This window comes from Enterobacter sp. MALB-1 (assembly GCF_041021625.1).
Lineage (GTDB): Bacteria > Pseudomonadota > Gammaproteobacteria > Enterobacterales > Enterobacteriaceae > Enterobacter > Enterobacter oligotrophicus.
Genome location: NZ_JBDPJL010000001.1, coordinates 2,407,811 through 2,521,753 on the forward strand (window position 1 = coordinate 2,407,811; position 113,943 = coordinate 2,521,753).

A 113,943-nucleotide genomic window follows, 5' to 3' on the forward strand; every position below is an offset into this window, starting at 1 on the left:
AACCTCACCCACAACTGGGATAACGGCTGGTCATTCCGTTTCAACGGGACCCACGGTGAACAGACCTTTAACGACACGCTGCTTTATATTATGGGCAACCCGGACGCCAGCACCGGCGAAGGGGCATCCGGCTGGGGGAGTAAGGATCGCGGCAAGCGCACCGTGGACTCTTTCGACACTTACGCCAGCGGTCCTTTCGCACTGCTCGGCCGTCAGCATCAGTTGATGGCGGGTGCCAGCTACAGCCGCCAGCATAACGCCACATTCAGTAAAGACGGACCGATGGATAGTGACCAGATCGGTATCTTTAACAATAACTGGAACGGTCGCGTTGCTGAACCTGAGTGGGGCGACTGGTATCTGAACTCAGATGATATCGTGCGGCAAAAATCGGCATACACGGCGGCACGCTTCTCACTGGCTGATCCCCTGTCGCTGATTGTTGGTGCACGCTATACCCAGTACAGTTCTGACGGTAGCAGCGGCGATATGCGTAAATACAACACCACACCTTATGGCGGCCTGGTGTATGACATTAACGACAGCCTTTCCGCTTACGCCAGCTATACCTCGATTTTCGCCCCGCAAACCAAACGCACTAAAGACGGTGCATGGCTGTCGCCAGTAACCGGGAAAAACTATGAAACTGGTCTGAAAGCTGACTGGATGGATGGTCGCCTGACGACTAACGTTGCTCTTTTCCGCATTGAACAGGAGAACGCGGCGGAGGCCATCAGCGGTGAATTCGTCAACGGTTCCAGCGAACAGGCGTACCGTGCCACAAAAGGTGCGGTGAGCAAAGGCGCGGAATTTGAAGTGAACGGTGCCGTCACCGATAACCTGCAGTTGACTTTCAGCGCCACCAGATACGTTGCCCGTGATTCGGATGGCCGCTTCAACAGCTTCGCCCCGCAGACACAGCTGAAGCTATTCAGCCGCTATCGTGTGCCGGTGCTTCCTGACCTCACCGTAGGCGGTGGCGTTAACTGGCAGAACCGGGTGTATACAGATGTCACCGGCCCGGATGGAGAGACCCAACGCCTGTATCAGGGAAGCTACCCGTTGGTTGATCTGTTCGCACAATATCAGCTGACTAAACAGCTGGCGGTGCAGGCTAACGTCAGAAACCTGTTCGATCGGGAATACTACTCTTATCTTGATGACTCCGCAGTTTATGGCGAACCGCGTAGCGTCTCGGTGAGCATGAGCTACGCCTTCTGACCGAATCGTCTCACGTTGACGCCCTGTGCCACAGGGCGTCGCGACATCCCTGGGCACAAAGCCAGCGACATCGTCATCCTCTACCTCACGACCAACAACTCCTCATATCTCGTCGTATACGCCGGTGACAGCATTTCGCGCTTCATCGCCCAGGGTTTCTCAATCCCCTGCCCGGCAAACCACACCTTCCCTCTCCCGGAGTGATTCAGGCTGTCGATCATCTCCATCAAAGCTGCACTGTTTGCGCGCGGACGACTGTCATCAAACAAGTTGAGCTGTGCAACGCCACTGCTGAAAAAATCCGCCAGCATCACCCCTGCCTTCATATAGCGATACCCGTCAACCCATATACGCTCCAGAGCGCTGGTCGCGGCCCGCACAATGTCGCGCGTATCATTTGACGGCGTCATCAGGATCGCCGAGGCCTGGTTGCCGTAATACACTTCATTGTCTGCGTGCGGGCTGGTGCGCAGAAACACGCTAATAAGACGACAATACTGGCGCTCACCTCGCAGCTTTTCCGCCGCGCGTTCAGCGTAAGCGCAAATGGCCTGATGCATCTCAACGTATTCCGTAATGCGGTATCCAAAAGAGCGGCTACAGACAATCTGCTGTTTGGTCGGACTAAACTCTTCCAGCTCAAGACAGCGTTCACCGCGAAGCTCGCGCGCCGTGCGCTCCAGAACGACATTAAAATGCTTTCGGATCACCCACAACGAGCTTTTTGCCAGGTCCAGCGCGGTGATTATTCCCATAGCGTTAAGTTTTTTCGTGATGCGTCGCCCGACGCCCCACACCTCTTCCACCGGAACAATCGCCAGCAATTTTCGCTGCCGCTCGCGATCCGAGAGATCAACCACCCCGCCGGTGCCTCGCCATTTTTTTGCCGCATGGTTAGCCAGTTTTGCCAGCGTCTTCGTTGGCGCAATCCCCACGCCAACGTGTAGTCCGGTGTTTTTAAACACCTGATTACGCATTTGCTGGCCAAACGCTTGCAGCGGCATACAGTTATTGATGCCGGAGACATTCACAAACGCCTCATCGATGGAGTAGATCTCTATCGCCGGGGCGAGATCGGTCAACGTCTGCATCACGCGGCTGCTGAGATCGGCATACAGCGCATAGTTTGAACTAAAGACGTACACCCGCGAAGGATAGTCCTTCTCCTTGAATTTAAAGTACGGTTCACCCATTTTTATGCCGAACTGCTTTGCCTCCTTCGAAAGTGAAATAATGCAGCCGTCGTTATTGGACACCACGACGATGGGCTTTCCTTTCAGATCGGGGCGAAACACCGTCTCACAGGAGGCGTAGAAACTATTGACATCAACCAGCGCGAACATGTTTATGCGTTTTGAGCGTATGGGTGACGACACCGAAGATCTGCAACTCTTCTTCGGACTGAAACGTAATAGGCTGATAGCGGGCATTGTGCGGAACCAGCCTCAGCACCGGACGGGTTTGTAGCTCTTTCACCGTAAATTCTCCGGCCACGGCTGCCACAACGATATCGCCATGCCCGGCGTCCAGTGACCGATCGACCACCAGCAGATCGCCGTCGCCAATCCCTGCCCCGATCATGGAATCCCCGCTGACCTTCACAAAGTACGTCGCGCTGGGATGCCTTACCGCCAGCCGGTTAAGATCGAGACGATCTTCAATATAATCCTGCGCCGGGCTTGGAAAGCCACAGGCAACGCGCTCGACAAACAGCGGTAATTCAACGTATTGCCGGGGATGATAAGAAAAGAGAGTGCTCATAAATGCCTTTCCTGCTTTGTACTGTATATAAATACAGTATTACGGATTACTGGCAGGGATCAAGGCACTTTCCGGACTTACAACGCAAACGTATTGAACTCTGAGGAGATTTAATTCAGGCATCTGACCCGGCACACCATGCCGGGTCAGGTATGGTCAGCAGGTTAACGCTTTATCCTTCGCAAGCAAGAAAGGCCGTAAATAGGCGACCGTACTGGATAGCGGAATGACGTCGTCACTCAGTTTAACGTTAAGCACGTCAACGATATACCGCTTACGGGTTTCGATGCGCGCCCAAAGTTCAGGCCAGGCACGCTGGATCTCAGCCTGAAGTTCACGATCCGCCAGGGCAATACTCTCCTCAGCGCTGGTGCCCGTATATCCCTTCACGGACGGAATAATATCGATCTGCAGGATCATGCCGCTTTTTAGCGTTTGTGTAGAGTGTTTAAAAATGGGGGATGACATCCACTCTTCGTCGGCGCTGAGATGGCCCGGATTCAGATGCCAGCCGTATTTCTCTTTAGGAAGAACATTCTCAATAAGTGAATATATTTCGCCACCTTTCATGCCGATGTGGATATTTTCAAGCCACGTCACGATGGCAGCGAAATAAGGTTTTGCTACACGATTGAGATAATCTTTCTGCGTTGTCGGCAGCTCACTTTCGTCGGCAATGATGAACCCGGTACGGCTGGATAATCCGCCTTTAAAACCGGTAGTCATGGAAAGCGGTTGACCACGTTGCAATGGCTTGTATGTCGGATAAAGATTCGCTTTTTCAAAGCGTTGCCCGGCTGCCGCGATGGTCACGACCGTATTGTACTGGCCTTCCGCCGTAAGATAATGGCCTAACTCTGCCTCGCGAATACCTGGCTCAACGGCATTCATGGCGTTCAGCATGCAGGTCGAGGCGAGGTTTGCGCCATACTCGTAGTGAGCGATTTCGTTGGCGTTATTAGTGATACGCGCGCCGTTATCTCCGCCAATAAAAAGATGCGCGGCGTTTTCAATGACCGCACCGGCAGAAACGCTGTTTCTGATGGCATCAACAATAAAACAGGGTAAATCAAAGAACTGCTTATTATCTGCGTGGGTCGCGGTAAACATTTTCCAGCCTACTAACCCAATGCGCGCCAGGTTTTGCAGACCCAGTTCATGGAATAACGCTTCCAGTGGTTTTTCGTTATCCATTGGCTGATTGGGCAATGAGAAATAAGGGCTATGCTTCAGCGCCACCGGAATGCGCGAATGCGCCGCCATTTTGAGATTTTCATTGCCGAGAATAACGGCCGCCTCCCCGCTCTTCTTCAGAACCAGCAGTCCCTCTTCAAACCGAGGAATAAAACCGGTCAGATATTCGAAATTGCTGCCGTGCTCTTTGTCGGCATAAATAATCAGGGCGTCAAACCCTTCAGCCTTCATGCCTGTAAGAAGTTTGTCTTTACGTGTCTGAATGGTGGCATCCGAGAGCGGCACGGGCGGCACATCCGGAAATCCCTGTGGCGCGGGTATGGCCTGCAACTTCACTGTCTTAAAATCCATATTCTATCCTTCACGTTTGGATGGTAGCCGTCAGAACGACCAGATGGGGTATGCAGAAACACAAAGCCCGGATGCTCCCGTCGGGCTTTGCCCATGCAGTGGTTAATCTACCAGCGAATTCAGCGTAGCAAGCGCGTCAGGTGGCAACACCAGATCTGCCGCAGCCAGGTTTTGCCGCAGATGCGCCACGGATGATGTGCCAGGGATCAGCAGAATATTCGGCGAACGCTGCAGCAGCCATGCCAGCGCGACCTGCATTGCCGTTGCGCCCAGCGAGTCTGCAACCGCCTGCAGTCCGGAAGATTGTAGCGGTGTAAACCCGCCCAGCGGGAAGAACGGCACATACGCAATCCCCTGCTGCGCAAGCGAATCAACCAGCGCGTCATCGCCGCGATTCACAATGTTGTACATGTTCTGTACGCAAACAACGGACACGATCTTCTGCGCTTCCGCGACCTGAGCAGCGGTTACGTTGCTCAGCCCGATATGGCGGACCAGCCCCTGCTGCTGCAGCTCCGCGAGCGTCGTCAGCGGCTCTGCAATCGATCCTTCTGCCGGGCCGTGCGTACTAAACATGATCCGCAAATTAACCACGTCCAGCACATCCAGCGCCAGATTACGCAGGTTGTCATGCACCGCCTGCGTCAGCTCTTGCGGCGAAAAGGCGGGTAGCCAGGAAGCATCATCGCCACGCCGGGCACCAATCTTGGTCACAATAGTCAAATCGTCCCGATACGGATGAAGTGCCTCGCGAATAAGCTGATTGGTGACATGTGGGCCGTAAAAATCACTGGTATCAATGTGATTAACGCCCGACGCCACCGCCTCGCGGAGCACCGCCAGCGCCGCCTCTTTATCCTTCGGCGGGCCGAAAACCCCAGGCCCGGCAAGCTGCATCGCACCATAGCCGAGCCGCTTAACGGTACGGGTTCCTAAGGCATATGTTCCGCTTTTATCAGTGCTACTCATGTCGACCTTCCTCATAAAAATGATCCGGATTTACAACAGGTTCCGTGACGGAACCATTAGTTAAGCAATAGTTAAATTAAAGTTTAATTTCGCTACGACGATAGTAGTTGTGTAACCCCTGCCTCTATAACGGACGACCGCTATGCTGAAAAATCTGCACGTGATTACCGGTATTATCTTTGCTCTCACCATATTCTGTCTGCTGCAAGTTGTCACGGGAGGGTTGTTCTACTCCGCCGTTAACAACGATCGCCATAATTTCCAGAACTCCGGCGTTCTGAATGCCCAGCAGGAAAGCCTGAGCGACAGCGTCAATACGCTGGTCAAAACACGCGTCACCATCACACGCGTGGCGATCCGCTACCTGAAAAACCAGCGCGATCCTGCTTCCCTGGCCGCTATCAACACGCTGCTGGGTACGGCCAGTGAGTCCCTGACTAAAGCCGAAGCCTATAACAAAGACTGGCAGAAAATGCCGCAGGTTAACGGCCAAAACGCGGCATTAACCGAGGAGATGCAGAAATCCTGGAATCAGATGCATGAAGTGATGCGTCTGTCGATTGAGTATCTGCGTGCAGACAATTATCAGGCGTATGGCGACCTGGATGCCCAGCAGGCGCAGGATGATATGGAAGCGGTCTACAACCGCTGGCGCTCCGAAAACAACACGTTACTTAAAGCTGCCGCCGAAGAAAATCAGAGCAGCTTTACCCAGATGCAGTGGACGCTGGCAGCCATTTTCCTGGCCGTTATCGCCGTACTGGTGGTGATCTGGCAGGGTTTACAATATCTGCTGTTAAAACCGCTCAAAACCATTATGAACCACATCCGCACCATCGCGGGGGGCGATCTCACGCAAAATGTCGATATCTCTGGCCGCAATGAAATGGGCCAGCTGGCAGCCGGTCTGCATGAGATGCAGCTGTCACTGGTGAGTACGGTCAGCGCTGTGCGCGGTAGCACTGACGCCATCTACACTGGCGCAGGCGAAATTGCAGCCGGAAGCAATGACCTCTCCGCCCGTACCGAGCAGCAGGCCGCCTCGCTGGAGGAGACCGCCGCCAGCATGGAAGAGCTGACCGCAACGGTTAAGCAGAACTCCGATAACGCCCGACAGGCCACGCTGCTGGCAAAAAATGCCTCTGAAACCGCCGCGCGCGGTGGTCACGTGGTCGATAATGTTGTTCGCACTATGACCGAAATTGCCGACAGTTCACAGCAAATTGCGCATATTACCGGCGTGATTGACAGCATCGCGTTCCAGACCAACATCCTGGCGCTCAACGCGGCGGTGGAAGCAGCGCGTGCCGGGGAGCAAGGGCGCGGCTTTGCGGTCGTGGCAGGTGAAGTCCGTACTCTGGCCAGCCGCAGTGCGCAGGCCGCGAAAGAGATCAAAGGGCTTATCGAGAACTCCGTCAGCCGGGTAAGTACCGGTTCTGAGCAGGTGAGCGAGGCAGGAGCAACCATGAAGGAGATTGTTGCCGCCGTCACCCGCGTGACCGATATTATGGGCGAGATTTCCTCGGCGTCCGATGAACAGAGCCGGGGTATTGAACAGGTAAGCCTGGCCGTGTCGCAGATGGACAGCGTGACGCAGCAAAACGCCGCGCTGGTGCAACAATCCGCTACGGCCGCTGCCGCACTGGAAGATCAGTCCGAACAGCTGCGTCAGGCGGTGGCGGCATTCCGCCTGAACGTGCAGGAAAACGCCGCCCCGCGCCCGAAAAATACAAAAACACCGCAGCTGTTGCGCCCGGCCACGGTCAGTGCGTCAGGCGACAATAACTGGGAAACGTTCTAAACCGTGTCGTCAACGGCTGCGCTTGGCGTGCCGTTCCCAGTTCTCCTGTTTCGCTTCGTCGGATTTTCGCAGTGAAACATAGCAAGCCCCGCTGCCGCCGTGATGCGGCAGCGCCACACAGAACGCCTGCACTTCTTCGAACTCGGTTAACCAGCGTGCCAGATAGCTGCGCACGACATTAGGATGCGAATTCTGCTCGCGCCCTTTCCCGTGAATAATGATCAGGTTTCGTAACCCGTCACGACTGGCCTGACGGATAAAGGCGTACAGCATCTGGCGACAGCGTTCGGCGGGCTGTCGCAACAGGTTTAAGCTCGCCTGACGGGAATATTTACCGGAACGTAGCTTATCAATAACGCCCTGCTGAACGCCTTCGCGCTGGAACGCCAGCGGCTCTTCAAGCGGCAATAACTCCAGGAAACCCAGGGTCAGAAAGTTGTCGAGCTGTTCGGTATCGATGTCCTGGCGGGTCCGGGTATTACGACTTTGCTGCCAGTGGATATCCGTGCAACGTTTCAGGGGCTGGACATCTTCCATGGCGTCAAGAAAAAGTGATTTGTCGTCAGGGTTCATGGAAATCCTCCGGCTACATCTGAGCCTGTACTATACCTGCGGCAGCGATGGGCCTCAATAACGGGCTGGCGTCACACACAGTGAACAAATATTACGCTGATAAAAATAAAAGCGTGTGCCCGAAATTTAAACTGCCCTTAACTAAAATTTCAGCCGGGATAACATACAAAATTTAAGTTAAAATTTCGTGAAATCAATCACTCCAGTGACTTTCATTTTGACCGAAAACTGTTATAACTACATTAACCTGCCTAATGGATATAACACGTGGGCTCCGCGAAAGGACGCACTGCTGTGTGTACTATAGAGTCTGTCTGATGTCGGACAGACTCTGTTTTTTTATTCTTTAATTTTATTGTGAAATTAATTTTCGCGCTTCTCTTCTGAATTGCGTTATTAATGATTCAGCCAGTGGCGTCTGCCGGGAATCACGACGCTGAATTAAATAATAAGCTGCTTTAGGCAGCGATTCGACGACAGGGAGCATCACCAGACGGTGGGCCAGAAGCGGATCACAGCCAAGCTCCTGCGGCAGAATACTCAAGAAATCGCTTTGCGCAACCAGGCTTATACAGGAGGAGAAAGTTTCACAGACGATCCCAATTCGCGGTACTTGTGAAAGATGGCTAAACACATCTTCTAATTGCTTATAATAACTCCCCCGCGGCGTAGGCATGGTCCAGTTATAATGTAAAAGGTCATTAATGGATGTTGTTCCAATAGCCGGATGTCCCTCCCGACAAAATACCGCAAAGGGCTTTTCAAACAGTTTTTCAAAGGTAAATTCGTGATCGTAAGGTCCCTGATAATAGGTATTAATGGTGAAATCCAGCTCACCCTGACGTAATTCATTAATCATCGATACCAGTTGCCCTTCCATAATCCGCACGTTGACCTGCGGATGCTGAGCATGAAAGCGCGTAATCACCGCGGGCATTAACGTGCGCGAAACACTGGCTCCCATCCCGATATTGATTTGCCCGGCCAGTTGCCCCTGCTGCTGGCGGATATCATCCTGCGCGGCACGCAGCTCCTCCAGAATCAGCCTGGCGCGCTGATAAAACCCTTCACCGCATTCTGTCAATGCGACGCCCTTACTCCTGCGCACGAAAAGCTGTGCCGCCATTCCCTCTTCCAGCTCTTTGATCGATTTGGTCAATGCGGGTTGCGAGAGATTAAGCGTCCTGCTGGCACCGCGAATACTGCCCTGGCGAGCCACTTCCACAAAGGCGCGAATCTGATGAAATTTAATCTGAAATGACATAGCCCGACCGATAACCGTTGTTTATCAGAGTAAAGAAACTGTCATCTACTTTAATGGAAAGGGATGTGCGAGGGTAATTCCTGAACGGTTAAAACTGTGAAAAAACGGTTAGTGATAAGTAAAAACTATCACAGCGTGAAGCAGTTCACATATTTTAATGATGACAGGAAAAGATATGGATCAACTGGCGCACAACATCCAGACGTTAATGCCGCAACTCACCGCATGGCGTCGTGATTTTCACCATTTCGCTGAATCCGGTTGGGTGGAATTTCGCACGGCGGCAAAAGTCGCGGAGATTTTAGATAACCTGGGTTATGAACTGGCGATGGGCCGCGACGTGATTGACGCGGAAAGCCGGATGGGACTACCGGATGAGGCAACGCTGGCGCAGGAATTTGCCCGTGCCCGCGAACAAGGGGCACCGGAGAAGTGGCTTGCCCCGTTTGAAGGCGGTTTCACCGGTATCGTCGCAACCCTGAACACCGGCCGCCCTGGGCCGACGCTGGCTTTTCGCGTGGATATGGACGCGCTCGATTTGAGCGAAGCCCTTGACGATAGCCACCGCCCGTTCCGGGAGGGCTTTGCTTCGTGTCATCCGGGGATGATGCATGCCTGCGGCCACGATGGTCACACCACCATTGGTCTGGGTCTGGCACAGGTTCTTAAACAGAACGAAGCGCAGCTGAACGGCACGATCAGGCTGATCTTCCAGCCCGCCGAAGAAGGCACGCGCGGCGCGCGGGCGATGGTCGCAGCCGGGGCCCTGGACGGCGTGGACTACTTTACCGCTATTCATATCGGTACTGGCGTCCCTGCCGGAACGGTGATCTGCGGCAGCGATAACTTTATGGCCACCACCAAATTCGACGTGCGGTTTACGGGCGTGGCGGCACACGCAGGCGGCAAGCCGGAAGAGGGTCGTAACGCCCTGCTTGCGGCGGCGCAGGCCGCGCTTGCCCTGCACAGCATTGCCCCGCATAGCGAAGGCGCGTCCCGCGTCAACGTCGGCGTAATGCAGGCGGGCAGCGGGCGTAATGTCGTACCCGCAAACGCACTGCTTAAAGTTGAAACCCGCGGTGAAAGCGAAGCGATCAATCAGTACGTGTTCGAACGTGCGCAATCCGTGATTAACGGCGCAGCAGCACTCTATGGCGTCACAGCAGAGATGCGTCTGATGGGGGCGGCAACCTCCAGCGCGCCAACGCCGGCTTGGGTCGACTATCTGCGCGAACAGGCCGGTCAGGTTTCCGGCGTGACGCAGGCGATTGATAAGGTCAAAGCCCCGGCAGGCTCCGAAGATGCCACGCTGATGATGGCTCGCGTGCAGCAGAGCGGCGGAATGGCCTCCTATATGGTGTTTGGCACCGATTTGAGCGCCGGACATCACAACGAAAAATTCGATTTTGACGAGAACATCATGACCGTCGCAGTCGAAACGCTGGCGCGTACTGCGCTCAATTTTCCGTGGACGCGAGGTGTGTAATGCAGGAAAACTACGCTTTTATTGAAGATGCGATCGACACACGATGTCAAACGTTTACCGAGATTGCCGACGCGATCTGGGATCATCCTGAAACCCGTTTCGAAGAGTTCTGGTCAGCCGAGCGCCTCGCCAGCGCGCTGGAAGCTGAAGGGTTCACCCTCACGCGCGAAGCGGGCGGCATTCCAAATGCGTTTATTGCCAGCTTCGGCAGCGGGAAACCCGTTATCGCCCTGCTCGGTGAGTACGACGCGCTGGCCGGATTAAGCCAGCAGGCGCACTGCGCTACCGCGCAATCTTCCACGCCGGGCGCGAACGGTCACGGTTGCGGGCACAACCTGTTGGGTACAGCAGCCTTTGCGGGTGCCGTCGCGGTGAAAAGCTGGCTCGAACAACACGGCGGCAGCGGAACGGTGCGCTTTTACGGCTGTCCTGGTGAAGAAGGCGGCTCCGGGAAAACCTTCATGGTGCGCGAGGGGTTGTTCGACGACGTTGATGCCGCTGTTACCTGGCACCCGGAAGCCTTTGCCGGGATGTTTAACGTCAGTACGCTGGCCAATATTCAGGTCGCCTGGCGCTTTCATGGCATAGCGGCTCACGCGGCAAACTCCCCTCACCTGGGACGCAGCGCGCTGGATGCGGTCACGCTGATGACCACTGGCACCAATTTCCTCAACGAACATATTATCGAGAAAGCGCGCGTCCACTACGCCATTACCGATACTGGTGGGATTTCGCCAAACGTGGTGCAGGCCCAGGCCGAGGTGCTGTACCTGATCCGTGCCCCGGAGATGGCCGACGCGCAGCAAATCTATCAACGCATCGAGAAAATCGCCCAGGGTGCGGCGATGATGACCGAAACCACCGTCGAGTGCCGTTTTGATAAAGCCTGCTCCAGTTACCTGCCGAACCGCACGCTCGAAGCGGCAATGTACCGCGCGTTACAACACTACGGTACGCCGGACTGGACAGAAGAAGAACGCGCATTTGCCCGTGAGATCCGCGCCACGCTGACGCCCAACGACCTGCAAAACAGCCTCAAAAATATTGCCGCAACGGGTGGCGAAGCCGGTAAAGCGTTTGCCCGTCGTCAGCAGGAGACGCTGCTGGTGGATGAGGTTGCGCCTTATGCCATCACCGATAACGTGCTGGCAGGCTCAACCGATGTAGGCGATGTCAGCTGGAAGATGCCTGTGGCGCAGTGCTTCAGCCCCTGCTTTACCGTCGGCACGCCGCTGCATACCTGGCAGCTTGTTGCACAGGGGCGCACCGCCATCGCCCATAAAGGCATGCTGCTGGCGGGAAAAGTGTTGGGCGCTACCGCGCTTAATCTGCTGCAGGATGCAGAATTGCTAAACAAATGCCGGGAAGAATTCGAACAACACATCACAGAAAAACCGTACGTGTGTCCGATCCCACAGGGCGTGACACCGTCACCTTTAAAATAAAAAAACACAACACAACAACACAACAACACAACAGTCCCGAGGAACGCCCATGAGTATGTCATCCATACCTTCGCATTCCCCATCCGGTAAGCTCTATGGCTGGGTTGAAAGGATCGGCAACAAAGTGCCACACCCTTTCCTGCTTTTTATCTATTTGATTGTGATTTTAATGGTCGCCACTGCCGTGCTCTCCGCTTTTGACGTCAGCGTGCGCAGCCCGGCAGACGGAAGTCTGGTCGCGGTAAAAAACCTGCTCAGTGTTGAAGGGTTGCACTGGTTTTTACCGAACGTGATTAAAAACTTCAGCGGCTTTGCGCCGCTGGGCGCGATCCTGGCGCTGGTGCTGGGAGCCGGGCTGGCTGAACGCGTGGGCCTGCTGCCGGCATTGATGGTGAAAATGGCCTCTCACGTCAGCGCCCGTTACGCCAGCTATATGGTGCTGTTTATCGCCTTCTTCAGCCACATCTCTTCTGACGCCGCGCTGGTGATCATGCCGCCGATGGGCGCGCTGATTTTCCTCGCCGTCGGTCGTCACCCCGTGGCGGGCCTGCTGTCGGCAATTGCGGGTGTGGGCTGTGGGTTTACCGCGAATCTGCTGATCGTTACCACCGATGTGTTGCTCTCCGGTATCAGCACGGAGGCGGCGAAAACCATTGATACCGCAATGCACGTCAGCGTGATCGACAACTGGTATTTTATGGCAAGCTCGGTGATTGTCCTGACGATTGTCGGCGGGCTGATTACCGATAAGATCATCGAACCGCGACTGGGTAAATGGGAAGGCCGTAGCGATGAAAAGCTGGAGACGCTGAGCAAAGAGCAGCGCTTCGGCCTGCGCGTGGCCGGGATGGTCTCGCTGGCATTTATCGCTCTGGTGGCGCTGATGGTGGTGCCGGAAAACGGGGTATTGCGCGATCCGGTTAAGCATACCGTCCTGCCCTCGCCGTTTATCCAGGGCATTGTGCCGCTGATTATTCTTTTTTTCTTTGTCGTTTCACTCGCTTATGGCATCGCCACCGGCAAAATTCGCCGTCAGGGTGACCTGCCGCAGTTGATGATTGAGCCGATGAAGGAGATGGCGGGTTTTATCGTGATGGTGTTCCCGCTGGCGCAGTTCGTGGCGATGTTTAACTGGAGCAACATGGGCAAGTTTATGGCCGTCGGCCTGACCGATGCGCTGGAAGCGGCTGGTTTAAGCGGCGTTCCGGCGTTTGTTGGCCTGGCGCTGCTGTCATCGCTACTGTGTATGTTTATTGCCAGTGGTTCGGCGATCTGGTCGATTCTGGCACCCATTTTCGTGCCGATGTTTATGATGCTGGGGTTCCACCCGGCCTTTGCGCAGATCCTGTTCCGCATCGCCGACTCGTCGGTGATCCCGCTGGCTCCGGTATCGCCGTTCGTCCCGCTGTTTTTGGGCTTCCTGCAGCGCTATAAACCTGAGGCCAAACTGGGTACCTACTATTCGCTGGTCCTGCCGTATCCGCTTATCTTTTTAGGGGTATGGCTGGTGATGCTGGTGGCGTGGTATCTTGTCGGCCTGCCGATTGGGCCGGGGATATACCCGAGGCTGAACTAAGGAATGACGATGCTGAGATTACTCGAAGATAAAATTGCGACGCCGCTTGGGCCGCTGTGGGTTATCGCGGACGAGCAGTTCAATCTGCGCGCCGTTGAGTGGGAAGAACACAGCGACCGCATGGAAGAGCTGCTCACCATTCATTATCGCGCGCAGGGTTTTGAACGTATCCGTGCCGTTAATCCCGGAGGGTTGAGCGATAAACTGACGGCGTACTTCGAGGGCGATCTCAGCATCATTAATACTCTGCCAACGGCCACCGCAGGCACGCCGTTCCAGCGTGAAGTGTGGCAGGCGCTGCGCAGCATTCCCTGTGGACATGTGATGCACTACGGCCAGCTCGCCGAGCAGCTCGGCCGTGCGGGTGCAGCCCGCGCGGTGGGTGCGGCAAACGGCTCAAATCCGGTCAGTATTGTCGTTCCCTGTCATCGCGTGATTGGGCGTAACGGCACCATGACGGGCTATGCCGGAGGCGTGCAGCGTAAAGAGTGGTTGCTGCGTCACGAAGGGTATCTTTTGCTGTAGATTCCAGGCTTTTAGTGCTTAATTTTCTTCCGGTTAGGCCAGAAATCCTTAATCAATTTGTGGAATTTCAAGAAGATGGCGACACGTTGCCGTCTCTTGTCCTTATTGGTGGTTTGCCAGGCTTACGTACTTACCAAAAAGATGTTAAAATTGACCAATATCAATTAAGGCTTGAGCAAACCTATGATCCCGGAAAAGCGAATTATACGACGCATTCAGTCTGGCGGTTGTGCTATCCATTGCCAGGATTGCAGCATCAGCCAGCTCTGTATCCCGTTTACCCTGAATGAGCATGAACTCGATCAGCTTGATAATATCATCGAGCGCAAAAAGCCAATTCAGAAAGGGCAGACGCTGTTTAAAGCGGGAGACGAACTGAAATCGCTCTATGCAATCCGTTCTGGCACCATCAAAAGCTACACCATTACCGAACAGGGTGATGAGCAGATCACTGGCTTCCATCTGGCAGGTGACCTGGTTGGCTTTGACGCCATCGGTACTGGCCATCACCCGAGCTTTGCTCAGGCGCTGGAAACCTCTATGGTTTGCGAAATTCCGTTCGAAACGCTGGACGATCTCTCCGGCAAGATGCCTAATCTGCGCCAGCAGATGATGCGTCTTATGAGTGGCGAGATCAAAGGCGATCAGGACATGATTCTCCTGCTTTCCAAAAAGAATGCAGAAGAGCGTCTGGCCGCGTTTATCTACAACCTCTCCCGTCGCTTCGCAGAGCGCGGTTTCTCCCCGCGTGAGTTCCGTCTGACGATGACGCGTGGTGATATCGGTAACTACCTGGGCCTGACCGTTGAAACCATCAGCCGTCTGCTGGGTCGTTTCCAGAAAAGCGGTATGCTGGCGGTGAAAGGGAAATACATCACCATCGAAAACGGTGAAGCGCTGGCGGTGCTGGCGGGCCATTCCCGCAACGTGGCATAACCCTCCTCCTGTGACAGATGCCGGATCGATAAATTTCCTGATTTATTGATCTGGCAAAAACTTCCCCCCTGTTTCATTCAAGATATATAGGTTACTCTTTTAATTACAGACTGCGGTGTCAGTTGTAAGGAGACCTGTATGGCAAAGTATCAAAACATGCTGGTGGCCATCGATCCTAATCAGGACGATCAACCAGCGTTACGACGTGCTGTGTATTTACATCAACGGATTGGCGGCAAAATCAAAGCGTTTTTGCCGATCTATGACTTCTCATATGAGATGACCACCCTTCTGTCGCCTGACGAGCGCACCGCGATGCGTCAGGGCGTGATCAGCCAGCGTACTGCGTGGATACGCGAACAGGCAAAATATTACCTGGAAGCGGGTGTGCCCATCGATATTAAAGTGGTCTGGCATAACCGTCCTTTCGAAGCCATTATCCAGGAAGTGGTGGCCGGTGGGCACGACCTGCTGCTGAAAATGGCGCACCAGCACGATAAGCTGGAATCGGTGATCTTCACGCCTACCGACTGGCATTTGTTGCGTAAATGTCCTTGCCCGGTATGGATGGTGAAAGACCAGCCGTGGCCGGAAGGCGGAAAAGCTGTTGTGGCCGTGAACCTGGCAAGTGAAGAGGATTATCACAATTCGCTCAATGAAAAGCTGGTCAAGGAGACACTTCAGCTTGCTGAACAGGTTAACCACACCGAAGTTCATCTGGTGGGGGCTTATCCGGTGACACCGATTAATATCGCCATCGAACTGCCTGAATTTGACCCGAGTGTCTATAACGACGCGATCCGCGGTCAGCACCTGCTGGCCATGAAAGCGCTACGCCAAAGATTCAGCATTGATGAGAAAATGACGCACGTGGAAAAAGGGTTGCCTGAAGAGGTGATTCCGGATCTGGCGGAACATTTACAGGCGGGGATTGTGGTACTGGGCACGATTGGCCGTACCGGTATCTCTGCCGCTTTCCTCGGCAATACCGCCGAGCAGGTGATCGACCATCTGCGCTGCGACCTGCTGGTCATTAAGCCGGATCAATACCAGACGCCGGTTGAGCTGGACGATCCAGAAGACGATTGAGCCATAAGATGAAAAAAACCGCCGGGAAACCAGCGGTTTTTTTTGCCGGGTGGCGGCTTCGCCTTACCCGGCCTACGTTTTCTCTGTCAGAGTGCTTTCAGAATCGCATCCACGCTGGCTTTGGCGTCGCCAAACAGCATATGGGTGTTCTCTTTGAAGAACAGCGGGTTCTGAACGCCCGCATAACCGGTGTTCATGGAGCGTTTGAAGACAATCACGTTCTGCGCCTTCCACACTTCCAGAACCGGCATACCAGCGATTGGGCTACGCGGATCGTCCTGCGCCGCCGGGTTAACGGTGTCGTTGGCACCAATCACCAGTACGGTGTCGGTATCGGCGAAATCATCGTTGATTTCATCCATCTCCAGCACGATGTCATAAGGCACTTTCGCCTCCGCCAGCAGCACGTTCATGTGACCAGGCAAACGGCCCGCAACCGGGTGGATACCAAAGCGTACTTTAATCCCGCGTGCGCGCAGTTTCTCCGTGATTTCCGCCACCGGATACTGCGCCTGCGCCACCGCCATGCCGTAGCCTGGAGTGATGATCACCGAATGCGAGTTTTTCAGCATATCGGCGGTGTCTTCCGCATTGATTTCACGGTGCTCACCCACTTCCTCGTCGGAACCGGTAGAAGAGCCGTCAGAACCAAAGCCACCGGCGATCACGCTAATGAACGAGCGGTTCATCGCTTTACACATGATGTAGGACAGGATCGCACCGGAAGAACCGACCAGCGCACCGGTGACGATCAGCAGGTCATTGCTCAGCATAAAGCCTGCCGCCGCTGCCGCCCAGCCCGAGTAGGAGTTCAGCATTGACACCACCACCGGCATATCCGCCCCGCCAATGGAGGCCACCAGATGCCAGCCGAATGCCAGCGCAATGATGGTCATCACCAGCAGCGCCAACACCTGCAGTCCCACGCTTTCGGTACGCACAAAGATCACCAGCAGTGCAAACGAGACCACCAGCGCCGCCAGGTTCATCTTATGACGGTTTGGCAGCATCAGTGGCTTAGAGGAGATCTTCCCGCGCAGCTTACCAAATGCCACAATCGACCCGGTGAAGGTGACCGCACCGATGAAGATACCGAGGAACACTTCGGTCAGGTGAATATTAACCAGAATCGGCTCCATGCCCGGTTCGTGGTAGAGATAGCTGTTGAAACCCACCAGTACCGCCGCCAGACCCACAAAGCTGTGCAGGATCGCCACCAGCTCCGGCATTTCGGTCATTTCAACGCGTTTTGCGAGACGAATACCGATGGCTCCACCGATAATCATCGCCACTAGAATCCACGCCACGTTGCCGGTGTCCGGCCCGAAGATGGTGGCAATCAGCGCAATCGCCATCCCGGCGATACCAAAGTTATTCCCCTGCTGAGACGTTTCGTGTTTGGAAAGCCCCGCCAGGCTGAAAATAAACAGGATCGCAGCAACAATGTATGCGGCTGTGACTAATCCTCCAGACATATGCTACCCCTTAGCCTTTACGAAACATTTTCAGCATGCGCTGAGTCACGGTGAAACCACCGAAAATATTGATACTGGCAATCAGCACCGCGATGAAGCTCAGGAAGCTGATCCAGCCACCGTGACCTATCTGCAGCAACGCCCCCACCACGATGATCCCGGAGATGGCGTTCGTGACCGACATCAGCGGCGTATGCAGCGCATGGGAAACGTTCCATACCACGTAGTAACCCACCACGCAGGAGAGCGCAAAGACGGTAAAGTGGCCGAGGAACTCTTTCGGCGCGACGTCAGCCAGCCAGCCAAACAGAATGATAACCAGTGCCATAATGGCGTATTTGCGCCACGGCGAAGCAGGTTTCTCTGGCTCTTTAGGTTCCGGAGCGGCTTTCGGTGCCGCCTGAGGCTGAGCAGAAACCTGAATTGGCGGCGCAGGCCAGGTGATTTCACCCTCGCGCACCACCGTTACGCCACGCACCACCACGTCTTCAAAATCTACGGTGATGTTGCCGTCTTTCTCTTTGCAGAGCAGTTTCAGCAGGTTAACAAGATTGGTGCCGTACAGCTGGGAAGACTGGGTTGGCAGACGGCCCGGCAGATCGGTATAGCCAATCACCTTCACGCCGTTAGCGGTCGTGGTGACCTGGTTCGCCACGGTGTATTCACAGTTGCCACCGTTTTGCGCAGCCAGATCGACAATCACGCTGCCCGGCTGCATGGAATCAACCATTTCGCGGGTGATCAGCTTCGGTGCCGGTTTGCCAGGGATAAGCGCGGTAGTGACGATAATATCGACCTCTTTCGCCTGTGCGGCGAAGAGTTCCATTTCTGCTTTAATAAAGGCTTCGGACATCACCTTCGCATAACCATCACCGCTGCCCGCTTCTTCCTTGAAGTCCAGCTCAAGGAATTCGGCCCCCATACTTTGTACCTGTTCCTTCACTTCAGGACGGGTATCAAAAGCACGGACAATCGCGCCCAGGCTGTTTGCTGCGCCGATCGCCGCAAGACCTGCAACGCCCGCACCAATCACCATCACTTTAGCTGGCGGAACTTTGCCCGCCGCGGTGATTTGACCGGTGAAGAAGCGACCAAATTCATGCGCCGCTTCAACGATAGCGCGATAGCCCGCGATATTCGCCATGGAGCTCAGCGCATCCAGTGACTGCGCACGCGAAATACGCGGCACGGAGTCCATCGCCATTACCGTCACGCCACGCGCGGCCAGTTTTTCCATCAGCTCTGGATTCTGGGCAGGCCAGACAAAGCTCACCAGCGTGGTGCCCGGATTAAGCAACGCAATTTCACTCTCTTCAGGTGCATTCACCTTCAGAATGATCGGTGATTGCCAGACCTCAGCACCGTCCACCACGTCCGCGCCAGCGTGAATAAACGCTTCGTCATCGAAACTCGCCAGTTTGCCCGCGCCGCTTTCAACCGCGACGGTAAAACCCAGTTTAAGCAGTTGCTCCACCGTTTTCGGTGTCGCCGCTACGCGGGTTTCATTGGCTAACCGTTCTTTTGGTACCCCAATACGCATAGTTTTCCCTTCCATCGGTTTTTGATGATGGTTTGTCGATAAATGCCCGTGATTTGTATCAACTTTCGCCATCCTGATAACGACGACGTATGATTAACCCCGGAAATTAAAACAGTAACAAACTTTCTATAACCTACTGAAAATAGCGCCCGTGATCTACCGCCAGAAAACACTATTTCTTATTTTATCTGTGAAAAATAAGTGATCCGTGTCGCTGACAGAGATATTTACCTTAAATTCAACGCCGGGACCGATAAATCGCGCAAGCGAGGCGGTAAAAACATGATATAGCGCCATAAGAGATCAAGTTATTAACATTAAATTAACTTGTAAAAGTCATATGCTTTATCAGTTTTGCTTGTCAAACGCCTGTTTTTTCAACATATCACGAAATGTTATCGAATCGGGTCATGTTGTGAGCACGTGCTGCGAAAAATGGCGCAGACAGCGATGGGTTTTAAATGCCATAATCGGGACCGTCTCAAATTTACAACAATACCAGTACATGGTTTGCGCAAGGCGAAGGATTATTTTTATGAAACTTAAGAACACACTCCTGGCGTCCGCACTTCTTTCCGCGACCGCCCTGTCTGCGAATGCCGCGACAGAGTTAACGCCGGAGCAAGCGGCAGCGTTAAAGCCTTTTGACCAGACGGTCATTGTGGGCCGTTATAACTCCATCGGCGATGCCGTTAACGCTGCATCAAAAGCCGCCGATAAAAACGGTGCTGCTTCGTTTTACGTTCTCGACCAGTCCGATCAAGGTAACAGTGGTAACCAGCGTGTGACCATTGCGCTGTACAAAGAAAATGCGCCTGCAGCCGACGCGCCGAAAAATCGCGTGATTAACGGCATCGTAGAGCTGCCGAAAGATCAGGCCGTTGCGCTGGAACCTTACGATACCGTCACCGTTCAGGGCTTTTACCGCAGCCAGCCTGAAGTGAATGATGCCATCACCAAAGCGGCTAAACAGAAAGGGGCTTACTCTTTCTATATCGTGCGCCAGGTGGATGCTAACCAGGGTGGCAACCAGCGTATTACCGCATTCATTTATAAAGAAGATGCGAAAAAACGCGTACTGCAAAGCCCGGATGCCATTCCTGCTGATTCCGATGCGGGTCGCGCGGCATTAGCAAAAGGCGGCGAAGAGGCGAAGAAAGTGGAGATCCCTGGTGTGGCCACCTCTGCAGCACCAAGTGCTGAAGTGGGTCGTTTCTTTGAAACGCAAACCACCAAAGGTGGTCGTTACACTGTAACGCTGCCAGATGGCACCAAAATTGAAGAGCTGAACAAAGCCACTGCGGCGCAGATGGTGCCGTTCGATAGCATTAAGTTTACCGGCAACTACGGCAACATGACGGAAGTCTCTTACCAGGTTGCTAAGCGTGCGGCGAAGAAAGGTGCGAAGTATTACCACATCACCCGCCAGTGGCAGGAACGGGGTAACAACGTGACAATCAGCGCCGATCTGTACAAGTAACAGGCCTGTTGAACCAGGGCGGCGCTATGCCGCCTTTTTTATTACTTTTTTTCGAATTTCTGCCGCGCATCATTGCATGCTCTCGTTACACTCCGTAAAATTCCGCGCCTTAGTGTGATCCACCATTTTTATGCGCCTTAGCGAAATAATTATTCTGGATTTGGACCTTTCATAACAGGAAGCCAATGGAAAAGAAACTTGGCCTGAGTGCTTTAACTGCACTGGTATTGAGCTCGATGCTGGGCGCGGGCGTATTCAGTTTGCCGCAAAATATGGCGGCCGTCGCCAGCCCTGCCGCGTTACTGATTGGCTGGGGTATTACCGGTGCCGGAATATTGCTGCTGGCGTTCGCCATGCTGCTGCTGACCCGCATTCGCCCGGATCTGGATGGCGGAATTTTCACCTATGCACGTGAAGGTTTCGGCGAGCTGATTGGCTTCTGTTCCGCCTGGGGTTACTGGCTGTGCGCGGTCATCGCTAACGTCTCGTATCTGGTCATTGTCTTCTCGGCACTCAGTTTCTTCACCGATACGCCCGCGCTGCGCCTGTTCGGCGATGGCAATACCTGGCAGTCCATTGTGGGGGCTTCTGTGCTGCTGTGGGTGGTTCACTGGCTGGTTCTTCGCGGTGTTCAGACCGCTGCCAGCATCAATCTGGTGGCTACGCTGGCGAAACTGGTTCCGCTCGGTTTGTTTATCGTACTGGCGTTTATCGCGTTTCGTCTTGACGTCTTCAGGCTTGATTTCACCGGCATTGCGCTGGGCGTTCCCGTCTGGGAGCAGGTCAAAAACACCATGCTGATCACCCTGTGGGTGTTCATCGGCGTTGAGGGTGCCGTGGTGGTTTCCGCACGAGCGCGTAATAAGCGCGATGTCGGTCGCGCGACGCTGCTGGCCGTGCTGGCTGCGTTAGGCGTGTATCTGCTGGTGACGCTGCTGTCGCTGGGCGTGGTGGCGCGTCCTGAACTGGCGGAAATGCGTAACCCGTCCATGGCCGGGCTGATGGTAAAAATGCTCGGTTCCTGGGGCGACGTAGTGATTGCCGCAGGTCTGATTGTTTCTGTCTGCGGGGCTTACCTGAGCTGGACGATTATGGCTGCAGAAGTTCCGTTCCTGGCCGCTACGCACAAGGCGTTTCCGCGCCTGTTTGCACAACAGAATAAGAACAATGCACCGTCCGCCTCGTTATGGCTTACCAACATCAGCGTGCAGGTCTGCCTGGTGCTGATCTGGCTCACAGGTTCAGACTATAACACCCTGCTGACCATCGCCTCTGAAATGATTCTGGTACCCTATTTCTTAGTGGGTGCGTATCTGCTAAAAATCGCGACCCGTCCGGCGCACTATGCCGTGGGCGTCGGTGCCTGTATTTACGGGCTATGGTTGTTGTATGCTTCCGGGCCTATGCACCTGCTGCTGTCGGTGGTGTTGTATGCACCAGGCCTGCTGGTGTTTATCTACGCCCGCCGCACGCATCAACTGGATAACGCGCTTAAGCGCCGCGAGATGGCCTTGATTGGGCTGCTTTTAGTGGCTGCCGTACCGGCAATGTGGACGTTAATGGGATAGCACCGTCTTTCCCATTGTTGAACTGAAAAGGAGAATACGATGGGAAAAGCGCAGCAACGCCCAATTCTGATTACTGGCGCAGGCCGTCGCATCGGCCTCGCCCTCGCCCATCATTTTCTCAACCTTCGCCACCCGGTGATTGTTAGCTACCGCCGTGAATACCCTTCGATTGAAGGGCTCCGGAAAGCCGGTGCAACCTGTATTCAGGCAGATTTTTCGACCGATGAGGGCATTCTTGCCTTTGCGGAAAAGGTCAAATCCACCACTGACGGATTGCGGGCCATAATTCACAACGCCAGCGCATGGCTTCCTGAAAAGCCGGACACTCCGCTCAGCGAGACGCTCGCCTGCATGATGCAAATCCACGTCAACGCGCCGTATTTGCTCAACCACGCTCTGCAGGATCTGCTGCGCGGCCACGGGCATGCCGCAGGGGATATTATTCACTTTACCGACTATGTGGTAGAGCGCGGGAGCGACAAACACATTGCCTATGCCGCGAGCAAGGCGGCGCTGGATAACATGACACGCTCGTTTGCCCGCAAACTGGCACCGGAAGTAAAAGTGAACGCGGTCGCCCCATCGCTGATTTTGTTTAACGAGGGGGATGACGCCGAGTACCGCCAGCAGGCGCTCAATAAGTCGTTGATGAAAATCGCGCCCGGTGAAAAAGAGGTCATTGATCTGATCGATTATCTGCTGACCAGCTGTTACGTCACCGGCAGAACCTTTGCGGTGGATGGTGGTCGCCCACTACGCTAGTGGAAACGGCTCCAGAAGAAGATCAACACCCAGGCGCTGAGGCTCCAGCACACGACCGCCCCGCCCAGCGCCAGCGGAAGGCGCAGAAAACCGGTGAAATACCATAGCGACAGCAGATAGAGAAAGTAAGGAATAATAGACCACATACCGAACACAATAGTGGCGCGCAGCGCTTCAATGCCGCGCTCAGAGGCCACAATGTAATGGGCAATCAGCGCGAAAGTCGGGAACAACGGAATCAGCCCGGCAATATAGTAATTCTTCGTTTTTGCCAGAACGCCAATCAGCAACACCACCAGCGCACCCAGCGCGGCTTTAATCACCAGCCCCATACTTTTTCCCATAACAATCAAGTAACAATGTAATTCAGAATAACGGAACTGGCGCTAATTTTGAAAGATTAATGGAAGGTTAAGGTTGCGCGGTGTATGTTGGCTTTTTTTCGCGATAACTGACGTTGTATGACAAAGATTGTTTATGTAGAGGACGAACCCGAAGTTGGGCAGTTGATTGCCGCTTACCTGGGGAAACATGATATGGACGTCATCGTTGAACCTCGTGGCGATCGCGCTGAAGAGGTTGTGGTGCGAGAAAACCCGGACCTGGTGCTGCTGGATATCATGCTGCCCGGCAAAGATGGCATGACGCTTTGCCGCGACCTGCGCACCCAATGGGACGGCCCGATCGTGCTGCTGACCTCTCTGGACAGCGACATGAACCATATTTTATCCCTCGAAATGGGGGCTAACGACTACATCCTGAAGACAACGCCACCCGCGGTATTACTGGCCCGCTTACGGCTGCATTTGCGCCAGCGTGCCAGCAGCGAGCGTGAAACCCCCGCCCCCGCTTTAACGCCGCATAAAGCCCTGCGTTTTGGTACGTTATCAATCGACCCGGTTAACCGGCAGGTGCTGCTCTCCGGTGAGGTGATTGCGCTCTCCACGGCCGATTTTGATCTTCTGTGGGAGCTGGCTACCCATGCCGGGCAGATTATGGATCGCGATGCGTTGCTGAAAAATCTGCGCGGCGTGAGTTATGACGGAATGGATCGCAGTGTTGATGTCGCCATTTCTCGCCTGCGTAAAAAGCTGCTGGATAACGCAACCGAGCCATACCGTATTAAAACCGTGCGTAATAAGGGCTACCTTTTTGCCCCACACGCCTGGGAAACCTGATAAGGAAGCCCCTCCGGGGGCGTAAAAAATAAGAAAACCACGAACCACATTTATCATTGTTCTTGAATGAGGTGTGAAGAAACAGAATATAACGTTTAATACGAAATATACTTTACCCGCCTGTCAACACCCATCTGTGTTAACTTCTGCATCCAGAAACAAACAAAAACATATCTAATGGGTTATCTGCCCAAAGGGGAATATACATACAATCCTGCAAGCGACATTACTGATCAAAAATCCGCCATTCGCTTCGGGAATACGTTCAAATTTTGTATACGTACAATCTCAATCATTACATTATCCTCATGAAAACAAAGGAGATATATTTCTAAATTAAAAAATCCCGATCATTTTCAACAACTTACGAGATTGCTGATTCCTGGATCACGTGCTAAACATTATAAGCTGAAAATTGTTTAATGATAGAGGTATAGCGATGTCATGGAGAGTCATTAGCTCGATTATTTGCCCTAATACTGGGATCGTTTATTCCAGCATTCTGGGCCTTAAGTTTCTGAAGCTGATTATATGGTATGAAAGCGATGTGTATTTATACCCTGGAGACAGAATATACCCGACTAAAAATGGAATTTTTATTAATGGCATTTACAGCCCTATATCTCTTTACAACGTGTCGCCTTATAATGAAATGCTATGGAATGAAATAAAGAATAAAATGGCCTGCCCGTTTAATAAAAATAAGGATGAAAATAGCTGTTCCTTTTCTTCTCATTGCAATGCGCGTAAATGTCCACATGGATTTGCCACCAATCCACTGATTGTGAGTGCTACCCAAAATAGGCATTAACGCTGGACAGCGTTATACATCCGATCGACGTAGATATATGCCGGGGATCAGAATATGCTTCTGAACCTGAGGTGCGGGGGTTACACTGATGCCCCATAGCGCCCCCACAAAATGAGGGCGCTAAGTCTATGTATTTGGGTGGAATTCAATGAAAAAGCTGTTCGTGCAGTTTTATCTTCTTTTGTTCGTCTGCTTCCTGGTGATGACCATGCTGGTCGGGCTGGTCTATAAGTTTACCGCCGAGCGTGCAGGCCGACAGTCTCTGGATGACCTGATGAAAAGTTCGCTCTACCTGATGCGAAGCGAACTGCATGAAATTCCCCCGCATGACTGGGCGCGCACCATGAAAGAGCTGGATCTTAATCTTTCGTTTGATTTGCGTATTGAACCGCTAAAAGACTTCGATTTAGATCCTCCAACCCTGCAACGACTGCGCGACGGAGATATCGTCGCGCTGGATGAGAAGTACACCTTTATTCAGCGCATCCCGCGCAGCCACTACGTTCTGGCCGTGGGGCCGGTGCCTTATCTCTATTATCTGCACCAGATGCGGCTGCTGGATATGGCATTGCTGGCCTTTATTGCCATTTCACTGGCTTTCCCGGTCTTTATCTGGATGCGTCCTCACTGGCAGGACATGCTCAGGCTGGAAGCCGCCGCGCAGCGTTTTGGCGAAGGTCACTTTACCGAGCGAATTCATTTCGACAGCGGTTCCAGTTTTGAACGTCTGGGCGTGGCGTTTAACCAGATGGCTGATAACATCAACGCGTTGATTGCCAGCAAGAAACAGCTGATAGACGGGATCGCGCACGAACTGCGTACACCGCTGGTTCGCCTGCGCTATCGGCTGGAGATGAGCGAAAACCTCACAGAGGTAGAGTCGCAGGCGCTTAACCGCGATATCGGCCAGCTTGAAGCGCTGATTGAAGAACTGTTGACCTATGCCCGCCTCGATCGCCCGCAAAATGAGCTGCATCTCAGCACGCCCGATCTGCCCGCCTGGCTGCAAACGCATATCGACGATGTACAGAGCGTCAACCCACAGCGAACGCTGTTGATGAGCGTCACCGCCGGTGATTATGGCGCGCTGGATATGCGCCTGATGGAACGCGTGCTGGATAACCTGATGAATAACGCCCTGCGCTATAGCGAGAGCACGTTGCGGATAGGCCTGGATTTACAGGGTAATCAGGCCAGCCTGTCGGTAGAGGATGATGGGCCCGGTATTGCCCCGGATGAGCGCGAAAAAGTGTTCGAGCCGTTTGTGCGCCTTGACCCCAGCCGTGACCGCGCCACCGGAGGCTGCGGCCTGGGGCTGGCGATAGTCAGCTCTATCGCGCAGGCGATGGGTGGCTCGGTTCGTTGTGAAGAGAGTGAGCTTGGCGGCGCGCGTTTCTGCTTTAGCTGGCCTGTGTATCACCTGCTCCCCCTTCCCGTTCCTGCCTGACCTTAACCGCAAACCGCACGCTGGCCTGACTTAGCGTGTTGTGCTATACCGTAAGTATGTTGTAACTAATTAAGGGTTAGCATGGCGACGTATGACCTTATCGACAGGCTGAACACCACCTTTCGGGAAATAGAACACGAGTTACTGACGCTGGCTGAACGTCTGCAGACTTGCCGGTTGCTGGCTGCGCGCGTTTTTTCCCTGCCTGATGTAGCCAAAGGCACAGAGCACGATCCGCTGGAAACCATTGAGGTGAAACAGCATATCGGCAACACGGCGCTGGAGTTAACGCTGCAACACTACCGCCGCCTGTTTATTCAGCAGCAATCAGAAAATCGCAGCAGTAAAGCTGCCGTACGCCTGCCTGGCGTGATCTGCCTGCAAACTGACGCCGCAACGCGTGAATCACTGGAAGCGCAAATTACGCATATTAATACGCTGAAAGCTGCGTTTGAAAAGATCGTTACCGTTGAGTCGGGCCTGGCCCCTGCCGCCCGTTTTGAGTGGGTGCATCGCCAGCTTCCGGGATTAATTACGCTCAATGCCTACCGCTCGCTGACGGTGCTGCGCCATCCCGCCACGCTTCGCTTCGGCTGGGCCAACAAGCACATCATCAAAAACTTTACCCGCGATGAGATCCTGGCGCAGCTGGAGAAAAGCCTGAAAGCGCCGCGCACGGTCGCGCCGTGGTCGCGTGAGCAGTGGATTGAACGGCTGGAGCAGGAGTACCACAGCATCGCCTCGTTACCGGCTGACGCGCGTCTCAAGATAAAGCGCCCGGTGAAGGTGCAACCTATCGCCCGCGTCTGGTATTCCGGGCAACAAAAGCAGGTGCAGTATGCCTGCCCAACGCCGTTGATTGCGCTCTATGATGCCGATCAGGGTGCGGTGGTGCCGGATATCGGAGAGCTGTTGAATTACGATGCCGAAAACGTTCAGCATCGCTATAAACCGCAGGCACAGCCGCTGCAATTGATTATTCCGCGGCTGCACCTGTATGTGGCGAAATGATTATTTCATGCTGCCAACCATCTCTTCAGGACGGACCCAGCTGTCAAATTCAGCGTCCGTCAGGTAGCCCAGCGCCAGCGCGGAGGCTTTCAGCGTTAGCCCCTCTTTGTGCGCTTTTTTGGCGATCTCAGCGGCTTTGTCGTAGCCAATGTGGGTGTTGAGCGCGGTGACCAGCATCAGAGATTCATTGAGCAACTGGCTGATACGCTCACGATTCGGCTCAATTCCGACCGCGCAGTGCTCGTTGAAGCTCTCCATACCGTCGGCCAGCAGACGTACTGACTGAAGAACATTGTGGATGACCATCGGGCGATAAACGTTCAGTTCAAAGTTCCCCGACGCGCCACCCATGTTAACAGCCACATCGTTGCCCATCACCTGACAGCAGAGCATAGTCATGGCTTCACACTGGGTCGGGTTCACTTTTCCGGGCATGATGGAGCTGCCCGGCTCATTTTCCGGAATGCTGATTTCACCGATACCACAGCGCGGCCCTGAGGCCAGCCAGCGCACGTCGTTGGCGATCTTCATCAGCGAAGCCGCCAGCCCTTTCAGCGCACCGTGGGTATGAACCAGCGCATCACAGGTGGCAAGTGCTTCAAATTTGTTCGGCGCAGTGACAAACGGCTGACCGGTGATACTCGCCAGTTCTTCTGCCACGCGCACGGCATATTCCGGATGGGTGTTAAGCCCTGTCCCGACGGCCGTCCCCCCCAGCGCCAGCTCCGCAAGATGTGGCAGACTGTGCTCAATGTGCTTCAGGTTGTGCTCCAGCATCGCCACCCAGCCGGAAATCTCCTGGCCGAGCGTCAGCGGCGTGGCGTCCTGCAGGTGCGTGCGGCCGATTTTGACAATATCGCGGAAAGCCTGCGCTTTCTCATTGAGCGTGTTCTTCAGCACGTTCAACTGCGGGATCAGCTGTTCACGGATGGCAATCACCGCCGCCACGTGCATGGCCGTCGGGAACACGTCGTTAGAGCTTTGGCTCTTGTTTACGTCATCGTTCGGGTGAACCTTACGTTCCATACCGCGCACGCCGCCCAGCAGTTCGCTTGCCCGGTTCGCCAGCACTTCGTTCATGTTCATGTTACTTTGCGTGCCGGAACCGGTCTGCCAGATGGCGAGGGGGAATTCATCGGGATGTTTGCCTGCCAGCACTTCATCGGCAGCATTGATGATGGCGGTCGCTTTGTCCGTCGCCAGCAGACCCAGATCCTGGTTCACTTTAGCTGCAGCGCGTTTGGTCAGGGCCAGCGCCTGGATCAGCGAGATGGGCATCTTCTCGGTTGAAATACGGAAATGCTCCAGCGAACGCTGGGTTTGCGCGCCCCATAGCTTGTCGGCCGGGACGTCGATCGCGCCCATCGAGTCTTTCTCACTGCGATGCGTTGTCATTACTTTCTCCTTGATGATAAAAGATGGATTGCTCACATGCTTAAGAGATAAGTATTGATGACTTCTGAAAAACATTATGGCGCTTTGTGCGCTCTTTTGGGTGTCGGGTGGCGGCTTCGCCTTACCCGACCTACGAGAATGTAGGCCGGGTAAGCGTCAGCGCCACCCGGCATTTTCTTCAGACTACTTCACACATGCCGAACACTGAGACGACTGGATCTGTTTGAAGAAGTCATTGCCTTTGTCATCCACGAGGATAAACGCCGGGAAGTCTTCCACTTCAATTTTCCAGATCGCTTCCATACCCAGTTCCGGGTATTCCACGCACTCCAGGCTCTTAATGCTGCCCTGCGCCAGCACCGCCGCCGGGCCGCCGATGCTGCCCAGGTAGAAGCCGCCGTGCTTGTGGCACGCGTCCGTCACCTGCTGGCTACGGTTGCCTTTCGCCAGCATGATCATGCTGCCGCCGTTGGCCTGCAACTGATCAACGTAAGAGTCCATACGGCCCGCCGTGGTTGGGCCTAACGAACCGGAGGCATAACCTTCTGGCGTTTTTGCCGGACCTGCGTAGTAGATCGGGTGATCTTTAATGTACTGTGGCAGCCCCTCACCGTTGTCCAGACGCTCTTTCAGCTTCGCATGCGCGATATCGCGGCCCACGATAATCGTCCCGTTCAGGGAGAGGCGCGTCGAGACAGGGTATTGGGACAACTGCGCGAGGATCTCTTTCATCGGACGGTTCAGGTCAACGCGAACCGCTTCGCCCTCACCCGCTTTACGCAGCGCTTCCGGGATATATTTGCCTGGGTTATTTTCCAGTTTTTCGATCCAGATGCCGTCGCGGTTGATCTTCGCTTTAATGTTACGATCCGCCGAGCAGGACACACCCATCCCGACCGGGCAGGAGGCACCGTGACGCGGCAGACGGATCACGCGAATATCGTGCGCGAAATATTTACCGCCAAACTGTGCACCAAGCCCCAGATTCTGCGCTTCGGTCAGCAATTCCTGTTCCAGTTGTATATCGCGGAACGCCTGGCCGTGTTCGTTCCCTTCGGTTGGCAGGCCGTCGTAGTATTTGGTCGACGCCAGCTTTACCGTCTTCAGGGTGCTTTCTGCCGATGTACCGCCAATCACAAAGGCGATATGGTACGGCGGACATGCTGCTGTACCCAGCGTGCGCATTTTCTCAACCAGATAGTTTTTCAGCTTGCCCGGCGTGAGCAGTGCTTTGGTTTCCTGGTAGAGATAGGTTTTGTTCGCTGAACCGCCGCCTTTGGCGATGCAGAGGAATTTGTACTCGTCGCCATCCACGCTGTAGAGATCAATCTGCGCGGGCAGGTTCGTGCCGGTATTCACCTCTTTGTACATATCCAGCGCCGCGTTTTGCGAGTAGCGCAGATTGTCTTCGGTGTAGGTGTTATAAACGCCGCGCGCGAGTGCGGCTTCATCACCGCCCCCAGTCCAGACGCGCTGGCCTTTTTTGCCGGTGATAATCGCGGTGCCGGTATCCTGGCAGGTCGGCAGAATGCCTTTCGCTGCGATATCGGAGTTACGCAGGAACTGCAGCGCAACGTATTTATCGTTTTCGCTGGCCTGCGGGTCGTTAAGGATATCGGCAACCTGCTGCTGATGCGCCGGACGGAGCATAAAGGAGGCATCGTGGAAGGCTTGCTGCGCCAGCAGCGTTAGCGCCTGGGGGTCAACCTTGAGGATCTCCTGCCCTTCAAATTCAGAGACAGAAACGTAATCGCGGGTTAACAGATAATACTCGGTCTGATCCTTACTGAGGGGAAAAGGATCTTGATAATGAAAGGGTTTGTTCGACATTGTTCTCTCACTTACTGCTTCGGTCTGGTTATTTGGGCAGATGTTCCGCTGCCCGCTTAAAAGCGAGTCAGCTTATCCTACACAATTTTTTAACAAAAACTGAGACTAGTACGACTTTTTACATCCGCAGGTTACTTCCACGCGGTTTATTGCTTTAATACCCGAAGTTAATTCCACATTTGAATCAGGGCTTGATAATGCAAAAACTCATCAACTCAGTGCAAAACTACGCCTGGGGAAGTAAAACTGCGTTAACGGATCTCTACGGTATCGCGAATCCAGACAACCTGCCGATGGCAGAACTGTGGATGGGCGCACACCCGAAGAGCAGCTCAAAAATCGAGGACGCAAGCGGCCAGGTTCGCAGCCTGCGTGACGTGATTGACGCTGACAAATCTGCGCTGCTGGGCGACAAGGTTGCCAGCCGCTTTGGCGAGCTACCGTTCCTGTTTAAGGTTCTGTGTGCAGACCAGCCGCTTTCCATTCAGGTGCACCCGAACAAAAAGGCTTCTGAAATTGGCTTCGCAAAAGAGAATGCGGCGGGTATTCCGTTAGACGCCGCCGAGCGCAACTACAAAGATCCTAACCACAAGCCGGAGCTGGTTTTCGCTCTGACGCCATTCCTGGCGATGAACGCCTTCCGTGAGTTCTCTGAGATTATCTCTTTGCTGCAACCGGTCGCAGGGGCGAATACCGCCATTGCCCACTTCCTGGAAAACCCGAATTCAGAGGCGCTGAGCCAGCTGTTTGCCAGCCTGCTCAATATGCAAGGTGAAGAAAAATCCCATGCGCTGGCGGTGCTAAAAGCAGCGCTTAACAACCAGCAAGGCGAACCGTGGGACACCATCCGCGTTATTGCGACGTTTTACCCTGACGACAGCGGCCTGTTCTCTCCGCTACTGTTAAACGTGGTCAAGCTAAACCCAGGCGAAGCGATGTTCCTGTTTGCCGAAACGCCGCACGCCTATCTGCAGGGCGTGGCGCTGGAGGTAATGGCAAACTCCGATAACGTGCTGCGCGCGGGCCTGACGCCGAAATACATTGATATTCCGGAGCTGGTTGCTAACGTGAAATTTGTCGCGAAGCCTGCGGATGAGCTGCTGACTCAGCCGGTGAAAAAAGGTGCAGAGCTGGACTTCCCTATTCCGGTTGACGATTTTGCGTTCTCTTTGCACGATCTGAGCGATGCTGAAACCGCCATCGCCCAGGACAGTGCAGCGATCCTGTTCTGTGTGGAAGGCGAAGCCGTTCTGAATAAAGGTGAACAACGTCTGGTACTTAAGCCAGGTGAGTCGGCGTTTGTTGCGGCTAACGAGTCGCCTGTCAGCATCAGCGGCAGCGGTCGTCTGGCACGTGTTTTCAATAAACTTTAAGGACTTACTGAATTATTTAACAACTCTTGCTAAGCTAGTTAAAGGCTTTATATCACCGGGCGGTTTTTACCGCCTGGTTTCATTTTAGGGATAGTCGCAATGAAAAAATCGGTCGTAGCGGTAGGAGTGATTGTTGCATTAGGCGTTATCTGGACGGGTGCCTCCTGGTATACCGGGAAACAGCTGGAAAGCCGTCTGGCAGAAATGATGACGCAGGCAAACAGCGAAATTAAGCGCAGCGCACCAGAAGCCGGCGTGGAGCTGAGCTATCAAAATTATCAGCGCGGCGTATTTACCAGCCATATGCAGGTTGTTGTTAAACCCGTTGCCGGTAACCAGAACGCGTGGCTGAAACCGGGCCAGAGCGTGGTACTGGATGAAGAGGTCAGCCATGGCCCGTTCCCGCTGGCGCAGTTAAAATCCTTTAACCTGATCCCTTCAATGGCATCAGCGAAAACGGTTCTGGTTAATAACGAAGTGACGAAGCCGCTGTTCGACCTGGCCAAAAATGCGTCGCCATTCGAGATTAACACCCGCATCAGCTATGCCGGTGACACACGTTCTGATATCGACCTGAAAGCACTGAACTACGAAAACGGTAACGAGAAAGTCGCCTTCAGCGGCGGTACTTTCCAGCTTGATGCCGATCGTGACGGAAAAAATGTTTCTCTGACTGGCGATGCGCAAAGCGGTCTGGTCAATGCCGTCAACGAGTACAACCAGAAAGTTCAGTTAACGTTCAACAACCTGAAAGCCAGCGGCAACAGCCGTATGACCGATTTTGATGAGCGTATTGGCGATCAGAAATTCAGTCTCGATAAATTTGCCATTGCGATTGAAGGCAAAGAGATGGCCGTGCTGGAAGGCATGGATCTGGACGGTAAGTCCGACGTGTCCAAAGATGGCAAAAGCATCAATACCCAACTGGATTACACGCTGAAAAGCCTGAAAGTGCAGAATCAGGATCTGGGCAACGGCAAACTTTCGCTGAAAATTGGCAATATCGACGGCCAGGCGTGGCATGCGTTTAGCCAGAAATACAGCAAAGAGAGCCAGGTCTTGCTGACCGATGCCGCGCTTCAGCAAAATCCTGAAGTTTATCAGCAACAAGCCATGGCAGTGCTGTTCAACAACCTGCCCATTCTGCTGAAAGGCGAACCGGTCATCACCATCGCGCCGCTGAGCTGGAAAAACAGCAAGGGCGAAACCAACTTTAACCTGTCACTGTTCCTGAAAGATCCGGCAACTGCCACCGGCGAGCCACAGACGCTGGCGCAGGAGGTGGATCGCAGCGTGAAGTCTCTCGACAGCAAGCTGACCATTCCAATGGACATGGCGACCGAGTTTATGACCCAGATTGCTAAACTGGAAGGCTATGGCGAAGAAGACGCCGGCAAGCTGGCGAACCAGCAGGTGAAAGGCCTGGCGGCGATGGGCCAGATGTTCCGTATCACAAAGGTGGAAGACAACACCATTTCCACCAGCCTGCAGTATGCCAACGGCCAGGTCACACTCAACGGCGACAAAATGCCGCTGGAGGACTTTGTCGGGATGTTTGGGATGCCGACGCTGGGGATGCCGGAACCGGCTGCACCGCAGCAGTAAACAACAAAACCCCTCATATGAGGGGTTTTTTATTGCCGGGTGGCGCTGACGCTTACCCGGCCTACGATTCCGGGCCGTTGTAGGCCCGTGCAAGCGCAGCGCCGCCGGGCGATGTGCAGTGGAGGTTACTTCACCGTCACTAACCGCGCGGCCACAATCTGGTGCCCGGCCTGGACATCGGTATTCTCAATGCGCTGCATGATCCTGTCCGCCAGGGTGTAGCCCATCTCCCGTGCAGGGGTCGTGGCCCAGACGATCGGAAGATCGTCGAGCGCGTTTTCGCCAACATCCGCAAACGCGCCCAGCGCCACCTGATGCCCGAAGAAGGTTTCGACGCCGCCCTCACCGCTCTGGCGGCCAGCACGAATTAAGCCAAACCATGCGCCCATCGCAATGACGTCGTTATAGCAAATCACCGCACTTATCGTCGGGCTGCTGCGTAACAGTGAGCCGATCGCTTCAGCGGCTTTCTTCTGGCTGGATTCACACTCCACAACCCATTCACTGTGGAACGGTAAGCCATATTTAATCAGCGTGGCGCAGTAGCCCCCCACCCGTTCGGCGCGCGTCAGGGACGAGCTCTGGCCGCCCAGCCAGGCAATCCGTTGATGTCCACGATGAATAAGATGCTCGGTTAGCATTTGCGCGGCCTGCATGTTGTCAGGGCGCAGCGTATCGGCTTCGTCGAGATAGCTGGCACGCGAAGCAAACACCAGCGGGACGCCTTTCTCAGCGGCGCGTTCACACAGCTCACTTCCCACGCCGGACGCCCCGGCGATGATAATCCCATCGACACCCTGCGTCAGGAGCATATCCAGACGCTGGAGTAATTGATCAGACTCACGCCCGCCATGCAGCAGAAACACCATCCGTCCCTGCGCCTCAAGTGCTTCCGTCAGCCCGGCGGTAAGCTCCGCGTAAAACGGAGAGGTCAGGTCGCGGACGATCAAACCAATCACCCCACTTTGCCCCCCACGCAGAGCCGAGGCCTGACGGTTGCGCACGAAGCCCAGTTGCTCAACAGCCTCGTTGACCCGCTGGCCGGTCGCAGGAGAAATGCGCCCTTTCCCGCTCAACACCAGAGAAACGGTGCTGACAGATACACCAGCCGCAAGTGCGACATCATTGATGGTAATTTTTTTCGCTACAGCCATGTCCTGGCGTGACTCCCTGATAATGAGATCGGTAAAACGTTTTATCAATACGTTATCTTTATACTACCAGTAAAAGCCTGAGAATGTGATTTAGCGCGCACTAAAGTTTGATAAAACGTTTTATCTTCTCGCTGCATTGAAGCAGGTAAATCTTTTTTAACTATCAAGGAGTCGTTTTATGACGGCGAAAGCAGCACAAAAAATATCGCTGTGGGAATTTTTCCAGCAACTGGGTAAAACCTTTATGCTGCCCGTGGCGCTTCTCTCGTTCTGCGGGATCATGCTGGGGATCGGCAGTTCGCTGAGCAGTAACGATGTCATCACCCTGATCCCGTTCCTCGGCAACCCTGTGCTGCAGGCCATCTTTATCTGGATGAGTAAAGTCGGCTCCTTTGCGTTCAGCTTCCTGCCCGTTATGTTCTGTATCGCGATCCCGCTCGGCCTGGCGCGTGAGAACAAAGGCGTAGCAGCTTTTGCGGGCTTCGTGGGTTATGCGGTCATGAACCTTGCGGTCAACTTCTGGCTAACCGCGAAAGGCATTCTCCCGACTACGGATGCGGCGGTGCTGAAAGCGAACAACATCCAGAGTGTCATTGGCATTCAGTCCATTGATACCGGGATACTTGGCGCAGTGATCGCAGGCGTTATCATCTGGATGCTGCACGAACGCTTCCACAACATCCGCCTGCCCGATGCGCTGGCGTTCTTTGGCGGCACCCGCTTTGTGCCAATTGTCACCCTGGTCGTAATGGGCCTGTTCGGTCTGATCATTCCGCTGATTTGGCCCGTCTTCGCGATGGGTATCACCGGTATTGGCCGCATTATTAACGGTGCCGGTGATTTCGGTCCGATGATCTTCGGTACTGGCGAACGTCTGCTGCTACCGTTTGGTCTGCAGCATATCCTCGTGGCACTGATCCGCTTTACCGAAGCAGGCGGCACCATGGATGTGTGTGGTCACGATGTCAGTGGTGCACTGACCATCTTCCAGGCACAACTGAGCTGCCCAACCTCACATGGCTTCTCTGAAAGCGCAACCCGATTCCTGTCACAGGGTAAAATGCCAGCCTTCCTCGGCGGTCTGCCAGGTGCGGCGCTGGCAATGTACCACTGCGCACGCCCGGAAAACCGTCATAAAATTAAAGGCCTGCTGATCTCCGGCGTGATCGCCTGTGTCGTCGGCGGCACCACCGAGCCAATCGAGTTCTTGTTCCTGTTCGTAGCGCCGGTGCTGTACCTCATTCACGCCGTGCTGACCGGTCTGGGCTTTACCGTTATGGCCGTGCTGGGTGTGACTATCGGTAACACTGACGGCAACGTGATTGACTTCGTGGTGTTCGGTATCCTTCACGGCCTGTCCACTAAGTGGTATCTGGTCCCGGTGGTGGCAGCTATCTGGTTTGCGGTGTACTACGGTATCTTCCGCTTCGCGATCACCCGCTTTAACCTGAAAACACCAGGCCGTGATACCGATACCGCCACCAGCGTTGAGCAGGCGGTGGCAGGGACGATAGGAAAATCCGGCTATAACACCCCTGCCATTCTGGCGGCGCTGGGTGGTGCGGATAACATTACCTCACTGGATAACTGCATCACCCGTCTGCGTTTATCGGTAGCGGATATGTCAAAAGTCGATACCAACGCACTGAAAGCCAACCGGGCCATCGGCGTGGTACAGTTAAATCAGCATAATTTGCAGGTTGTCATCGGCCCGCAGGTGCAGTCAGTAAAAGATGAACTGGCAACCCTGATGCGAACAGTAGAAGCCTGATGCCGCAACCCCCTCACCATGAGGGGGTTTTACTTTAAGGACTAACGTCATGTTTGATTTTTCTACCGTCGTGGATCGCCACGGCACCTGGTGTACTCAGTGGGATTACGTGGCCGATCGCTTCGGCGCTGCCGACCTTCTGCCTTTCACTATTTCTGATATGGATTTCGCGACAGCCCCGTGCATTACAGATGCACTGCAACAGCGGATTAATCACGGCGTGTTCGGCTACAGCCGCTGGAAGAATGACGAGTTCCTTGCGGCCATTGACCACTGGTTCCGGCAGCGTTTTAACAGCCGTATTGATACCCAAACCCTCGTTTATGGTCCTTCCGTTATCTACATGGTCTCCGAACTGATTCGCATCTGGTCAAAACCGGGAGACGGCGTCGTGGTGCATACTCCGGCTTACGATGCCTTTTATAAAGCCATCGAAGGCAACGCACGTAATGTTGTTGCCGTTGCGATGGAAAAACACGCGACCGGCTGGCAGGGAAATATGGCAGCGCTTGAAGAGGCGCTGGCGAAACCTGAAAACAGTATTCTGCTGCTATGCAGCCCGCAAAACCCAACGGGTAAAGTCTGGACACGCGAAGAGTTGACCGTTATAGCAGAGCTTTGCGCAAACTATGACGTGGCGGTGATCAGCGATGAGATCCACATGGACATGGTATGGGGCGAACACCGTCACACCCCGTGGAACGACGTGGCGCGGGGCAAATGGGCATTGCTGACCTCCGGCTCCAAGAGCTTTAACATACCGGCACTGACCGGAGCATACGGTTTGATCGGCGATGATGAGACCCGCAATGCTTACCTGAGTGCGCTTAAAGGCCGCGATGGACTCTCTTCCCCTTCCGTACTGGCACTTACCGCACACATAGCCGCTTACCAGCAGGGTGAAACCTGGCTGGATGCGTTAAGGGCTTATCTGGAAGAAAACCTGCAGTATATTGCGCACGAATTAAACAGTGCTTTTCCGAAACTCAACTGGCAGCCGCCCGAGGCGACCTATCTCGCGTGGATCGATCTGCGCCCGTTAAATCTTGATGATCGCGCCCTGCAAAACGTGCTGATTGAGCAGCAAAAAGTCGCCATCATGCCGGGATATACCTACGGTGAAGAAGGTAATGGTTTTGTCCGTCTCAACGCAGGCTGCCCTCGCAGCAAGCTGGAGCAAGGGGTCCAGCGGCTGATCGCCGGGATTAACACCCTCCTGTAATGCCTTTGCGCAACGGAATATTCCCTTGCGCAAATAGCTTTTTACCTCGTTTTGTTTTTATAATATGGCGCACTTTAACCAGAAAAGAGTGCGACCATGATTGATACACGCCTGCCTTTAACTGATATTCATCGTCACCTTGACGGTAACATTCGTGCCCAAACCATCCTCGATCTTGGCCGCCAGTATAATTTAACGCTTCCCGCTCAAACGATTGAAGCCCTGATCCCCCATGTGCAGGTTACGTCTAATGAACCGGACCTGGTCAGCTTCCTGAGCAAACTTGACTGGGGCGTGAAGATGCTGGCCTCGCTGGACGCCTGCCGCCGCGTAGCATTCGAGAACATTGAAGACGCGGCTCGCAACGGCCTGCATTACGTCGAACTGCGCTTTTCACCTGGCTACATGGCGATGACCCACAACCTGCCCGTCGCGGGCGTGGTGGAAGCGGTGATTGAAGGCGTTCGTGAAGGGTGTAAGGCCTTTGATGTCGAAGCGCGTTTGATTGGCATTATGAGCCGTACCTTCGGAGAAGCCGCCTGCCTGCAGGAGCTGGAAGCACTGCTTGCGCATCGCGACCAGATCACCGCCGTTGACCTAGCCGGTGATGAACTCGGTTTCCCTGGCAGCCTGTTCCTCTCCCATTTCAACCGTGCGCGAGACGCTGGCTGGCACATCACCGTTCATGCGGGTGAAGCCGCAGGCCCCGAAAGCATCTGGCAGGCGATTCGCGAGCTGGGTGCAGAGCGTATCGGCCACGGCGTGAAAGCCGTTGAAGATCGCGCGTTGATGGATTTTCTGGCAGAACAGCGCATCGGGATTGAATCCTGCCTGACCTCCAATATTCAGACCAGCACAGTCGCGACGCTGGCGCAGCATCCACTGAAAACCTTCCTCGAACACGGTGTGCTGGCCTCACTGAACACTGACGATCCGGCGGTTCAGGGCGTGGATATTATTCACGAATACAACATTGCCGCACCGCAGGCCGGGCTGAGCCGCGAGCAGATCCGCCAGGCGCAGGTTAACGGGCTGGAAATCGCCTTCTTAACGGCAGAAGAAAAACAGGCTCTGCGCGACAAGGTTGCACAAGGATAGTCCTTTGCCGGGTGGCGGCTTCGCCTTACCCGGCCTACACATTATTATGCCAGACAGAGCGTTGCGCGATGTTTGGCAGATTCGATCCCCAGTTCGATCAGCTCCATAATCTGAATCGCCTGACTGGCGGGCACCGGATTCTCCCCCGTGCCGTTCAGTGCGTCACGAATAGCCGCATAATACGCCGGATAGTTGCCCGGTATGGTCAGCAGCGTTTCCTGGACCTGTTCTTCCCCCTCTGCTCGCGTCACTACGCCGTCCCGCATGTCATAACCCCAGTCCTCCTGCGGCAGACGCTCACCATTTTTCAGACGATCCTCCTGAGGGTCCAGGCCATACTTCACGTAGCTACCGCGCGTGCCGTGCAGAATGTAGCGTGCTGATTCTGCGGCAGCGAGCATCGTCCCGTGCAGCACAATACGGCGCTGCGGATAACTCAAAATCGCGTGAAAGTAATCCGTCGTCTGCGCGCCCGATCTGAGCTGAGCCAGATCGACGGTCATGCTCACCGGCAGCCCGAACAGATTGACGGCCTGATCGAGAAGATGCGGCGCTAAGTCGTACCAGATACCGCTACCGGGGCCTGCCTGTTCGCGCCACCGGGAGCGCACTTGCGGGCGAAAACGGTCAAAATGCGATTCAAAATAGACAATCTCTCCGAGCGTTCCCTCGCTGAGTAACGCTTTCACCGTCAGGAAATCGCTGTCCCAGCGGCGGTTATGAAAGACCGACAGCAGCCTGCCCAGGCTTCGCGCCAGGGAATCCAGTTCACGAGCCTGTGACAACGTCACGGTAAAGGGTTTATCGACTACCACATGCTTGCCCGCCTCCAGCGCGGCTTTTGCCAGCGGAAAGTGGGTATCGTTGGGAGTAGGAATAACAATGAGGTCAATGTTGGGATCGTTAAACAGATGCTTAGGCTCAGATACAACCTGAACGGTGGGCCAGTCAGCATGAACTTTGGTGGCATCACTGCTGGAAATCGCCACAAGCGTCATGCCGGGCGTCCCCGCAATCAGAGGGGCGTGAAAGGTTTTACTTGCGTACCCATAACCAATGAGTCCGACACGGATATTTTCACTCATAGCGTTGCCCTCTCAGGTAATCATCTTATTTCATCCTGGTTGCCCTGCCAGCACCCCACATTAATAATGTGCCATATGACTTAAAATAGCATCCTCTGCCGGTTGTTTTTGTAACATTTACATAACCTGCTAATGTTGTTTAAGGGAATCGTTCCCAAAGCACTTGCCGGGAAAGATGTTGCGCTGTAGCATTTGCAATCTGTATTTATGGATAAATTACAAACACGAATCATGACGTCAATAATTAATCGAATCATTGAATTAGCGGGATGGATTGTCCTTGGGGTGTCGGTCATTTTGCTGGGCGTTGCCAGCCATATCGATAACTACCAGCCGCCGGAGCCTGCCGCTGTCGTACAACCGAAGTAATCTCACCGCCGTAATAAAGAGTGACATATCGTGTCAGTTACATATTGCCAGCCGTGTTGAACAGGGTTAACCTTCTCTTCCAGGCATCCTTGATGCCTGTTTCTTCACAAAGAAAACTCCTAATTTAGTCGCGTTACCTGAGTGGGCAGTTTACGTCTTTATTAATCCGTTTATTATTCGAACGAATTACCTTCACTGGTATTACACACTTTTATATGGAAACTTATTAATATGACAGTTCAGGACTATTTATTAAAATTTCGCAAGATCAATTCCCTTGAGAGCCTGGAAAAACTGTTTGACCATCTGAACTACACGCTGGCGGATAATCAGGACATCATCAATATGTACCGCGCCGCAGACCATCGCCGTGCAGAGCTTGTCTCCGGTGGCCGCCTGTACAATGTGGGCGAAGTCCCTAAATCTGTATGGCGTTATGTACTATAAGAAAGTAGCCATCCGCGTGAAATGTTATATACTCTCCGCCCTGCAAATTTCTGTATACCATTTCACGCAGACTGATGGGAGAGATCATGACCGCATCGCCTGGAGAAAGAATTGGAGGCTGGTTAATCGCCCCGCTGGCATGGCTGCTGGTTGCCTTATTAAGCGCATCGCTGGCGCTTTTGCTTTACACCACTGCATTGATCACCCCTCACGCAATCCAGACATTGATGTCGCAAAGTGTGCTTAATATTGCGATGTGGTTTGTTTCATTCGTTTTCGCGATTGCCATGTGGTACTACACGTTGTGGCTGACTATCGCATTCTTTAAACGCCGCAAGAGTGTGCCAAAGCACTACATTATCTGGCTGCTGATCTCCGTCCTGCTGGCGATAAAGGCTTTTGCTTTTTCACCGGTATCAGACGCGCTGGCGGTTCGTCAGCTTCTGTTCCCGCTGCTGGCGGCGGCGCTTCTGGTGCCCTATTTCAAGCGTTCAGCGCGCGTGAAGAACACCTTCGTTAACCCGTAATAACCTTACAGTTAACCTGTTGTCGCCTGGTGTGGTTTGTCCGATAATAGGCGGCTTTTTTATTTCAGGCTGAATAATGACCGATTACTTACTGCTCTTTGTCGGAACTGTGCTGGTTAACAACTTCGTGCTGGTGAAGTTCCTCGGCCTGTGCCCGTTTATGGGCGTTTCCAAAAAACTGGAGACGGCAATGGGCATGGGGCTGGCGACCACCTTCGTGATGACGCTGGCGTCGATTTGCGCCTGGTGGATTGACACCTGGGTCCTCATCCCGTTGGGCTTAACCTATTTACGCACGCTGGCCTTTATTCTGGTCATCGCGGTGGTGGTGCAATTCACCGAAATGGTTGTACGCAAAACCAGCCCGGCGCTGTATCGCCTGCTGGGCATCTTTCTGCCACTGATCACCACCAACTGTGCCGTGCTGGGTGTGGCGCTGCTGAACATTAACCTTGGGCACAACTTTATGCAGTCGGCACTGTACGGTTTCTCCGCCGCGGTAGGTTTTTCTCTGGTTATGGTGCTGTTCGCCTCGATTCGTGAACGTCTGGCGGCGGCAGATATTCCTGCGCCGTTTCGCGGTAATGCGATTGCGCTCGTTACTGCGGGCTTAATGTCTCTGGCCTTTATGGGCTTTAGTGGTCTGGTGAAGTTGTAATGAATGCTATCTGGATTGCCATCGCGTCCATCAGCGTACTGGGATTAGTGTTTGGCATCATTCTGGGCTATGCCTCCCGCCGTTTCGCGGTCGAGGACGATCCGGTTGTTGAAAAAATCGATGAACTGTTACCGCAGAGCCAGTGTGGGCAATGTGGCTACCCTGGCTGCCGCCCTTATGCGGAGGCGGTGGGTATTCAGGGTGAAAAAATCAACCGCTGTGCGCCTGGTGGCGAAGCGGTAATGCTGAAAATTGCCGCCCTGCTTAATGTCGATCCGCAGCCTGTTGATGGCGGTGCGGAGGTACAGGAGCCGGTACGAGCCCTCGCCGTGATCGACGAAGCCAACTGCATTGGCTGCACTAAATGTATTCAGGCGTGCCCCGTCGACGCTATCGTCGGCGCAACCCGCGCTATGCACACCGTTGTGGCGGATTTGTGCACCGGCTGTAACCTCTGCGTGGCCCCCTGCCCGACGCAGTGTATAGAATTACGCCCGGTTGAAACGACTACCGAAAACTGGAAGTGGGATCTTCAAACCATTCCGGTTCGCATCATTCCTGTGGAACAACATGCTTAAGTTATTTTCTGCTTTCAGAAAAGAGAAGATTTGGGACTTCGATGGTGGCATTCATCCACCAGAGATGAAAACCCAGTCCAACGGCACACCGCTGCGTCAAATACCGCTGGCGACCCGTTGCGTTATGCCGCTGAAACAACATATCGGTACGGAAGGCGAACTGTGCGTGAAAGAAGGCGACCTTGTCCTTCGCGGCCAGCCGTTGACCTTTGGTCGTGGACGTATGTTGCCGGTACACGCCCCCACCTCCGGCCGGGTGGTGTCGATTGCCCCCCATACCGTGGCGCACCCTTCTGCTCTCTCTGAACTGAGCGTTATCATTGAAGCCGACGGTGAAGACCGCTGGATCGAACGTGATGGCTGGAGCGATTATCGCACTCATAGCCGTGAGGCGCTCATTGAACGTATTCATCAGTTCGGCGTGGCCGGGCTGGGTGGCGCAGGGTTCCCGACGGGCACTAAACTGCGCGGTGGCGGCGACAAAATCGAGACGCTGATTATCAACGCCGCCGAGTGTGAACCGTACATTACCGCAGACGATCGTCTGATGCAGGACTGCGCTGCGCAGGTGGTGGAAGGCATTCGTATCCTCGCGCACATTCTGCAACCACGCGAAGTGCTGATCGGCATTGAAGATAACAAACCGCAGGCGATCTCCATGCTGCGTGCAGTGCTGGCGGGCAGCCACGATATTAGCCTGCGCGTCATCCCGACCAAATACCCGTCTGGCGGTGCGAAACAGCTCACGCAAATACTGACCGGTAAACAGGTGCCGCACGGCGGTCGTTCCTCTGATATTGGCGTGCTGATGCAAAACGTCGGCACGGCGTATGCGGTAAAACGCGCGGTTATTGACGGCGAGCCGCTGACCGAGCGCGTGGTGACGTTGACCGGTGAGTCAGTGTCTCGTCCTGGCAACGTCTGGGCGCGTCTGGGCACACCGGTACGCCATCTGCTGGAACAGGCCGGATTCTGCCCTGGCAGCGACCAGATGGTGATTATGGGCGGCCCGCTGATGGGCTTTACCTTGCCGTGGCTGGATGTTCCGGTGGTGAAAATTACCAACTGCCTGCTCGCCCCTTCCCCAACGGAGATGGGCGAAAAGCAGGAAGAGAAAGGCTGTATTCGCTGCAGCGCCTGTGCCGATGCCTGCCCGGCGGATCTGCTGCCGCAGCAGCTTTACTGGTACAGCAAAGGTCAATTGCACGATAAGGCGAAAGCGCACAATCTTGCCGACTGTATCGAGTGCGGTGCCTGTGCCTGGGTCTGCCCAAGCAACATTCCGCTGGTGCAGTATTTCCGTCAGGAGAAGGCAGAGATTTACGCCATTTCGATGGAAGAGAAGCGCGCGGCCGAAGCGAAAGCCCGTTTTGAGGCGCGTCAGGCACGACTTGAGCGCGAGAAACTCGCTCGCCAGGAACGTCATAAACAAGCTGCTGTGCAGCCTGGTGAGAAAGATCAGGACGCGATTAACGCCGCGCTGGCACGCGTTCGCGAGAAAAAAGCGACTGCGGCGCAAACCATCGTCATCGCTGCGGGCGAGAAGCCGGATAACAGTGAAGCGATTGCCGCCCGCGAAGCGCGTAAGGCCGAAGCCCGTGCTCGTCAGGCAGAGAAAGCGAAAAACACGCAGGCAGACGCTGAAGTCGATCCGCGTAAAGCTGCTGTTGAAGCGGCGATTGCCCGCGCCAAAGCGCGTAAAGCCGAACAGCAGAACGTAGCGCCTGCACCGGAAACGGTGGACCCACGCAAGGCAGCCGTTGAAGCGGCCATCGCCCGCGCCAAAGCGCGTAAAGCCGAACAGCAGAACGTAGCACCTGCACCGGAAACGGTGGACCCACGCAAGGCAGCCGTTGAAGCGGCCATCGCCCGCGCCAAAGCGCGTAAAGCGGCACAGCAGGAAGAACAATCCGAAGCCGCGAACGACGATCCACGCAAAGCCGCCGTCGCTGCCGCGATTGCGCGCGTTCAGGCGAAGAAAGCCGCACAGCAAGCCGTTAACGAGGATTAAATGGTTTTCAGAATCGCAAGTTCCCCTTATACCCATAACCAGCGCCAGACATCACGCATTATGATGCTGGTCTGCCTGGCTGCACTGCCTGGCATTGCCGTACAGCTCTGGTTCTTCGGCTGGGGAACCCTTTTCCAGTTGGTTCTTGGCTGTGCCAGCGCCTTAGCGGCGGAAGCCCTGATCCTGAAGCTGCGCAAGATGAATGTCACCCGTATTTTGAGCGATAACTCCGCCCTCCTGACAGGCCTCCTGCTGGCAATCAGTATTCCTCCGTTTGCACCGTGGTGGATGGTGGTGTTAGGCACGGTATTCGCCGTGATTATCGCTAAACAGCTCTATGGCGGACTGGGGCATAACCCGTTTAACCCGGCGATGATTGGTTACGTAGTGCTGCTGATCTCCTTCCCGGTGCAGATGACCAGCTGGTTGCCGCCGCATGAGATCGCTGCAACCGTGCCTGGCTTTATGGATGCGCTGCAGGTGATCTTTACCGGCCATACGGCGCTCGGTGCGGATATGAACACGCTGCGTATGGGCGTGGACGGTATTAGCCAGGCCACGCCGCTCGATACCTTTAAAACGTCCCTGCATGCCGGACACAGCGTTGAGCAGATTATGAAATCGCCTATCTACAGCGGCATGCTGGCAGGTGCTGGCTGGCAGTGGGTCAACCTGGCGTATCTGTTGGGTGGTGTGTTCCTGCTGCAACAGAAAGCGATTCGCTGGCATATTCCGGTCAGTTTCCTCGTGACGCTGGCGCTCTGTTCTACGCTCGGTTGGTTATTCGCCCCTGAATCACTGGCCAGCCCACAGATGCATCTGCTCTCTGGTGCCACTATGCTGGGCGCGTTCTTTATTCTGACCGATCCGGTAACGGCCTCAACGACCAACCGTGGCCGCATGATCTTTGGCGCGCTGGCGGGGTTGCTGGTCTGGCTTATCCGCAGCTTTGGCGGTTACCCCGATGGCGTCGCCTTTGCCGTCCTGCTCGCTAATATTACCGTTCCGCTTATCGACTACTACACGCGTCCGCGCGTATACGGTCACCGCTAAGGGTTTCGCCATGCTAAAAACAATGCAAAAACACGGCGTGACGCTGGCAATTTTCGCCGCAGCCCTGACAGGGCTGACCGCGCTGGTTAACGAACTGACCAAAACAACGATTGATGAGCAGGCTACGAAGCAGCAAAAAGCGCTGTTTGATCAGGTGATCCCATCTGACTTCTACGATAATGACCTGCAGAAAAGCTGCTTTATTGTTCAGGCTCCCCAGCTAGGCAAAGGGACGCATCGCGTCTTTATTGCACGTAAAGGGGATGATGCGGTAGGTGCCGTAATGGAGGCAACCGCACCCGATGGCTACTCAGGTGCCATTCAACTGCTTGTGGGAAGCGATTTCTCAGGTACCGTGCTGGGCACCCGCGTGACGGAACATCACGAGACACCGGGCCTCGGGGATAAGATCGAACCACGTCTGAGTGACTGGATTTTGCACTTTGCCGGTAAAGTTATTCATGGCGAAAATGATACTGCCTTTGCGGTGAAGAAAGATGGCGGTGAGTTCGACCAGTTCACGGGGGCAACCATCACGCCACGCGCGGTCGTTAACGCCGTAAAACGTGCCGGGTTATATGCAGAAACGCTGCCCGCGCAGATCAACAATCTTCCGGCCTGTGAGGAGTAATCATGAGCCAGGTTAAAGAGGTTATCGTCCAGGGACTCTGGAAGAACAACTCCGCGCTGGTGCAGTTGCTGGGGATGTGCCCGCTGCTGGCGGTCACATCCACTGCGACCAACGCGCTTGGTCTGGGCCTGGCGACGACGCTGGTGCTGACCCTGACCAACTTGTCCATCTCTGCCCTGCGCCGCTGGACGCCGTCGGAAATCCGTATTCCGATTTACGTGATGATCATCGCCTCGGTGGTGAGTGTCGTGCAAATGCTGATTAACGCCTATGCGTTTGGCCTGTACCAGTCGCTTGGGATCTTTATTCCGCTTATTGTAACCAACTGTATCGTCGTGGGCCGTGCGGAAGCCTTTGCGGTGAAGAACAGCCCGGCCATGTCAGCGCTGGATGGATTCTCTATCGGTATGGGAGCCACCGGCGCAATGTTCGTTCTGGGATCACTACGCGAAATTCTGGGCAACGGTACGCTGTTTGACGGTGCGGACGCACTGCTGGGCGGCTGGGCAAAAGCCTTGCGTATTGAGGTGTTCCATACGGACACCCCGTTCCTGCTGGCGATGTTGCCGCCAGGCGCTTTTATTGGCCTTGGCATGATGCTGGCGATAAAATACCTGATCGATGAAAAACGTAAACGCCGTGCCGCCGAGCGCAGCGTTCAGGAAGGGATACCCGAGAAGGCTTCATGAATAAAGAGAAACGCATTGCGATCCTGACCCGTCTGCGGAATGAAAATCCACACCCCACGACGGAGCTGAATTTTACCTCTCCTTTTGAGCTGCTGATCGCGGTGCTGCTCTCTGCGCAGGCCACTGACGTAAGCGTCAACAAAGCCACTGCCCTGCTCTATCCCGTTGCCAATACGCCGCAGGCTATGCTTGATTTGGGCGTGGAGGGCGTGAAGTCCTATATCAAGACCATCGGCCTGTTTAACAGCAAAGCCGAAAATGTGATTAAGACCTGCCGCATTTTGCTGGAGCAGCATGGTGGCGAGGTGCCGGAAGATCGTGCGGCGCTGGAAGCGCTGCCGGGCGTAGGCCGTAAGACAGCGAATGTGGTGCTGAATACTGCGTTTGGCTGGCCGACTATCGCCGTTGACACTCATATTTTCCGCGTGTCTAACCGCACCAACTTCGCGCCAGGTAAAAACGTCGAGCAGGTCGAAGAGAAACTATTAAAAGTTGTTCCCGCCGAATTCAAGGTTGATTGCCATCACTGGTTGATCCTTCATGGACGCTACACCTGTATTGCACGCAAGCCCCGCTGTGGTTCCTGCATTATTGAAGATTTGTGCGAATTTAAAGAAAAAGTCTATTCCTGATCTCACCTTTTCTTTTTTACTTCTCCTGTCAAAACCTTATAAAAGGAAGGTCATCTGCGAACCTTCCTTTTGACCGCCAATTGTCCGTCCCTGATGCTTTTAACGTTGTCGATTGTGTGGTCATTTAACACTCAAACAGGTTAATTGTTTTTTCATCATCAAAAATTTCTATACATATGTGATCAAGATCACTCTGATAACGTCATGTTGGATTTTTGTTGTTAAACCTTGCGCAAACCCTTTGCCAGACAAGATATAACCCTTTCAACACCGCAGATAAGACCAGTCATTTTTCAGAATATGGACCATATCACTACCTGAAAGGCGAAATAGCAGAACATATCGCCATACAGCCGCTTTCAGGGGGATTCTGTAGTGAAAAAAACCAGCATTATCCAACCAATAAAATTTAACGCTGAATAACATTTGCATGATCCGACGATTATACCGCTTGAGTTATATGTAACAGAGTATTACAAACATCTTGCCAGACGGGTCAGGATAGTGAACATTACCCGCCGTTTCCCCTCCCAATATAACTATAAAGCGGATGGACTACGGTCATCACGCTATGAACACCCCCGTTAATATGGGATGTAAAAAAAGAGGTATATGTGTCTACTGCAAACAATAAACCAACAGAAGAAAGCGTGAGCCTGAACGCTTTTAAACAACCAAAAGCGTTCTATCTCATCTTCTCTATTGAGTTATGGGAGCGTTTTGGTTATTACGGCCTGCAAGGGATCATGGCGGTTTACCTGGTAAAACAACTGGGTATGTCCGAAGCAGATTCCATCACGCTGTTCTCTTCATTCAGTGCACTGGTGTACGGCCTGGTCGCTATCGGCGGTTGGCTGGGCGATAAAGTTCTCGGCACCAAACGTGTCATTATGCTGGGTGCCATCGTGCTGGCGATTGGTTATGCACTGGTTGCATGGTCCGGGCATGATGCGGCTGTGGTCTATATGGGTATGGCGACCATCGCGGTCGGTAACGGTCTGTTCAAAGCGAACCCGTCTTCCCTGCTCTCTACCTGCTACAGCAAAGATGACCCGCGTCTGGACGGTGCATTCACCATGTACTACATGTCCGTGAACATCGGTTCCTTCTTCTCCATGCTGGCAACGCCATGGCTGGCCGCGAAATTCGGCTGGAGCGTCGCGTTCTCCCTGTCCGTGGTCGGTATGCTGATCACCGTGGTGAACTTTGCTTTCTGCAAACGCTGGGTGAAAGACTACGGTTCAAAGCCGGACTTCGAACCAGTACACATGGGCAAACTGCTGGCCACCATCGTCGGCGTTGTGATCCTCGCGGCTGTCGCGACCTGGCTGCTGCATAACCAGGGCGTCGCTCGTGCGGTTCTGGGTGTGGTTGCACTCGGTATCGTTATCATCTTCGGTAAAGAAGCCTTCTCCATGCAGGGTGCTGCACGCCGCAAGATGATTGTTGCCTTCATTCTGATGCTGGAAGCGATTATCTTCTTCGTGCTGTACAGCCAGATGCCAACCTCTCTGAACTTCTTCGCTATCCGCAACGTTGAACACTCTATTCTGGGTATCGCGTTCGAACCGGAGCAGTATCAGGCACTGAACCCGTTCTGGATCATGATTGGTAGCCCGATTCTGGCTGCTATCTATAACAAGATGGGTGACCGTCTGCCGATGCCGCATAAGTTTGCTATCGGTATGGTGCTCTGCTCTGGCGCGTTCCTGGTGCTGCCGCTGGGTACGAAATTTGCGACCGACGCAGGTATCGTCTCCGTTAACTGGCTGATCCTGAGCTACGCGCTGCAGTCTATCGGTGAGCTGATGATCTCCGGTCTGGGTCTGGCAATGGTTGCACAACTGGTGCCACAGCGTCTGATGGGCTTCATCATGGGTAGCTGGTTCCTGACCACTGCCGGTGCAGCAATCATCGCAGGTAAGATTGCAAACCTGATGGCGGTACCGGATAACGTGACCGATCCCCTGGTCTCTCTGAACGTTTACGGTTCTGTATTTATGCAAATCGGTATCGCAACAGCGGTTATCGCTGTGTTGATGCTGCTGACTGCACCAAAACTGAATCGTATGACTCAGGACGACGACAAAACCGCTAAAGCGACCGAAACCGCTACCGCGTAATGTCATCGGGAAACGACTGAACAGAAGCCGCTAATGATTAGCGGCTTTTTTTTTATCCTGCCGCGCACTAACATAGCGGAAACCTCAGCAAAAAGGAGTTACCGATGAAACTGTTCTACAAACCAGGCGCATGCTCTCTTGCTTCCCATATTACCCTGCGCGAGAGCGGCAAAGATTTCACGCTGGACGGCGTTGATCTGATGAAAAAGCGCCTGGAAAACGGCGACGACTTCTTTGCTATTAACCCGAAGGGGCAAGTTCCGGCTCTGCTGCTGGATGACGGTACGCTGCTCACCGAAGGTGTGGCGATTATGCAGTTCCTGGCTGATAACGTCCCGGATCGTCAGTTGCTGGCTCCCACAGGCAGTATTTCCCGCTACAAGACGCTGGAATGGCTGAACTATATCGCCACCGAGCTGCATAAAGGCTTCACGCCGCTTTTCCGCCCGGATACGCCTGAAGAATACAAACCAACCGTGCGTGCCCTGCTGGAGAAAAAGCTGCATTACATTAACGACTCGCTGAAAGACGATCAGTGGATCTGTGGCGCGCGTTTCACGATTGCCGATGCGTATCTGTTTACCGTTCTGCGCTGGGCGCGCGCGGTTAAGCTGAACCTGGATGGGTTAGACCATATCGCGTCTTATATGGAACGAGTGGCAGCGCGTCCTGCGGTAGCGGCGGCGCTGAAAGCGGAAGGGTTGAACTAACCAGGCGGCCTGTGTTGCCGGGTGGCGCTGACGCTTACCCGGCCTACAAATTCCCCAGCCTCTGCAAGCGCAGCGCCGCAGGGCATCGTTTAAAGCTGTGTCGCGCTGAAATAGTGCTCCGGCTTCGCGATACGATCCTGTGCCGCGACAACCTGTAATTCATATTCCTGCATCGTTTTCGTCGCAATCATGATTTCATAAACGGCTGCCGTCACGTGCTCCAGTGCATCACGCAGGCTCGCGCCCTGTAATAACTTCACCAGCAGCAGGCTACTGGTCACATCACCCACACCGACCGGCTGACGCACGCCAAAATCCACCAGCGGACGACTGATATGCCACGCTTCGTCTTTCGTCACCAGCAGCATCTCGAAACGGTCCTGGCTCAACCCGGCGCGCGCCAGGTGCTTCACCAGTACAATCTCAGGCCCCTGAGCAATCAGCTCGCGAGAAGCGCTTACCGCCTCTTCTACGCTGTTCACCGGATGCTCACAGAGGATCTCCAGTTCGATCAGGTTTGGCGCGATGATATCGCTGGTGGGCAGTGCATGGCGCACGTGAAACTCTGCAACGCCGGGTGCCACAATGCAGCCCTTCTCAGGATGGCCCATTACCGGGTCGCAAAAATATTTCGCCGCCGGGTTTGCCGCCTTTACCTGACGAACAATGCCAAGGATATGTTCACCCTGCTCTGCCGAGCCGAGGTAGCCGCTCAGTACGGCGTCACAGCGCTTAAGCTGGTCAATATCAGCAATGCCCTGCACGATCTCTGTCAGGTGCGAAGGCGGCATCACGCAGCCGGTCCATTTGCCGTATTGCGTATGGTTGGAAAACTGTACCGTATTAAGTGGCCAGACGTTGGCACCGAGACGGCGCATCGGGAACTCCGCTGCGCTGTTGCCAGCATGTCCAAACACAACGTGGGACTGAATGGCGAGGATATTCTTCATTGTTTACTTACCACAACCCTGAAAAAACAAAAGGGCGTGGTTTCCCACGCCCCTGCATACTTTTAATTACTTCCAGCACACCAGACAGTAGTTTTTCTTACCACGACGCAGCAGCGTGTAGCGGCCATACAAACGATCGCCGTCAACGAAGGTGTATTCCGGGTCAGCCTGTTTCTCACCGTTAATGGTGATCGCGTTAGACGCGATGGTTTTGCGCGCCTGTCCGCGGGAAGGCTGCAGCTCAGAATCCACCAGCGCCTGCATCAGGTCTGCACCTTTTTCCATCTCTACCATCGGCACGCCATCCTGTGCCAGCTGTTCGAAGTCCGCTTCGCTCAGATCGCTCAGCGTACCGTTGAACAGGCTTGCGGTGATGCGTTTCGCCGCTGCCAGACCTTCTTCGCCATGAACCAGTCTGGTGACTTCATCCGCCAGCACGTACTGCGCACGTGGCGCTTTACCGCTGTTTTTATCTTCTTCTTCGAGGGCATTGATCGCTTCAATGTCCATGAAGGTGAAGAACTTCAGGAAGCGGTAAACGTCGGCATCCGCCGTGTTGATCCAGAACTGGTAGAATTTATACGGGCTGGTTTTTTTCGGATCGAGCCATACTGCGCCACCTTCGGTTTTACCGAATTTGGTGCCATCCGCTTTAGTGATTAACGGAACGGTCAGGCCGAAGACCTGGTTCTGGTGCAGACGACGGGTCAGATCGATACCGGAGGTGATGTTACCCCACTGGTCAGAACCACCAATCTGCAGGGAAACGCCGTGCAGTTTGTTCAGACACGCAAAGTCATAGCCCTGCAGCAGGTTGTAGGAGAACTCGGTAAAAGAGATGCCCTGATCGTCACGGTTCAGACGTTGCTTCACCGCTTCTTTGTTAATCATCTGGTTAACAGAGAAGTGCTTGCCGATGTCACGCAGGAAGGTCAGCACGTTCATGCCACCAAACCAGTCATAGTTGTTCGCGGCAATTGCAGAATTGTCACCACAGTTGAAGTCGAGGAACGGCGCAACCTGTTTGCGGATCTTGTCCACCCACTCCTGCACGGTGTCTTCGGTGTTCAGTTTACGCTCAGCGGCTTTGAAACTTGGGTCGCCAATCAGACCGGTCGCGCCGCCCACCAGGGCAACAGGCTTGTGGCCCGCCATCTGGAAGCGTTTCAGGCATAACAATGGAACAAGATGCCCCAAATGCAAGCTGTCAGCGGTGGGATCGAAGCCGCAATAGAGCGCGATCGGGCCTTGCGCCAGTCGCTCTGCTAACGCTTCCTCGTCCGTCACCTGAGCCACGAGGCCCCGCTCTTGCAATTGTTTAATCAAGTTACTGCTTGCCATCAAATTCTCCATGTATAAACGACTGCACCTTTGCCGGTACACGACTTTTCGCCTGATGCGAAAGGACCATAGAATAAAGCGCCAGCGCTGTGTGCGCTAGCGCTTAAAACAACAAATTTCAGGGATTACGGTGCCAGTCTGTCGATTTTCCAGCTGCCATTGTCGCGCTGGTATAAAAAGCGGTCATGCAGGCGATGTTCGCCCCCCTGCCAGAATTCCATCTGTTCAATGGGAATGCGGAATCCCCCCCAGAAACTCGGTAGCGGAACTTCACCCTGCTGGAACTTCTGTTTGAGTTCGAGGAATTTACTTTCCAGTACGCCGCGGGCAGAGATTCGGCTGGACTGCTTTGAAACCCAGGCACCAATCTGGCTGTCACGTGGACGGCTGTGAAAATATTTCACCACTTCCAGTGTGGAAAGACGTTCGGCTTTACCCGTAACCATCACCTGACGCTCCAGCATATGCCACGGAAACAGCAGGCTGATACGGGGGTTTTTCTCTAAATGGTGCGCTTTACGACTGCCCAGGTTGGTGTAGAACACCAGCCCTTTCTCATCATAATGCTTAAGCAGCACGATGCGCTGATAAGGCTGACCGTGTTCATCCACCGTCGCGACCACCATGGCCGTCGGGTCGGCGAGTTTGGCTTCACAGGCTTGTTTTAGCCAGCGTTCAAAAAGCACCAGCGGTTCGGCGGGAAGATCCTGGCGACGTAAGCCACCTTTGGTGTATTCACGGCGCAGATGCGCGATTTGCTGCAATTCGTCGTTATCTGACATGGCGTTAGCTGACATTGACATAGGGTGGCGCTATTGTGCGCCGCCCCTGTGAAAATCTCAACGCTTCGGATTTTGAAGCTGGCAATTGTTCAGCACAATGCGGTCACGTTTGTAGACCGTTGCACTGTCACCTTTTGACCAGAATACATAGATGCCGTCCGTATATCGCGCGCCGGAGGCCGATATTCCCTGTTTCAGCGTCAGCAGGTTATTGTCATAAACAAAGCTGGCTTCCTGACGCGGGTTGTTCAGCTTCACGGTCAGCGGCTTTTCATCGCAGCGATACTCCAGCGTATCGGTCTGCATACGCTCAACGAACTGGTTATAGACGCTGCATCCTGTCATTAAAAAAGGGATAGTAATAAGAAGAAGTTTTTTCATGGGCGTGTTCCGAACACTTTTCTGGTTCCGGAGGACATTACTGTCCTCCTGTTTTCGCACCCAGTGTAACGGCTGTCGGCTTCGCTGGATTTCAGTTAACTCTGATTATGGCGTGGGTTTGCCGGGTAAATCGCCCCGAGAACGCTCGCTTCCCGCGCCCCTGTCACAGAGGGTAAATTTCCTGGCAATCCGGCAACGGTGCGCCAGGCAAGCCAGGCGAAAGCCAGCGCCTCCATATCATCACCGCTGATCCCGGCGTCATCTGTGGTTGTCACTTCTGTTCCGGGCAGCAGCCCGGCAAGACGTGCCATCACCAGTGGGTTACGGCTTCCGCCACCGCACACCAGCAGCCGTTCGCACCCACCGCTGAGCAGAACCTGTTCGGAAATCGATACGGCAGTTAACTCGGCAAGCGTCGCCTGGACATCCTGAGGGGCAAGCGCCGGAAACTGCGCCAGCTGACGTTCGAGCCAGCCATAGTTGAAATATTCACGGCCGGTGCTTTTCGGTGCCGGCAGCGCAAACCAGGGATCGCTTAACATCGACTGCAGCAGAGGGATAATCACTTTCCCATCGCTCGCCCAATCAGCGTTCTTATCATATGGTTTTCCGCACTGACGCCAGATCCAGGCGTCCATCAACATGTTGCCAGGGCCGGTGTCATACCCGCGGACCGGTTGACCAGGAATGAGCATCGACAGGTTGGCAATCCCACCGATATTAAGCACCATCCGGCGTTCTACCGGATGAGCCAGCAACGCCTGGTGAAATGCCGGAACCAGCGGTGCGCCTTGTCCGCCCAGAGCAATGTCGCGACGGCGAAAATCGCCGACCACCGTTACGCCCGTCTTCGCCACAATCTGGTTGTTATCACCAATTTGCAGGGTGTGTGGCGCATCGCCAGTGGGTTCATGCCAGACCGTCTGTCCGTGGCAGCCGATCGCGACGATGTCCTGCGGCTGAAGTTTTTCTTTATGCATCAGCGCCAGTACCGCGTCAGCAAATAATGAGCCCAGACGCACGTCCAGTTGCCCAAGCTGTGAAAGCGTCAGTTGCTGGCCCTGACAGATGTTTAAAATGTCCTCTTTTAACGAGACAGGGATCGGCCAGCTCAGGCTTGCCTGCTGCGCCACCATGTTTTCATCGATTGCGGCCAGTACGACATCAACACCATCAAGACTGGTGCCAGACATCACACCGATATAGCGACCCGATTTCATGCGCTTTCCTTACGTTACGTGGGCTTAAGCTAAACACTCCACCATAAACAGCGACGCTTTACTATGCGGAGATAATATTTTTTAACAATGTCAGACATGTAACACACGGACGCTCTTGTTTATGTCTCGTTAAGTCAAATTCAAGTACAATTTTCCTGGTATGAGTGGAAAAATAGAACTATGGCCCCTGATGCCATATAATTTAGCCATAACGGATGCCCGATTCGGGCGTTTTTGGTGAACAGGAGATTCAAATGATGTTACGTGCACTGGGCGTTTCGCTGATTGGTTTAACACTGGCTGGTTGTGTGAATGACAGTTCACTTTCCGGCGACGTATATAGCGCTTCTGAAGCCAAACAGGTTCAGAACGTCACATACGGCACTATCGTTAATGCCCGTCCTGTTCAGATCCAGGGGGGAGATGACACCAATGTTGTGGGTGCAATTGGCGGTGCCGTGCTGGGTGGCTTCCTGGGTAACACCATTGGTGGCGGTACGGGTCGTTCTCTGGCAACCGCAGCAGGTGCTGTAGCCGGTGGTGTCGCGGGCCAGGGCGTACAGGGTGCGATGAATAAAACGCAGGGCGTCGAACTGGAAATCCGTAAAGACGACGGGAATACCATCATGGTTGTTCAGAAACAGGGTAATACCCGCTTCTCCGCAGGCCAGCGTGTTGTACTGGCAAGCAATGGTAGCCAGGTCACCGTCTCTCCGCGTTAATTAATTAGGGATGTGGTCAAATGACTACATCCCTTTACAAAATACATAAATAGAATGAATATATTTACAAAATTCATTCTCAGCAATTATTACTTATTCTTTACTATATTGTTCCTGCGCAAAGTATTCACGATCCTTTCACGTTAGACTCCTCGCAATTCTCTTTTTATTGATTTCTATTATTTTGTTAAAAATATTTATGCTTGCGATGAATCGTTATGTAAAGAATCGTTATATCTCTTTCTGCCTTGGCTGCATTATTGTTATTGGGATATTACAAACTTTCTTCTCTAAACTGGTTGAACTGGTCCCTTCGTTTTCACCGCTTTTATTCCCCACGCTCACCATTTTTTTACTGGTGTTCCATTTATTTATTGCGTGTTTTATGGCAATGAAATACTGGTGCGATAGAAGGCGGTTGTATCTGGTTCCCATTGCACTTGCCTTCACCGGCTCGGCACTGCTGATGGTGGGGACGCTGTCCAGTTTTCCGGCCTGGCTTGACCTTTATCAGTTCAACGTCGTCAACTACAACGATGCCATGATCTTCTATATGTTCCGCCATATTTTAATGGCAGTGCTGATCATTGCTTCAGCGATACTGTACACGTTACGGAACCACCCTCTTTCGCGGCTGTCGCATATTTTCATCGTTGCTGGCGTGCTTGTTTTTACCCTGAGCATAGTTACGCTTTCCTGGTTCTATTCCAGCCACTCACCGCTGTTATCCGTTGATCTTGTCGATAATGAAACCCGGCAATTTATGGTTCTCTGGAGCCAGGCTGTCAATATTATCTTAATCATTCTGTGGATCGTTACACTTCTCACGCTGATGATTATTACGCGCGTTAAAAATCTTTTCTGGATTGGCGGTAATTTTTTATGCGTCTGTTATGTCATGACCTTGTTAATGCTGTTGTTTGGTGGCCATGCTGAGGATATCTCCTGGTATCGCTCACGATTATTTGAAACCGTCGCTACATTGCTTATTATTTTCGTACTGCTGTATGACGTGTTTAATCTCTATCGTGACTCGCATTTAAAGTATCAGCAGTCTTATCAGAACTCGATTCGCGATCCACTGACGCGCCTCTACAATCGCAGCTATTTTTACGACTCGCTTAACCAGTCGCTCAGCACAGCAAAAGAGACACGTCCTGTTTCGGTGATAGTGAGCGATCTTGACCGTTTCAAGCGTATTAACGATTGCTACGGGCATTTGCAGGGAGACAAAGTTTTGCAGTTTGTTTCCAACCTGCTGATGGACTCGGTTCGCCCTCAGGATATTGCGGCGCGTATTGGTGGCGAAGAGTTTGTCCTGATGCTGAGCAACACCTCTTCCGACGCAGCGCGTCAAGTTGCAGAGCGGATTCGGCTGAAATTAAGCAGCTTTGACAAAGCCAGCAGCGGTGGACAATTACCCGAACCGATAACCATTAGTATGGGGGTCTTTACCGCAACGTCTCCGGAGATTACCGCTGAAGAGTGTGTAGAAAGCGCAGATAAAGCCATGTACGAAGCGAAAGAGACGGGCAGGAACCGGGTTGTCGTCTATCAGTGAAAAAAAAGCCTTGCGGTTGCAAGGCTTTTTTATGTTTTAGTCGCGTGACTGCAGCTCATGTATATTCTGCTCGAGACGGCTAATGAGGCCGATTAGCATTTCAAGTTCTGCAGGCGTGATCCCTGACAGGATCTCCCCCCGCGTTTTGCTGATCACAGCTTCCATCTCGGTAATAATGGGGGCTGCTTTTTCAGTAAGTTTAATACGCTTAGCGCGACGATCGCTGGCACAGGTTTGCCGGGAGATCAGCCCCTTCTCCTCCAGCTGGTCGAGCGTACGCACTAACGAAGGCTGCTCGATACCGATCGCTTTAGCCAGTTGAATTTGCGACTGTTCGGGTGGAAGCTGATGGATGTTATGCAGCGTAACCCAATGCGTCTGTGTCAATTCCAGAGGTTTCAGGCGATGGTCAATCAGAGCACGCCAGACGCGTACTAACCTTGCCAGATCAGAACCTAATGGCGATTCCAATTTCATCTCCTTATAATTAGCTTGCTAAGTTATTATACTGATTTTAGAATAGTGTGCAGCATTTATAGTGCCAAAACAAATGCAATACTGCATTCATCGATGCTGAAAGTATGATTTACACTGAATACTGATGTTCATCGTGAAAAGACAGGCCATTGTGGCATTCTCTCCACTGCAAAGGATCTCTGCTCGTGACGTTCTCTTTAAGCTCCACGGGGTTACCGCTTCAGGACCTGATCGTTGGTGCGTCAGTCTATTTCCCTCCCCTGTTTAAAGCCGTCATGCTGGGCTTTTTAATCTGGCTTGTTGCGCATCGCCTGCTGCGTGACTGGATGTATTCCGGTGAAATCTGGCACCCCATGTTAATGGATCTTTCCCTGTTTGCCTTGTCCGTGTGTCTTGGCCTTGCTGTGTTGATTGTGTGGTGAATATGTCCCTGAAAACACTTAAATACTTTTCCACGCTTCTGGTTCTTACCCTGGCACTGATTGCCGGGTGGTGGCTCTGGAATTATTACATGCAGTCACCCTGGACACGCGATGGCAAAATTCGTGCGGAACAGGTCAGCATCACGCCACAGGTTTCAGGCAGTATCACAACGCTTCTTGTTAAGGATAACCAGTTCGTCAAACAAGGCGATGTTTTGTTCCGCATCGACGAGACGCCCTTTCATATTGCCGTACTCAATGCCCAGGCCCAACTTGCTAAAGCCCGGTCCGATCTGGCAAAAGCCAACAACGAAGCCAACCGTCGTCGCCATTTATCGCAAAACTATATCTCTGCGGAAGATTTAGACACTGCCAATATTAACGTCAAAGCCATGCAGGCCAGCGTTGATGTGGCTGAGGCAACGCTGAAGCAGGCCGAGTGGCAGTTGACTCAAACTGTGGTAAAAGCCCCGGTTGACGGCTGGATAACCAATCTCTCCACGCGCGTGGGAGATTATGCGACAACGGGCCAGCCGCTCTTTGCGCTGGTCGATAGCCACTCGTTCTACGTAATCGGTTATTTTGAAGAGACCAAGCTACGTCATATTCAGGACGGTGCCCCTGCCCGGATAACGCTCTATAGCAGCTCGCAGGCGTTACAGGGTCACGTTTCCAGCATCGGCCGCGCTATTTACGATCAAAGCGTTGAAATCGACTCAGGTCTGGTGCCCGATATTAAACCCAACGTACCGTGGGTTCGCCTGGCGCAGCGTGTACCGGTTCGCGTCGAATTCGACAATCTGCCGAAGGACATGACGCTGGTGTCAGGCACAACCTGCACCGTCTCAATCGGGACGCGATAATGAACCTGCCGGCTTTCTCCTGGCGGACGTTGCCCTGGATTAAAGCGACGCGCCCACAGTGGCGTTATGCGCTGCGTAACGGTATTGCGATGTGCCTTGCGCTTACGGTGGCCTACTATCTGAATCTGGATGAACCCTACTGGGCAATGACCTCAGCAGCGGTAGTCAGCTTCCCCACCGTCGGCGGCGTGATCAGCAAAAGCCTGGGGCGTGTAGCCGGGAGTCTGCTGGGTGCCACCGCAGCGTTAATTATCGCCGGTCATACGCTGAACGATCCGTGGCTTTTTTTACTGAGCATGGCGGCCTGGCTGGGTTTTTGCACCTGGGCCTGCGCCCATTTTACCAATAACGTCGCCTATGCCTTTCAGCTTGCAGGCTACACGGCGGCAATCATTGCCTTCCCGGTTGTGAACGTGCTGGACACGACCGAGCTATGGGATATTGCTCAGGCGCGCGTCTGCGAAGTGATCGTCGGTATTCTCTGCGGCGGGGTCATGATGATGATTCTGCCCAGTACATCGGATGGCACAACGCTCATCGGCGCGCTGAAGACCATGCACGCCCGCCTGCTGGAACATGCCAGCCTGCTCTGGCAGCCCGATACGAATGATGAAATCCGCCTCGCGCACGAGAAAGTCATCGGCCAGATCCTGACCATGAATTTGCTGCGTATCCAGGCTTTCTGGAGCCACTACCGTTTTCGCCGCCAGAACAATTTGCTTAACTATTTGCTCCACCAGCAGTTACGTATGACCAGCGCCATCTCCAGCCTGCGCCGGATGTTACTTAACTGGCCGACGCCACCAGAGAATACCCGATCGGTTATCGACACGCTGCTGGCAGCCCTGGCTCGCCCGGATGCGGATATTTACACCGTGGCACGGATTATCGCGCCGCTCGCCCCCACCGATGAGTACGACTACCGTCACCGCGCTTTCTGGCAACGCCTGAATTATTTTTGTCGGTTATACCTGCGGAGCAGTCGCTGGATAAAAGCCGTTGAGAACGCCACGCCAATAACTGAATTTACCGTCCCTGGCAGCCCGGCGCTGGCGAGACACACGGACACAATGGAAGCGCTGTGGAGTGGTTTTCGAACCTTCTGCGCGCTGACCCTGGTTGGCGCATGGAGCATCACCACGCAGTGGGAGTCCGGCAGTGCGGCACTCACCCTCGCCGCCATCAGCTGCGTGCTTTACTCCGTCGCGGCCTCGCCGTTCAACTCTCTGACGCTGCTGCTGCGCACGCTCGTTTTGCTGTCGCTGTTCAGTTTTGTCGTGAAGTTTGGTTTGATGGTGCAGATTAGCGACCTCTGGCAGTTCCTGCTGTTCCTCTTTCCGCTATTAACCACCATGCAGTTGCTGAAGCTGCAGATGCCGAAGCTGGCCGGGTTATGGGGGCAATTAATCGTCTTTATGGGCTCGTTTATCTCGGTGACCAATCCGCCTGTTTACGATTACGCTGATTTTCTTAACGATAACCTGGCGAAGATCCTCGGCGTCGGTCTGGCGTGGCTGGCCTTCGCTGTGTTACGTCCTGGTTCAGATGCACGTAAGAGCCGCAGGCACATTCGCGAATTGCGCAGAGGATTCGTTGACCAGCTCAGCCGTAAACCGCATCTGCGTGAAAGCGAATATGAGTCGCTGGTTTATCACCATGTCAGCCAATTGAATAACAGCCAGGATTCGCTCTCCCGCCGCTGGCTGTTGCGCTGGGGCGTGGTATTGCTGAACTGCTCGCATGTGGTATGGCAACTGCGTGCGTGGGAAACCCGCTCCGATCCACTGTCGCAGGTCCGTGATATCTGTATTTCCCTGCTGCGTGATGTGATGAGCGAGCGCGGCGTCCAGCAACGTCCGCTAAGCGTAACGCTCAGCGAGCTGCAGCGCATTTGCGATACCCTCGCACGCCATCATTTGCCGGCCGCGCGCGATTTAGCCTCGATAATCTGGCGGCTACACTGCTCGCTGTCACAGCTGGAACAGGCACCGCCGCCAGGGACCATCGGGGATCAGATAACCCCACAGGCATAGCGTGCCCCACCACCACCAAGCGGTTTAGGCTGATCGGACATGTTATCGCCGCCGACGTGGATCATCAGCGCTTTGCCTTTGACCTCATCCAGTTTTTTCAGCCGCGGTGCCACAACAGGGTCCGTGGCTTTACCGTCATTGTTTACCACCAGCACAGGCAAATCACCAAGATGCCCCATACCGTCCGGGCCTTCATGTTTACCTGTGTTTTGTGGATCAAGGTGCCCCCCTGCGGCCTCTGCTGCTGAGGCTTTACCCTCTTTCAGAGCAGGCTGACAGCTGCCTTTGGCATGTACATGGAATCCATGCTCACCGGGCGGGAGTGCTTTGAGATCGGGCGCAAATTCCAGTCCTTTATCGGTTTCAGTAATTTTTACCGTTCCAATTGACTGGCCAACGCCCTGAGACGTGACGAGGTTCATTTCTACTTCGTCGCTGGCTGCCTGCGCCCCTGCGCAAACAACCAGCGTAACAAGTGCCAGAGCAAAACGCTTCATATGACCTCCTCGGGTTATTTTTTGCCCCTTAAGTGTATACCAGAGGCGAAGATTTCACCGGAAAGGCCTGTTTTTGCCCATTTATGGAACGTCGTAACCCAGCGCTGCTTTGCGAATGCGGAACCACTGTTGACGCGTCATCTGCAGCTCTTCCGCCGCCAGCGCAGAGCGAACGCGTTCAATTTTGCCGGAGCCAATAATCGGCAGCGGTCGGGACGGCAGGCGCAGTATCCACGCATAAACCACCTGTTCAATGCTCTCAGCATTCAACTCACGGGCGATGGTTTCAAGCTCGTCACGGAGCGGCTGGAACTCATCATCATTAAACAGACGACCCCCGCCCAGGCACGACCAGGCCATAGGACGAATGCGCAATTGCTGGAGCTGGTCGAGCGTACCATCCAGCAGCAGCGGTTGATGCACCGGTGAAATCTCGACCTGATTCGTTGCCAGGGTAAACGGCAACCGCGATTGCAGCAGCGCGAACTGGGCTGGCGTGAAGTTTGAAACACCGAAATGGCGCACTTTGCCACTCTGGTGCAGATTCAGGAATGCTTCCGCCACCTCATCAGCATCCATTAACGGATCGGGGCGGTGGATCAGCAGCAGGTCGATACGATCTGTCGCCAGATTGACCAGCGACTGCTCGGCGCTTTTAATGATATGCGCACTGTCGGTGATGTAATGCCCAAGAGCATGTTCTGGTTTCGCGGTTGTCGCGATACCGCATTTAGTGACGATCTCCATACGCTCACGAAGCGCAGGAACCAGTTTGAGTGCCTCACCAAATGCCGCTTCGCACTGATAGCCGCCATAGATATCCGCGTGATCGACGGTGGTGATCCCTAAATCAAGATGCTCCTCAATAAAGCTCGCCAGCTGAAGGGGGGACATATTCCAGTCCATCAGACGCCAGTAGCCCATCACAAAACGGGAGAATTCCGGGCCCTGCGGGGCAAGGGTAATACGCTGAACCATAACAATTTCCTCAAGGACGTAATGGTAACAGTATACGCAATTCCCCTGCTAAAACAGTGAGGGTTGCTGAGGTTCTTCGGTTTCACCCGGCTTGTTTGCACGAATTTTACGCAGCAGACGCTGGCGACAGAGGCGTAAAACCTCCTGCTTTTGCATATCGCTAAAATTTTGCCAGTTAAAACGCTCATCGCGGGTGCGCATGCATCCACGGCAATATCCGCGTTCATCCACCTGACAAATACCCCGGCACGGGCTCTGGATGGGGAAAAACTCCAGTTGCTCTGCCACACACACCTCCGCAATCCCGTTATTCACCTACAGTGAAGACGTTAAACGCCCCACGTGCAAGGGCTTGCCGCACAATTGTGGCATTAAGGTTTCACTAATCTTCCTTCCCTATACTCGCCACATCAATATAACGAATGGTTTGTTTATGATGTGGCTCGCTAAAAAGTTACAGTGTAACGATATTAAGTTCACTCTGGGCTGTGCTCTCTTCTTTACCGTGTTGAACGCGCTGTTTATTCAGCGTAGCTGGGCCATCATTGCCCCAACACACCTGCATGACCTGCTCTTTGCCGCCTCCGTTCCGGTGGTGCTGTTCTGCGGCTGGATCATTGTCTTTAGCCTGATGAATATCCCCTTTATCCGTAAACCGCTGCTGATCCTGTTAACCATGGGATGCGCCGCCGCGACGTACTTTATGTCTACCTACGGCGCGGTGATCGATCAGAATATGATTGTCAACGTCTTCGAAACCAACTCACAGGAAGCCACCGCGCTGGTCACGCCGCAGATGATCCTGTGGATGGCGGTAGCCGGTTTAGTGCCGTCCGTCATATTGGCCCTGACGCGTATTCGCACCGGGACATGGTGGTATGCCCTGCTGATGCGGTTTGCCGCCATACTCGGCGCGCTACTGATCATCATTCTGGTCGCAGCGGTATTTTACAAAGACTACGCCTCGTTGTTTCGCAACAACAAAAGCATCGTCAAAATGGTTACTCCGGCGAACTACGTCAGTGCTGTGGTGAAATACTCGAAAATGCGCTGGTTTGCGGGCGATCAAACGCTGGTGCGCATGGGGGAAGATGCTCATAAAGGCCCGCTCATTTCCGGGCAGCGGAAGAAAACGGTGCTGATTCTGGTCGTCGGTGAAGCATCGCGCGCAGCAAACTACTCGCTGAATGGCTACGGGCGTGAAACGAACCCCGAGCTGAAAAAGCACAATGTCATTAACTTCCCGCAGGCCACCTCCTGTGGCACCGAAACGGCCGTTTCCGTCCCGTGCATGTTCTCCGGTATGACGCGGAAAAAATACGACGCCGATCTGGCGCGCCACCAGGAAGGTCTGCTCGACGTGCTCGGCCATGCGGGAATCAACCTGTTGTGGCGTGACAACGATGGCGGCTGTAAAGGTGCCTGTAACCGCGTACCGCACACGGACATGACCCAGTGGAAACTGGAGCAGTTCTGCAAAGATAAGTCCTGCATTGATGATGTAAACCTGTATCGTCTGGATGAGGTACTGGATGGCCTGAAGCAGGACTCCGTGTTGGTTATTCATCTGATGGGCAGCCACGGTCCGGCGTACTACAACCGCTACCCGAAAACTTTCCGTAAGTTCACCCCAACCTGTGATACCAACGAAATTCAGGATTGCAATCACCAGGCATTGATGAACACCTACGACAACACCATTCTTTACACTGACAGCGTGGTCAGCAGAACGATAGACGCGCTAAAAGCACGTCAGGGCAGCATGAACACGGCGCTGATTTACCTTTCGGATCACGGTGAGTCACTGGGTGAAAGCGGGATCTATCTGCACGGGACACCGTACATGCTGGCTCCTGAACAGCAAACGCACATTCCGTTTATGTTCTGGCTCTCCCCGGATTACGCGAAAAATTTCGGCGTTAACGAGCAATGTTTGCGTACCCGCGCAGCAAAAGAGGCCGTTTCTCAGGACAATCTGTTCTCCACGGTTCTGGGAATGATGGACATAAAATCAAGTATTTATCAACAGTCGTTGGATATTTTGTCAGTCTGTCGGTCCTGAGTCTCTTGCATTAGACCGAATGGTCTATTAGAGTGACGGCATGAGCAGACACACTGAACACGATACACGCGAACACTTACTGGCGACCGGCGAGCGTCTTTGCATGCATCGCGGGTTCACCGGTATGGGTCTGAGCGAGCTGTTAAAAACTGCTGAGGTGCCGAAAGGATCGTTTTATCACTACTTTCGCTCCAAAGAAGCCTTTGGCGTGGCCATGCTGGAACGTCACTACGCCAGCTACCACCAGCGCCTGGCGACCCACTTTGCCAGCGGCGAAGGTAACTACCGGGATCGTGTGCTTAATTACTATCAGGAGACGCTGACGCAGTTCTGTCAGCAGGGCATCATCAGCGGCTGTCTGACGGTAAAACTTTCTGCTGAAGTGTGCGATCTGTCCGAAGACATGCGCACTGCAATGGATAAAGGGGCCAGTGGCGTGATTGCTCTGCTGGCTCAGGCGCTGGATAAAGGGCGCAATGAAAAAACGTTGGCCTTCTCTGGCGAGCCTTTGACCCAGGCGCAGGTGCTTTATGCACTCTGGTTAGGTGCGAACCTGCAGGCCAAGATTTCTCGCAGTGCGGTGCCGCTCGAAAGCGCGCTGGCACATGTGAAAAGCTGTATTACAACGCCTGGCGTGTAGCAGGCGTTTTTATTTACTCAATTACTAGTCGACTGGTCTACTCAGGAGTCGTTATGTCCGCTGAAACGTTATTTACCCCACTGAAAGTGGGTGCTGTTACCGCTCCGAACCGCGTGTTCATGGCCCCACTCACCCGTCTTCGCAGCATCGAGCCTGGTGATATCCCAACCCCACTGATGGGTGAATATTATCGTCAGCGCGCAAGCTCTGGCCTGATTATCTCTGAAGCGACGCAGATTTCTGCCCAGGCGAAAGGCTATGCTGGCGCACCGGGTCTGCACAGCCCGGAACAGATCGCCGCCTGGCAAAAAATCACCGCAGGCGTTCACGCGGAAGATGGCCGTATCGCGGTACAGCTGTGGCATACCGGTCGAATCTCACACAGCAGCATCCAGCCTGGCGGTCAGGCTCCGGTTTCAGCCTCTGCCCTGAGCGCAAACACCCGCACCTCCCTGCGCGACGAAAACGGCAATGCGATCCGCGTCGATACCTCCATGCCACGTGCGCTGGAGCTGGAAGAGATCCCCGGTATCGTGAACGACTTCCGTCAGGCGGTTGCGAATGCGCGTGAAGCCGGTTTTGACCTGGTTGAACTGCACTCAGCACACGGTTACCTGCTGCACCAGTTCCTGTCACCTTCTTCTAACCATCGTACCGATCAGTACGGCGGCAGCGTTGAAAACCGTGCCCGCCTGGTGCTGGAAGTGGTAGACGCCGTATGCGAGGAGTGGGGCCCGGAACGCATCGGTATCCGCGTATCGCCAATTGGGACATTCCAGAACGTCGACAACGGCCCGAACGAAGAAGCTGACGCGCTGTATCTCATCGAAGAGCTGGCAAAACGTGGTATTGCCTACCTGCATATGTCCGAACCGGACTGGGCCGGTGGTCAGCCTTACACTGAAGCCTTCCGTCAGAAAGTGCGCGAGCGCTTCCACGGCGTGATCATCGGTGCGGGCGCTTATACTCCAGAAAAAGCCGAAGACCTGATTGGCAAAGGTCTGATCGACGCGGTGGCGTTCGGCCGTGACTATATTGCTAACCCGGATCTGGTTGCCCGTCTGCAGAAAAAAGCAGCGCTTAACCCGCAGCGCCCTGAAAGTTTCTATGGTGGTGGCGCAGAAGGCTACACCGACTACCCTTCTCTGTAATCCCGCCATTGTGCATTGATAGCGGCGACATTTCGCCGCTATACTAAAACATCGTTTCTGTTCAAAAAGATAATCCAATCCATTGGTTAATGAGGAAATTATGCGCCTACTTCACACCATGCTGCGCGTTGGCGACCTGCAACGTTCAATCGATTTCTACACCAACGTTCTGGGCATGAAACTGCTGCGCACCAGCGAAAACCCGGAATATAAATATTCCCTGGCGTTTGTCGGTTACGGCCCGGAAACAGATGAAGCCGTTATCGAGCTGACCTACAACTGGGGCGTCGACAAGTACGAGCTGGGCACAGCATACGGCCATATTGCGCTGGAAGTGGATAACGCGGCCGAAGCCTGCGAGCGCATCCGCAGCAACGGCGGCAACGTTACGCGTGAAGCGGGCCCGGTTAAAGGCGGCACTACCGTGATTGCCTTTGTTGAAGATCCTGACGGTTACAAAATCGAGCTGATTGAAGCCAAAGACGCCGGTCACGGCCTGGGCAACTGATCCCGCCGGGCGCACTATGCGCCCGTAGTTTTACTGCATCCCCTCTCAAAATTTGCCATAATGCGCACTGCTTTTTTCCCCTTGTAAGAGACCCTGATGTCCGATAATGCTCAACTTACCGGTCTGTGCGACCGTTTTCGTGGTTTTTATCCTGTTGTCATTGATGTAGAGACAGCCGGATTTAACGCTAAAACCGATGCGCTGCTTGAAATTGCCGCCATCACGCTGAAGATGGATGAACAGGGCTGGCTTACACCGGACACCACGCTGCATTTCCACGTTGAACCTTTTGAAGGTGCAAACCTGCAGCCAGAAGCGCTGGCGTTTAACGGTATCGACCCGACAAACCCGCTGCGCGGCGCGGTGAGTGAATATGACGCGCTTCACGCCATCTTCAAAATGGTGCGTAAAGGCATGAAAGAGAGTAACTGCAGCCGCGCGATTATGGTGGCCCACAACGCCACGTTCGATCACAGCTTTACAATGGCTGCCGCCGAACGCGCCTCGCTTAAACGCAACCCGTTCCATCCGTTTGTGACCTTCGACACCGCGGCCCTGAGTGGCCTGGCGCTGGGACAAACGGTCTTATCCAAAGCCTGTATCACGGCGGGGATCGAGTTTGACGGTACGCAGGCGCACTCTGCGTTATATGACACGGAGCGCACGGCAGAACTGTTCTGTGAAATTGTGAACCGCTGGAAACGGTTGGGTGGCTGGCCACTGCCGATGGGCGATGAGGCAGATATTCAATCGTAGATCGGGTAAGCGCAGCGCCACCCGGCAAAAAAAAGCGACCTCTACAGGTCGCTTTTTCTATTTCCGGAGAAAACTTACTCTGCGCCCGGCTCTTCCGTTTTGTACCTGGCAGCCGTTTCTTTGATCAGCTGTTGCAGTTCGCCACGCTGATACATTTCAATCAGAATATCACAGCCGCCTACCAGTTCACCGTCAACCCACAGTTGCGGGAAGGTTGGCCAGTTGGCGTATTTTGGCAGCTCAGCGCGGATGTCAGGGTTTTGCAGGATATCAACGTAAGCAAAACGCTCACCACAGGCAGACAACGCCTGAACCGCTTGCGCGGAGAAACCGCAGCTTGGCAGCTTCGGAGAACCTTTCATGTACAGGAGAATCGGGTTTTCAGCGATCTGACGCTGGATTTTTTCAATAGTGGTGCTCATGTCTTGCTTCCTTTAACTTCTGTTACGGCATTCGTCTGACATTGTAGCGGTTCAGGCAGACATCGGAAAATAACATTTTTGTCACGTCTATATATTTTATCGTGAGTCCGCATAAGTTGCATCGCAAATGTAGCTTAACGGCGGAGCGTATGCGGTTTTGCTTAGGGAGTGAACAAAACGGCTTCCGATCGATACATTTTTTTGCACTTGCTAACGAAACACGTTTTTAGATTGAAAAATGCTATTAACTTCTCGGGTTTTTATAGATTAGAATCGACGGGCTTTGTAAATCATACGCGGGTATTATTGATGACCTGCATTTATCAGGGGACTGCCCAGTGGCGCGGATAAATAAAATCTCGATCACGCTCTGTGCTTTACTGTTTACAACACTCTCTTTCACGCCAGCGGCGAACGCTTCTGAACAGGCGCGGCATTCTGCTGTACAAAAAACGCATCTGGCAAAAACCACAGAACGTAAGAAAAAAACAACCAGCAAAACAATAAAGAAAGCGACAACCACTCAAACTAAAAAGACCGCCTCCAGCAAGACCAAAGCCAAAACCACCCGCTCCGGCACACGTAAAGCTCCCCAGACCACTGCCAGCCTCGTTAATGAAAAATGCACCGTGCGCAAAGGCCATAAAGCGAAATGCACGAAAGTAACGAAACTGGCTGAAGTGCATAAGGTACGCATGCAGAAAGCGCAAAAAACGGCAATGAATAAGCTGATGGGGCAAATTGGCAAACCGTATCACTGGGGTGGCTCTTCCCCGCGTACCGGTTTCGACTGCAGCGGCCTGGTGTATTACGCCTATAAGGATCTGGTGAAGTTCCGTATTCCGCGCACTGCGAACGAAATGTATCACCTGCGGGATGCCTCTCCGGTTGACCGTGGCGAACTGGAAAGTGGCGATCTGGTCTTCTTCCGCACCCAGGGCCGCGGCAAGGCTGACCATGTCGGTGTCTACGTCGGCAATGGGAAATTCATCCAGTCACCGCGCAGCGGCCAGGATATTCAGATCACCTCTCTCAGCGAAGATTACTGGGTACGCCATTACGTTGGTGCGCGCCGAGTAATGACGCCAAAAACCATCCGTTAATCCCTGCCCTGCCGCACTCGTGGCAGGGTAAGTTCCTCTTTTGCATACCCTTTCAATTTGCTATTCTGTCCTTGTTGTCTGTAGGGTTATTGGCAACGTAACTATAATAAGGAGAGAAGCAATGTCGTTCGAATTACCTGCACTACCGTATGCAAAAGACGCCCTGGCTCCACATATTTCTGTGGAAACCCTGGAATATCACTACGGCAAACACCACCAGACCTACGTCACCAACCTGAATAACCTGATCAAAGGCACCGAGTTCGAAGGCAAATCGCTGGAAGAGATCGTGCGCAGCTCAGACGGTGGTGTCTTCAATAACGCCGCTCAGGTGTGGAACCATACCTTCTACTGGCACTGCCTGGCACCGAATGCTGGCGGAGAACCAACCGGCGAACTGGCTGCCGCCATTAACGCCGCGTTTGGCAGCTTTGCGGAGTTCAAAGCGAAGTTCACTGACGCTGCCGTCAAAAACTTCGGTTCTGGCTGGACGTGGCTGGTGAAAGAGGCCGATGGCAAACTGGCTATCGTTTCAACGTCTAACGCGGGCACCCCGCTGACCACCGGCGCAACGCCGCTGATGACCGTGGACGTATGGGAACACGCTTACTACATTGATTACCGTAACGCGCGCCCGAACTACCTGGAGCACTTCTGGGCACTGGTTAACTGGGAATTCGTGGCGAAGAATTTCGCCGCGTAAAAGGCACGCAGAAGGGTTCGCCCTTCTGCGTTTTTGTTTACTCTGCTGCGCAGGCCGCTTCTGGCTGTTTACGGCCGGACATCAACACCAGCAGCAGGCCCAGAGCAGCGATAATCGCCCCCATCACCGGCACAAAGCTGTATCCCAGCCCACCCGAAATCACGGCTCCGCCCGCTGCCGCGCCGAGCGCGTTGCCGAGGTTAAACGCACCGATATTCACGGAAGACGAAAGTCCCGGCGCTTCATGGGCGACACGCATCACGCGCATCTGTAATGGAGGTACTACCGCAAAGGTTGCCGCCCCCCACACGATCATGGCAATGGCCGCCCCCACTTCATTGCGTGCCAGCCATGGGATCGCCACCATGATGACAATCAGCAGCGTCAAAAAGCCTTTCAGCGTCCCGCTGACGGAACGGTCAGCCAGTTTCCCGCCCAGATAGTTACCGATGGAGAAGCCTACGCCAATTAACACCAGCATCGCGGTAATAAACATCGGCGTAGCGTGCGTGATATCGTGCAAAACAGGCGAAATATAGGTATAGAGCGTAAACATCGCGCCAGCACCAAGAACGGTGGTCAGCAATGCTGAGAGCACCTGCGGACGCACCAGCACCGACAACTCTTTACGCACGTCAGGACGCTCTCCGGCACTGCCTTTCGGCAGAGAGAAGAACAACGCAACCATCGCGACAACGCCCAGTACAGCGGTGGCAAGGAAAGACATACGCCAGCCAATCACCTCACCCAGCCAGGTTGCAGCGGGTACGCCACCGATATTCGCAATCGTCAGCCCCATAAACATGGTCGCTACCGCACTGGCCTGTTTATGTTTTGGCACCACGCTGGCGGCGACGACGGACCCCAGCCCGAAGAACGCACCGTGGTTCAGACTGGTCAGAATGCGCGACAACATTAAGGTTGTGTAATCCGGCGAAATTGCAGACAACACATTGCCCAGCGTAAATATCGCCATCAGGAAAATGAGTGCATTACGGCGCGCACGGTGCGAAAGCAGCAACGTCATCAACGGTGCCCCCACCATTACGCCAATGGCATAAGCGCTGATTAACATACCGGCCGCAGGGATAGAGACATCCACCCCCCTGGCGATAACCGGCAATAATCCCATTGGTGAGAATTCCGTGGTGCCAATCCCGAAAGCGCCAATCGCCAGGGCCAGCAGAGGAAAATTGATTTTCATGAATAAACTCCGGATGCCGTGTCAGGTAGCGACACAGAACAAAGAAGTCAAAAGCATGACATCAATCACAAATAATGAGAAGTTAACATTTTGGCAAAAGATTTTTGCCGGAGGAGTAACAATCAAGGCAGGTCTGGAGGGAGAACGGATATTCTCCCCCCGAGTAAATCAGTGCAGTGCAGCCGTCAGGCCACCCGCCACAATCAACGCCAGAACAATAAAGGTGGTAACCAGCGAAAACTTCAGATCGGAACTCATCAATTTTTCTCCTTTTAATCACCCCACGAAAAGTGAGCTTGCTCATTTTTACACAGTTTACGTCAAAAATCTTCCCGGATTTAAACTGATATCCACTTTTGCTCTTCCCCTTTTCATCAAGATAGGACAAAATTCCACGCTAAATTTATTAGCGTACCGGCCATTGACCCCCTCCTGACGTCCTGTGTCGTTTTCCCGGCGTGTCGCAATTCAAGATTGCGTAATAAGGGTGAGAGAAGGCAAACGTTTACCTTCATGATATTCAGGAGCTTAGGATATGGTCTGGAGTGACATCGAATGGCAACAATAAAAGACGTGGCAAAACGCGCAAACGTTTCCACTACAACCGTATCACATGTAATTAACAAAACGCGCTTTGTGGCTGAAGAGACGCGCAACGCTGTCTGGGCAGCAATTAAAGAACTGCACTACTCTCCGAGTGCGGTGGCCCGTAGCCTGAAAGTTAATCACACCAAGTCGATCGGCTTGCTGGCCACCAGCAGTGAAGCGGCCTATTTTGCCGAGATCATCGAAGCGGTTGAGAAAAACTGCTTCCAGAAAGGATATACCCTGATTCTGGGCAACGCGTGGAACAACATTGAAAAACAGCGTGCTTACCTGTCGATGATGGCGCAAAAGCGCGTGGATGGCCTGCTGGTGATGTGTTCCGAATACCCGGAATCGGTGCTCTCCATGCTGGAAGAGTACCGCCATATTCCAATGGTCGTGATGGACTGGGGCGAAGCGCGCGCAGACTTCACCGACTCGGTCATTGATAACGCCTTCGAAGGCGGTTACATGGCTGGCCGGTATCTTGTAGAGCGCGGTCATCGTGAGATTGGCGTGATCCCTGGCCCACTTGAGCGTAACACCGGCGCAGGACGACTGGCCGGGTTTATGAAAGCAATGGAAGAAGCGCTGATCACCGTGCCGGAAAACTGGATTGTGCAGGGCGACTTTGAGCCAGAGTCAGGCTACCGCGCGATGCAGCAGATTGTCTCTCAACAGCATCGCCCGACTGCCGTCTTCTGCGGTGGCGACATCATGGCAATGGGCGCGCTCTGTGCCGCCGATGAACTGGGCCTGCGCGTGCCTCAGGATATTTCCGTGATCGGGTATGACAACGTGCGCAACGCGCGCTTCTTTACCCCGGCGCTGACCACCATCCACCAGCCGAAAGATTCGCTGGGTGAAACGGCTTTCAACATGCTGATGGACAGGATCGTCAACAAACGCGAAGAATCGCAGTCTATTGAAGTCCACCCGCGTCTTATCGAACGCCGTTCCGTTGCGGATGGTCCGTTCCGCGACTACCGTCGCTGATCGCTGTTCGGGGCCAGCGAGTCTGGCTCCCGTAACCACTCCCGGTTCAGCGTTTCGCTGTCTCCAAGATAATCCAGAAGCCAGGCCATTGCGGGCGAGATATCGTTTTGCTGCCAGGTCAGGCAACAGGCTGCGTCCGGGAAAGGGTTTTCGAGCCTGAGCGCAACCCATTCTCCGGTATCTGTTCGCGGTCGGGCAAAGTGAACGGGCACCATCGCAACACATAAGCCAGCGGAAAGACAGGTAGCAGAGGACTCCCAGTCCGGCGCAACCACGCGCCGCTGGTTATCCAGCAGCCAGGTTATCCGCTTGGGCAGCGAACGGGAGGTATCTTCCAGCACCAGCGAAGGCCAGTTGCGCAGCGTATCGTCGCTGAGCGGCCCCTCCATCGAAGCCAGCGGATGATGGCTGGCGACGACGCAGGTCCAGCTCAGCATACCCATATCGCGAAACGCGTAACGCCCACCGACAGGAATGGCCTGGGTCGCCCCGATCGCCATCTCCGCCCTGCCGTCCGCCAGCGCATCCCAGACACCGTTGAACACCTCCTGGGAGACTCGCAGCTCGACGTCTGAAAAATGGCGGTAAAAATCAACAATCATCTGCCGGGTGCGCTCAGGCTTCACGATATTATCCACCGCAATGGAAAGATGTCCTCGCCAGCCGTTGGCGATCTGCTGACACTGCTCACGGGTGATCTGCATTTTTTTGATAACAGAACGCCCTTCCTTCAAAAACCACGCCCCGGCGGGCGTTAATTCTACGTCACGATGGCGGCGTTCAAACAGCGGAACCGCCAGCCACTCTTCCAGCTGACGCACCGTATAACTGATAGCCGACGGGACGCGGTGAAGCTCCTGCGCTGCGCCGGTAAAACTGCCGTTGCGCGCAACCGCATCCACCACTTCAAGGGAATAATCTGACCACATTTTCTGCCTGCAAAATTTTTGAATGCACCAGCCAAATATTAGCGTTTCACAAGCAGCTTTGCACTCCCTACACTCTGCGCCAACGTACACCTGCCTCCTCAAGGAGAATAAAACAGTGCAACCCAGGAAAGGATTTTTAGTCTGGCTCGGCGGCTTAAGCGTGCTGGGCTTTTTGGCCACCGATATGTATCTGCCCGCGTTCGCCGCGATGCAGGAAGATTTACAAACACCTGCTGCCGCAATTAGCGCCAGCCTGAGCTTATTCCTCGCCGGTTTTGCCTTTGCGCAACTGCTGTGGGGACCGCTCTCTGACCGTTTTGGCCGTAAACCGGTGCTGTTACTGGGCCTGGCGATCTTTGCTGTAGGCTGTCTGGGTATGCTGTGGGTGCGCGATGCAGCCTGGCTGCTGGTGCTGCGTTTTATTCAGGCCGTCGGCGTCTGCGCTGCTGCGGTAACCTGGCAGGCGCTGGTAACCGACTACTACCCGGCGTCACGCACTAACCGTATTTTCGCCACCATTATGCCGCTGGTCGGCCTGTCGCCCGCCCTTGCCCCGCTGCTGGGGAGCTGGCTTCTGGCGCATTTCGAGTGGCAGGCGATTTTCGCCACCCTGTTTGCCATTACCCTGGTATTGATGCTGCCTGCATTTGCCCTCAAACCCACGCCAAAAAAAGCGACGCACGCTGAGGCAAAGCCGGTAACGTTTATGTCGTTACTGCGTTCTAAAGCCTACCGTGGCAACGTCCTGATTTACGCCGCCTGCTCCGCGAGCTTCTTCGCCTGGCTGACTGGCTCGCCGTTTATTTTGCACGATATGGGTTACAGTCCGGCGGCCATCGGCCTCAGCTATGTGCCGCAGACTATCGCGTTCCTGGTGGGAGGCTACGGCTGTCGCGCCGCGCTGCAAAAATGGGAGGGTCAGCAAATGCTGCCGTGGCTGCTGGGTCTGTATGCGTTAAGCGTGATCGGCACCTGGGCAGTGGGCTTTATCCCGCATGTCGGTCTGACAGAAATTTTACTTCCGTTCTGTGTTATGGCGGTGGCTAACGGTGCCATTTACCCTATCGTGGTGGCACAGGCGTTACGCCCTGTCCCTCAGGCAACTGGCCGCGCCGCCGCTCTGCAAAACACACTCCAGTTGGGCCTGTGCTTCCTGGCAAGCCTGGTGGTCTCTGCGTTGATTGCCACACCGCTGTTGACCACCACCAGCGTAATGCTGGTTACCGTTATACTGGCCGCCGTCGGCTATCGCATGCAGGCATCCGCTCAGCGTGAGCAAGACAGCACCCCGGAGGCGGAAACATCGCATGCATAATCGCGTGGGAAATTATGTTACATTTCAGTGATTAGGTTGCTAAGAATTTTCTATTGAATCACCAAATTTTGAGGCCTATACTAAATTTGGTTCGATTAAATACGATAAATATTAAGTGTTAACGGGAGCCGGAGTGCTCCCGTTTTACCATGGAAGGCATTTCGGCAAGGGTTATCTCCCTTCCTCTGTTCTACGTCGGATACTAGCCTCGCGGTGGAATACCGTGAGATTTCTCACAAACCATAAAAAGCGTCTACGCTGTTTGAAGGTTCTGATCACAGCAAGGTGATGGAGAAGCTATGAGTTCATCGTGTATAGAAGAAGTCAGCATTCCGGACGATAACTGGTCCCGGATCGTCAGTGAGCTGTTGAGTCGTGCGGGCATCACCATCAACGGGCCCTCACCCTCCGACCCGCAGGTTAAACATCCCGATTTTTTTAAACGTGTATTGCGGGAGGGATCGTTAGGTCTGGGCGAGAGTTACATGGATGGATGGTGGGAATGCGAGCGGCTGGATATGTTTTTCAGCAGCGTTTTACGCGCCGGTCTGGAAAACCAGCTTCCGCGTCACTTCAAAGACACATTGCGTGTCGCCTCCGCCCGTTTGTTCAATCTGCAAAGTAAAAAGCGGGCGTGGATTGTCGGCAAAGAGCATTACGATCTTGGTAACGACCTGTTCAGCCGTATGCTTGATCCCTTCATGCAATACTCTTGCGGCTACTGGAAAAAGGCGACAACTCTTGAAGAGGCGCAGCAGGACAAACTGCGTCTTATCTGTGAAAAATTGCAGCTCCAGCCCGGTATGCGCGTGCTGGATATTGGCTGCGGCTGGGGCGGGCTGGCGTATTTTATGGCGAAACATTACGGCGTCAGCGTTGTGGGTGTCACCATCTCTGCCGAACAGCAAAAAATGGCACAGGAACGCTGTCAGGGGCTGGACGTTGATATCCGGCTTCAGGATTATCGTGACCTGAACGAGCAATTTGACCGCATTGCTTCTGTCGGGATGTTTGAGCACGTAGGGCCTAAGAATTACGACACCTATTTTGAGGTGGCCGATCGTAATTTAAAACCGGAAGGTATCTTCTTACTGCATACCATTGGCTCTAAGCGGACCGACAATAATGTTGATCCGTGGATCAACAAATACATCTTCCCGAATGGTTGCCTGCCGTCCATCCGTCAGATAGCAAAAGCCAGCGAGTCGCATTTCATTGTGGAAGACTGGCATAACTTCGGTGCGGATTATGACACCACTCTGATGGCGTGGCATGCGCGTTTTCAGGCCGCCTGGCCTGAAATTGCGGATAACTATTCGGAACGGTTCAAACGGATGTTCAGTTATTATCTGAATGCCTGCGCGGGTGCGTTTCGTGCCCGCGATATTCAGCTATGGCAGGTGGTCTTTAGCCGTGGTATAGAACACGGTCTGCGCGTCGCCCGCTAAAAAATAACCCCGGCCAGCCGGGGTTATTTTTATTCAGCTTCCGCTGTCTTTATTATTGCGGCCTCTTTTGCCGCCAGCACGCGTTCAACGGTATCCACTACCGCCTGAGTTTGCGGATCGATTTCAATATTTACCCGATGCCCCAGTTTTTTCGCGCCCAGGGTTGTACGCTGCAGCGTTTCAGGAATTAAATGCACGCAAAAACGGGTTGGTGTCACTTCCCCGACCGTCAGGCTAATCCCATCAATACCAATAAATCCTTTGTAGAGGATGTATTTCATTAATGACGGGTCCTGAACTTTAAACCAGATTTGACGATTATTTTCCGAGGTCACGATTTTGGCCACTTCAGCGGTGGTCATGATATGGCCTGACATCAGATGTCCGCCAATCTCATCGCTGAACTTCGCCGCACGCTCTACGTTGACGGTATCGCCCACCACCAGCTCACCCAGATTGGTGATGCGCAGCGTCTCTTTCATTAAATCAAAGCTAATCAGGTTACCGTTAATTTCGGTTACCGTCAGGCAGCAGCCGTTATGCGCAATCGACGCCCCGGTTTCAATACCTTCAAGCATATATTCCGGCAGCTCAACGACGTGAGTACGGAAATTGGGTTTTTCATCAATAGACACCACTTTCGCAGTGCCCTGCACAATACCAGTAAACATGCTTACAACTCCTGTTTTTTCCGGACGGTGGCGACACCGTTTAATCCCTTCACAATAACAGTTGGAAAAACAGGTTGCCAGCGGAGCGCATTTTCTGGCGATTTTTTCACTAGATAATTAGTTAAACCCCGCTACAATAGCTGGCATCCCCCTGCATTTTCTTCTTGCTGCCAGTAACGGCGGCTTTTTTAATCTCTCAAATAACAACAATACAAAGGTGTTCACGTGCAGAAGTACATGAATGAAGCGCGTCAGTTATTGGCACTGGCAATACCGGTGATCATCGCGCAAGTGGCCCAGACCGCAATGGGATTTGTGGATACGGTCATGGCCGGTGGCTACAGCGCCACCGATATGGCCGCCGTTGCGATCGGGACATCGATCTGGCTCCCGGCCATCCTCTTTGGTCACGGTCTTCTGCTGGCGTTAACGCCAGTAATCGCACAGCTTAACGGTTCCGGTCGACGAGAACGCATCGCCCACCAGGTTCGCCAGGGGTTCTGGCTGGCGGGTTTCGTCTCCGTTCTTATCATGGTGGTGCTCTGGAACGCGGGCCATATCATTCGCGCGATGCATAATATCGACCCGGCTCTGGCTGATAAAGCCGTGGGCTATCTGCGCGCCCTGCTCTGGGGTGCGCCGGGCTACCTCTTTTTCCAGGTCGCACGTAACCAGTGTGAAGGTCTGGCAAAAACCAAGCCTGGCATGGTGATGGGCTTTATCGGTCTGCTGGTTAACATTCCGGTGAACTATATCTTTATTTATGGCCACTTCGGTATGCCAGAGCTCGGCGGCATTGGCTGCGGCGTGGCAACGGCGGCGGTCTACTGGGTGATGTTCTTCAGCATGATCACCTTTATTAAACGCGCGCGATCCATGCGTGACATCCGTAATGACAAGGCATTCAGCACACCAGACTGGACGATCCTGACGCGTCTTATTCAACTGGGTCTGCCGATTGCACTGGCGCTGTTCTTCGAGGTGACGCTGTTTGCAGTTGTTGCCCTGCTGGTGTCGCCGCTGGGAATTATCGACGTTGCGGGCCACCAGATCGCGCTGAACTTCAGCTCGCTGATGTTCGTTCTGCCGATGTCGCTGGCGGCGGCGGTCACCATTCGCGTCGGTTTCCGGCTCGGACAAGGTTCAACGCTGGATGCGCAAACGGCTGCGCGTACCGGTCTTGGCGTGGGTGTCTGCATGGCGGCCTGTACGGCACTCTTTACCGTCGCGCTACGTGAGCAGATCGCCCTGCTCTACAACGATAATCCGGAAGTGGTCCTTCTGGCATCTCACCTGATGCTGCTGGCTGCGGTGTACCAGATTTCGGACTCCATTCAGGTGATCGGCAGCGGCGTGCTGCGCGGGTATAAAGATACGCGTTCTATTTTCTTTATTACCTTTATTGCGTACTGGGTGCTGGGTCTGCCGTGTGGGTATGTTCTGGCGCTCACCGATCTGGTGGTTGACCGTATGGGGCCAGCAGGATTCTGGATGGGCTTTATTATCGGCTTAACCTCTGCGGCCATTATGATGATGCTGCGTATGCGCTATCTGCAACGTCAGCCATCTACCATTATTTTGCAACGCGCCGCACGTTAAATACGCAGTAGCCGCCTGCAGGCGGCTACTTTCTCTTCACTTTGCGCGGTAATGAAGCAATCGCGTGAAATCAGAGAGAAAATTGCATTTTCCCTCTTGCCACTGCGGTGCTGTGCCGCTAATATTCGTCCCCGTTGTCACCGGCAACACGTTGCGTTCATAGCTCAGTTGGTTAGAGCACCACCTTGACATGGTGGGGGTCGTTGGTTCGAGTCCAATTGAACGCACCATTTGCGTCTGTAGCTCAGTTGGTTAGAGCACCACCTTGACATGGTGGGGGTCGATGGTTCGAGTCCATTCAGACGCACCATTCTGTTTTTCCTCTATCATTCCTGCATTTGATCGTCCAATACCCACTGCGCAGTTACTACAACCGACTTCTCAGTCCGCTTATATTCCATTTTTAATTGAGCGCAGCGCCGTACAGTACGGGCAAGTACAGCCAGGTACAGGCACAGCAGCGCAAGTCCCGAGGGCAGAAATTTGTGGTCGCTCGCCGTGCTCGCTGTAATAACCACTGAGAATATTATTCTCCACATTTCGCATTTGCTGCGCAGAGATCGCCGGATTGATGTTTTCTTTCGCCTGAAATGCCAGCGCCCCCGTCGAGACAACCGACAACGAAATCGCAACCAGTTTACTGATTTTCATCCTGTTCACCCTCATGTAGTGCAGGCTTAACCTGCATTTGCCTGTAGTGTCCATCTCGCATTCACTTTGTCTCATCAAACTGTAATAAGCGCCCGGTATTGAGCAGCACCAGCAGCGTGCTCAGGTTATGGAGAATCGCGGCAATCAGCGCCCCGGTGGCCCCAAGCAGCCCCATTGCGGCGGCAGAGACGATTAACAGCGTCCAGCCCAACCCGATAAACACATTCACCTGCAGCGTGGCACGGCATTTTCGGCTCAGCCGAATGGCGCATGGCAGGCGGCGTAAATCAGAGCCGGTAAGCACCACGTCAGCCGAGGCCAGCGCAATATCCGCCCCATTACCGCCCATCGCAATACCAACCGCACCGGCTTTTAACGCCAGCGCGTCGTTGATGCCATCTCCGACCACCATTGGCCGCCACCCTTCATCAACAACACGCTGCACCTGACGCAGTTTTTCCGCAGGCAGCGCCCCGGCGGAAAGTTCGTCGATCCCCGCCTGCTGCGCCACCCGCTTCGCCACCGCCAGACGATCGCCGGTCAGCAGCTGTTGCCTGTCAATACCCAGTGATTTGAGCATCGCAACCATCTCCGGTGCCTCGGGGCGAAGCGTATCCTCCAGCAGGAACCAGCCAAGAAAAACGCCAGCGTGCGCCAGGCCAACCACCGGGCCATCGTGCTCCGGCACTGGTGATACCGCAATGTGGTAACGTGCAAACAGCGTCTGCTGCCCCAGTAATGCCAGCCCTTCGTCGGTTGTCGCCACAACGCCAATGCCCTGAATTTCTTCAATGTCTCGCAGTGTTACCTCACCTGGCGCGGACACCGTCCCGGCCAGCACCCGGCTCACCGGATGGTTACTGGTAGCTCCCAGCGCTGCCGCCAGTTGCATTACGCGCTCACGCGGCATGTCGGTCGCCAGCATCACGTCGACGACACTGAGCTTCCCCTGAGTCAGGGTCCCCGTTTTATCCACAATCAGGGCATCCACATCCGCCAGCTCTTCCAGAAATGCCGCGTTGCGAATCAAAATACCGTGTCGTGCCGCCACAGCTATCCCCGCCATTGCGGTTGCAGGCGCTGAAAGCACCAGCGCACAAGGACAGGCGGCAACCAGCACCGCCAGCATCGCCTGGCTGTTATACGTCAGGAACCAGGTGGTTGCCGCAATCAGCAGCACCAGAATGAGATAGTGGCCCGCATAGCGCTCTAACATCCGGGTAATCGGCGGCTTTGCCTGGCTGGCGTCCTGCATCAGCGCAATCACTTTCCCTAGAGTCGACTGCTCACCCGTGTGGGTGACCTTCACCCGCAGCAGGCCGTTCAGATTAATGCTTCCGCCAAACACAGCCATTCCCGCTGCCGCTTCAACCGGTACGGATTCACCGGTAATGTGCGCCACGTCCAGGCTGGCATAGCCGGAAAGGATCTGCCCGTCAGCGGGCACCCTGTCGCCGGCCCGCACTTCAACGACGTCGCCAGAGTGGAGATGCTGGCTGTCGATCTGCTCAAGCGCACCGTCTGCCCGCACGCGCCTGGCCTGGCTGTGCGTCAGTTTGCTCAGCCCGGCGATAGCCTGACGGGTTCCCATCACGCTGCGCTCTTCAAGAATATGACCGAAAATCATAATCACCGGCAGCAGCGCGGCGGTCATTAAATCACCCAGCGCCCACGCACCAAGCATTGCCAGCACCACCAGCAGATCGGTTACGCCATGCAGATCGGGATGCAGCAGGCTGTGCCAGGCGGCCCGAAAGACCGGAATGGCCACCAGCAGCCACGCGACGCCCGCCAGGATGTCGCTAATGCCGGGTTGCTCAGGCGCAAGCGCTTTCCAGAGCAGGCTCAGCAGCAGCAAGCCAATAGTGATCATCGTCAGCGTTAACTGACGTAGCATACGCCTCTGCTCGGCTGGTGTTTGCAGATTGCCGTCAAAGTGAAAGTGTCCGTGGCTGCACTGGTGGCTCATGGTTTTTTCTCGCTAACGGTCGGAGTGGCGGATTGTGCAGGCAACCCCTGCAGGATCAAGCGGCTGTCGTCGCCCGGCGCGACGGTAATCACCTGCCCCGCCTGCGCCAGAATAGCCGTCACTTTTTCACGCCACAGGCGCTGCAAAAGACCTCCATCGGCCCCTTCACGCCTCGCCTGGGCCAGTTGCATAATGGTGCGGGTGTCGACACTGGCCTGCGCGAGAATTTCCTGACGCCCCGCCTCCGCCTGCTGAAGCGTCCGATCCGCCTGCTGTTGCGCCTGCTGGGTACGCAGCGCCGCCGCCGTGCGGGCGCTGGCTACAGCCTGCTCCGCCTGCTGTCCCGCCGCCAGCACCGCATTAAACGCTGCCACCGCGTTCTGGGGCAAAGAAGAGGTGATATCAACGCGTTCAATGCGAATGCCCGGATCGTTCCCTCCGGCAGCCAGCAGGGTAAGACTTTGCGTCATCGCCTTTCTGAAGTCGCTGCGTAGCTGAAGCCGCTCCTGTGCCGCGTGGCGATCGTTTTGCAGCGTCTCAGGACGGGTCACCAGGATCGAATCCAGATCGCGTCCCACGCAGACAACCGCCGCGGCGTGCTCGGTCAGGCGGTCGATCAGCGGATCGATATGCGGACGCTGAAGCGCGTATCGGACAGGATCGCTGACGCGCCAGAAGACCCGCACGTTCAGCTGTACGACCCCGGCATCGCCAGTAAGCAGGTAGCCCGCCCCCGCTCCGGCATCACCATCGCGCTCCCAGCTGTTGATCTGGTCAAGCTGCTGACTGCGCTGCAACGCCTGAACATCGCGCTCCAGAATTCGCTCCTCGCCGGGCACCCGCTCCACGCGTTCAATCGGATAGGGCCAGGCAAACAGCAACCCGGCGTTTTCCACACGAACGGGCTTACCAAAGCGGTAAACGATCGCCCGGCTGTCCGGGGCGACCTGATAAATACTGGAAAACAGCCACGCGCAGGCCGCGATAATCGCCGCGCCGTACAGGGCAAAGAACGCAATCCGGTATGACTGCCCCCAGGGAGTGCGCTTCAGCGGTGGCTGCATCATGGTTTAGCCGCCTCTGGTGTTTGGTCTGGCCCCTGCACCAGCGCGCGGAACGGTTCTGCATCGGTACGCAGCACCAGGCGGGTGTTGCCATTAACGATGGTGCTGAGTGTATCCAGGGAACGCAGCAGGCTATAAAGTTGCGGATCGCTGGCCCAGGCTTTGCCATATATTGCCGCTGCGTCGCGCTGTGCGTTGGCGGCAATAGCCGCCGCTTTAACGGAGGCATCAGCTTCCAGAATGCGTCCATCGCGATCCGCCTGTGAATGGATCTCCGCCGCCAGCCGTTTCCCCTCAGCCGTCCGCTCCGCTGCAATGGTTTCCCGCTCGGCGCGCATGCGGTCAACGGTGGCGTTAAGCGTCACGGCCGGTAGCGTCAGGCGCTCAATACCGGTCTGGATCACCTCGATGCCGTAGCTGTTGAGAAGCTGCGCTTTCAGTTGCGCCTGCACTGCCTGCTCAAGCTGAGCGATTTTGACCTTCTTGCTGTCGACGTTGACGATATCCGCCAGCGCGTAGTTACTGGTGGTGGTTTCCAGTGCCGAGCCAATAAAAGTACGGATTTGGCGAGCCGCTTCATCCGGCTGGTTCTGCACGGCGCGGATAAAGCGCAGCACGTTGTCATTATCCGGTTTCACCTTCCAGATAACCCACGCCTGCACCAGCACCCGCAGCCCGTCACGCGTGCCAACATCCTGCAAACCGCTGGACGTTGAACGCACGCGTAAATCGACATTCACCGGCGTTTCAAAGGGTGCCGGGAAACGCCACGCCAGACCGGGCGAGAGCAAGACCCGCTGTGGATTGCCAAAGCGCGTCACTACCGTCGCGCTGCCTGCGCTGACGTCAAGCAGGCAGGCGGTAAGCACCGCCAGCACCAGTAACAATACCGCAATGCCGATGCGTAACGTCCGCTTGTGGCGCTGTGGCGCGGGCGACGTCATCTGACGTATGCCAACTTTTTCCGCGTGTTCCGAAGAGGTGATGGAGTGGATCTTCATTTCGTGCTGGCCTTCTGTGGTGCGGTACTGTCGGATAATGCAGGATACTGGCGCAAATCCAGTACGGGCTCGCGGGTGCCCTGCAAACGGTCGTCCAGGATCAAAAGCGGTGTATGCGCCAGGCTCTGGCCGAGAATGTGGTAACGGCGCTCAAGAAGGAATGCCGCGCCAGCCTGCTTCCACGCCTGCTCGTCCGCCGCAAAATGGATCGCTTCCGCTCTGGCACGCGCGAGATCTTCTGCGGCAAAGGCCTGCGCGTCGTTTACGCGGGTTTCCGCTTTTTGTTGCGCCTCGCGAGTCACCGTGGCGGCATACCCCTTCTCACGGGCGACCCGCGCGCTGGCGGCTATTTGCGCCGCCTGCACGCCGTGCCAGGCATCGGCGGCCCCCGCAGGCGGGTGAATCGCTTCTATTCGGGTTGAGAGCAGCTCCACGCCGGTATGCAGTGTCGCTAAACGCTGCTGGATCTGCCGGTTAAGCGCTGTCGCCAGGCTCGCGCGCTGCTCGTTGAGCAGCACATCCAGCTGCTTGCTGGCAAACTGCACCACCAGTACCTGTCGGGCAATACTGCGGATCAGCACAGGCAGATCTTCGGCCTGATACTGGCTGTTAAGCGCGTCCTCATTACGCAGCCCGACGCGCCAGATAAGGCGGATATCCATATTTACTATCTGAAAACTCTGGCGGTCGTTAGCCTTGCTGGCAATCACCTGAGATTGATCGGTCAGATGGCTGCTATCCCACAAGCGCCAGCTACTCTGCGGTGCAGGACCTTCGGCACTGTCGGGCTCTGCGCTCTGCGCCTGCGATTCCGGTTCATCACTGAGCCGCAGCTCATGTACCGTCCCATTTTCCACGGGGCGAACCCGACCAAATGGCCAGGGCAATCCGACATGCAGCCCCGGAGAGAGCACCGCCAGCGGGCGGCCAAAACGTTCGTAAATCCCCCGCTGCTGCAGCGGGACTTCCGTCAACCCACTCAGCAACCAGCCCAGCACGGCAATGCCAAAGGCTACGGGCAACACCGTTTTTCCCATCAGGCGAAACGCCTGCACCTGGCGTAGATCAATGCCAAAACGCTGCTCAAGCGCGTCCAGAACCACCGTCAGTGGGCGCAGAGGCCAGCGGTACAAGGCAGCAACGGTGCTGACCGTCAGAAAACGGGGAGCCTCATCCGCCGGAAGCGGCGTGAGAGCGGCGATGAGGGTACGCAGGAGATATTCCAGCGCCATCACGAGGACCAGCAGGCTGCCAAGCCGGATAAGCCACAGCGCCAGCGTTGGGGAAAAGGTCACCAGCAGCAGCGCAGCGGCAAGCACCAGCAGAAGGCTGAGCATCGCACGCGCCAGCCCGATATATTCGCGCTGATAGCGCCAGTGGCGGACAATTTTAAAGCTGATCATGCGTTCAATGACCAGCAGGCCAAAGCTCAGCAGCAGAAGCACCCCAGGGATCACGCGGCTGATAACCGTGTCTGCTTCGCTGAACGACGCCGCATCGGCAAGGTTTGCGATAGCAAAACAGAGAGCCAGCACGGAAATCGTCGCGGTAGTGACCAGATGCTGGTGAAAATGCGATAGCCAGGCCTGCAACTGCGGTGGCAGTTGCAGCCGTTTAGGCTCCGGGGAAGCAGGCTCCTCTGCGGGCATTTCCGCGACCGGTGCTGCAGCTTGTTCACAGCGTAGCGCATTTTCTACAAACGCCATCGCCACCAGCCCCGCAGCCAGCAGCAGCCGAAATGCAAATAACCAGATTGCGACGTCAGAGAATAGATGCAGAAAAAGGTAAACAAGGCCGACGGGCAGCAGAAAGCCGTAAAGACAAATTTTTGTGATCAGAAGGCGCTGCAGCAAACGACTTACCTGAGCGCTATTCTGCAATAGCGGTAACGACACCCTGGTACTCCCATTAGTTTCGCCTGCCTGGCTGAAATACATACGGTAATAGCAGGAATGGCGCACGGATCGTGATTTAAGCGTTACGATATAACATTCAAACCGTCATCAAAACAGGAAATACTCAGCGGGTACGTTTAATTTGGTATCAATATGTGACTGAATTTTCGCGCGCTGATTCACCGCTTCTTTTGCTACGCTTTTCATATGACAATAAAACGAAGGAAGAGTGTCGATGAAGAAAATCGCTATTATCGGCTCAGGCCCCACAGGGATTTACACCTTTTATTCTCTTTTGAAAAACACGACACCTCTTGCTGTCTCGGTTTTTGAGCAGGCTGAAGAAGCGGGCGTCGGGATGCCCTACAGTGACGAGGAAAATTCACGGCTGATGCTGGCAAATATCGCCAGTATTGAAATTCCGCCCATTTTCATCACGTATCTCGACTGGCTGAAAACGCAAAGTGAAGCACATCTGCACCGGTTTAAGGTGGATAAAGCCACCTTGCACGACCGGCAATTTCTGCCGCGTATTCTGTTGGGTGAGTATTTTCGCGATCGGTTTCTGGCTATCGTCGCCGAGGCTGAAAAAAAGGGATTTCAGGTTGAGGTACATGAATCAGCCGAAGTGACCGATATCACCGCCACGACAGATAAGGTCACGCTTTCGGTAAACGGAGAAACGCACCCTGACAGGTTTGACCTTGTCGTGATTGCGACAGGTCATGTCTGGCCGGATGAAGAAAAGGCAACCCGCACTTACTTCCCCAGCCCCTGGTCCGGGCTGATGGACGCCACTATCCGCGCCTGCCAGGTCGGTATTATGGGGACATCCTTAAGCGGTCTGGATGCTGCCATGGCGGTGGCAATGCAGCATGGCGACTTTACGGGCGACCAATTCAGGCTCGATGAGAAAAGCCAGGCGCTCAGCATCACCCTGATGTCGCGAACCGGCATCCTGCCGGAAGCAGATTTTTATTGTCCCATCCCGTATGAGCCGCTTTCCGTATTGACTGAAACGGTCGCTGAAGCCGAAATAGCTAAGGGCGCAGAAGGGTTACTTGACCGGATATTTACCCTGATGGTGAAAGAGCTTGAACATGCCGATCCACAGTGGAGCGAAGCGATAGCCCTGAACACGCTGGATGCAGACAGCATTCGTGATGCCTGGTTTGCCGATCGTAAAAAACACGACCCGTTCAGCTGGGCCGAAGATAACCTAGAAGAAGTTGAACGCAACAAACAAAACAGGCATACCGTTCCCTGGCGCTACGCCGTTCTCCGGTTGCATGAAGTGGTTCAGGAGATTGTCCCTCACCTCAATGAAGAAGACCGGAAGCGCTTCAAAACGGGGCTGGCACGCGTATTTATTGATAATTATGCTGCCATTCCGTCCCAGTCCATCCGCAGGCTGCTGGCTCTGCGTGAAGCCGGGATAATCAACGTGCTGGCGCTCGGCGACGACTATGAGCGTGATATCGGCAGCGATCAAACCGTGATTACGACAAAAGAGAAAACTCACCGTTTCGATGTATTTATCGATGCGCGTGGGCAAAAACCGTTGAAAACGAAAGATCTGCCCTTCCCCACGCTGCGTAAGCAGCTTCAGGAAACCGGCGAAGAGATACCTGATGTGGGTGACGATTACACGCTCAGGGAACCGGAAACCCTTCGCGGACGGATTGCTTTCGGTGCGATACCGTGGCTGATGCACGACCAGCCGTTTGTGCAGGGGCTTGCAGAGTGCGCAGAACTGGGGGAGGCAATGGCGAAAGCAGCGGAGAAACCAGCAACGGGATCGCGCAGGAAACTGCCCTTTGTGGAGAACTGACAGGGCCTCCGTGCCCTGACGCGTCTGACTACTCGAAGAAGACTTCCGGGTTTTCAGACAGAGAGACGAAGGTTTTGCTGTTTTTATCCAGCGCACGGATTTCGCCGCTTTCGATGTCATATACCCAGCCGTGCAGGCGAATGGAGTTGTTGCGCAGACCAACAGCAACCGACGGATGCGTTTTAATGTTGCTCAGCTGTGCAAACACGTTCTCCTGCACCATTGCGTTCACTTTATCGACGGGCGTGTCCCAGGTTTTCTTCTCAACCACCGCTTTTGCCGCATCGGAGTAACGCAGCCAGTGAGACACCGCAGGCATCGGCTCAAGGTTCGCATTGTCGGCAATTGCTTTCATTGCGCCACAGTTAGAGTGACCGCAGATCACGATATCGGTCACGCCTAACGCCACGACAGCGTATTCGATGGTGGCGGATACACCACCCGGCTCCGGCCCGAACGGTGGCACAATATTGCCAGCATTACGAATGACAAAGAGCTGTCCCGGCTCTTGCTGGGTGACCAGCTCAGGAACCAGACGGCTGTCGGAGCAGGAGATGAACAACGCTTTGGGATTCTGGCTGGACGCTAAACTGCGGAAGAGCTCTTTACGTTGCGGGAAAATCTCTTTTTGAAAGCTGAGAAAACCTTCAATGATATGTTGCATAGCCATTTCTCTTTTTCTGTTTTAGTTTAGACATGATCGAGATCACGCGACTGAAGTTTACCCACCGCCCTTTACTTCAGACAAGCAATATATTTCTGGCCCGACCGCTGCACAATCTCACTCGCTTTCGCCGTAATATCCTGCCCTTCGAACGCGCCATAGAGACGTTCAAACGGTTTGTCCTCAAGATGACGGGTTATCCGCTCGACGGTACGGGCAGGCAACGGAAGCATATTAGGGTAGCTCCACATAAACGAAACGGCATCTTTACCGGGTGTCACCTGCAGTATGTCGCCTGCCAGCAACACGCCCTCGCCTTCATGCCAGTGCAGCACCGTACCGCCCGCAAAGTGTCCGCCGAGCCGCAACAGCGTTACAGACGGCATCAACGCCAGAGAATCCCCCTCCCAGAAGTGAAGCGCCGGGCTGCTGCGCATGACCCACTCACGATCGCTGGCATGCAGATAAACCGGCGCATTAAAGGCTGCAGCCCAGTCCTGCATGGTGGTGTAGTAATGAGGATGGGAAATGGCGATGGCACTGATACCGCCGAGCGCGGCAACTAACGTGCTGGTCGCCGGGTCGAGGTTGGCGATACAGTCCCACAGAATATTGCCGTGCGGTGTGCGCAGAAGAAGAGCCCGCTGGTTGATGGCAAAAGACGGAACCGTTTTGATGCTGAACAGCTGCGGCTCCAGTTGCTGCCATTTATTCGTGTGCGTGGCGGTCACGGTTTCAGGATCAATCCACCGCTGGCCGGTTCTCGGGACGTACTGGCGTTCGTCTTCGCAAATCGAACATCGGTCCGGGTGTGTGTCATAAGAGGTGCCGCAGGTTTTACAGAGAGTAATCATGAGGTTTCCTCAGCGGTAAAGCCTTGAGTATGGCAGGGATTATCCTTATGTGCTGCGGGGTGCAGGGCTAGCCGTTTTTGCCCTATACTGTGCCAGTATCAAAAACCGAACAATGCAGGTGCCCCATGGAAATTGATCTTGAGAACTTAGTCTTTAACGGACTGGATGAAGCAGAAGAGCGCAACGCAGAACGTCTGGACGACGCGGACAAAAAAGCGCAGGCGATCGTCGCGGACGACGACTGCGGCGATGCCTGCAAAATCTGACGATAAAGCACCGGAAATCCCGGTGCTTTTTTTTACCCGTGAGGGTTAAATTTCCGGCGTCTTTTTGAATCCACTGAGCATCAGGATGAGGCTTTGAGGCGAGGAGCCCGGCTCAAACTGATAATGATTACCCTGCCGATCGCCGCCGATATACCACGAGATCTCCGTTTTCCCTTCTGCCAGCGCTTTGCGCACTGCTTTGTCTACGTCCACCATCCGGTATTCACGGGAATGGTTGAGGTAAAGCACAGCATCCGATTTGTAATTACACGCCGGACGTGATTTCCAGCTCACGGTTGCCGGGTCCCAGTCGTTACTGGCCGGGTAGAAAAAGATCTGATCGGCACCGTCTGTTTCTACTTTGCCGCCGTAAATGCGCACACGGTATTTAAACAGGGAAGCATCCTGCCCCACCGGCAGCGGCGGGATCTTGAATTTCACCAGTGACAGGGTTTCACTGTTTTGGGTTCTGCCCCCGTTCTGCCAGTTATCCTGCACCAGTAAAACCTGCGGTTCCGGCAGAGAAAGCGTCGGCTCCATGCTGCTCAGCCAGACGTTTGCCTTCGCTTTCGAGTAGCCATACGGCACGGTGGTGCCGCAGTCCATCCCGCGATTCATACACAGCTCGGTCATAAAGCGCGCGGCGTCTTCCGTCCAGCCGTTCATGAAATCCGCATGCGCGGTATAAAGACTGCCCCATAGCTCCTCGCGCTCGTTGCCGTGCATGATCGGGTCAAGCGAAAGCTGCACGTTGCGGGTATCCAGAGAAGTGATCGTTGGGATCACGTAAGCCACGTTCATGTTCACGGTGGGAATTTTCACCGGGAATGCGGCCGGACACTGCCCTTTAATATCGTATGCCGCGTTAGCAAGGCCATGAGCCGGTTTCAGGTTTACCCCATCCCAGCAGTTCGGGAACTGAATGCCAATATTAAACTGCACCGCATCCCGTGCCTTACGTAACCCACAGACTTCTCCCGTTTTGGTGGTATAGCCTTTGCCGTTCGCGCATAAGAAAGTGATATGCGGATTAGGCGTCGTGCCATGGTGGTCGCCCGCCAGCAGCGACAGCCCCGCCGGGAAGGGTTGCAGCGGATACGTTTCGACATTCGATGCCTGATAGTACGTTTTTTGATACGCAGGTTTGACGACCGTTCCGTCAGGCAGACGCAGCGAGGGAGCCCAGTATGCAGAGCTGTCCGCTTTGTTATCACAGGTGGTCTCTTCATGCTGGCGCAATGTCTCCCGGCGTGAGAAAGCATCCGTGTGTGTGTTACCAAAGAAGTCGTGCAGCATGGCCTCGTTGGGCATGCCGAACATCATGATGGCGTCATCGCCGAGGGTGTGGGAGTAGCCGCAGACAACATGCGCCTGGGGTGCGGCGTGTGCCGCCTGCATTGCGAGCAGTAAAGCGGGGAATGAAAATGCCGTTGTTATCGTGGTCCGTTTCATCATTTTCTCCATGTATGAAAGGACACATTGGTAACAAAAGCGCGTTAATTAACAGAGTGTTTCACAGCGTACTTTTCCGCTCTCCCTGGCTTTACAAACCGTGAGCACAGCTCATTCCAGTACATTTCGCGCGTGCGGCGCAGTTCAGCGTGACGTTTTATCATGGAACCACTCCGGGTCAATGTTAGCGACGTCGACGCCATACAGGCTGGCGACAGGCAGAATCGACTCAAGAACACGTTGCGCGCTGTTCTCCGCATTGTCCGGCCGGGTCGCAAAAAACCGCCGTAACGTGCTTATCCACTTTTTCATCGTCTTTACCCTCTTCGCTTCACCTGTCCTCAGTTAAACACCTAAATTTCACGTAAGGGAAATACCAATATTGACTGTCAATGTGCAGAATGCGCAAATAGCCTCCCATTCATTTACTTGTCAATAACACATTGTTCACTAATGCTTTTTTGCTTATAGCAAAGAAGAATTTCTTATTTGGCGATAGCGTTAGCTTATGGGAGCGTATCCGGAGAAAACAAAAACGACGGGAAGACGCATTACTATGGCAGCATATAAAAAATCGTATCAAAAAATAGCAGTGGCTTTGGGTTTACTGGCGGCAGGCGGCATATTGTCGACACAGGCGCAGGCCGACCAACTGGCGGACATCAGGGCAGCAGGCGTGGTGAAAGTCGCCACCTTTGACGCCAACCCACCGTTTGGTTCTATCGACGCGAAAACCCATGAGATCGTGGGCTATGACGTCGATTTCGCCAACGCGCTGGCAAAAGCGCTTGGCGTGAAGCTGGAACTGGTTGCCACTAATCCGGCCAACCGCATTCCGCTGCTGCAGTCCGGTAAAGCCGATTTAATTGTGGCAGACATCACCATCACGCCAGAACGCGCGCAGGTGATCGATTTTTCCACCCCCTATTTTGTGACCGGACAGCAGTTCCTGGTGCCAGCAACGTCCCCGGATAAACTGGACGAATACAGCCGCGCGCGTATTGGTGCGGTAAAAGGCACAACAGGTGAACAGGCTCTCCACCAGCGTTTCCCGCAGTCCCGCGTGCTCTCCTACGATGATATTCCGCTGGCGCTGACCGCACTGCGTAACGGTAACGTGCAGGCGATCACCCAGGACAGCACCATTCTGGCGGGCCTGCTGGCACAAGCACCGGATAAAGCGAACTTCAAAATTCTGCCTGACCTGCTCAGCAAAGAAGAGATTGGCGTTGGCGTGAAAAAAGGCGAAACGGCGCTGCTGAAAGTGGTGAACGATGAGCTGATTAACCTCGAGAAAAGCGGTCAGGCCGCAAAAATCTACGACACCTGGTTTGGCCCACAGACCCCGTCCCCACAGCCTCGCGCCTTTAAAATAGAAGCCCGGTAATATGCTCTCAGGTTTATTTTCACACTCCGCGGCCGGTGCCGCGGATTTTTCACATCTGGAACACGCCAGCGTTGAGTTTCGTGACGTGGTTAAACGTTACGGTAATCATGAGGTGCTCAAAGGGATAAACCTGAGCATCACGCCCGGTGAAGTGGTTGCTATACTCGGCCCTTCCGGTTCCGGCAAGTCCACTCTCATCCGGCTCATCAACCAGCTGGAAACCCTTAACGGCGGCGAAATTCTGGTCGACAACAAACCCACCGGGCAACTTTCCGGTGTGGCGCTTCGACAGCTTCGCAGCCGCGTTGGCTTCGTTTTCCAGCAATTTAATCTTTACGCGCATCTCACCGCCAGCCAGAACATTACTCTGGCGCTGGAGCACGTCCACGGCTGGAAACCTCAGCCTGCTCAGGAACGTGCCGCCGTCCTGCTGGAAAAAGTGGGCATGCTGGAAAAAGCCCACCATTTCCCGGCAGAGCTATCAGGAGGGCAGCAGCAACGCGTCGCCATCGCCCGTGCGCTGGCCTCTTCGCCGCAAATCATCCTGTTCGACGAGCCGACGTCAGCCCTCGACCCGGAGATGATTGGTGAAGTGCTGTTTGTAATGAAAGCGCTGGCGCATAGCGGGATCACGATGGTCGTGGTAACGCACGAAATGCAGTTTGCCCGTGAAATTGCCGACCGGATTGTTTTTATCGATGGCGGTCAGATCCTGGAAACGGTCTCGCCGGAGCAGTTTTTTACGCAACCATCGCATCCGCGCGCGCAGCGTTTCCTGCAAAAGGTGCTCAACCCGCTTCATCAGGAGCATCTGTAATGCCCGCGCTCGACTGGCAGGGGGTGCTGACCGGGCAGCCCCTGCAGTGGATATTATCCGGTTTTCTGACCACGCTGTGGGTCACTCTCGCGGGTGCGATACTGGCCAGCCTTTTCGCGCTGTTGTTTTTGCTGTTACGCCTCTCTGGCGGGCGAACCGGCGAAGGGGTTGTCAGCGCCTGGGTCTCCCTGTTTCGCAATACCCCCCTCCTGGTACAACTGCTGTTCTGGTATTTCGCCGCCTGGAACTGGCTTCCGCTGGCGCTTCGGGATGTGGTGAATGCAGATCACAGCTGGTCGATCCTGCCCGGCGACGTCTGGTGGTTCACACCGGAGTTTTTATGTTCTGCCTGGGGACTGGGGGTGTTCACTTCAGCCTTTTTAATTGAAGAGATCGAGTCCGGGTTGCGCTCCGTCCCCACCGGGCAGCGTGAAGCTGCGATGGCGCAGGGATTTTCCGCCTGGCGGCTGTTTCGTTACATTCTGTTGCCACAGGGGCTGGCTAACGCCTGGCAACCGGTCGTCGGGCAGTATCTCAACCTGATGAAGCTCTCCTCGCTTGCCAGTGGAATTGGCTTTGCCGAACTCACTTACCAGGTACGGCAGATAGAGAGTTACAACGCCCACGCGCTGGAGGCATTTACCGTGGGAACGGCACTGTATCTGCTCACGGGCGTGGTGATGGGCATGGTGCTGGTGCGCATCGGCCCTGCCAGAGGGAGTGTAAAATGATTGCCGGAATAAATGTTATTACCGAAAACCTGGATTATCTGCTGTGGGGACGTGCGGCGGCGGGTGAGCCTGGCGGGGTGTTGCTCTCACTATTGATGGCTACAGGAGCAGCGCTGCTCGCCCTGCCTGGCGGCATTGCCCTTGCGTGCCTGGCCTGGCGTTATACGGGGCTGGTGCGCAAGGCGCTGTTTCTGTGGGCAGAGCTGATCCGCGGAATCCCGTTAATCTTCGTGATTTTCTGGATGTGGTATCTGCTGCCGCTGATGACCGGCGGCGAACTGCCGGGTGCGCTGACGGTCACGCTGGCGCTGGCCTGGTTTACGGCGGCATCGGTGATGCATTCGGTACTGGCCGGGCTAAACGCGCTGCCTGCCGGACAGTATGAGGCGGCGCTATCTCAGGGATTCAGCACCCAACAAACCCTGTGGCGCGTGCTGCTTCCGCAGGGGTTGCGCAACATCCTGCCGTCTCTGGTGGGCATTTTTATCAGCCTGCTGAAGGATACGTCGCTGGCGTTCATTGTAAACGTGCCGGAACTGACGACAGTGGCAGGACAGGTGAATAACCGGGTGCAGATCTACCCTGCCGCCATTTTTATCTTTACCGGTGTGGTCTACTACCTGCTCTGCTGTTCACTCGAACAGCTCGCGAAACGCTGGCGGCTTACCCGGCCAGCGCTTTAACCACCGTTTCCATCGCTTCGGTTGTCAGCTCACTGCGTTTGACGCGCTGGTTCGCCAGCGCGGTACGCAGCACACCGGCGATCACAATATGCTTTGGCTCCTGGCCTAAATCACGCATCTCAAGCACCACCTTCCCGACCACCCGACACATCTCCTGGTACAGCGCTTCGTCTTTGGTCACATTGCCCATTGCCAACCCTCCATTGCCCTAAACGTTCAGCTTAAATGATTCGTGGGCTGGATACAAAAAGAAGCCCGACGAGGATCTCGCCGGGCTTCTTTGTAAAATCAAGGAATTAGTTATTTACAGGGATAACCGCGCCTTTATATTTGGTACGAATCCACTCCTGAATCTCTTTAGAGTGCAGCACGTTCACCAGCGCGACGATATCTTTCTTCTTCTCGTCACCGCGATGCACGGTAATGATGTTGGCATACGGGTTATTTTCACCGCTCTCAACCGCAATCGGGTCGTGAACCGGGTCCAGACCGGCGTCAATCGCGTAGTTGGCGTTAATCACCACCGCATCGCCTTCGTCGTTGTTGTACATTTGCGGCAGCAGGGAGGCTTCCACGTTAGGAGTGAACTGCAGCTTTTTCGGGTTCTCCACGATGTCGCTGATGCGCGCGGTCACTTTGTCGATGCCCGGCTTCAGCTTGATCACACCCTCTTTTTCAAAGATAGAGAGAATGCGACCCTCTTCCGAAACGGCATCACGCATGATGATTTTGCCGCCTTCCGGCAGATCTTTCAGCGACTTGTATTTTTTAGAGTAGATACCGATTGGCTCAATGTGGATAGCACCTGCGCTGACAAAATCGTAATCCTTGTCGCCCGCGTGATCTTTCAGCACGCTGTTCAGGTAAGGGATATGCTGGAAGTAGTTGGCATCGATATCATGCCCCGCCAGCGCGGTGTTTGGCAGAATGTAGTCCTGGAACGGTTTGATCTCCAGATCGATACCCTGCTTCGCCAGAATCGGCTTCGCCTGCTCCAGGATTTCGGCATGCGGCGTGTTGGACGCGCCCACGGTCAAGGTATCGGCCCAGGAAGCAAAGCTCAGGGCGCTCAGGGTTGCTGCGGCGATCAGTGTCAGTGTCTTTTTCATGATGATGGTTCCTGTGTGTATTTATTAGCGTTTATCTAACAGTGAAGTAATGATGTCGCCGCAGAACTGGATAACGAAAACGATGATCAAAATGGTCACCGTTGCTACCAGCGTGACGTCACCATGGTTGCGCTGGAATCCTTCCAGATAAGCCAGATTTCCCAAACCGCCAGCGCCAATCACCCCCGCCATTGCGCTGTAACTCACCAGCGCGATCAGCGTCACCGTAATGCCTGAAACCAGTGCGGGTGAAGATTCCGGCAGTAAAACCCGAAACACTAAGGTGCTCAGTCGTGCGCCCATTGAGCGCGTTGCTTCTATGACCCCTTTGTCCACTTCACGCAGGGCAATCTCCACCAGACGCGCGTAGAACGGTGCCGCGCCCACTATCAGCGCAGGCAGCGCCGCATTTGCGCCGAGGATGGTACCCACGATGGTTTTCGTGAACGGGATCAGCAATACAATCAGGATGATGAACGGGATAGAACGGAACACGTTCACCACAATCGAAATCACGCTATAGACCGTGCGGTTATGAAACAGCCCACCACGGGCGGTTAAAAACAGCGCCAGGCCGAGCACAATCCCCAGGACAAAGGTCGCCACACCAGAGAGTGCCGTCATGTACAGCGTCTCCAGCGTTGCCGCCCACAGTTGATCCCACTTCAGATGCGGAAAGAGATCCTCAGCCATGTTTAATCACCTCGCCCTGAATATCACTTTGCTGCAGGTCGGCAAGGATATTGTTCAGTTGTTCGTCAGATGCCACCACGTGTACCCAGAGTTGACCGAAAACACCGTGGGCGGTTTGTGTCATTTTTCCGTGCAGGATATTAAACGGCAGGCCGTAGCGCAGCGTCAGTTCCCCCACGATCGGCTTATGCGTGCTGTGCCCGGTGAAGGTCAGCCGGATAACCGTGCCTTCCAGCTCGTTTGCCAGTTCAGTATTGAACGTCTCTTCCTCGGCATACTGGCTTACCTGACGGACAAACTGTTGCGTGATGGGCTGCTGTGGGTGGGTAAAGACGCTCAGCACGTCGCCCTCTTCCACTACTTTGCCGTTCTCCATCACCGCCACGCGGTCGCAGATTTTGCGCACCACGTGCATCTCGTGGGTAATCAGCACGATAGTCAGCTTAAAACGACGGTTAATATCCAGCAGCAGGTCAAGGATCTGATCGGTGGTCTGCGGGTCGAGCGCGGAGGTTGCTTCATCGCAGAGCAGTACATCCGGGTTATTCGCCAGCGCACGCGCGATGCCTACCCGCTGCTTTTGCCCGCCACTGAGCTGAGAAGGGTACGCATTTTCGCGCCCCTTCAGCCCGACCAGCGCCACCAGTTCGGCCACGCGGGCCTTGATGTTGGCTTTGGGCACACCGGCGATTTGCATTGAGAAGGCGATGTTCTCGTTCACCGTGCGCGACCACAGCAGGTTGAAGTGCTGGAATACCATGCTGATCTTCAGACGTGCCTGGCGCAGCGCTTCACCCTTTGCGGCAGAGATGTCCTGCCCGTTAATGGTGACGCTCCCGGTACTCGGTTTTTCGAGGCCATTCAGCAGGCGGATCAGGGTACTTTTCCCTGCGCCGCTGTAACCGATAATGCCGTAAATTTGTCCCTGTTCGATCGTCAAATTGACGTTATCAACGGCAGTGAGTGCCACCTTTCCGTTGTCAAAAACCTTCGAAATATTCCTGAGTACAATCATTCTTATTCTTTATCCGTTACGCATATAGCGGTTTAGCAGTATGGATGTCCAAATGAGTGTAAACAGAGGTGATCAGGTTTTAAATGACCAAAAAGGAATGTCTTATAACGACCGGAAATAAGCAGCGAAATAACAGGGCAACGGGCATTTAGATTATTTTCAGCAATGAATATCTGCCAGATGCATATATCACCGACCACCACCGGTAAAAATGGCTATTTTTGCAGCATTTTATGCCTGTATAGCCATCCTCACATCCAGAGCACTTTACGTCTTGCTTTCCTGACATCCAAAACTGGCATGAATATGCTTTTCTGTTCTAAAAGACAGTGAAACGTTCTTTATTGAGAAAAATTCACGGTCCTATCATCCCGTCATGAACTTCTTAAAGGGAAACCCTCATGACGATTTATCATTCCGTTACCGAACTGATTGGCCGCACGCCGCTGATCCAGCTACATAAACTCGATACCGGCCCGTGCTCGCTGTTTCTTAAGCTGGAAAACCAAAACCCCGGTGGCTCGATCAAAGATCGCGTCGCGCTGTCGATGATTAATGAAGCGGAGCGCAAAGGTCTGCTGCTACCCGGCGGCACGATTATTGAGGCCACCGCCGGGAATACCGGCCTCGGGCTGGCGCTGATTGCCGCACAGAAAGGGTATTCACTGATTCTGGTGGTGCCCGACAAAATGAGCCGCGAAAAAATATTCCACCTGCGCGCGCTGGGGGCTCAGGTGGTGCTGACCCGTTCCGACGTCAACAAAGGTCATCCGGCCTATTATCAGGATTACGCCCAACGGCTGGCGAACGACCTGCCCGGCGCGTTTTATATTGATCAGTTTAATAATGAAGCCAACCCGCTGGCGCACCGCACCACCACCGCGCCGGAACTGTACGAGCAACTCGATGGAAACATTGATGCCATCGTGGTCGGCGTCGGTTCCGGCGGCACGCTGGGGGGCCTGCAGGCCTGGTTTGCCGGGCACTCCCCGCATACGGAGTTTGTGCTGGCCGACCCTGCGGGTTCGGTTCTCGCCGATCAGGTGGAGACCGGGCGTTACCACGATGCGGGTTCATGGCTGGTTGAAGGGATCGGTGAAGACTTCATTCCCCCGCTGGCGCACATCGAGGGCGTTCATCGCGCCTGGCGTATTACCGACCAGGAAGCCTTTACAACCGCGCGCGCGCTGCTGAAAACGGAAGGCATTCTGGCGGGTTCCTCCAGCGGCACTTTGCTGGCAGCCGCACTGAAATACTGCCAGGCGCAGACCACGCCGAAGCGCGTTGTCACCTTCGCCTGCGACAGCGGTAATAAATATCTCTCGAAGATGTTCAACGACGACTGGATGCGTCAGCAGGGGCTAATTACGCGCCCTCAGGCTGGCGATCTTTCCGACTACATCGCCCTTCGCCACGATGAAGGCGCGACCGTTACCGCCTCACCGGATGACACTCTCTCCACCGTGCTGGCACGGATGCGTTTGTACGACATCTCCCAGCTTCCTGTGCTGGATGACGGTAAGGTCGTCGGTATCATCGACGAGTGGGATCTGCTGCGGCACATCGGCGGCGAAGGCGATCGTTTCACCCTCCCCGTCACTCAGGCGATGACGCGGCAGGTGGAGTTTCTTGATAAGCACGCACCGGAGAGCGACCTGCACGCCATTTTTGACCGCGGACTGGTCGCCGTTATCACTGACAACGAGCGCTTTCTCGGCCTGATCACGCGCAGCGACGTCCTCACCGCCTGGCGCAACCGTCTACAACAAGAAAGGAACACACGATGAAAAATCTGGCCACTCTCAGCGTTCATAGCGGCGAATTTAACGATCAGCACGGTGCGGTGATGCCGCCGATTTACGCCACCTCAACGTTTGCGCAGCCGTCACCGGGAGAACATACCGGCTATGAATATTCCCGCAGCGGTAACCCGACCCGCCATGCGCTGGAAACGGCGATTGCTAAACTGGAAAGCGGGACGCGTGGCTACGCCTTTGCGTCAGGGCTGGCGGCCATTTCCACCGTGCTCGAACTGCTGGATAAAGACAGCCATATCGTCGCCATTGATGACGTCTACGGCGGGACGTATCGCCTGATTGAAAACGTGCGCAGGCGCAGTACCGGTCTGCAGGTCAGCTGGATTAAACCGGACGATCTGGCGGGGCTGGAAGCCGCCATTCGCCCGGATACCCGGATGATCTGGGTGGAAACGCCGACCAATCCCCTGCTGAAGCTGGCGGATCTGGCGGCTATTGCCGCGATTGCCCGGCGTCATAACCTCATCAGCGTGGCAGATAATACGTTTGCGTCACCGATCATTCACCGCCCTCTGGAGTCGGGTTTCGATATTGTGGTGCACTCTGCCACCAAATACCTTAACGGCCACTCTGACGTGGTGGCTGGGCTGGCGGTCGTGGGGGATAACAAAGCCCTGGCTGACACGCTGGGTTACCTGCAGAACGCCATCGGCGGCGTGCTTGATCCGTTTAGCAGCTTCCTGACCCTGCGCGGTATTCGCACCCTTGCGTTGCGTGTGGAGAAGCACAGCACCAACGCACTCGCGATTGCGCAATGGCTTGAGCAGCACCCTCAGGTGGAAAAAGTCTTCTATCCGGGGGTGGAGTCGCACCCACAGTATTCGCTCGCCCGCTCCCAGATGGCGCTGCCGGGCGGCATGATTGCCGTGGTGGTAAAAGGTGATGCGCAACGGGCAACAGAGGTTATCCGTAACCTGAAGCTGTTCACCCTTGCCGAAAGCCTGGGTGGTGTGGAAAGTCTGGTCAGCCAGCCTTACAGCATGACCCATGCCTCCATTCCGCTGGAACAACGTCTGGCTAACGGCATTGTTCCTCAGTTGATCCGCCTCTCAGTCGGGATTGAGGATGTGAAAGACTTAATCGCCGTTCTCCACCAGGCGCTGAAAATCTGAGCAAAATGCGGCGGGCGTTCGGCCTGCCGCCATAAGATGTCATTATGCCTTAACGCCTTGATAACAATATTGTGTGAAACTGCACAGATTATTTTTGAAACGCTGTTTTCATTTTCCTTTTTGCTGAAAATCAGCGTATAATGCGCGCCTAATCCCTGGTGAATGGTTTCAGCGCTTGGAATACAAAAAACAACGTACAATTTCTCCTCTCCTTCGTTGGGCTGACACTCAGGCACACTTTCTTCTGCACGCTCATTTGATGTCTCCTATCCTTAGTGCGTGTCATATACTCTTTTGCAACACAGGTTTGACTCCGCGGCGGTGCGCCCCCGGAGCGAGATTTCCATATCCTTCCCAACTTAAAGACTAAGACTGTCATGAAAAAGACGAAAATTGTTTGCACCATCGGCCCGAAAACCGAATCTGAAGAGATGCTGACCAAAATGCTGGACGCCGGCATGAACGTTATGCGTCTGAACTTCTCCCACGGTGACTATGCTGAACACGGTCAGCGTATCCAGAACTTGCGCAACGTGATGAGCAAGACCGGTAAAAAAGCCGCTATCCTGCTCGATACCAAAGGTCCAGAAATCCGTACCATCAAACTCGAAGGCGGTAACGACGTCTCTCTGAAAGCGGGCCAGACCTTCACCTTCACCACTGACAAGTCTGTTGTCGGTAACAACGACATCGTTGCGGTGACCTATGAAGGCTTCACCAGCGATCTGTCCGTGGGTAACACCGTGCTGGTGGACGACGGCCTGATCGGTATGGAAGTCACCGCTATCGAAGGCAACAAGGTTATCTGTAAGGTACTGAACAACGGCGACCTGGGCGAAAACAAAGGCGTTAACCTGCCAGGCGTTTCTATCGCTCTGCCAGCGCTGGCTGAAAAAGACAAGCAAGACCTGATCTTCGGCTGCGAGCAAGGCGTTGACTTCGTTGCTGCGTCCTTCATTCGTAAACGTTCCGACGTGGTTGAAATCCGTGAGCACCTGAAAGCGCACGGCGGCGAGAAGATCCAGATCATCTCCAAAATCGAAAACCAGGAAGGCCTGAACAACTTCGACGAAATCCTCGAAGCATCTGACGGCATCATGGTTGCACGTGGTGACCTGGGCGTTGAGATCCCGGTTGAAGAGGTGATCTTCGCGCAGAAGATGATGATCGAGAAGTGTGTTCGCGCGCGTAAAGTGGTTATCACTGCCACGCAGATGCTGGACTCCATGATCAAAAACCCACGCCCTACCCGCGCTGAAGCAGGCGACGTGGCTAACGCCATCCTCGACGGCACTGACGCAGTGATGCTGTCCGGCGAATCCGCGAAAGGGAAATACCCGCTGGAAGCCGTTAGCATCATGGCGACCATCTGTGAGCGTACCGATCGCGTCATGACCAGCCGTCTGGACTTCAGCAACGACAGCCGCAAACTGCGCATCACCGAAGCAGTGTGCCGTGGTGCTGTAGAAACCGCTGAGAAACTGGACGCACCGCTGATCGTGGTAGCCACTCAGGGCGGTAAATCTGCTCGCGCAGTACGTAAATACTTCCCGGACGCCACTATCCTGGCACTGACCACCAACGAAACCACGGCGCGTCAGCTGGTGCTGAGCAAAGGCGTTGTTGCGCATCTGGTGAAAGAGATCGCCTCTACTGACGATTTCTACATTCAGGGTAAAGAACTGGCGCTGGAAAGCGGTCTGGCTCAGAAAGGCGACGTTGTCGTGATGGTTTCTGGTGCACTGGTTCCATCAGGCACAACCAATACTGCATCTGTTCACGTACTGTAATAATTCCCGAACGAATGCATTCTGTTAAAAAGCGCCCTCGCGGCGCTTTTTTTATTGCTGGCATTAGCTATATCTAAACAAAATAGCAAATCGGGTTTTTCTATTTAATCGCGATTTATCTAAGATGAATCCGATGAAAAATGCCTTTTTTAACATAGCTTTTTCGACAAAAATGCCAAATTCGTTGCTTCTTTGAGCGAACGATCAAAAATAGGCGTATTCCCATCAAAAAAATATTCTCAACCTAAAAAACTTTGTGTAATACTTGTAACGCTACATGGAGATTAACTCAATCTAGAGGGTATTAATAATGAATCGTACTAAACTGGTACTGGGCGCGGTAATCCTGGGTTCTACTCTGCTGGCAGGTTGCTCCAGCAACGCTAAAATCGATCAGCTGTCTTCTGACGTTCAGACTCTGAACGCTAAAGTTGACCAGCTGAGCAACGACGTGAACGCAATCCGTTCCGACGTTCAGGCTGCTAAAGACGACGCAGCTCGCGCTAACCAGCGTCTGGACAACCAGGCTACTAAATACCGTAAGTAATAGTACCTGTTAATAAAATGGCGCACATTGTGCGCCATTTTTTTTGCCTTCTCAAACGGCCTATTGCGTCACTTTCTCCCCTTCTTCTTCCGCAACCGCCGTTGACACACGACTGTTCTGTACCGATAACACAGGGTTACTGGCGGACGGGCCATTATCTGCCGACACAGCAACCGGAATGCCCGCCCGACGTGACAACGCTTTATCAATAAGCGCTTTATCACTCCCCGTCTGGGAAACAAACGCGGCAAACTCTGCGGAATGCGTAATTGGCGCAACCTGAGGGTTTTCCCCTTCAACCTGTGCCAGAGGTCGGTGAACTTCAATATAGCGTTTACCGTCAGGCTCCACGGAGAACTTCACCGGTTCATTAATGATCTGCACCCGCGTACCGACGCGTACCTGCCCGAACAGCGCCTTGATGTCCGGCGCATTCATGCGCATACAACCGGAGCTGACACGCAGCCCGACGCTGTCCGGCGCGCTGGTCCCGTGAATGAGATATTCCCCATTCCCGATGCCTAAACGCAATGCATAGCGCCCCAGCGGGTTATTTGGCCCTGCGGGCACCACCGGGGGCAGTTTGATGCCCTGTGCCAGTGAGCGCGCCCTGATGCCCGCTGTTGGCGTCCAGGTAGGGTTAGGGATTTTCTGACTCACGCGGGTAGTTGATACCGGCGTTTCCAGCCCAAGCTGCCCGATCCCCAGCGGGTAAACCTGAACGCTATTTTCACCCGGCGGGAAGTAATAGAGCCGCAGTTCTGCCAGGTTCACCACAATGCCCTCGCGCGGTGTATCCGGCAGTAGCATCTGAGACGGAATCGTTATCACCGTTCCCGGCGCAGGATTGACCGGCGCAATGGTATTATTGGTTTCAAGAATAAGCTGTGCTGCGGTATTAAACCGACGGGCAATGGTTTGTAGCTTATTGTCGCCTTCCTGAATGGTGTAGGTTTGGTTTTGACCAATAAGACGGCTGCCCTCAGGCGGCAAAGGGTAATCTACCGCTCTGGCTGAATTAAGAGCACCGAGCGAACCAAGCAGTACCAGGGTTATAAAAGACGCGCGCTTCATGCTGAGATTCCTTATTCACTGACAGAACGTCAGAAAGCTGAAAAACCAGCGAGGCAGAAACCACCTCGCGAAACAGAATGAATGCTGTCTTTTAAGTCTAGCTAAGGATTGCGGCTTTAGCGCGAATCGCGCGGATCATCGCTTCCAGCCCCTGGGAGCGGGACGGAGTGAGGTGTTGGGTTAGCGCCATTTTTTCAAACCACGGGCGCACATCAAACGTGGCAATGTCCTGCGCCGTCATCTGGTGATACAGAATAAACACAACGGCAATCAGCCCTTTCACAATTGCGGCATCGCTGTCGCCCTGTAATTCCATCACACCGTTTTTGTCAGGCTGCATCACGATCCACACCTGGCTCTGGCAGCCCTGAATAATATTATCCGGGTTATGCGCCTCTTCACTGAGCGGCGGCAGACGCTGCCCAAGCTCAATGATATAGAGGTACTTCTCTTCCCAGTTTGCGCAACGCCCAAAGTTACGCAACAGCTTCTCTTTATCCGGCAACTCTGCCATCTCTTGCCTCTCGTTAGCCCAGCAGCTGGTGAATGCGTTTTAGTCCCGCCACCAGTCTGTCGACCTCTTCCGTTGTGTTGTACATCACCAGCGATGCGCGGCACATCGCCGGAACCTGGTAAAACGCCATCAGCGGCATAGCGCAGTGGTGTCCGGTGCGCACGGCCACGCCGTAGTTATCAAGGAAACTGCCCACATCATAAGCATGGTGTTTACCCAGATTAAACGCTATTACACCCTGCCGCTCTGCAGGACCGTATAACGTAAGATCCGGCACGCCGGCCAGCTCCTGCAATGCGTAATGCATCAGCTGCTGTTCGTATTCCTGAATGGCGTCCAGACCCATCGCGGAGACGTAAGAGACCGCCGCGCCAAGCCCAATAATACCGCCCGTGTTTGGTGTGCCCGCCTCAAAACGCCACGGCGCACGCGCGTAGGTGGTGCCTTCGGTCAGGCTGACGGTGGCAATCATCGAACCGCCCCCTTCCCACGGCGGCATAGCCTGCAGAATATCTTCTTTGACGTACAACACGCCAATACCGGTAGGCCCGTAGAGCTTATGGCCGGAGAAAACATAGAAATCACAGTCCAGCGCCTGCACGTCGACCGCGTGGTGCATCACCGCCTGCGCACCATCAATCAGCACCTTCGCGCCCGCCTGATGAGCCTTCTCAATAATCTCTGCCACCGGGTTTTCAGTGCCCAGCACGTTAGAGACCTGGGTCACCGCCACCAGCCGCGTGTGTTCATCCAGCAACGCGTCGAGTTGATCAAGCTGCAGCGTCCCGTCGACGTTAAGGGGGATCACCCTCAGTTCGGCACCCACACGCTCACAGAGCATCTGCCAGGGCACGATATTGGCGTGGTGTTCCATCCGGGTGATGATGATGTTATCGCCCGCGTGTACCTGCGCGTTACCCCAGCTGTTAGCGACCAGGTTGATCCCCTCCGTGGTCCCGCGCACAAACACCAGCTCTTCCGGCGAGCGTGCATTGAGGAAAGCGGCAAGCTGGGTGCGCACGTTTTCCATACGCTGAGTCGCCTCGGCGCTCAGCGTATGAATACCGCGATGCACCGCCGCATAGCCGTGGCGGTAAAACTCCGCTTCGGCGTCCACCACCTGGTTTGGTTTCTGCGCGCTGGCAGCACTGTCGAGATAGGCCAGCGGCAGACCGTTCACTTCACGGGTCAGAACCGGAAAATCTGCCCGGACTTTCTCTACGGGAAAACTCATGCTTCGCCTCCAAGACGCCGGCCTATGCGGGCCAGCACCTGCTGTTTTAACGCCTCATCGCTCAGCGCTTCCGTCAGCTCTGCCGCAAAGGCATAGATGATCATCTTCTGCGCGGCCTGCCTGTCGATACCGCGCGAGCGCAGATAGAACATCTGTTCGTCATCAATGCGCCCGACCGTCGCGCCGTGGCTACATTTCACGTCGTCGGCGTAGATCTCCAGCTGCGGTTTGGTGTCCACTTCCGCCAGACGCCCCAACAGCAGGTTGTTGTTGGTCATCTGCCCGTCGGTTTTGATCGCGTGCTGCGCCACGTTAATCAGGCCGTTAAACACCGCGCGGCCTTTGTCACTGACAATGGTTTTATGCAGCTGACGGCTGTTGCAATACCCTTTGTTGTGCTCAAGCCAGGTGCGCGTATCACACACTTCCGAGTTGACCGGCATCGCCAGGCTGTTGATGCGCAGCGTAGTATTTTCACCGTTCAACTGCGTACTGGTGTTGTGTCGCAGCACAGCATCACCCAGCAGGAAGCTGTGGCTGTACGCCGCAGCGTCCTGCCCCAGCAGAATGTCATTATGGGCGAAGTGGTGGCTCAGCGGGTTTTCAAATGCCAGCTTGATATGGTGAAGCTGGGCATTGGCGGCCACATTCATCGTCAGACGTGCGCCCGTGAAATGGCGGGTATCATTGAGGCTGACATAATGCTCCATCACCGTCGCCTCCGCCCCTTCGGCCAGCTCAAGGTGATGGCGATAGTGCGCCGTATTGATCTCGCCACCCTCCAGTCCCTGAGTAATGTGCATTAACAGCAGCGGTTTCGCCGGACGCTGGTTACGCGTCACATGGATATGCGTCACGCTCTGCGCCAGGCTTTCTGTGAGATGCAGGAACACCTCAGGCTGAACGGCAGCAGTCAGCCGCTGGCGGTCGTCGTTAATGGTAATCTCAAACCCACTCTCCCGCGTGTTGTCGCTCAGCTCCGCCCGGAACTGTCCGTCGACAAACACCAGGCGCACGGCATCCACGTTAAGCGCCAGAGCATCACGCTGGGCCGGGCTGATATCCGCCAGCCGCGTCACAAACTCGCCGTTCAGCAGGCCATCAAGCGGCGTGTATTTCCAGTTCTCATGCTTACGCGTCGGCAGGCCGAGGCGCAACAGTTGCTGAAGGTGCTGCTGAGCCTGCTCAGAGCGCGTTTCACCCTGCGCTTCAAACAGGCGGTGCCATTGCTGGAGTGCATTACTGCTGTTCGGTAAGCCAGCCATAACCCTGCTCCTCCAGTTGTTTGACCAGCGTAAAATCGCCGGACTTCACAATACGCCCCTGATAGAGCACGTGGACGTGATCCGGTTTGATATAGTCCAGGATACGCTGGTAGTGGGTGACGATGATAAACGAGCGTTTGCCGTCGCGCAGGGAGTTGACGCCATCGGCGACAATCTTCAGCGCATCAATATCCAGACCAGAATCGGTCTCATCGAGAATGCAAAGCTCAGGTTCGAGTACCGCCATCTGCAGGATGTCGTTACGCTTTTTCTCACCACCGGAGAAACCAACGTTGACCGAGCGGGTCAGCAGGTCTTCCGGCATTTTCAGCAACTTGATCTTCTCTTCCATTAAATCCTGGAAATCAAAACGATCCAGCGCCTCCAGGCCACGATACTTACGCACCGCATTCAGGGCGGTTTGCAGGAAGAACTGGTTGCTGACGCCGGGAATTTCCACCGGATACTGGAAGGCCATAAAGATGCCCTCGCCCGCACGATCTTCAGGAGACATCTCCAGCAGATCTTTGCCGTTAAACTCCACCGTTCCACTGGTGACTTCGTAATCCTCGCGCCCTGCCAGCGTCGCTGAAAGCGTACTTTTCCCTGAGCCATTCGGCCCCATAATGGCGTGAACTTCACCTGGTTTGACGTCAAAATTGAGGCCGCGCAGGATCGCTTTGTCTTCCACGCTTACCTGTAAATCTTTAATGCTTAACATGTGCTTTCCTTAACCGACGCTGTGTTCAAGACTAATGGCGAGGAGTTTTTGTGCTTCAACGGCGAATTCCAGCGGCAGTTCAGAGAACACATCCTTACAGAAGCCGTTCACAATCATCGAAATGGCATCTTCTTCGCTGATGCCGCGCTGCAGGCAGTAGAAGAGCTGATCTTCACCGATACGCGATGTGGTCGCCTCGTGCTCTAGCTGGGCGCTATTATTGCGGCACTCCACATACGGGAAGGTATGTGCACCGCAGTCCGCGCCAATCAGCATGGAGTCACACTGGGTAAAGTTACGCGCATTGGTAGCCGTTGGCATGATCTTAACCAGCCCACGATAGCTGTTCTGGCTGTGCCCGGCGGAGATCCCTTTTGAGATGATGGTCGATTTGGTGTTTTTACCAATGTGGATCATCTTAGTACCGGTATCGGCCTGCTGACGGCCGCTGGTCAGCGCCACCGAGTAAAACTCACCGATGGAGTTATCACCACGCAGAATGCAGCTCGGGTATTTCCAGGTGATGGCGGAGCCGGTTTCTGACTGAGTCCAGGACATCTTGCTGTTTTCACCTTCGCACAGCGCTCGTTTGGTCACGAAGTTCAGAATACCGCCGGTATTGCCATCGCCAGGGAACCAGTTTTGTACCGTGGAGTATTTCACCTCGGCGTCTTTGTGAATGATGACTTCAACCACCGCCGCGTGGAGCTGGTAGCTGTCACGAACCGGCGCAGAGCAGCCTTCGATGTAGCTGACGTAGCTGCCTTCATCGGCCACCAGAATGGTACGTTCGAACTGGCCAGTTTTCTCGGCGTTAATGCGGAAATAGGTGGACAGCTCCATCGGGCAACGCACGCCTTTCGGCACGTAGATAAAGGTGCCGTCAGAGGCCACTGCGGCGTTAAGCGCCGCAAAGAAATTGTCATTACTCGGCACCACCGTACCAATGTACTTTTTCACCAGTTCCGGGTGATCGTGGATCGCTTCGCCAAAGGAACAGAAAATGATCCCCTGCTCTGCCAGCTTTTCACGATAGGTTGTCGCGACCGATACGGAGTCAAAAATGGCGTCCACCGCCACCTCTTTCCCTTCTCGCACCGGCACACCGAGCTGGTTAAACGCTTCTTCAACCTCTTTGCTCAGGAAGCTGTTCTCAGCGCCGGTCTGCTGAACCGCTCCCGGCTGCGAGGCGCAGGTATCGTCACAGCTCCCGCAGGAGGGCGCGGAGTAGTAACTGTAATCCTGGTAATTCAGTTTGTCGTAGTGTGCTTTCAGCCAGTGCGGCTCCTCCATTTCCAGCCACGCGCGAAAAGCGCTGAGGCGGAATTCAAGCATCCACTCCGGCTCATTACGTTTAGCCGAGATCGCACGAACGACATCCTCGTTGATGCCTTTCGCCAGTTCATCGGTCTGCAGCTGCGTGAAGAACCCTTCTTTATAGTTAAGGTGTCCGCCGCTCCAGGTGTTCACATCACTCGTTGCTTCAGTATTACGAGACATAGTACCGCCTATACCCCAAAACTTTCGCCGCAGCCGCATTCGTTCTGGGCTTTCGGGTTATGGAATTTGAATAACTGGTTTAAACCTTCACGAACATAGTCGACTTCCGTTCCGTCGATAAACGGCATCGCCTGCAGCGCAACATAGAGTTTCGCGCCATCGGTCTCGAACACCAGATCATCCTTTTCAGGCTCAGTCACGGTATCAAGAACGTAGCCGAAACCCGCGCAGCCGGTCTGCTTCACGCCCAAACGCACGCCGAGGATGTCGGGCTTTTTTGCCACCAGTTCGTGGATATGCGCCGCAGCCGCAGGCGTGAGGGTTAAACCACGCCAGGCAAAATCGGCCGGATTAAAGGTTTCTGATTGCAGTTCCATAGGTCCACCTCATCTGTTAAGCCACCAGGGCATAACACCATGTTAGTGATAACGATTATCACTTCAACCCCCTGACAGCAGGGGCTTTCGGCTAATTCGCCCTTTTTAGCTACTTTTATTAAGCATAGACCCTGTCACGCGATGCTGACGGGAAGGATGTAATTGTTCAATGCATTGATTAATAATGCATTTGACTGCAGGAGCGGCATGAATCTGGTGAAAAATAAAATATGCATCGGAAATGCCTATTTTTGAGATAGATTTTTTAATTCGCGTTAAATAAGGCTAACATTGCAAATTCAGCAACTTGCGGTTTATGGCAGCAGACGATATGATTCAAATCATTGCCCCGTATTGTTTTTTATCACCTGCTTTCGGGCTCTTGCGTAACCTTCAAAATCGACAAAACACCCTCCGTTACGTCAGTCTGCCGTTAATTAAAATCTTCACGTTTCAGCGTGTGCCTCTTCTTCTTAATTCATGCAAAATGTCTGACTACGGAAGGTATAATTTTTGAGCGCTTAAAGAACTTTACTGTATACACTGTCAGTCGCCACCTACATACGCTTGACATTTTACAAAAAAGGCATTTTTTCTCCTTGCGGTCCTATACCTTTTGGGTAAACTTCACGTTGACTCCTGAATGTGAGTCCCTGAGGAGAAAAATATGAAATACTTACGTTGCATGGCCTATCATCAGGATGGCGTTTACGTTGCCGCTTGCCTTGATTTGTCCCTGGCGGCGCAAGCAGATTCAATGAAGGAAGCCATGGATAAGCTTGAGCAGCAGATAAATGCTCTGTTTGATGAAGTAGAAGCAGAGCCACAGTATGCGAAAGACCTGTTGCTGAACCGTAAAGCCCCTCTGTCTTTATGGATAAAGTATTGGTTTATTGGTCTTAAAATGCTGTTTTCCAGGAAACCAGGAAGAGCATCCCTGTTTAACGAGCCTTGTAAAGTGACTTGTTAAAGGGGGAGCGATTGAATGCTTTTTACTAAGAAGCTCACCCCTTTAAAGTATGACGAGGTTATCCGGGGCTTAAAGGCCTTAGGATTCGAAATGAAACCCAAAACGGGTACATCTCACGAGCAATGGGTAAAAATTTCTGATGGCAGAAAGCTACTTGTTACGGTCGATAAGCATCATGCCCCTTTTTCACGTGATCTTATTAAATCGATGGCAAAGCAGGCCGGAATGAATGACAGAAAATTCCATGCCTTATGCAAAGGCAGCGTTTCACTGGTCGACATCGGATTACAGCCTTCTGAGTAAAAACCGCTTCGGCGGTTTTCCCCTCACTTCTTCATTCCATATATCATCTGTATCAGTAAACCATTCCTTTGTTGGCCTGGCGCGCGGGTAAAAAGTCGTGATCAACTTAGTCATTTCGAACAATTTAACCGCGAGTCATATCGTCGGGAAGCAAGAACCCCGCGTCTGCAAGGTTCTGCGTGCTAATGAAATTAGCACTTTCCATCCCTGCCAGTATGGCGTAGCTCTTCCTGGGATGAGTGATTTATTTTATTTTCTGGCCCATTCTCACGTTTTAGCGAGATAGTTAGCACGATTAGCTGGATTCAGCGGCAAAATTTAAGGTATACATGTATAGTAATAAAATGCTTCGCCGTTAGTTTCTGGAACGATAGTGGAATATGGTGTTGGCTCATCTATTGAATCTATTACATGCCCGCTTTTATTATAAAAAACTGATTTGCTGATTTGTAACTCTTTACTTTTACAATTAATTCTCCACTGACTCATAACAAAAGCATAATGTTTACTTGCGTTTTTTATCTTCACCCAAGCTAAAAAAAACTCATTATCAGCGTACTCTTTTCGGAAAGACAAATTATTATCAATTTTTACCCAGTCATTTCCAGTGTTTTGATTCACATAATTCACTGTTTGAGCGAGTGGTGGAGTAATAACTTCTGTTTCCGGAAGCGGTGCTTTATCAAGTATGACTCTTGCACAAGCCACTCTGTTACTCATTAAGTAGGCGTTTTCTTTACAATTTTGTAGTTGTTGATCTGTCATCATTGATGTATTAACACTACATCCTATTAATAACAACGATGTCATAAGAACTAATTTATTTCTCATAAGAACAATACCCTCCCTTATGATGCGAACCCGTTCCGCCATGCGGATGCTGGCCTTTTGGGCATGCGTTTGCAAGGTTTGCTCCCGCTGCTAAAAAGAATAGTGTTGTAATGAATAATATTTTCATCATGAATCCGTTTCCTGAATATTACTCCGTAAAGTATTTATTGAATCTATTTATCAAGACTGGTCATCAGTCAATTATCCAATCTATAAATACTTCATGCAAAAAACCATGCGCAAACGCAATTATCTTCTTCGGCAGTTAAATTTTTCACACAGCCAAAACCACTTTTATTCTGAATATCTTCGTGCTCGAGCGTACACGCTATCTCGCTTTACTTTTCTGTCAACCGGGACTAAAGAAATAAAAAAGGCCCTTCCGGGCCCTTTATGTTCTTGCGTGGAAGGAGACTGAAAAACCCTGTTCCCGCCAGTAATCCAGCAACTCCTGCTGACGAGGCGTAGGGGATTTTCCCGTCCAGACAAAGATTTTTTGCCCTGGAAAGAGTTCAGGGCGCGGAGAATCAATGGGCTCTGCCAGCACATCAATATGCCAGCCCTTATGCGCCAGACGAGCGGCCTCAAGCCACAGATGCGTGCGATCGTCACACTCCCAACCGATCAGCAGGGCATCTTTCCCGGCTTTTTTTCGCGACTCAGCCAGGCTTGTGACGGCGAATTCAATCAGCACACCATCGAGCAGGCTCGCCATATGACGCACCGTGTTCTGATCCTGGCTTATTCGTTGGCGAACGGGGATGATAATGTTATCGATAAGCGCATCCGTCGCATGATCGCGGCGGAATTCACCGAGTTTGGCACGCAGTTTTGCCGGGCTGGCGTAACGCACAACGGACAGCATCTCTTCCTGAAATGACACCCAGTTTCCCTGCGTGATGACGTTTTTGTTTTCCAGCAAGGCTTTCACCTTGCCAACCGAGACGCCACTTTTCATGAGGCGCTTGATCTCTTCAATGCGCAGGATATCTTCATCGTCGAATTGACGATGTCCCCCTTCGCTGCGCTGTGGCTTCAACAATCCATAACGGCGCTGCCAGGCACGCAGCGTAACGGGGTTGATACCGCATCGTTCGGCCACTTCGCCGATACTGTAATAGGCCATTAACTCCCTCACGCTCAGAACTTCCATACCTAACTAAGCCAACCTTATCAGATTGTACAAACCATTTGTATAACTAAGACCTCATTTTGAAACAAGTGAATGGCGTACAAACCATTCACTCTGTTTATGTATTGTTGTATAAATTCAGCCGTAGGTACAGCTACCTCTGAAGAGTTATGTACAAGTTTCTCAGGAATCGAATTTTTTCTCTGGCCAGGCAATGGCAGGAACGGCCCCTTGTCGCGGGCTGGCAAACAGGTGCCCCTGGAACTGGGAAATCCCTGCAGATTCCAGCCACATCCACTCTTCTGCCAGCTCTACGCCGACAGCACAAACCTGAATTTCCAGGGAAATACAGCACTGAATTATCGCCTGAATTATCGCCTGTCGCGGGCCGCTCTTATGCACATTGGCGATCAAATCACGATTAATTTTGATTCTGTCCGGCTGAAATTGCGCCAGTAGTTGCAGCCCGGCAAACCCGGCACCAAAGTGATCGATCGCCACGCTGATGCCAGCGCTTTTCAGCTGCCTGACTGCGCTGGTAAAGTCATCGAAGCGAGAGATCGCCTCGCTCTCCGTAAACTCCACAACAATCTGTTCTGGTACAAAGCCATTTGCTTCAATGGCATTGAGCAGAAAATCTACGGCATTGGGAACATTGACCAGCGTCATAGGCAGCAGATTGATGGACAACGTCTGCCCCTGCAAACCCAGCGCACTGGCCATCGACAACGCCACTTGCTTGCTCTTCAGATCCGACTCATAGACAACATCACGAGGCAGGTTTTCAAAATAGATCTCTGGCGATTCACCGGACGGAGTGCGAACCAGCGCCTCCCAGGAGACAACCTGCTGCATAAACGGGTCCACTATCGGTTGAAATGCAAAGCTGCAGTTCGCCCCTTTTGCCACGACTTCAGGCTGCGCGGATAACGGCGTCTCTTCAGAGATAAAGTCCCAGGAGTCCGCAGGCGGCAGCTCAAAATAGTTGGCTTTTTCTGTAGCCTCAACAAAAGTGCGGAAAAACTGCAGAGGGCGATCGTTATATGCCATCTGATATTTCGTTGTGCTTCTGTCGAGCACCTGCTGCAAAACTTCATTTCTGTCGAACTGACGTAAATCAAAAAGCTCCATTCCCACGTTGCCAAAACGTCGGGTGGGGCCGTGATCGCTCAGCAGTTCCACGACATTATGATGTCTCGGATCGTGGCAAATCTGCTGGTAGATAGCCGTGACGTTTTCAACAGGCCCTTCAAGCAACTGAAAAAAATGTGTGCCGTTGAACAGCAAGATCCCCGTGACATCGGCTTGCCGGTTTTTACTGTTTGCAGCAGCTACCATTTCTTCCAGCGCTTTCACCGGAACGTCCTCGCAGATGTGACTGCGGTAAATGATGGTTGTTAGCATGCTATTCCTGGGGGTTATGGGGTCAGCCACGACATTGACGTGGGTAAAGCTATTTTATAGCACATTACCTGGCTAACAAATAATTTACATCTCAAGGCCTTACGCCCTACCCGGCGTTTCTCCTTCCGCTTGTACAATTCTGCATCAATGGAACAGGCTGTACAATATATCCTGCGACATACGCAACAAATAATCCCAATATAACCAACTGAAATATAAATATTTTATAAAATATATTATAGAAAAAGTGAAAAATTGTACATTTTAAATGTACAGATTTGAAAATTGTGTATACCTTAAATGTAACGTTACTGATTACGGATATTTACAGGAGCGAAACATGCAACAGAACGGTTACGCCGCAGATTCAGCAACAGCGATTGCGCAATATTTTGAGAAAACTGCGCTGCCAACTCAGCAGGAGACACTGGGTCAGGTGGTTGTTGAAATCCTGAGCGATGGTCGACATCTCAACCGCAAATCGCTCTGTACCAAATTATTAAGCCGCCTCGAAAATGCCAATGGCC

The 113,943-nt window shown here is 54.0% G+C and carries 111 protein-coding genes and 2 tRNA genes (2 of these 113 only partly in view); 63 read left to right on the top strand and 50 right to left on the bottom strand.

Annotated features, from left to right (window positions below):
* Window positions 1-1,221, top strand: partial view of a ferric-rhodotorulic acid/ferric-coprogen receptor FhuE gene (gene fhuE / locus ABGB15_RS11475; RefSeq protein ID WP_215723250.1) — the 3' portion only. It extends 948 nt beyond the left edge of the window; only the last 1,221 of its 2,169 coding nucleotides appear in the window; its start codon lies off the left edge, out of view; its stop codon occupies window positions 1,219-1,221.
* An 80-nt stretch (window positions 1,222-1,301) separates the two neighbouring features.
* On the opposite strand, the gene umuC is transcribed toward fhuE, so the two are convergent.
* From umuC to ABGB15_RS11495, 4 genes are all read right to left on the bottom strand, one after another.
* Window positions 1,302-2,564, bottom strand: coding sequence for a translesion error-prone DNA polymerase V subunit UmuC (umuC, locus tag ABGB15_RS11480; RefSeq protein WP_215723249.1), 1,263 nt, complete (start codon window positions 2,562-2,564; stop codon window positions 1,302-1,304).
* Window positions 2,548-2,982, bottom strand: a complete 435-nt coding sequence (umuD, locus tag ABGB15_RS11485; protein ID WP_152080960.1) for a translesion error-prone DNA polymerase V autoproteolytic subunit — start codon at window positions 2,980-2,982, stop codon at window positions 2,548-2,550. Before umuD ends, umuC begins: the two co-directional genes overlap by 17 nt.
* A gap of 156 nt (window positions 2,983-3,138) precedes the next feature.
* Window positions 3,139-4,527, bottom strand: coding sequence for a Xaa-Pro peptidase family protein (locus ABGB15_RS11490; protein ID WP_215723248.1), 1,389 nt, complete (start codon window positions 4,525-4,527; stop codon window positions 3,139-3,141).
* 102 nt (window positions 4,528-4,629) lie between these two features.
* Window positions 4,630-5,496, bottom strand: coding sequence for an aldo/keto reductase family oxidoreductase (locus tag ABGB15_RS11495; RefSeq protein WP_152080958.1), 867 nt, complete (start codon window positions 5,494-5,496; stop codon window positions 4,630-4,632).
* Window positions 5,497-5,638: 142 nt separating this feature from the next.
* Between ABGB15_RS11495 and ABGB15_RS11500 the strand changes: the two genes are divergently transcribed.
* Window positions 5,639-7,297, top strand: coding sequence for a methyl-accepting chemotaxis protein (locus ABGB15_RS11500; protein WP_313327094.1), 1,659 nt, complete (start codon window positions 5,639-5,641; stop codon window positions 7,295-7,297).
* A gap of 9 nt (window positions 7,298-7,306) precedes the next feature.
* Here ABGB15_RS11500 and smrA read toward each other — a convergent pair whose 3' ends face one another.
* Together smrA and ABGB15_RS11510 are read right to left on the bottom strand one after the other, a co-directional pair.
* Window positions 7,307-7,870 (bottom strand): DNA endonuclease SmrA, encoded by a 564-nt coding sequence (gene smrA, locus ABGB15_RS11505; RefSeq protein ID WP_152080956.1) that lies wholly within the window; start codon window positions 7,868-7,870, stop codon window positions 7,307-7,309.
* Window positions 7,871-8,222: 352 nt separating this feature from the next.
* Window positions 8,223-9,134 (bottom strand): LysR family transcriptional regulator, encoded by a 912-nt coding sequence (locus ABGB15_RS11510; RefSeq protein WP_152080955.1) that lies wholly within the window; start codon window positions 9,132-9,134, stop codon window positions 8,223-8,225.
* A gap of 175 nt (window positions 9,135-9,309) precedes the next feature.
* On the opposite strand from ABGB15_RS11510, the gene ABGB15_RS11515 reads away from it, so the two are divergent.
* The 6 genes from ABGB15_RS11515 to uspE all read left to right on the top strand — a co-directional run bounded on the left by ABGB15_RS11515 (window position 9,310) and on the right by uspE (window position 16,191).
* Window positions 9,310-10,620 (top strand): M20 family metallo-hydrolase, encoded by a 1,311-nt coding sequence (locus ABGB15_RS11515; protein WP_152080954.1) that lies wholly within the window; start codon window positions 9,310-9,312, stop codon window positions 10,618-10,620.
* A complete protein-coding gene (locus ABGB15_RS11520) occupies window positions 10,620-12,065 on the top strand; it encodes a M20 family metallopeptidase (RefSeq protein WP_215723245.1) in 1,446 nt (481 codons plus the stop codon). Before ABGB15_RS11515 ends, ABGB15_RS11520 begins: the two co-directional genes overlap by 1 nt.
* Window positions 12,066-12,114: 49 nt before the next feature.
* Window positions 12,115-13,641, top strand: coding sequence for a p-aminobenzoyl-glutamate transporter (abgT, locus tag ABGB15_RS11525; RefSeq protein ID WP_276850844.1), 1,527 nt, complete (start codon window positions 12,115-12,117; stop codon window positions 13,639-13,641).
* Window positions 13,642-13,650: 9 nt separating this feature from the next.
* On the top strand, window positions 13,651-14,166 hold the full coding sequence (gene ogt / locus ABGB15_RS11530; protein WP_152080951.1) for a methylated-DNA--[protein]-cysteine S-methyltransferase: 516 nt from the start codon (window positions 13,651-13,653) through the stop codon (window positions 14,164-14,166).
* A 183-nt stretch (window positions 14,167-14,349) separates the two neighbouring features.
* Window positions 14,350-15,102: a fumarate/nitrate reduction transcriptional regulator Fnr gene (gene fnr / locus ABGB15_RS11535; RefSeq protein ID WP_014070017.1), complete on the top strand. Its 753-nt coding sequence runs from the start codon at window positions 14,350-14,352 to the stop codon at window positions 15,100-15,102.
* 138 nt (window positions 15,103-15,240) lie between these two features.
* Window positions 15,241-16,191 carry a universal stress protein UspE gene (gene uspE, locus ABGB15_RS11540; RefSeq protein ID WP_215723244.1) on the top strand — a complete coding sequence of 317 codons (951 nt, stop codon included), beginning with the start codon at window positions 15,241-15,243 and terminating at the stop codon, window positions 16,189-16,191.
* A gap of 86 nt (window positions 16,192-16,277) precedes the next feature.
* On the opposite strand, the gene pntB is transcribed toward uspE, so the two are convergent.
* Window positions 16,278-17,666 (bottom strand): Re/Si-specific NAD(P)(+) transhydrogenase subunit beta, encoded by a 1,389-nt coding sequence (gene pntB / locus ABGB15_RS11545; protein WP_215723243.1) that lies wholly within the window; start codon window positions 17,664-17,666, stop codon window positions 16,278-16,280.
* A gap of 10 nt (window positions 17,667-17,676) precedes the next feature.
* On the bottom strand, window positions 17,677-19,206 hold the full coding sequence (gene pntA / locus ABGB15_RS11550; RefSeq protein WP_152080948.1) for a Re/Si-specific NAD(P)(+) transhydrogenase subunit alpha: 1,530 nt from the start codon (window positions 19,204-19,206) through the stop codon (window positions 17,677-17,679).
* A 535-nt stretch (window positions 19,207-19,741) separates the two neighbouring features.
* Between pntA and ydgH the strand changes: the two genes are divergently transcribed.
* The 3 genes from ydgH to folM all read left to right on the top strand — a co-directional run bounded on the left by ydgH (window position 19,742) and on the right by folM (window position 23,016).
* Window positions 19,742-20,686: a DUF1471 family protein YdgH gene (ydgH, locus tag ABGB15_RS11555; protein WP_152080947.1), complete on the top strand. Its 945-nt coding sequence runs from the start codon at window positions 19,742-19,744 to the stop codon at window positions 20,684-20,686.
* A 185-nt stretch (window positions 20,687-20,871) separates the two neighbouring features.
* Window positions 20,872-22,254, top strand: a complete 1,383-nt coding sequence (locus tag ABGB15_RS11560) for an amino acid permease (RefSeq protein ID WP_152080946.1) — start codon at window positions 20,872-20,874, stop codon at window positions 22,252-22,254.
* 39 nt (window positions 22,255-22,293) lie between these two features.
* Window positions 22,294-23,016, top strand: coding sequence for a dihydromonapterin reductase (gene folM / locus ABGB15_RS11565; RefSeq protein WP_152080945.1), 723 nt, complete (start codon window positions 22,294-22,296; stop codon window positions 23,014-23,016).
* Here the strand turns inward: folM and ABGB15_RS11570 are convergent.
* Entirely contained in the window at window positions 23,013-23,348 is a 336-nt protein-coding gene (locus tag ABGB15_RS11570) for a GlpM family protein (protein ID WP_152084370.1), read from the bottom strand. The genes folM and ABGB15_RS11570 overlap by 4 nt on opposite strands.
* 129 nt (window positions 23,349-23,477) lie before the next feature.
* Between ABGB15_RS11570 and rstA the strand changes: the two genes are divergently transcribed.
* The 4 genes from rstA to tus all read left to right on the top strand — a co-directional run bounded on the left by rstA (window position 23,478) and on the right by tus (window position 27,463).
* Window positions 23,478-24,194 carry a two-component system response regulator RstA gene (gene rstA, locus ABGB15_RS11575; RefSeq protein WP_152080944.1) on the top strand — a complete coding sequence of 239 codons (717 nt, stop codon included), beginning with the start codon at window positions 23,478-23,480 and terminating at the stop codon, window positions 24,192-24,194.
* A gap of 439 nt (window positions 24,195-24,633) precedes the next feature.
* The gene (gene iraM, locus ABGB15_RS11580; RefSeq protein ID WP_215723242.1) at window positions 24,634-25,005 is read left to right on the top strand and encodes an anti-adapter protein IraM; all 372 of its coding nucleotides are present in this window, start codon (window positions 24,634-24,636) and stop codon (window positions 25,003-25,005) included.
* Window positions 25,006-25,153: 148 nt separating this feature from the next.
* On the top strand, window positions 25,154-26,452 hold the full coding sequence (gene rstB / locus ABGB15_RS11585) for a two-component system sensor histidine kinase RstB (protein WP_369064182.1): 1,299 nt from the start codon (window positions 25,154-25,156) through the stop codon (window positions 26,450-26,452).
* An 81-nt stretch (window positions 26,453-26,533) separates the two neighbouring features.
* On the top strand, window positions 26,534-27,463 hold the full coding sequence (tus, locus tag ABGB15_RS11590) for a DNA replication terminus site-binding protein (protein WP_215723241.1): 930 nt from the start codon (window positions 26,534-26,536) through the stop codon (window positions 27,461-27,463).
* Here tus and fumC read toward each other — a convergent pair whose 3' ends face one another.
* Together fumC and fumA are read right to left on the bottom strand one after the other, a co-directional pair.
* Complete coding sequence (gene fumC, locus ABGB15_RS11595) at window positions 27,464-28,858, bottom strand: class II fumarate hydratase (RefSeq protein ID WP_215723240.1); 1,395 nt, start codon at window positions 28,856-28,858, stop codon at window positions 27,464-27,466.
* 183 nt (window positions 28,859-29,041) lie between these two features.
* Complete coding sequence (gene fumA, locus ABGB15_RS11600; RefSeq protein WP_152080939.1) at window positions 29,042-30,688, bottom strand: class I fumarate hydratase FumA; 1,647 nt, start codon at window positions 30,686-30,688, stop codon at window positions 29,042-29,044.
* A 197-nt stretch (window positions 30,689-30,885) separates the two neighbouring features.
* On the opposite strand from fumA, the gene manA reads away from it, so the two are divergent.
* Window positions 30,886-32,061 carry a mannose-6-phosphate isomerase gene (manA, locus tag ABGB15_RS11605; RefSeq protein ID WP_215723239.1) on the top strand — a complete coding sequence of 392 codons (1,176 nt, stop codon included), beginning with the start codon at window positions 30,886-30,888 and terminating at the stop codon, window positions 32,059-32,061.
* 99 nt (window positions 32,062-32,160) lie between these two features.
* A complete protein-coding gene (locus ABGB15_RS11610) occupies window positions 32,161-33,666 on the top strand; it encodes a YdgA family protein (protein WP_215723238.1) in 1,506 nt (501 codons plus the stop codon).
* Between the two features lie 125 nt (window positions 33,667-33,791).
* Here the strand turns inward: ABGB15_RS11610 and ABGB15_RS11615 are convergent, their stop codons facing one another.
* Complete coding sequence (locus ABGB15_RS11615) at window positions 33,792-34,820, bottom strand: Mal regulon transcriptional regulator MalI (RefSeq protein WP_152080936.1); 1,029 nt, start codon at window positions 34,818-34,820, stop codon at window positions 33,792-33,794.
* Window positions 34,821-34,998: 178 nt separating this feature from the next.
* On the opposite strand from ABGB15_RS11615, the gene malX reads away from it, so the two are divergent.
* From malX to add, 3 genes are all read left to right on the top strand, one after another.
* Entirely contained in the window at window positions 34,999-36,591 is a 1,593-nt protein-coding gene (malX, locus tag ABGB15_RS11620; RefSeq protein ID WP_152080935.1) for a maltose/glucose-specific PTS transporter subunit IIBC, read from the top strand.
* Window positions 36,592-36,640: 49 nt separating this feature from the next.
* The gene (locus ABGB15_RS11625) at window positions 36,641-37,813 is read left to right on the top strand and encodes a MalY/PatB family protein (protein ID WP_215723237.1); all 1,173 of its coding nucleotides are present in this window, start codon (window positions 36,641-36,643) and stop codon (window positions 37,811-37,813) included.
* Window positions 37,814-37,909: 96 nt separating this feature from the next.
* Window positions 37,910-38,911, top strand: coding sequence for an adenosine deaminase (gene add / locus ABGB15_RS11630; protein ID WP_215723236.1), 1,002 nt, complete (start codon window positions 37,910-37,912; stop codon window positions 38,909-38,911).
* Window positions 38,912-38,955: 44 nt separating this feature from the next.
* On the opposite strand, the gene ABGB15_RS11635 is transcribed toward add, so the two are convergent.
* Window positions 38,956-39,996, bottom strand: coding sequence for an oxidoreductase (locus tag ABGB15_RS11635; RefSeq protein ID WP_215723235.1), 1,041 nt, complete (start codon window positions 39,994-39,996; stop codon window positions 38,956-38,958).
* 243 nt (window positions 39,997-40,239) lie between these two features.
* On the opposite strand from ABGB15_RS11635, the gene blr reads away from it, so the two are divergent.
* The 12 genes from blr (at window position 40,240) to gstA (ending at window position 50,424) form a co-directional block, all read left to right on the top strand.
* On the top strand, window positions 40,240-40,365 hold the full coding sequence (gene blr, locus ABGB15_RS11640) for a division septum protein Blr (protein WP_168927641.1): 126 nt from the start codon (window positions 40,240-40,242) through the stop codon (window positions 40,363-40,365).
* Between the two features lie 231 nt (window positions 40,366-40,596).
* Window positions 40,597-40,812, top strand: coding sequence for a transcription modulator YdgT (gene ydgT / locus ABGB15_RS11645; protein WP_152080930.1), 216 nt, complete (start codon window positions 40,597-40,599; stop codon window positions 40,810-40,812).
* Window positions 40,813-40,898: 86 nt separating this feature from the next.
* The gene (locus ABGB15_RS11650; RefSeq protein WP_152080929.1) at window positions 40,899-41,339 is read left to right on the top strand and encodes a DUF2569 domain-containing protein; all 441 of its coding nucleotides are present in this window, start codon (window positions 40,899-40,901) and stop codon (window positions 41,337-41,339) included.
* 76 nt (window positions 41,340-41,415) lie between these two features.
* The gene (rsxA, locus tag ABGB15_RS11655) at window positions 41,416-41,997 is read left to right on the top strand and encodes an electron transport complex subunit RsxA (RefSeq protein ID WP_152080928.1); all 582 of its coding nucleotides are present in this window, start codon (window positions 41,416-41,418) and stop codon (window positions 41,995-41,997) included.
* Window positions 41,997-42,575, top strand: coding sequence for an electron transport complex subunit RsxB (gene rsxB, locus ABGB15_RS11660; protein WP_152080927.1), 579 nt, complete (start codon window positions 41,997-41,999; stop codon window positions 42,573-42,575). Before rsxA ends, rsxB begins: the two co-directional genes overlap by 1 nt.
* The gene (gene rsxC, locus ABGB15_RS11665; protein WP_369064183.1) at window positions 42,568-44,586 is read left to right on the top strand and encodes an electron transport complex subunit RsxC; all 2,019 of its coding nucleotides are present in this window, start codon (window positions 42,568-42,570) and stop codon (window positions 44,584-44,586) included. Before rsxB ends, rsxC begins: the two co-directional genes overlap by 8 nt.
* On the top strand, window positions 44,587-45,639 hold the full coding sequence (rsxD, locus tag ABGB15_RS11670; RefSeq protein WP_215723233.1) for an electron transport complex subunit RsxD: 1,053 nt from the start codon (window positions 44,587-44,589) through the stop codon (window positions 45,637-45,639).
* A 10-nt stretch (window positions 45,640-45,649) separates the two neighbouring features.
* Complete coding sequence (gene rsxG, locus ABGB15_RS11675) at window positions 45,650-46,270, top strand: electron transport complex subunit RsxG (protein WP_152080924.1); 621 nt, start codon at window positions 45,650-45,652, stop codon at window positions 46,268-46,270.
* Window positions 46,271-46,272: 2 nt separating this feature from the next.
* On the top strand, window positions 46,273-46,959 hold the full coding sequence (locus ABGB15_RS11680) for an electron transport complex subunit E (RefSeq protein WP_215723232.1): 687 nt from the start codon (window positions 46,273-46,275) through the stop codon (window positions 46,957-46,959).
* Window positions 46,956-47,591: an endonuclease III gene (nth, locus tag ABGB15_RS11685; protein WP_152080922.1), complete on the top strand. Its 636-nt coding sequence runs from the start codon at window positions 46,956-46,958 to the stop codon at window positions 47,589-47,591. Before ABGB15_RS11680 ends, nth begins: the two co-directional genes overlap by 4 nt.
* A 614-nt stretch (window positions 47,592-48,205) precedes the next feature.
* The gene (dtpA, locus tag ABGB15_RS11690) at window positions 48,206-49,714 is read left to right on the top strand and encodes a dipeptide/tripeptide permease DtpA (RefSeq protein ID WP_152080921.1); all 1,509 of its coding nucleotides are present in this window, start codon (window positions 48,206-48,208) and stop codon (window positions 49,712-49,714) included.
* 104 nt (window positions 49,715-49,818) lie between these two features.
* Window positions 49,819-50,424: a glutathione transferase GstA gene (gene gstA, locus ABGB15_RS11695; protein WP_152080920.1), complete on the top strand. Its 606-nt coding sequence runs from the start codon at window positions 49,819-49,821 to the stop codon at window positions 50,422-50,424.
* A gap of 89 nt (window positions 50,425-50,513) precedes the next feature.
* On the opposite strand, the gene pdxY is transcribed toward gstA, so the two are convergent.
* The 5 genes from pdxY to anmK all read right to left on the bottom strand — a co-directional run bounded on the left by pdxY (window position 50,514) and on the right by anmK (window position 55,098).
* A complete protein-coding gene (gene pdxY / locus ABGB15_RS11700) occupies window positions 50,514-51,374 on the bottom strand; it encodes a pyridoxal kinase PdxY (protein ID WP_215723231.1) in 861 nt (286 codons plus the stop codon).
* A gap of 66 nt (window positions 51,375-51,440) precedes the next feature.
* Window positions 51,441-52,715 carry a tyrosine--tRNA ligase gene (gene tyrS, locus ABGB15_RS11705; RefSeq protein ID WP_152080918.1) on the bottom strand — a complete coding sequence of 425 codons (1,275 nt, stop codon included), beginning with the start codon at window positions 52,713-52,715 and terminating at the stop codon, window positions 51,441-51,443.
* A 125-nt stretch (window positions 52,716-52,840) separates the two neighbouring features.
* Window positions 52,841-53,497, bottom strand: a complete 657-nt coding sequence (pdxH, locus tag ABGB15_RS11710) for a pyridoxamine 5'-phosphate oxidase (protein WP_152084369.1) — start codon at window positions 53,495-53,497, stop codon at window positions 52,841-52,843.
* 57 nt (window positions 53,498-53,554) lie between these two features.
* On the bottom strand, window positions 53,555-53,878 hold the full coding sequence (mliC, locus tag ABGB15_RS11715; RefSeq protein ID WP_152080917.1) for a C-type lysozyme inhibitor: 324 nt from the start codon (window positions 53,876-53,878) through the stop codon (window positions 53,555-53,557).
* A 95-nt stretch (window positions 53,879-53,973) separates the two neighbouring features.
* Complete coding sequence (gene anmK / locus ABGB15_RS11720; protein WP_215723230.1) at window positions 53,974-55,098, bottom strand: anhydro-N-acetylmuramic acid kinase; 1,125 nt, start codon at window positions 55,096-55,098, stop codon at window positions 53,974-53,976.
* A 254-nt stretch (window positions 55,099-55,352) separates the two neighbouring features.
* Here anmK and slyB point away from each other — a divergent pair, with 254 nt between their 5' ends.
* Together slyB and ABGB15_RS11730 are read left to right on the top strand one after the other, a co-directional pair.
* On the top strand, window positions 55,353-55,820 hold the full coding sequence (slyB, locus tag ABGB15_RS11725) for an outer membrane lipoprotein SlyB (RefSeq protein ID WP_152080915.1): 468 nt from the start codon (window positions 55,353-55,355) through the stop codon (window positions 55,818-55,820).
* Between the two features lie 199 nt (window positions 55,821-56,019).
* Entirely contained in the window at window positions 56,020-57,381 is a 1,362-nt protein-coding gene (locus tag ABGB15_RS11730) for a GGDEF domain-containing protein (RefSeq protein ID WP_215723229.1), read from the top strand.
* Between the two features lie 36 nt (window positions 57,382-57,417).
* Here ABGB15_RS11730 and slyA read toward each other — a convergent pair whose 3' ends face one another.
* Window positions 57,418-57,858 carry a transcriptional regulator SlyA gene (gene slyA, locus ABGB15_RS11735; protein ID WP_152080913.1) on the bottom strand — a complete coding sequence of 147 codons (441 nt, stop codon included), beginning with the start codon at window positions 57,856-57,858 and terminating at the stop codon, window positions 57,418-57,420.
* A gap of 185 nt (window positions 57,859-58,043) precedes the next feature.
* On the opposite strand from slyA, the gene ABGB15_RS11740 reads away from it, so the two are divergent.
* Genes ABGB15_RS11740 through ABGB15_RS11750 form a run of 3 tightly spaced genes read left to right on the top strand, consistent with a single transcriptional unit; the run spans window position 58,044 to window position 61,176 of the window.
* Entirely contained in the window at window positions 58,044-58,280 is a 237-nt protein-coding gene (locus ABGB15_RS11740) for a DUF1656 domain-containing protein (protein ID WP_152080912.1), read from the top strand.
* Window positions 58,281-58,282: 2 nt separating this feature from the next.
* Window positions 58,283-59,143: an HlyD family secretion protein gene (locus ABGB15_RS11745; protein WP_215723228.1), complete on the top strand. Its 861-nt coding sequence runs from the start codon at window positions 58,283-58,285 to the stop codon at window positions 59,141-59,143.
* Window positions 59,143-61,176, top strand: coding sequence for an FUSC family protein (locus ABGB15_RS11750; protein WP_215723227.1), 2,034 nt, complete (start codon window positions 59,143-59,145; stop codon window positions 61,174-61,176). The genes ABGB15_RS11745 and ABGB15_RS11750 overlap by 1 nt, the downstream gene beginning before the upstream one ends.
* Here ABGB15_RS11750 and sodC read toward each other — a convergent pair.
* The 3 genes from sodC to ABGB15_RS11765 all read right to left on the bottom strand — a co-directional run bounded on the left by sodC (window position 61,155) and on the right by ABGB15_RS11765 (window position 62,939).
* A complete protein-coding gene (sodC, locus tag ABGB15_RS11755; protein WP_152080909.1) occupies window positions 61,155-61,673 on the bottom strand; it encodes a superoxide dismutase [Cu-Zn] SodC in 519 nt (172 codons plus the stop codon). The genes ABGB15_RS11750 and sodC overlap by 22 nt on opposite strands.
* Window positions 61,674-61,754: 81 nt before the next feature.
* On the bottom strand, window positions 61,755-62,651 hold the full coding sequence (locus tag ABGB15_RS11760; RefSeq protein ID WP_152080908.1) for an aldo/keto reductase family oxidoreductase: 897 nt from the start codon (window positions 62,649-62,651) through the stop codon (window positions 61,755-61,757).
* Between the two features lie 48 nt (window positions 62,652-62,699).
* The gene (locus tag ABGB15_RS11765; protein ID WP_215723226.1) at window positions 62,700-62,939 is read right to left on the bottom strand and encodes a DUF1289 domain-containing protein; all 240 of its coding nucleotides are present in this window, start codon (window positions 62,937-62,939) and stop codon (window positions 62,700-62,702) included.
* Between the two features lie 148 nt (window positions 62,940-63,087).
* Here ABGB15_RS11765 and eptA point away from each other — a divergent pair, with 148 nt between their 5' ends.
* The 5 genes from eptA to rnt all read left to right on the top strand — a co-directional run bounded on the left by eptA (window position 63,088) and on the right by rnt (window position 67,768).
* Entirely contained in the window at window positions 63,088-64,713 is a 1,626-nt protein-coding gene (eptA, locus tag ABGB15_RS11770) for a phosphoethanolamine transferase EptA (protein ID WP_215723272.1), read from the top strand.
* Between the two features lie 40 nt (window positions 64,714-64,753).
* Window positions 64,754-65,353, top strand: a complete 600-nt coding sequence (locus ABGB15_RS11775) for a TetR/AcrR family transcriptional regulator (RefSeq protein ID WP_152080906.1) — start codon at window positions 64,754-64,756, stop codon at window positions 65,351-65,353.
* Between the two features lie 53 nt (window positions 65,354-65,406).
* Window positions 65,407-66,504: an alkene reductase gene (locus ABGB15_RS11780; protein ID WP_215723225.1), complete on the top strand. Its 1,098-nt coding sequence runs from the start codon at window positions 65,407-65,409 to the stop codon at window positions 66,502-66,504.
* Window positions 66,505-66,604: 100 nt separating this feature from the next.
* The gene (gloA, locus tag ABGB15_RS11785; protein WP_215723224.1) at window positions 66,605-67,012 is read left to right on the top strand and encodes a lactoylglutathione lyase; all 408 of its coding nucleotides are present in this window, start codon (window positions 66,605-66,607) and stop codon (window positions 67,010-67,012) included.
* A gap of 96 nt (window positions 67,013-67,108) precedes the next feature.
* Window positions 67,109-67,768, top strand: a complete 660-nt coding sequence (rnt, locus tag ABGB15_RS11790; protein ID WP_152080903.1) for a ribonuclease T — start codon at window positions 67,109-67,111, stop codon at window positions 67,766-67,768.
* A gap of 74 nt (window positions 67,769-67,842) precedes the next feature.
* On the opposite strand, the gene grxD is transcribed toward rnt, so the two are convergent.
* Window positions 67,843-68,190 (bottom strand): monothiol glutaredoxin 4, encoded by a 348-nt coding sequence (gene grxD / locus ABGB15_RS11795; protein WP_152080902.1) that lies wholly within the window; start codon window positions 68,188-68,190, stop codon window positions 67,843-67,845.
* A gap of 338 nt (window positions 68,191-68,528) precedes the next feature.
* On the opposite strand from grxD, the gene ABGB15_RS11800 reads away from it, so the two are divergent.
* Together ABGB15_RS11800 and sodB are read left to right on the top strand one after the other, a co-directional pair.
* The gene (locus ABGB15_RS11800; RefSeq protein ID WP_215723223.1) at window positions 68,529-69,293 is read left to right on the top strand and encodes a C40 family peptidase; all 765 of its coding nucleotides are present in this window, start codon (window positions 68,529-68,531) and stop codon (window positions 69,291-69,293) included.
* A 121-nt stretch (window positions 69,294-69,414) separates the two neighbouring features.
* Entirely contained in the window at window positions 69,415-69,996 is a 582-nt protein-coding gene (gene sodB / locus ABGB15_RS11805) for a superoxide dismutase [Fe] (RefSeq protein ID WP_215723222.1), read from the top strand.
* A gap of 37 nt (window positions 69,997-70,033) precedes the next feature.
* Here the strand turns inward: sodB and ABGB15_RS11810 are convergent, their stop codons facing one another.
* Complete coding sequence (locus tag ABGB15_RS11810) at window positions 70,034-71,200, bottom strand: MFS transporter (protein WP_152080899.1); 1,167 nt, start codon at window positions 71,198-71,200, stop codon at window positions 70,034-70,036.
* A gap of 168 nt (window positions 71,201-71,368) precedes the next feature.
* A complete protein-coding gene (locus tag ABGB15_RS11815) occupies window positions 71,369-71,458 on the bottom strand; it encodes a YnhF family membrane protein (RefSeq protein WP_042717882.1) in 90 nt (29 codons plus the stop codon).
* A gap of 297 nt (window positions 71,459-71,755) precedes the next feature.
* Between ABGB15_RS11815 and purR the strand changes: the two genes are divergently transcribed.
* Window positions 71,756-72,781 (top strand): HTH-type transcriptional repressor PurR, encoded by a 1,026-nt coding sequence (gene purR / locus ABGB15_RS11820; protein ID WP_131634454.1) that lies wholly within the window; start codon window positions 71,756-71,758, stop codon window positions 72,779-72,781.
* Here the strand turns inward: purR and punR are convergent.
* A complete protein-coding gene (gene punR / locus ABGB15_RS11825; protein WP_152080898.1) occupies window positions 72,769-73,710 on the bottom strand; it encodes a DNA-binding transcriptional activator PunR in 942 nt (313 codons plus the stop codon). The genes purR and punR overlap by 13 nt on opposite strands.
* Before the next feature lie 115 nt (window positions 73,711-73,825).
* Between punR and punC the strand changes: the two genes are divergently transcribed.
* On the top strand, window positions 73,826-75,025 hold the full coding sequence (gene punC / locus ABGB15_RS11830) for a purine nucleoside transporter PunC (RefSeq protein ID WP_369064184.1): 1,200 nt from the start codon (window positions 73,826-73,828) through the stop codon (window positions 75,023-75,025).
* A gap of 299 nt (window positions 75,026-75,324) precedes the next feature.
* A complete protein-coding gene (gene cfa / locus ABGB15_RS11835; protein WP_152080896.1) occupies window positions 75,325-76,473 on the top strand; it encodes a cyclopropane fatty acyl phospholipid synthase in 1,149 nt (382 codons plus the stop codon).
* Between the two features lie 29 nt (window positions 76,474-76,502).
* Here cfa and ABGB15_RS11840 read toward each other — a convergent pair whose 3' ends face one another.
* On the bottom strand, window positions 76,503-77,144 hold the full coding sequence (locus ABGB15_RS11840) for a riboflavin synthase subunit alpha (RefSeq protein ID WP_152080895.1): 642 nt from the start codon (window positions 77,142-77,144) through the stop codon (window positions 76,503-76,505).
* 225 nt (window positions 77,145-77,369) lie between these two features.
* Here ABGB15_RS11840 and mdtK point away from each other — a divergent pair, with 225 nt between their 5' ends.
* From mdtK to ABGB15_RS11855, 3 genes are all read left to right on the top strand, one after another.
* On the top strand, window positions 77,370-78,743 hold the full coding sequence (gene mdtK / locus ABGB15_RS11845; protein WP_152080894.1) for an MdtK family multidrug efflux MATE transporter: 1,374 nt from the start codon (window positions 77,370-77,372) through the stop codon (window positions 78,741-78,743).
* A gap of 153 nt (window positions 78,744-78,896) precedes the next feature.
* Window positions 78,897-78,973: transfer RNA gene (locus tag ABGB15_RS11850), tRNA-Val, on the top strand.
* A gap of 3 nt (window positions 78,974-78,976) precedes the next feature.
* Window positions 78,977-79,053 (top strand) — tRNA-Val (locus tag ABGB15_RS11855).
* Between the two features lie 80 nt (window positions 79,054-79,133).
* On the opposite strand, the gene ABGB15_RS11860 is transcribed toward ABGB15_RS11855, so the two are convergent.
* From ABGB15_RS11860 to hflK (ABGB15_RS11880), 5 genes are all read right to left on the bottom strand, one after another.
* Window positions 79,134-79,394, bottom strand: coding sequence for a hypothetical protein (locus tag ABGB15_RS11860; protein ID WP_152080893.1), 261 nt, complete (start codon window positions 79,392-79,394; stop codon window positions 79,134-79,136).
* Between the two features lie 61 nt (window positions 79,395-79,455).
* Window positions 79,456-81,291: a heavy metal translocating P-type ATPase gene (locus ABGB15_RS11865; RefSeq protein ID WP_369064185.1), complete on the bottom strand. Its 1,836-nt coding sequence runs from the start codon at window positions 81,289-81,291 to the stop codon at window positions 79,456-79,458.
* A 68-nt stretch (window positions 81,292-81,359) separates the two neighbouring features.
* Complete coding sequence (hflK, locus tag ABGB15_RS11870) at window positions 81,360-82,430, bottom strand: protease modulator HflK (RefSeq protein ID WP_152080891.1); 1,071 nt, start codon at window positions 82,428-82,430, stop codon at window positions 81,360-81,362.
* Window positions 82,427-83,428, bottom strand: a complete 1,002-nt coding sequence (locus ABGB15_RS11875) for an SPFH domain-containing protein (protein WP_152080890.1) — start codon at window positions 83,426-83,428, stop codon at window positions 82,427-82,429. The genes hflK (ABGB15_RS11870) and ABGB15_RS11875 overlap by 4 nt, the downstream gene beginning before the upstream one ends.
* Window positions 83,425-85,281: a protease modulator HflK gene (gene hflK, locus ABGB15_RS11880; protein ID WP_215723219.1), complete on the bottom strand. Its 1,857-nt coding sequence runs from the start codon at window positions 85,279-85,281 to the stop codon at window positions 83,425-83,427. The genes ABGB15_RS11875 and hflK (ABGB15_RS11880) overlap by 4 nt, the downstream gene beginning before the upstream one ends.
* 277 nt (window positions 85,282-85,558) lie before the next feature.
* Between hflK (ABGB15_RS11880) and ABGB15_RS11885 the strand changes: the two genes are divergently transcribed.
* Window positions 85,559-87,154, top strand: a complete 1,596-nt coding sequence (locus tag ABGB15_RS11885; protein WP_215723218.1) for an FAD-NAD(P)-binding protein — start codon at window positions 85,559-85,561, stop codon at window positions 87,152-87,154.
* Between the two features lie 28 nt (window positions 87,155-87,182).
* Here ABGB15_RS11885 and ABGB15_RS11890 read toward each other — a convergent pair whose 3' ends face one another.
* On the bottom strand, window positions 87,183-87,818 hold the full coding sequence (locus tag ABGB15_RS11890; protein ID WP_152084500.1) for a carbonic anhydrase: 636 nt from the start codon (window positions 87,816-87,818) through the stop codon (window positions 87,183-87,185).
* 71 nt (window positions 87,819-87,889) lie between these two features.
* Window positions 87,890-88,672 (bottom strand): MBL fold metallo-hydrolase, encoded by a 783-nt coding sequence (locus tag ABGB15_RS11895; protein ID WP_215723217.1) that lies wholly within the window; start codon window positions 88,670-88,672, stop codon window positions 87,890-87,892.
* Window positions 88,673-88,797: 125 nt separating this feature from the next.
* Here ABGB15_RS11895 and ABGB15_RS11900 point away from each other — a divergent pair, with 125 nt between their 5' ends.
* Window positions 88,798-88,938 carry a hypothetical protein gene (locus ABGB15_RS11900; protein ID WP_013096938.1) on the top strand — a complete coding sequence of 47 codons (141 nt, stop codon included), beginning with the start codon at window positions 88,798-88,800 and terminating at the stop codon, window positions 88,936-88,938.
* A gap of 45 nt (window positions 88,939-88,983) precedes the next feature.
* On the opposite strand, the gene ABGB15_RS11905 is transcribed toward ABGB15_RS11900, so the two are convergent.
* The gene (locus ABGB15_RS11905) at window positions 88,984-90,390 is read right to left on the bottom strand and encodes a DUF1996 domain-containing protein (protein WP_215723271.1); all 1,407 of its coding nucleotides are present in this window, start codon (window positions 90,388-90,390) and stop codon (window positions 88,984-88,986) included.
* A 144-nt stretch (window positions 90,391-90,534) separates the two neighbouring features.
* Window positions 90,535-90,702: a hypothetical protein gene (locus ABGB15_RS11910; RefSeq protein WP_167515556.1), complete on the bottom strand. Its 168-nt coding sequence runs from the start codon at window positions 90,700-90,702 to the stop codon at window positions 90,535-90,537.
* Between the two features lie 244 nt (window positions 90,703-90,946).
* Between ABGB15_RS11910 and ABGB15_RS11915 the strand changes: the two genes are divergently transcribed.
* From ABGB15_RS11915 to ABGB15_RS11930, 4 genes are read left to right on the top strand one after another with little or no spacing between them, the layout of a single operon-like run.
* A complete protein-coding gene (locus ABGB15_RS11915; protein ID WP_215723216.1) occupies window positions 90,947-91,777 on the top strand; it encodes an ABC transporter substrate-binding protein in 831 nt (276 codons plus the stop codon).
* A 1-nt stretch (window position 91,778) separates the two neighbouring features.
* Entirely contained in the window at window positions 91,779-92,594 is an 816-nt protein-coding gene (locus ABGB15_RS11920) for an amino acid ABC transporter ATP-binding protein (protein WP_215723215.1), read from the top strand.
* On the top strand, window positions 92,594-93,325 hold the full coding sequence (locus tag ABGB15_RS11925; RefSeq protein ID WP_215723214.1) for an amino acid ABC transporter permease: 732 nt from the start codon (window positions 92,594-92,596) through the stop codon (window positions 93,323-93,325). Before ABGB15_RS11920 ends, ABGB15_RS11925 begins: the two co-directional genes overlap by 1 nt.
* Entirely contained in the window at window positions 93,322-94,008 is a 687-nt protein-coding gene (locus ABGB15_RS11930) for an amino acid ABC transporter permease (RefSeq protein WP_215723213.1), read from the top strand. Before ABGB15_RS11925 ends, ABGB15_RS11930 begins: the two co-directional genes overlap by 4 nt.
* On the opposite strand, the gene fumD is transcribed toward ABGB15_RS11930, so the two are convergent.
* The 4 genes from fumD to ABGB15_RS11950 all read right to left on the bottom strand — a co-directional run bounded on the left by fumD (window position 93,989) and on the right by ABGB15_RS11950 (window position 96,825).
* On the bottom strand, window positions 93,989-94,198 hold the full coding sequence (gene fumD / locus ABGB15_RS11935) for a fumarate hydratase FumD (RefSeq protein WP_008500615.1): 210 nt from the start codon (window positions 94,196-94,198) through the stop codon (window positions 93,989-93,991). The genes ABGB15_RS11930 and fumD overlap by 20 nt on opposite strands.
* Window positions 94,199-94,304: 106 nt before the next feature.
* Window positions 94,305-95,117 (bottom strand): MetQ/NlpA family ABC transporter substrate-binding protein, encoded by an 813-nt coding sequence (locus ABGB15_RS11940; protein ID WP_152084359.1) that lies wholly within the window; start codon window positions 95,115-95,117, stop codon window positions 94,305-94,307.
* Window positions 95,118-95,141: 24 nt separating this feature from the next.
* Window positions 95,142-95,810, bottom strand: a complete 669-nt coding sequence (locus tag ABGB15_RS11945; RefSeq protein ID WP_152084358.1) for a methionine ABC transporter permease — start codon at window positions 95,808-95,810, stop codon at window positions 95,142-95,144.
* Window positions 95,803-96,825: a methionine ABC transporter ATP-binding protein gene (locus ABGB15_RS11950; protein WP_215723212.1), complete on the bottom strand. Its 1,023-nt coding sequence runs from the start codon at window positions 96,823-96,825 to the stop codon at window positions 95,803-95,805. The genes ABGB15_RS11945 and ABGB15_RS11950 overlap by 8 nt, the downstream gene beginning before the upstream one ends.
* A 401-nt stretch (window positions 96,826-97,226) precedes the next feature.
* Here ABGB15_RS11950 and ABGB15_RS11955 point away from each other — a divergent pair, with 401 nt between their 5' ends.
* The 4 genes from ABGB15_RS11955 to lpp all read left to right on the top strand — a co-directional run bounded on the left by ABGB15_RS11955 (window position 97,227) and on the right by lpp (window position 102,091).
* Window positions 97,227-98,612 carry a cystathionine beta-synthase gene (locus tag ABGB15_RS11955; protein WP_152084356.1) on the top strand — a complete coding sequence of 462 codons (1,386 nt, stop codon included), beginning with the start codon at window positions 97,227-97,229 and terminating at the stop codon, window positions 98,610-98,612.
* Entirely contained in the window at window positions 98,609-99,754 is a 1,146-nt protein-coding gene (locus tag ABGB15_RS11960) for a PLP-dependent aspartate aminotransferase family protein (protein ID WP_215723211.1), read from the top strand. Before ABGB15_RS11955 ends, ABGB15_RS11960 begins: the two co-directional genes overlap by 4 nt.
* 377 nt (window positions 99,755-100,131) lie before the next feature.
* Window positions 100,132-101,544 carry a pyruvate kinase PykF gene (pykF, locus tag ABGB15_RS11965; protein ID WP_215723210.1) on the top strand — a complete coding sequence of 471 codons (1,413 nt, stop codon included), beginning with the start codon at window positions 100,132-100,134 and terminating at the stop codon, window positions 101,542-101,544.
* 310 nt (window positions 101,545-101,854) lie between these two features.
* Complete coding sequence (gene lpp, locus ABGB15_RS11970) at window positions 101,855-102,091, top strand: murein lipoprotein Lpp (protein WP_010430241.1); 237 nt, start codon at window positions 101,855-101,857, stop codon at window positions 102,089-102,091.
* 60 nt (window positions 102,092-102,151) lie between these two features.
* On the opposite strand, the gene ABGB15_RS11975 is transcribed toward lpp, so the two are convergent.
* From ABGB15_RS11975 to sufA, 7 genes are all read right to left on the bottom strand, one after another.
* Window positions 102,152-103,165 carry a L,D-transpeptidase family protein gene (locus ABGB15_RS11975; RefSeq protein WP_215723209.1) on the bottom strand — a complete coding sequence of 338 codons (1,014 nt, stop codon included), beginning with the start codon at window positions 103,163-103,165 and terminating at the stop codon, window positions 102,152-102,154.
* A gap of 97 nt (window positions 103,166-103,262) precedes the next feature.
* Window positions 103,263-103,679 (bottom strand): cysteine desulfuration protein SufE, encoded by a 417-nt coding sequence (sufE, locus tag ABGB15_RS11980; RefSeq protein ID WP_152084352.1) that lies wholly within the window; start codon window positions 103,677-103,679, stop codon window positions 103,263-103,265.
* Window positions 103,680-103,692: 13 nt separating this feature from the next.
* Window positions 103,693-104,913 (bottom strand): cysteine desulfurase SufS, encoded by a 1,221-nt coding sequence (sufS, locus tag ABGB15_RS11985; RefSeq protein ID WP_152084351.1) that lies wholly within the window; start codon window positions 104,911-104,913, stop codon window positions 103,693-103,695.
* A complete protein-coding gene (sufD, locus tag ABGB15_RS11990) occupies window positions 104,910-106,178 on the bottom strand; it encodes a Fe-S cluster assembly protein SufD (RefSeq protein WP_215723208.1) in 1,269 nt (422 codons plus the stop codon). Before sufD ends, sufS begins: the two co-directional genes overlap by 4 nt.
* On the bottom strand, window positions 106,153-106,899 hold the full coding sequence (gene sufC / locus ABGB15_RS11995) for a Fe-S cluster assembly ATPase SufC (protein ID WP_152084349.1): 747 nt from the start codon (window positions 106,897-106,899) through the stop codon (window positions 106,153-106,155). The genes sufD and sufC overlap by 26 nt, the downstream gene beginning before the upstream one ends.
* Before the next feature lie 9 nt (window positions 106,900-106,908).
* Window positions 106,909-108,399 carry a Fe-S cluster assembly protein SufB gene (gene sufB / locus ABGB15_RS12000; RefSeq protein ID WP_152084348.1) on the bottom strand — a complete coding sequence of 497 codons (1,491 nt, stop codon included), beginning with the start codon at window positions 108,397-108,399 and terminating at the stop codon, window positions 106,909-106,911.
* A gap of 8 nt (window positions 108,400-108,407) precedes the next feature.
* Window positions 108,408-108,776: a Fe-S cluster assembly scaffold SufA gene (sufA, locus tag ABGB15_RS12005; RefSeq protein WP_152084347.1), complete on the bottom strand. Its 369-nt coding sequence runs from the start codon at window positions 108,774-108,776 to the stop codon at window positions 108,408-108,410.
* 667 nt (window positions 108,777-109,443) lie between these two features.
* Between sufA and ABGB15_RS12010 the strand changes: the two genes are divergently transcribed.
* Both ABGB15_RS12010 and ABGB15_RS12015 read left to right on the top strand, forming a co-directional pair.
* Window positions 109,444-109,746, top strand: coding sequence for a DUF1902 domain-containing protein (locus ABGB15_RS12010; RefSeq protein ID WP_215723207.1), 303 nt, complete (start codon window positions 109,444-109,446; stop codon window positions 109,744-109,746).
* A gap of 15 nt (window positions 109,747-109,761) precedes the next feature.
* Window positions 109,762-110,049, top strand: a complete 288-nt coding sequence (locus tag ABGB15_RS12015) for a type II toxin-antitoxin system HicA family toxin (protein WP_215723206.1) — start codon at window positions 109,762-109,764, stop codon at window positions 110,047-110,049.
* A 318-nt stretch (window positions 110,050-110,367) separates the two neighbouring features.
* On the opposite strand, the gene ABGB15_RS12020 is transcribed toward ABGB15_RS12015, so the two are convergent.
* From ABGB15_RS12020 to ABGB15_RS12030, 3 genes are all read right to left on the bottom strand, one after another.
* Window positions 110,368-110,955, bottom strand: coding sequence for a surface-adhesin E family protein (locus ABGB15_RS12020; protein WP_215723205.1), 588 nt, complete (start codon window positions 110,953-110,955; stop codon window positions 110,368-110,370).
* A gap of 316 nt (window positions 110,956-111,271) precedes the next feature.
* On the bottom strand, window positions 111,272-112,006 hold the full coding sequence (locus tag ABGB15_RS12025; protein ID WP_215723204.1) for a MerR family transcriptional regulator: 735 nt from the start codon (window positions 112,004-112,006) through the stop codon (window positions 111,272-111,274).
* Between the two features lie 189 nt (window positions 112,007-112,195).
* Window positions 112,196-113,416, bottom strand: a complete 1,221-nt coding sequence (locus ABGB15_RS12030; RefSeq protein WP_152084345.1) for a diguanylate phosphodiesterase — start codon at window positions 113,414-113,416, stop codon at window positions 112,196-112,198.
* Between the two features lie 340 nt (window positions 113,417-113,756).
* Here ABGB15_RS12030 and ycgZ point away from each other — a divergent pair, with 340 nt between their 5' ends.
* Window positions 113,757-113,943 carry the 5' portion of a regulatory protein YcgZ gene (gene ycgZ / locus ABGB15_RS12035; RefSeq protein ID WP_152084344.1) on the top strand. Its footprint extends 53 nt past the window's final position, so only the first 187 of its 240 coding nucleotides appear in the window; its start codon is at window positions 113,757-113,759; its stop codon lies beyond the right edge, outside the window.

Bases quoted from the DNA above. Each gene is read 5' to 3' on its own strand.
- ABGB15_RS11975 (WP_215723209.1), bottom strand. From the start codon at position 103,165: ATGAAGCGCGCGTCTTTTATAACCCTGGTACTGCTTGGTTCGCTCGGT.
- ogt (WP_152080951.1), top strand. From the start codon at position 13,651: ATGCTGAGATTACTCGAAGATAAAATTGCGACGCCGCTTGGGCCGCTG.
- ABGB15_RS11865 (WP_369064185.1), bottom strand. From the start codon at position 81,291: ATGCTACGTCAGTTAACGCTGACGATGATCACTATTGGCTTGCTGCTG.
- ABGB15_RS12010 (WP_215723207.1), top strand. From the start codon at position 109,444: ATGAAATACTTACGTTGCATGGCCTATCATCAGGATGGCGTTTACGTT.
- gloA (WP_215723224.1), top strand. From the start codon at position 66,605: ATGCGCCTACTTCACACCATGCTGCGCGTTGGCGACCTGCAACGTTCA.
- ABGB15_RS11515 (WP_152080954.1), top strand. From the start codon at position 9,310: ATGGATCAACTGGCGCACAACATCCAGACGTTAATGCCGCAACTCACC.
- ABGB15_RS11560 (WP_152080946.1), top strand. From the start codon at position 20,872: ATGGAAAAGAAACTTGGCCTGAGTGCTTTAACTGCACTGGTATTGAGC.
- ABGB15_RS11810 (WP_152080899.1), bottom strand. From the start codon at position 71,200: ATGAAAATCAATTTTCCTCTGCTGGCCCTGGCGATTGGCGCTTTCGGG.
- slyB (WP_152080915.1), top strand. From the start codon at position 55,353: ATGATGTTACGTGCACTGGGCGTTTCGCTGATTGGTTTAACACTGGCT.
- ABGB15_RS11930 (WP_215723213.1), top strand. From the start codon at position 93,322: ATGATTGCCGGAATAAATGTTATTACCGAAAACCTGGATTATCTGCTG.
- folM (WP_152080945.1), top strand. From the start codon at position 22,294: ATGGGAAAAGCGCAGCAACGCCCAATTCTGATTACTGGCGCAGGCCGT.
- smrA (WP_152080956.1), bottom strand. From the start codon at position 7,870: ATGAACCCTGACGACAAATCACTTTTTCTTGACGCCATGGAAGATGTC.
- ABGB15_RS11840 (WP_152080895.1), bottom strand. From the start codon at position 77,144: ATGTTTACTGGTATTGTGCAGGGCACTGCGAAAGTGGTGTCTATTGAT.
- umuD (WP_152080960.1), bottom strand. From the start codon at position 2,982: ATGAGCACTCTCTTTTCTTATCATCCCCGGCAATACGTTGAATTACCG.
- ydgH (WP_152080947.1), top strand. From the start codon at position 19,742: ATGAAACTTAAGAACACACTCCTGGCGTCCGCACTTCTTTCCGCGACC.
- sufE (WP_152084352.1), bottom strand. From the start codon at position 103,679: ATGGCAGAGTTGCCGGATAAAGAGAAGCTGTTGCGTAACTTTGGGCGT.
- uspE (WP_215723244.1), top strand. From the start codon at position 15,241: ATGGCAAAGTATCAAAACATGCTGGTGGCCATCGATCCTAATCAGGAC.
- ABGB15_RS11680 (WP_215723232.1), top strand. From the start codon at position 46,273: ATGAGCCAGGTTAAAGAGGTTATCGTCCAGGGACTCTGGAAGAACAAC.
- ABGB15_RS12025 (WP_215723204.1), bottom strand. From the start codon at position 112,006: ATGGCCTATTACAGTATCGGCGAAGTGGCCGAACGATGCGGTATCAAC.
- rsxA (WP_152080928.1), top strand. From the start codon at position 41,416: ATGACCGATTACTTACTGCTCTTTGTCGGAACTGTGCTGGTTAACAAC.
- ABGB15_RS12030 (WP_152084345.1), bottom strand. From the start codon at position 113,416: ATGCTAACAACCATCATTTACCGCAGTCACATCTGCGAGGACGTTCCG.
- ABGB15_RS11900 (WP_013096938.1), top strand. From the start codon at position 88,798: ATGGAAATTGATCTTGAGAACTTAGTCTTTAACGGACTGGATGAAGCA.
- gstA (WP_152080920.1), top strand. From the start codon at position 49,819: ATGAAACTGTTCTACAAACCAGGCGCATGCTCTCTTGCTTCCCATATT.
- sufA (WP_152084347.1), bottom strand. From the start codon at position 108,776: ATGGAACTGCAATCAGAAACCTTTAATCCGGCCGATTTTGCCTGGCGT.
- ABGB15_RS11915 (WP_215723216.1), top strand. From the start codon at position 90,947: ATGGCAGCATATAAAAAATCGTATCAAAAAATAGCAGTGGCTTTGGGT.
- ABGB15_RS11905 (WP_215723271.1), bottom strand. From the start codon at position 90,390: ATGAAACGGACCACGATAACAACGGCATTTTCATTCCCCGCTTTACTG.
- ABGB15_RS11895 (WP_215723217.1), bottom strand. From the start codon at position 88,672: ATGATTACTCTCTGTAAAACCTGCGGCACCTCTTATGACACACACCCG.
- ABGB15_RS11775 (WP_152080906.1), top strand. From the start codon at position 64,754: ATGAGCAGACACACTGAACACGATACACGCGAACACTTACTGGCGACC.
- anmK (WP_215723230.1), bottom strand. From the start codon at position 55,098: ATGAAATCGGGTCGCTATATCGGTGTGATGTCTGGCACCAGTCTTGAT.
- fumA (WP_152080939.1), bottom strand. From the start codon at position 30,688: ATGTCGAACAAACCCTTTCATTATCAAGATCCTTTTCCCCTCAGTAAG.
- rsxC (WP_369064183.1), top strand. From the start codon at position 42,568: ATGCTTAAGTTATTTTCTGCTTTCAGAAAAGAGAAGATTTGGGACTTC.
- add (WP_215723236.1), top strand. From the start codon at position 37,910: ATGATTGATACACGCCTGCCTTTAACTGATATTCATCGTCACCTTGAC.
- sufD (WP_215723208.1), bottom strand. From the start codon at position 106,178: ATGGCTGGCTTACCGAACAGCAGTAATGCACTCCAGCAATGGCACCGC.
- ABGB15_RS11615 (WP_152080936.1), bottom strand. From the start codon at position 34,820: ATGGCTGTAGCGAAAAAAATTACCATCAATGATGTCGCACTTGCGGCT.
- rsxB (WP_152080927.1), top strand. From the start codon at position 41,997: ATGAATGCTATCTGGATTGCCATCGCGTCCATCAGCGTACTGGGATTA.
- rstA (WP_152080944.1), top strand. From the start codon at position 23,478: ATGACAAAGATTGTTTATGTAGAGGACGAACCCGAAGTTGGGCAGTTG.
- manA (WP_215723239.1), top strand. From the start codon at position 30,886: ATGCAAAAACTCATCAACTCAGTGCAAAACTACGCCTGGGGAAGTAAA.
- ABGB15_RS11510 (WP_152080955.1), bottom strand. From the start codon at position 9,134: ATGTCATTTCAGATTAAATTTCATCAGATTCGCGCCTTTGTGGAAGTG.
- ABGB15_RS11940 (WP_152084359.1), bottom strand. From the start codon at position 95,117: ATGAAAAAGACACTGACACTGATCGCCGCAGCAACCCTGAGCGCCCTG.
- ABGB15_RS11750 (WP_215723227.1), top strand. From the start codon at position 59,143: ATGAACCTGCCGGCTTTCTCCTGGCGGACGTTGCCCTGGATTAAAGCG.
- abgT (WP_276850844.1), top strand. From the start codon at position 12,115: ATGAGTATGTCATCCATACCTTCGCATTCCCCATCCGGTAAGCTCTAT.
- ABGB15_RS11955 (WP_152084356.1), top strand. From the start codon at position 97,227: ATGACGATTTATCATTCCGTTACCGAACTGATTGGCCGCACGCCGCTG.
- sodB (WP_215723222.1), top strand. From the start codon at position 69,415: ATGTCGTTCGAATTACCTGCACTACCGTATGCAAAAGACGCCCTGGCT.
- ABGB15_RS11950 (WP_215723212.1), bottom strand. From the start codon at position 96,825: ATGATTGTACTCAGGAATATTTCGAAGGTTTTTGACAACGGAAAGGTG.
- fumC (WP_215723240.1), bottom strand. From the start codon at position 28,858: ATGACAACGCATCGCAGTGAGAAAGACTCGATGGGCGCGATCGACGTC.
- rsxG (WP_152080924.1), top strand. From the start codon at position 45,650: ATGCTAAAAACAATGCAAAAACACGGCGTGACGCTGGCAATTTTCGCC.
- umuC (WP_215723249.1), bottom strand. From the start codon at position 2,564: ATGTTCGCGCTGGTTGATGTCAATAGTTTCTACGCCTCCTGTGAGACG.
- pykF (WP_215723210.1), top strand. From the start codon at position 100,132: ATGAAAAAGACGAAAATTGTTTGCACCATCGGCCCGAAAACCGAATCT.
- ABGB15_RS11760 (WP_152080908.1), bottom strand. From the start codon at position 62,651: ATGGTTCAGCGTATTACCCTTGCCCCGCAGGGCCCGGAATTCTCCCGT.
- grxD (WP_152080902.1), bottom strand. From the start codon at position 68,190: ATGAGCACCACTATTGAAAAAATCCAGCGTCAGATCGCTGAAAACCCG.
- ydgT (WP_152080930.1), top strand. From the start codon at position 40,597: ATGACAGTTCAGGACTATTTATTAAAATTTCGCAAGATCAATTCCCTT.
- punR (WP_152080898.1), bottom strand. From the start codon at position 73,710: ATGTGGTCAGATTATTCCCTTGAAGTGGTGGATGCGGTTGCGCGCAAC.
- ABGB15_RS11885 (WP_215723218.1), top strand. From the start codon at position 85,559: ATGAAGAAAATCGCTATTATCGGCTCAGGCCCCACAGGGATTTACACC.
- ABGB15_RS11570 (WP_152084370.1), bottom strand. From the start codon at position 23,348: ATGGGGCTGGTGATTAAAGCCGCGCTGGGTGCGCTGGTGGTGTTGCTG.
- ABGB15_RS11815 (WP_042717882.1), bottom strand. From the start codon at position 71,458: ATGAGTTCCGATCTGAAGTTTTCGCTGGTTACCACCTTTATTGTTCTG.
- cfa (WP_152080896.1), top strand. From the start codon at position 75,325: ATGAGTTCATCGTGTATAGAAGAAGTCAGCATTCCGGACGATAACTGG.
- iraM (WP_215723242.1), top strand. From the start codon at position 24,634: ATGTCATGGAGAGTCATTAGCTCGATTATTTGCCCTAATACTGGGATC.
- purR (WP_131634454.1), top strand. From the start codon at position 71,756: ATGGCAACAATAAAAGACGTGGCAAAACGCGCAAACGTTTCCACTACA.
- ABGB15_RS11495 (WP_152080958.1), bottom strand. From the start codon at position 5,496: ATGAGTAGCACTGATAAAAGCGGAACATATGCCTTAGGAACCCGTACC.
- tyrS (WP_152080918.1), bottom strand. From the start codon at position 52,715: ATGGCAAGCAGTAACTTGATTAAACAATTGCAAGAGCGGGGCCTCGTG.
- ABGB15_RS11635 (WP_215723235.1), bottom strand. From the start codon at position 39,996: ATGAGTGAAAATATCCGTGTCGGACTCATTGGTTATGGGTACGCAAGT.
- ABGB15_RS11520 (WP_215723245.1), top strand. From the start codon at position 10,620: ATGCAGGAAAACTACGCTTTTATTGAAGATGCGATCGACACACGATGT.
- lpp (WP_010430241.1), top strand. From the start codon at position 101,855: ATGAATCGTACTAAACTGGTACTGGGCGCGGTAATCCTGGGTTCTACT.
- ABGB15_RS11925 (WP_215723214.1), top strand. From the start codon at position 92,594: ATGCCCGCGCTCGACTGGCAGGGGGTGCTGACCGGGCAGCCCCTGCAG.
- sufS (WP_152084351.1), bottom strand. From the start codon at position 104,913: ATGAGTTTTCCCGTAGAGAAAGTCCGGGCAGATTTTCCGGTTCTGACC.
- eptA (WP_215723272.1), top strand. From the start codon at position 63,088: ATGTGGCTCGCTAAAAAGTTACAGTGTAACGATATTAAGTTCACTCTG.
- rsxD (WP_215723233.1), top strand. From the start codon at position 44,587: ATGGTTTTCAGAATCGCAAGTTCCCCTTATACCCATAACCAGCGCCAG.
- pdxH (WP_152084369.1), bottom strand. From the start codon at position 53,497: ATGTCAGATAACGACGAATTGCAGCAAATCGCGCATCTGCGCCGTGAA.
- ABGB15_RS11890 (WP_152084500.1), bottom strand. From the start codon at position 87,818: ATGCAACATATCATTGAAGGTTTTCTCAGCTTTCAAAAAGAGATTTTC.
- ABGB15_RS11490 (WP_215723248.1), bottom strand. From the start codon at position 4,527: ATGGATTTTAAGACAGTGAAGTTGCAGGCCATACCCGCGCCACAGGGA.
- sufC (WP_152084349.1), bottom strand. From the start codon at position 106,899: ATGTTAAGCATTAAAGATTTACAGGTAAGCGTGGAAGACAAAGCGATC.
- ABGB15_RS11500 (WP_313327094.1), top strand. From the start codon at position 5,639: ATGCTGAAAAATCTGCACGTGATTACCGGTATTATCTTTGCTCTCACC.
- tus (WP_215723241.1), top strand. From the start codon at position 26,534: ATGGCGACGTATGACCTTATCGACAGGCTGAACACCACCTTTCGGGAA.
- ABGB15_RS11610 (WP_215723238.1), top strand. From the start codon at position 32,161: ATGAAAAAATCGGTCGTAGCGGTAGGAGTGATTGTTGCATTAGGCGTT.
- nth (WP_152080922.1), top strand. From the start codon at position 46,956: ATGAATAAAGAGAAACGCATTGCGATCCTGACCCGTCTGCGGAATGAA.
- ABGB15_RS11780 (WP_215723225.1), top strand. From the start codon at position 65,407: ATGTCCGCTGAAACGTTATTTACCCCACTGAAAGTGGGTGCTGTTACC.
- pntB (WP_215723243.1), bottom strand. From the start codon at position 17,666: ATGTCTGGAGGATTAGTCACAGCCGCATACATTGTTGCTGCGATCCTG.
- sufB (WP_152084348.1), bottom strand. From the start codon at position 108,399: ATGTCTCGTAATACTGAAGCAACGAGTGATGTGAACACCTGGAGCGGC.
- pntA (WP_152080948.1), bottom strand. From the start codon at position 19,206: ATGCGTATTGGGGTACCAAAAGAACGGTTAGCCAATGAAACCCGCGTA.
- fnr (WP_014070017.1), top strand. From the start codon at position 14,350: ATGATCCCGGAAAAGCGAATTATACGACGCATTCAGTCTGGCGGTTGT.
- sodC (WP_152080909.1), bottom strand. From the start codon at position 61,673: ATGAAGCGTTTTGCTCTGGCACTTGTTACGCTGGTTGTTTGCGCAGGG.
- ABGB15_RS11875 (WP_152080890.1), bottom strand. From the start codon at position 83,428: ATGAAGATCCACTCCATCACCTCTTCGGAACACGCGGAAAAAGTTGGC.
- mliC (WP_152080917.1), bottom strand. From the start codon at position 53,878: ATGAAAAAACTTCTTCTTATTACTATCCCTTTTTTAATGACAGGATGC.
- slyA (WP_152080913.1), bottom strand. From the start codon at position 57,858: ATGAAATTGGAATCGCCATTAGGTTCTGATCTGGCAAGGTTAGTACGC.
- pdxY (WP_215723231.1), bottom strand. From the start codon at position 51,374: ATGAAGAATATCCTCGCCATTCAGTCCCACGTTGTGTTTGGACATGCT.
- ABGB15_RS12015 (WP_215723206.1), top strand. From the start codon at position 109,762: ATGCTTTTTACTAAGAAGCTCACCCCTTTAAAGTATGACGAGGTTATC.
- ABGB15_RS11745 (WP_215723228.1), top strand. From the start codon at position 58,283: ATGTCCCTGAAAACACTTAAATACTTTTCCACGCTTCTGGTTCTTACC.
- ABGB15_RS11650 (WP_152080929.1), top strand. From the start codon at position 40,899: ATGACCGCATCGCCTGGAGAAAGAATTGGAGGCTGGTTAATCGCCCCG.
- ABGB15_RS11625 (WP_215723237.1), top strand. From the start codon at position 36,641: ATGTTTGATTTTTCTACCGTCGTGGATCGCCACGGCACCTGGTGTACT.
- ABGB15_RS11730 (WP_215723229.1), top strand. From the start codon at position 56,020: ATGCTTGCGATGAATCGTTATGTAAAGAATCGTTATATCTCTTTCTGC.
- ABGB15_RS11960 (WP_215723211.1), top strand. From the start codon at position 98,609: ATGAAAAATCTGGCCACTCTCAGCGTTCATAGCGGCGAATTTAACGAT.
- hflK (WP_152080891.1), bottom strand. From the start codon at position 82,430: ATGATGCAGCCACCGCTGAAGCGCACTCCCTGGGGGCAGTCATACCGG.
- fumD (WP_008500615.1), bottom strand. From the start codon at position 94,198: ATGGGCAATGTGACCAAAGACGAAGCGCTGTACCAGGAGATGTGTCGG.
- ABGB15_RS11910 (WP_167515556.1), bottom strand. From the start codon at position 90,702: ATGAAAAAGTGGATAAGCACGTTACGGCGGTTTTTTGCGACCCGGCCG.
- malX (WP_152080935.1), top strand. From the start codon at position 34,999: ATGACGGCGAAAGCAGCACAAAAAATATCGCTGTGGGAATTTTTCCAG.
- ABGB15_RS11860 (WP_152080893.1), bottom strand. From the start codon at position 79,394: ATGAAAATCAGTAAACTGGTTGCGATTTCGTTGTCGGTTGTCTCGACG.
- rnt (WP_152080903.1), top strand. From the start codon at position 67,109: ATGTCCGATAATGCTCAACTTACCGGTCTGTGCGACCGTTTTCGTGGT.
- rstB (WP_369064182.1), top strand. From the start codon at position 25,154: ATGAAAAAGCTGTTCGTGCAGTTTTATCTTCTTTTGTTCGTCTGCTTC.
- ABGB15_RS11945 (WP_152084358.1), bottom strand. From the start codon at position 95,810: ATGGCTGAGGATCTCTTTCCGCATCTGAAGTGGGATCAACTGTGGGCG.
- ABGB15_RS11920 (WP_215723215.1), top strand. From the start codon at position 91,779: ATGCTCTCAGGTTTATTTTCACACTCCGCGGCCGGTGCCGCGGATTTT.